The organism is Arthrobacter mangrovi, from assembly GCF_026011795.1.
In the GTDB taxonomy this organism is placed as follows: domain Bacteria; phylum Actinomycetota; class Actinomycetes; order Actinomycetales; family Micrococcaceae; genus Crystallibacter; species Crystallibacter mangrovi.
In genome coordinates this window covers 1-112,509 of the sequence record NZ_BRVS01000012.1, presented here as the reverse complement: position 1 = coordinate 112,509, position 112,509 = coordinate 1, and the positions used below count along the sequence as shown (strand labels likewise).

Here is a 112,509-nt window from a genome sequence, read left to right as displayed (position 1 = left end):
CCGGTTCGCGGTTCGTGGTCATGGGCGACCAGAACTCCGATCCCCGGGACGGCGACTCCTACCCGGGCGCGATCGACCAGCTGCTGGACCACCCGCGCATCCAGGATCCGCTGCCGGCCTCGCGGGGGGCCGTGGAAGCGGCGGCCCTGCAGGGCGGAGCCAACATCAACCATCTGGGTGACCCGCGCTTCGACACTGCCGACTTCAACGACGACCCGGCGCCGGGCAACCTGCGCGCCGACTACGTGCTGCCGTCGAAGAACCTGCTGGTGCGCGGCGCCGGCGTCTTTTGGCCCAAGCGGGGCGAGGCCGGTTCGGAGCTGACCGGCGAGTTCCCGTTCCCCACCAGCGACCACAGGCTGGTCTGGACCGATGTCCAGCTGCACAGCTAAGCCGGACGGGGCCCATTGCGCCGCCTCCCCGGCGCTGGGAAGCTCGAAGCATGGTTGAGAGCTTCTCCCTGACACGCAATGACGCCCTAAGCCGCTACGAGATCCACGTGGACGGCAGGCTGGCGGGCGCCTCGGTCTTCCACGCGAGCGGACGCGAGGTCGCCTTACAGTACACGGACATCCGGGCCGAGTTCGAGGGTGAGGGCCTGGCGGCCAAGCTCGCCGAGTATGCCCTGAGTGACGTGGCGGGGCAGGACAAGACCGCCGTGCCGCATTGCCCGTACATCGCGGGGTACCTGCGCCGGCATCCCGAGATGGCCACGCGCGTCCGCTGGCCCTGAGGCTGCGGCCGGACGAAGGGCCTTGGAGGATGGCACGGAAGAAGGGCAGAGGATCAGCGGCGCCGCTGCCAGGCCAGGGCGTGCAGCCCCAGGGCCAGGCCGATACAGACGAAACCTCCGCTGAGGAAACCGGGGGAGAGCGTGGGAAGGATGAACAGCCACACGCTCGGATCGGGGCCGGGAGCAAACTGGTCCGTGTCGATCACGCCCAGCGGGACCAGCGCCGAGAAGATGCCCAGGCCAAGGGCGACGAGCCCGACGAGCCAAAGGGCCAGCAGGAAAGGGTTGATCTTCCGCGCCGCGGAGGCGGCAGGCTCCGCGGGCCCGGCCGGGTCGCCGGCTGGCGCGACCTCGGAAATGCCCGGGCCGTCAAGGAACCCGTCGCGAGCGGGATCCGCGGGCCGGTGGAAGTGGTTCGGCCGGCTGAACGGGCTGTGGTCCGGCGGGCGCGGCACGGGTTGCGCAACCTGGCCGGAGCCGGCCGCCTGCTCGGGCGAACTGCTGCCGGAGGACTGCCGGATCTGCCCGTTGCCGGAAGCGCGGGCGGACTGCCCGGTCCCGGAGGCCTGCCCCTGGTGCCCGCGCTGGTAGATCGGGTCGTAGCGCTCGTCGAATCCAGGCATTCGCCGCCCCTCTCTTTTGTCCCCACAACCTATCCGAATCCGTCCGCGCTTGTTAGGCTTGCCCGCATGGGAACACTGATTTTCGAGTAATCCGCGCGTCGCCCCGCCGCGGCGCCCGTCAGATGCCAGCTCAAAATCCCGCCTGCCGAGGCTGTGCCTTGCGAGTCGTTCCCGCGCCTTCCATGCCTGAACCGACCCGACTTCCGCCGTCACTGGCGCCGGCGCCAGGCACCTTCTCCGCGGAGCATCCACGATTCGGAGGAAACCATGACCACCGCTGATAAGAACAAGGACCTGCACGTCCATCTGGCCCCGTCGGCGGCCGCCAAGCTGAGCAGCGAACAGCAGAAGCGGCTCGACGAGGCCCGCGCCGCCAGGAAACCGGGTGACCTGCCCGGCTGGCACAGCATCGGCAACGGCCACAAGCCGACCCATGCGAGCAGCCGCCAAGGCCGCGGCGAGAAGCAGGTCCGCTGGTAGCGCACGGGCCTAGCGATGTCCGTCGGCGGCGCGGCCGGCCCGGCCGAGTGCACCCGATCCGCGGACTTCTCCAATAAGCAAGGGCTCCCCCGGACGGCAGGTCCGGGGGAGCCCTTGGTTTGTGCTGCGGCTGCCGGCCGGCAGGCACGCCGCGTGTAGCGCCGGCTGCTACTCGGCGTCGTGGTCCGTCTCGAGCACCTGCGCGAGGGACTCGAGGGCTGCGTCCGCGCCCTCGCCCTCGGCGCGCAGGACCACCTTGGCGCCGTATTCGGCGCCCAGGCCCATCAGCGACAGGATGCTCGAGGCATCCAGGGCCTCGTCTGCCGGCGTGCCCTCGAGGCCGATGGTGACCTCGACGGGCTGTTCGGCGGCGGCTTCGGCGAAGATGGCGGCGGGGCGGGCGTGCAGGCCGACGCGGCTGGCGACGGTGGCGATACGTTCGGGCATGGTTGTCTCCTTTGGTTAGAGTCCGAGGGTTTCGAGCATGGGCAGGTTGGCGCGGACCTTGGCCTTGGCGGTTTCGGCCGAGTCCGCGGTGACGGCCAGCCGGGCGGCCTCCTTGGCCTGCTCCAGCGTGACCGTCTTGAGCAGGGCGGCGACGCCGGACAGCGCCCGGGCGTTCATCGAGAGCGAGTTCACGCCCAGTCCCACCAGTACGACGGCGAGGGCCGGGTCCGCGGCCGCCTCACCGCAGACACCTACGGGCTTGGGCGGCTGGTGGGTGGCGGCGGCGCCGTCCACGGTGGCCTTGATCAGCTGGAGCACGGCCGGCTGCCAGGGATCCGTCAGCTCGGCCAGCGGCCCCAGTTGGCGGTCCGCTGCCATCGTGTACTGCGTCAGGTCGTTGGTGCCGATCGAGGCGAAGTCCACCGCCTCGAGGATGGCACCCGCGGTCAGGGCCGCGGACGGCACCTCCACCATCACGCCGGGGGTCTTCAGCCCGGCAGCCTCGCACAGCCCGGCGAAGTGCGCCGCCTCGGAGGCGGCCGAGATCATCGGGGCCATGACCCAGACCTCGGCCTCGCTCTGGCCGGCGGCCGCGGCGATGGCTTCCAGTTGGCGCTGCAGCACGCCCGGGTGCGCCTTGTCCGTCCGGTATCCGCGGACTCCCAGCGCCGGGTTCGGCTCCGTGGCATCGGTCAGGAAGGGCAGCGGCTTGTCAGCGCCGGCATCCAGCGTGCGCACCACGACCTTCTTGCCCGGGAAGGCATCGAAGACGGCCTTGTAGGCGGCGGACTGTTCCTCGAAGGACGGTTCCTCGTCGCGGTTCAGGAAGCAGAACTCGGTGCGCAGCAGCCCCACCCCTTCGGCTCCGGCTGCGGCCGCGGCCAGCGCGCCCTCTCCGTCCCCGACGTTGGAGAGCAGCGGTACCAACCGGCCGTCCGCCGTCGTACCCGTGCCGTCGAAGGCGGGCAGCGCCCCGCGGGCCGCATACGCCGCGGCCGCGGTGCGCTCGGTCTCCCCGGGTTCGGGCACCACGAGGCCGGCCGAACCGTCCACGAACACTTCGGTGCCGGAGGGGATGGACGTGACGCCTTCGGCGGCGACCACGGCGGGCAGGCCGAGCGCGCGGGCGAGGATGGCCGTGTGCGACTGCGGCCCGCCGCCGGCGGTGACCAGCGCGATGACCTTGGCCGGGTCCAGCGTGGCCGTGTCGGCCGGTGCCAGGTCGTCGGCCGCCAGGATGAACGGGACATCCGAATCGGGGATGCCCGGCGCCGGGACGCCGCGCAGTTCCGCCACGATCCGGGCCCGCACATCCAGCACGTCCGCCGCGCGTTCGGCCATGTAGCCGCCGAGCGCCTTCAGCTGCGCCGCCACCTGCTCGGCCGCCTCCCAGACAGCCCGCTCGGTGCTGCGGCCGGCCGCCAGGAGCTTGGCGGCGGACTTCAGCAGCATCGGGTCGGCTGCCATCAGCGCGGTGGCCTTGAGGACTTCGGCGGCATCGCCGCTGGCGTTGGCGGCGCGGGCCTTCAGCCCGGCCTGGACGGCCTTGGCCGCGGTCTTCAGCCGCTCGGTCTCGGCTTCGATGCTCGCTTCCGCCGGCAGGCCGACGGCGGCATCGGGCTCGGGGACTGCGGGCGGCATCTGCAGCACGGGGCCGATGACGCGGCCCGGGCTGACGCCTGCTCCGGTGATGCTGCTCATTGGGTACCTCACTGTCGAATTCCTGCTTTTCCGGACGCGGCGGGTCAGGCGGGCACGGCGGCCGGTTCGGCGGCGGCCTGCTTGCGGACGGCGTAGCGCTTCAGTGCGACGACGGCCAGGGCGGAGATGATCGTTCCCACCACGATAGCCAAGAGGAACATCGGCAGGTTGCCGATGGCGAAGAAAACGAACAACCCGCCGTGGGGCGCCTGCGAGGTGACGCCGGTTGCCATGCAGATGGCGCCGGTGACGGCACCGCCGACCATGCTGGCCGGGATCACGCGCAGCGGGTCGGCCGCGGCGAACGGGATCGCACCCTCGGAGATGAAGGAGGCGCCCAGCAGCCAGGCTGCCTTGCCGTTTTCGCGCTCCGCGAGGGAGAACCGCTTGCGGTCGAGCACGGTGGCCAGGGCCATCGCCAGCGGCGGGACCATGCCGGCAGCCATGACGGCGGCCATGATCATCCAGGGCGCCTGGTTGGTGGCGGAACCGGCGCCGAGGCCGGCGACGGCGAAGGAATAGGCCACCTTGTTCACCGGGCCGCCGAGGTCGAAGCACATCATCAGGCCGAGGATGATACCCAGGATCGCCGCGGACGTGCCGGTCAGGCCGGACAGCCACGTGTTCAGCCCGGCGGTCAGCGCCGCGATGGGTCCGCCGATGAAGAGGAACATGGCACCGGAGGCCACGATCGAGGCCAGCAGCGGGATGATGACCACGGGCATCAGGCCGCGCAGCCAGCGCGGTGCAGCCAGCGTCGTGAGCCAGTAGGCGAAGAATCCGGCGATCAGGCCGCCGACCATGCCGCCGAGGAAGCCGCCGCCCATGAACAGCGCGACGGCGCCGGCGGTGAAGCCCGGGGCGATGCCCGGCCGGTCAGCCAGGGCATAGGCGATGTAGCCGGCCAGTGCCGGGACCAGGAAGCCCATGGAAAGCTGGCCGATCTTGAACAGCACCGCGCCCAGGTAGGTCAGCACGCCGCCCTCGGGCAGGTTGAACAGGCTGTTCTCCAGCACCACCTTGTCCGCCACGTTGGTGATGTCGTACCCGCCGAGCAGGAAGCCCAGCGCGATGAGCAGGCCACCGCCGGCAACGAAGGGAATCATGTAGCTGACGCCGGTGAGCAGCGCACGCTTGAGCTTGCCGCCGAAGCTTTCGCCGCCGCCCGCGCCGGCATGCTCGGAGATATCGGCGGTGGCGCTGACGCGGCGGGCGTTGGGGTTGTCCGCCGCCGCCAGGGCTTCGCGGATCATCACGTCCGGCTCATCGATGGCGCGCTTGACCGGAGACTGGATCACCGGCTTGCCAGCGAAGCGCTCCTTCTCGCGCACGTCGACGTCGACGGCGAAGATGACTGCGTCCGCGGCGCTGATGACCGCGGGGTCCAGCGGGGTGGCGCCGGCCGAGCCCTGCGTCTCGACCTGGAGATCGATCCCTGCCTCCTTGGCGGAGGCCACCAGCGAGTCGGCGGCCATGTAGGTATGGGCGATGCCGGTCGGGCAGGCGGTCACGGCGACCAGGGTCTTCTGCGCGGACGGTGCGGTCCGGGCCGGTTCCGGCTCGGCCGCGGCTGCGGCTGCGGCGGGAGCCGCTGCGGCAGGTCCGGGGCCGGCGGCCGTGCTGCCGGTTCCAGCGGCGGCGGTGGCCGGGGCCTTCTCCGGGTAGACGGCGCCCTCGACCAGGGCCACGATTTCGGCCGGCGAGGCCGCCGAACGCAGCGCGGCGGTGAAGTCCTTCTTCACCAGCGAGCGGGCCAGCTTGGACAGCAGCTGCAGGTGCTCCTTGTCCGCGCCTTCCGGGGCGGCGATGAAGAAGACCAGGTCGGCGGGGCCGTCCTTGGCGCCGAAGTCGGCGCGCGGCTCGAGCCGTGCCATGGCGAGCGTCGGCTCCAGCACCGCTGTGGAGCGGCAGTGCGGGATGGCGATGCCGCCGGGCACGCCCGTGGCGGTCTTCTGCTCGCGGGCTACGGCGTCGGCGTAGAGCCCCTCGAAGGCAGCGGCGCGGCCCGTGTCGACCACGCGCTGGGCAAGGTGCCGGATGACTTTCTCGCTGGTGGTGCCGAGGTTCTCGTCAAGGGTGACGAGCTGTTCGGTGATGAGCTGGGACATGTGTCTTCCTTGTTAGCGTGAAGCTGCCGGCGGGAGCTGGACAGCCAGTGCGGTGACGACGACGGAGCCGGGCTTCGTCTGTTCAAGTGAGGGCAGGGTGGTTCCGGGCAGGGAAGCGGCGGCGGCGCCGTGCGCGACGGCCTGCCGGAGGCAGTCGGCAGGGGCGTCCCCTCGGGTGGCCGCCAGGAGGTAGCCGGCCAGGGAGGAATCCCCGGCCCCGACGGTGCTGCGGGCAGCCACCGGCGGATGGACCGCGGACCAGGCGCCGTCCCGGGTCACCAGCACGGCGCCTTTCGCGCCGAGGGTCGCCAGGACGGCCTCGGTTCCCCGGTCGAGCAGGACCTCCGCGGTGGCGGCGGCCAGCTCCGGCGACGCTTCCAGTTCGGCCTCGCTGTGCAGGCCGGCCAGTTCGGCCAGCTCCTCGGCGTTGGGCTTCACCAGGTCCGGGGCGGATTCGAAGCTGGCCGCATAGACCTGGCGCAGCGGTTCCCCCGAGGTGTCGACGGCGATGCGCGGGGCGGCCACGCCGAGCTCGGTGCGGACCTTGGCGGCCAGGGTCGCGTAGAAGTCGGCGGGGACGCCCGGCGGCAGGGAACCGGCCAGGACCAGCCAGTCCGCACCCGAGCACTGGGCCACGACGGCGTCCGCCAGCCGGTCCTGCTGCTGCCGGTTGAGGAGCGGGCCGGGTTCGTTGACTTTGGTGGTGGTCCCGTCCGGCTCCGTCAGCGTGATGTTGCTGCGCAGGGGCTGGCCGATGGGCAGGGCCAGATGGGCCAGGCCGGCCTGGCGAAGGCCGGCGACCACCGGATCTTCCGGGTCTCCGGGGAGGACGGCGAGGCTCTCCGCGCCCGAGGCCGCCAGGGCCCGGGACACGTTGACGCCCTTCCCCGCCGCCTGCTGCGAGGCCGAGGCCGCACGCTGGACGCTGCCACGGGAGAGCGGGCCGGTCAGTTCGACCGTCCTGTCCAGGCTCGGATTGGCTGTCAGTGTGATGATCATGCGACCACGACCTCAACGTCGGCTTGTTCAAGCGCCGCGGCGAGGGGGCCCGCAGGTTCTTTGTCCGTGATCAAGGTGTCGATTTCCTCCAGCCCGGCAAAACGCACCAGGGTTTCCTCGTCCAGCTTGCTGGAATCGATAAGCGCTACGACCCGGCGGGCCGAGCGGACGATGGCGGTCTTGACCGCCGCTTCGAGCGGATCCGGTGTGCTTAGCCCGAAGCTGGCATGGATCCCGTTGGCACCGATGAAGGCGATGTCCGGGCGCAAGGCGGCGAACCGCTCCAGGGTGGTGGCACCGATGCCAGCGCTGGTGAGTCCGCGGACGCGCCCGCCAACCATCTCGAGCTGGAGCTGCGAGCCGGTGGAGATCCGGTAGGCGATGGGCACGGCGTGGGTGATCACCAGCAGGTCGTCGTGGCGGCCGTCCGGTTCCGACGTCAGCAGTTCGGCGAGCAGCTCCGTGGTGGTGCCGGCGTCGATCACGGCGGAGGCGGCCCCGGCCGGCACCAGGGCCAGGGCCTGGCGGGCGATGCGCAGCTTTTCGTCGTGCCGCTGCAGCTGGCGCGTGTCCAGGCTTTGTTCGCTGGTGCTGGCCTTGTGCACGGCCACGGCGCCGCCGTGCACCCGGCGCAGCTGGCTCAGCTCCTCCAGCATGGCGAGGTCCCGCCGGACGGTCTCCTTGGTGATGTCGAACTTGTCCGCCAGCTCGCCCACCGTAACGCGCCCCTGGGCGTCGACCAGGGCTCCGATCAGGCGGTGGCGTTCAGCGGCGAACATGTCTCTCCAGGTGCTTCCGTCAGGCTTTTGCGATGTTGTGACCCGAGTCACTCGCGTGTTTGTTTTGATGACTTTATCTGCGTTTCCCTCTCCAAGTCAACACAAAAAAAGACAAAACAAAAAAATCGGGGGTCGGAGCCCGGGCTACGGTAGCTGTATGAGGCCCGATGAGCGCAGACTGATGTGGCTGCAGGCGGTAAACGTCCTGCTCGCGGCGATTGCCGGCGTCGTTCTGGTTGTTGGGATCGACCAGGGTTCGGCGGCGTTGATGGGCGTGCCGCCGGACCTGGTCCTGGGTGGATACGGTGCCGTGCTGATGATCGGTGTGGCCGCGGTGGTGCTCATGTTCGCGGCCATGGCCTTCCGCGGGATGGCCCGCGGGGAGCGGTATGCCCCGCTGTTCGCCATGCTCGGCTGGGCGCTGCTGTGGTTTCCGCTCGAGCTGGCGCTGTCGGTCCTGGTGCCCGGCAGTCCCGCGGCACAGTTCGCGGCGACGGCCGTCAGCGGGCTCGGGGTGGTGGTCTCGCTCGCCGTCCTGGGCAGTACGAAACCGCGCTGAGTGTCCGGTGCGCGGAGGATGATTGGAGGCGGGTGGTAGAAGTGGTGCATGGAAACCGCCGCCTGGTCCCGCCCCGCCGAAGAGCGGGCCGGCACCGACTTGCTGGTCATGATCCACGGCTACGGTTCCTCCGAAGAGCGGTTGCTGCCGCTGTTCGAGGTGCTGCCGCCCAACGTCACGGGCGTGGCGCCGCGGGGCCATTTCGACGTCGGCGGCAAGCACGGGTGGTTCCTGCTTGATCCGTTCCTGACCTCGGACTTCGCCGAGGTGGTCGGTTCGGCGAACCGGGTATTCGAATGGCTGGATCCGATTCTCGACGCCGGCAGTTTCCGCAGCGTGAGCCTGCTCGGCTTCTCGCAGGGGATGGCGATGGCGACCACGCTGCTGCGGTTGCGTCCCGCAGCCTTTCGCGCCGCCGTCGGGCTCTCCGGCTTTGTGCTGGACCACGACCTGCTGGCCCTGACCGACGAGCTGGACGGCAGCCTGCCCTTCTTCTGGGGCCGCGACGCCGACGATGTGGTGATCCACGGGGACGCGATCCGGTATTCGGCCGAGTGGCTGGAGGCGCACACTCGGCTCACCGCGAGGACCTATCCGGGCATGGGGCACAACATCGGCGCGGAGGAAATGCGCGACGTCGGCATTTTCCTTCGCGTCTACCTGGGGCAGTGAGTCCGGCCGGGGGAGCCCCGTCCCGTGACAAGCCCGTGCCGTGACGAACAGGTGCGGTTGGAGTCCGCGTGCGGTCAGAGGCCGGTGTCGCGGATGTCGTCCCGGCGAACGGTTTCTCCGGTTCGCGGATCGTTGAGCTGGCGGCTTTCGGTCACGCGGCGCCGGCTGGTACCCGCCATCACGACGGAGATGATCAGGCCGAGGGCGCCCACGCCCATCAGGATCCAGCCGACCAGCGTCAGGTCGACGAAGTCCACGACATCGGCGACGGCAAACGCCAGAATTGCGCCGATGGCGATCAGGGCTATCGATGATCCAATCCTCATGGCAACTGCTCCTTCTCCGGGCCGGTAGGGCGCAATCGCGGCCCGACCTGCTGTGATGTCGGCGGTTCCGTACGTGCTCAGCATACTTATCTTGGTTGCCGGTGGCGATGATTGGGCGTTTTCGGCTTTGCCGGGGGCCCGTGTTCTAGGGTTGATCTCGTCAGGCACGAACGAAGGAGACGCATGGCCAGGAAATTCAATCCGGCAGTAAGGATGGCGGCGGGTACGGCGTTCGATGCGAAGGGCAACCCGAAGCCGCATGTGACCAACGCGATCATGAAGGCGCTGGATGTCCAGCGGCCCCTGGTGCTGGCCAACCTGAACCGGCTGCGGCGAAAGTACCCGGAGGCGTCGCCCGCGGAACTGTCCGCAATGCTGGAGAAGCATTATCTGCGGACCGTGACCGGCGGCGGCGCGGCAGTAGGCGGTTCCGCGCTGGTGCCCGGCGTCAGCACGGTCGCCGCCCTCGGCCTGTCGGCGGTCGCGACCATGGGCTTCCTCGAGGCCACGGCCCTTTATGCGCAGTCGATCGCCGAACTGCACGGCGTCCACCTCGACGACCCGGACCGCGCGCGCACCATGGTCATGGCCATTCTCATGGGCGAAGAGGGCCTTGCGCTGCTCCGCGACCTGGTGGGCCAGGCCGGAGGCAAGAAGCAAAGCCAACCCTGGGGCAACCTCGTCGGTACGAGCATGCCCTCCGGAATGGTCGGAACCGTGCTGGACAGCATGCGCCGGCGCTTCCTGAAGAAGATCCTTGCCAAACAGGGCACCGCAATGCTGGGCCGCGCCGTGCCCTTCGGCATTGGCGCCGTGGTGGGCGGCGTCGGCAACCACTTCATGGCCCGAAGGGTCATCTCCGCCACGCAGGAGGCCTTCGGCGAGCCGCCGCTGGCGCTGCCGATGGGGCTGGTGGAGGAGCTGGCGCAGAAGCGGCACTACATCCCGCGTCGGCATCACGAGCTCGCGGCCGGCGCTGGCGGGGCCGCGGCCGGCGGGACCCGGGGCTTCGCGGGTGCCGGGGATGCCGACGGCGGCGGGGGCGCCTCGGCCACCGGGGCTGTGGAGGACCGGGAAGTGTCCGGCGACTGACCTCTCACTGCGGCGGCGTGCCCGGGCCGCTCCGTTTCGGAACCTTGCTCCGGTTCGAGGTGGATCCTGGTAGCCAAAGTGGACCGTTGCGGGCAGAGCCGGGTCATGAGCCGGGCCGCCGGTTGTGCAGGGTCGTGGGTTCGTGGCCGAGACAGCTAGCCGAAGATGGCGTGGGCGATGGTGAAGATGACCAGGCCGGCGAGGGAGCCGACGACGGTGCCGTTGATCCGGATGAACTGCAGGTCGCGGCCCACCTGGAGTTCGATCTTCCGGGAGGTTTCCTCGGCGTCCCAGCGCTCCACGGTTTCGGTGATCACACCGGCGATCTGCGAGCGGTAGGTGCGCACGAGGTAGCCGGCGGCTTCCTCGATCCAGCCGTCCACCTTGGCGGCGAGGTCCGCATCGTTGGCCAGGCGGTGGCCGAAATCGCGGACGGCGGCGGTGAATTTCAGGCTGAGTTCGCTCTGCGGGTCATCGACCGCCTGCAGCATGGCCCGTTTGATGGTTTCCCAGGTGCGGGCGGCGAGCTGGCGGACCTCCGGATCGCCGAGGGCATTGTTCTTCAGGTGCTCGACGCGGGCGATCATGTCCGGATCGTGCTGCAGGTCCTGCGCGAGCGACTGGAGGTAGACGTCCAGCTGGCGGCGGACCTGATGGTCGGGGTCGTCCTGGATGGACACGATGAAGCGGTACAGCTCCATGTGGACCTTGTCGCCCATCAGCGAGTCCACGAACGACGGCACCCAGGTGGGGGAGCGGTCCGCAACCAGGCGGGATACGGTTTCCTGGTTATCCAGCACCCAATCGGCGGCGCGGTCCAGCAGCAAATCCACGAGCTTCAGGTGGTGGCCGTCGTCGAGCACGCGCTGGGCGAGTTTGCCCAGCGGCGGACCCCATTCCGGGGCGAGCAGGTGCCGGCGGGCCATGGATTCAATGACGTCCTGGACGTCTTCGTCATTGAGCACCAGCATTGCGGCGCGGATAGCGGCCGCTCCCTCCCGGGCCACCCGGTCGGCATTCCGCGGTTGCTCCAGCCAGGCGCCGGTGCGTGCCGATACGCCCAGCGAGGCAATCTTGGCCTTGACCACTTCTTCGGAGAGGAAGTTGTCTTCGACGAAGCCGCCGAGGCTCGCGCCGATCTGGTCCTTCTTGCGCGGGATGATCGCGGTATGCGGGATCTTCAGGCCCAGGGGATGCCGGAACAAGGCGGTGACGGCGAACCAGTCGGCGAGGGCACCGACCATGCCGCCCTCGGCGGCGGCGCGCACATACTCCAGCCACGGGTAGCGGTCCTGGAGGGCGAAGGCGACGAGGAAGATCGCCGCCATGGCCAACAGCAGGCCCCCGGCAATGCGCTTCATTTGCCGCAGTCCGGCGGCACGCTCGGCGTCGGTCAGAGCCCGCACACCGCCGTCGTACTTCACCTCAGTGGCCATCCGTCCTCCGTCTGCAAATTCGAGTCTTCGTCACAGTAAGTTAACCAGTCCGTCAGCGTACGCAGGGTCCGCTTCCCCATTTGGCGGGTAGCGTGAAACCCATGAAGCACAAGATCTTCGCGCACCGCGGCTCGAGTGCCCGGTTCGCCGAAAATACGCGGGCAGCCTACCTTCAGGCTATTGCGGACGGCGCCGACGGAATCGAGTGCGACATCCATTTAACGGCCGACATGAAGCTGATCTGCTTCCATGATTTCGATTTGGACCGCACCTCCAGCGGCACCGGCCATGTCGCCGACCATACGCTTGATGAGCTGCTGCGGCTGGATGTTTCGTCCTGGCGCGGAGCGTCGATACCGCCCGAATACGGCGGGATCGCGGACCAGCTGATGACGCTGGACGCCTTGGTCGACCTGATGCGGGCCGCGGGCCGTCCGCTGGAGCTGGCCGTGGAACTCAAGCACCCGAGCCCCTTCGGCCAGACCCTCGAAGACGAACTGCTGAAGTACCTGATGGCCGAGGGCTGGGAGCCCGAGTCCTCCCGGCTGGACAACATCACCATCTCCTTCATGAGCTTCCATCCCGACGCCATCAAGCATCTGGGCGACCACGTGCCGATGGAGCATTTGTGCCAGCTGGTCGACGACATTGAAGCCGAGGAGATCCGCGGCAGCCTGTTCATGGGCAAGCTCACGGCCGGAGCCGTGGTGGCGCTCCTGCGCCGGGCCCTATCCGAAGGCGAGCAACTCATCGACGACGGCAGCGTGGGACTGGCCGGCCCGGGCATCGATTACGTCCGCGCGCACCGCCCGGTCATCGAACGCTGGCTGGCGGCCGGCCGCCGCTTCCGGGTCTGGACCGTCGACGATCCCAAGGACGTGCAGCTGTGCCGTGACCTGGGCATCCAGGAGATCACGACGAACCGGCCGGCGCAGGTCCGGAGACTGCTGGAGGCCGCGAGGCTGAGCGCCTGATCGCCGCCGGGCATGTAGCCGGAGCCGGTTCCAGGACCGGCCGCAGACCCCTGCGTCACTAGGCACATTACAGTTCGGCGGCCCGCGTAGCGGACCGGGTCCAGCTGTGATTGAGTTGGTAAATGGCCTCTCCGATCGAGGATTATGCGCTGCTGTCGGACCTGCATACCGCGGCGCTTGTGTCTCGGAACGGGAGCATGGACTGGCTGTGCTTCCCGCGGTTCGATTCCGACTCGACCTTCGGCGCCCTGCTCGGCACGCCGGAGCATGGCCGCTGGCTGCTGGCCCCGGACGGCGCGCACGAAGGGGCCACCGAGCCGCTGGGCACGGGCCCGGCCGGCGACGCGACCGGCGGACCGCCGCAGGCGCAGGCGGAGAACGGGCAGCAGCTGCCTGCGGATACGGCGGCCAGCGGCGCGGATACCCCGGATCGGGACGCGGCCGCCAGCGGCACCGAGACGCCGTCCCGCGACATGGTCTCGGACGCCAAGGCCACAGAAGGGGGAACCGCCACCGAGCAGGTGTCGCACGACGAAGCCCACGGAGGTCCCGCCGTCGTAAATCCCGCCGGCGCCCCGGACCGGCAGGGCAACACCAGGGACCCGCGCGAAGGCCACGGCCGGTCGGCGCGCTCGGAGCAGAGCAGCGGCCGGGCCACCGGCGCGGATGACGCCGCCGAGGCCGAACTCAAGCGCAGCCGCGGAGCCCCCGTAGTCGTCGAACGCAGCTACCTGCAGTCGACCTTCGTGCTGCGCACCTGCTGGCAGACCTCCACCGGAGAGGTCACGATCACCGAGTTCATGCCCGTGGGGGACCGCCGGGCGTCGGTGGTGCGCCGGGTGGAATGCACCTCCGGCCACGTGACCATCCATCAGGAAATCGTGATCCGTTTTGGCTACGCGGAGGCCATTCCCTGGGTCTACCGGGTCAACGACGAGGACACCGGCGCCGAATCCATTGTCGCCATGGCGGGCCCGGATGCCGTCGTGATGCACGGTTCCAAGCTGCCGATGGCCGAGGACCGCCGGCACCGCGGGGACTTTACCCTGCAGGCGGGCGAGACCGCGGATTTCGAGCTGTGCTGGTTCCCGTCGCACCGCAAGGTTCCGCCGATGTGCGATGTGGAGCAGCAGCTCAAGGACAGCGTGGCCTACTGGCGCGACTGGTGCTCGCGCTTTCCGCCGCAGGGCGAGTACCACGAAATGGTCAAGCGCTCGCTGCTGGTCCTGCGCGCGATGACGCACGAGAGCACCGGCGGGATCGTGGCCGCGCCCACCACCTCGCTTCCGGAACAGTTCGGCGGCGAGCGGAACTGGGACTACCGCTTTGTCTGGCTGCGCGATGCCGCGCTGACGCTGGAATCCATGATGACGCACGGCTACGAGCGGGAGGCGCTGGAATGGCGCAACTGGCTGCTCCGGGCCGTCGCCGGAGATCCGGAGGACCTGCAGATCATGTACGGGCTGGCCGGGGAACGGCTGCTGATCGAGCGCGAGCTGGACCAGTTCCCCGGCTATCTGGATTCCGCCCCGGTGCGGATCGGCAACGGCGCCATGTGCCAGTACCAGGGGGACGTGATCGGCGAGGTCATGGTGGTTCTGGAGAAGCTGCGCAACCTCGGCCAGCAGGAGGACCACTTCTCCTGGCCGCTGCAGAAATCGCTGCTGCACTACACGGAGAGGCATTTCTTCGACCGCGACCACGGCATATGGGAGATGCGCGGGGAAAAGAAGTACTTCACGCATTCCCGCGCGATGATGTGGGCGGCCTTCGACCGCGGCGTCCGCGCGGTGCAGGACCATGGGCTGGAAGGCGAGGACGGGCACTGGGCGCGGCTGCGCGACGAGCTGCGCGAGGAGATCATGGAGCACGGCTTCAATCAGGAGATCAACTCGTTCACGCAGTCCTACGGGTCCAGCGAGGTGGACGCGTCCCTCCTGGTGCTCGCGCAGGTGGGTTTCGTGAAGTACGACGACGACCTCATGCTGGGCACCGTGGCGCGCCTCGAGCAGGAGCTAATGGATGAATCGGGACTGTTGAGGCGCTACCGCACCGAGGCAGGCATGGACGGCCTGTCGCCGGGCGAGTACCCCTTCCTCGCGTGCTCCTTCTGGCTGGTGGAGCAGTATGCGCAGACCGGGCGGATCGAGGATGCCCGCCGGCTGATGGACCAGCTGGTGGGATACGCGAACGAACTGGGGCTGCTTTCGGAGGAGTACGACACGGCCAACGAGCGGATGGCCGGCAACTACCCGCAGGCGTTCTCGCACCTGGCCCTGATCCGGGCGGCTGACGCCATCAACGGGCACGCGCAGCAGGCCTTGTAGCCCGACTAGGCTGGAGGGGTGAAAATCCTGCAGTCTCCGGCGGTCAAGGTGGGCCTGTCCATCTCCATAGCTACCGGCCTCTACGGGATTTCCTTCGGTGCCCTCTCGGTGGCCTCCGGCCTGGACCTCTGGCAGACCATGGCGCTGAGCCTGCTGCTGTTCAGCGGCGGGTCCCAGTTCGCCTTCATCGGCGTGGTCAGCGGCGGCGGGACGGGCCTCGCCGCGATGAGCGCCTCAGCCTTGCTCGGCATCCGCAACGGGATCTACGGCATGCAGATGAACGCCCTCGTGGGCCCGCGCGGCTGGCGAAAGCTGCCGGCAGCCCATGTCACCATCGACGAATCCACCGCCACGGCATCCGGCCAGGTCGATCCGCTCGAGCAACGGCGCGGCTTTTGGACCGCCGGCGTGGGCATCTTCCTGCTCTGGAACGTCTTCACCGCGGTCGGCGCGCTCGCCGGCAACGCGCTGGGGGACCCCAAGGCGTGGGGGCTGGACGGGGCCGCCGTCGCGGCGTTCCTGGCCCTGCTCTGGCCACGGCTCAAAGGCAAGGAGCCGGTGGCCATCGCCGTGGTCTGCGCGCTGGCCACCCTGCTGGCCGTGCCGTTCGTGCCCACCGGCGTTCCCATCCTGGTGGCCGCCGCCGTGGCCGCGGCGATCGGCTGGTTCACCCACAAGCCCGTCCCCGAAGGGCTGGCGCCGGACATCGAGCCCTACCCCGAGCCGTACTCCGAGCATGATGGCGCCCACATGCAGCTGCCGGACGCGGACACCCGCAGGGGAGCCGACCGTCCGGACCGTCCGACGGAGAGAGGGGGAGCATGAGCCTCTGGTTCTGGATCCTCGCGGCCTGCGTGATCTCCTACGCCACCAAGTTCGCCGGCTACCTCGTGCCGGCAAAGTGGATGAAGAACGAGCGGATGTCCCGCATCGCCGCCACGCTGACCATCGGCCTGCTCGCCTCGCTCACCGTGGTCAACGCCTTTTCCAGTGGGCAGCAACTCACTCTCGATGCGCGGGTCGGGGCGCTGCTCGCCGCCGCCGCCGCGCTCCTGCTGCGCGCCCCGTTCCTCGTCGTCGTCATCGCCGGCGCCGCGGCGGCCGCCCTGCTCCGGCTCGCCGGGTGGGGCTAGTTCACCGCTAGGGCTGGTTCGCCAGTAGGCTGATTCGCCACCGGGGCAGCGCCGCCCGGCGCGCCTGCTCTGCCCGTGTAGGCTGGCTGGCGTGACGCAGCAACAGCAGAGGGCCGCGGCATGAGCGCGCGGCGGGACCGGTTCCGGGAAATCGTGGAAACCCTGAGCTCGCAGGGGCTGGGCTTCGCGCTGGGCTATCTGGGCCTGGACCGGCATTTTCCGTTCGACGGGTATGCGCCCTTCACCCGGCACCCGCTGCGGGACCGGGCGGCGCTGCCGGAACGGATCCGGCTGACGCTGGAACGGCTCGGCGCCGTCTACATCAAGTTCGGGCAGATCATGTCCACCCGCTCGGACATCCTGCCGCCGGATTATGCGGCCGAACTCGGCAAGCTGCAGGACGCCTCCCCGCCGGTGCCCGCCGGGGACATCAGGTCCGTCATCGCGGACGAGCTGACCGGCGCCGGGAACCTGCTGCCCGGCCTGGAGGACGCGCCGCTGGCGACCGGATCGATCGGCCAGGCGCACATGGCGCAACTCGGCGGGATGGAGGTCGTCGTCAAGGTGCGGCGCCCCGGCGTCGTCGAGCAGGTCAACCTGGACCTGGAAATCATGGAGGAACTGGCCAAACGCGCGGAGCAGGCCTCCACCGCAGCGGCCCAATACCGCGTCTCGGATTTTGTCGACGAGTTTTCGCAGACGCTGCGGGCGGAGCTGGACTACCTGCAGGAGGCGCACAACGCCGAGCAATTCGCAGAAAACTTCGCCAGCGACAGCCGCGTCCACATCCCCAAGGTCTTCTGGGAGGCCACGACCACCCGGGTCCTGACTTTGGAACGCATCAGCGGGATCAAGATCAACGACGTCCGGGCCCTGGAGGAGGCCGGGCACGATCCCCGCGTGCTGGCAGGGAAGGCCGCCAGCGTGCTGCTGAAAATGGTCTTCGAGGACGGCTTCTTCCACGCCGACCCGCATCCGGGCAACTTCTTCATCGAAGCGGACGGCCGGCTGGGCGTCATCGACTTCGGGATGGTCGGAAGGATCCCGGACACGCTCAAGGCGCGGCTCGTGAAGATGCTGCTTGCCGTCGTCGAACAGGACGCGCCGCGGCTGACTGACGCGCTGGTGCAGATGTGCGGGACGTCGTCCACCCGGAGCGCCCCGGGGCTGGAGGCCGATATCGCCCGGCTGCTGGACCGCTATGCCGGCCGGCCGGTCGCTGAGATTCCGGTAGTGCCGATCATCACCCAAGTGGTCGGCCTGCTGCGCCAGCACCAACTGCGGCTGCCCCGGGAGACCGCGCTGCTGCTGAAAATGCTGATCATGGCGGACGGATTGGGCAAGCAGCTGGACCCCGGATTCGAGATCATGACGGAGCTGGAGCCGTTCGCCCGCAGGGTCATGCTCGAATCCTTCACGCCGGCCGCCATCGCGGAGCGGCTGAAGCAGTTGGGCAGCGACGCGCTCCGGATGGGCGCGGATGCACCAGCGCTGGTGCGGCGGGCGGCGGAGCTGCTGGAGCGCGGCGGGATCGACGTCCACCTGCGGACCTCAGAACTGGAGCCGATCGTGGCGCGGCTGGAGCGCTCGGGCAACCGGATCGTGGCGGGCCTTCTCGCCGCCGCGCTGATCAACGCGATCGGCGAACTCGTGGCGGGCCAGCCGGCGCAGTGGCGCAACTGGCCGAAGGCGCTCTTCAGCGCGGGAATCGGCGGTGTGGGAGCCCTCGGCGGCTACCTGGTCTGGTCCTCCCGCCGGCGGCCCTGACCTTCCGCAGAGCCGCCGGAATCCTTGACAGCTGTGAAAAGCTAGGGGCATGACCGCCGGAGACGCCCGACCGCCGACCTTCACAGGCCCGAGGGACCCCGGAGACGCCTGGGCGGTCGGCCCGGACGGCACGCGGATGTGGGGCCTGTTCGGCTCGGCCGGCCTGCTCGCCGTGGACCGGGCCCGGGGCGTGCTGCTCCAGCACCGGGCCGTGTGGAGCCACTACGGGGGAACCTGGGGCATCCCCGGCGGTGCCCGGCACGAAGGCGAGTCCGCGGTGGCCGCGGCGCTGCGCGAATCGCACGAGGAAGCGGGCGTTCCCGCCGACGCCCTCGAACCGCTCTTCACCCGGGTCCTGGATTTGGGATTCTGGACGTACACGACGGCGGTGGCCTGGACCACGCACGGATTCGAACCTGAGGTCCGGGACGCCGAAAGCCTCGACCTGGCCTGGGTGCCCCTCGAAGAGGTGGACCGGCTGCCGCTCCACCCGCACTTCGGCGAGGCCTGGCCGCTGTTGCGGTCCATGATCCGGCACCGCCCCGCGCTCGTCGTTGACGCCGCCAATGTCGTCGGTTCCCGCCCGGACGGCTGGTGGAAGGACCGCGCCGGAGCCGCATGCCGGCTGCTCGACGCCCTCGCCCCGGCGGTCGCGGACGGCCTGCCCGCCGGGCTGCTCGGGATGGACGCGCACACCGCCTGGCCGCATACCGTCGTCGTCCTCGAAGGCGCCGCGAAGGCCGCGGCCGGCACCACGGCGCCCCGCCTGGAAGTCGCCCGCGCCGGCGGGACGGGGGACGACGAGATCGTGGCCCGCGTGGAAGCGCTGATGCAGGACGACGGCGGCGCTCCCGTCACCGTGGCAACGTCCGACCGCGGGCTGCGGCAGCGGGTGGAGGAGCTGGGCGCTCGCAGCATCGGCGCCGGCGCCCTGCGGGATGTGCTGGACTCGCGCGCTTAAGAAGCGATCGGGCCCGGTCCCGGAGCGGTAGGCGCCCCACCAAATGGCAGGGCAAAAACGGGGCTGAACGGCTCTTGACGTCCCTGTTCGGCCGGCGGGATCGTGGGGTGGTCAAGAGGAGGAGATTGCCATGAAAGAGAAGCGCTGGTCGGTGGACATCGTCATCGACGAACATGAAGGCCGCACCCGTGCCGAGGCGCGGCTGAAGGCCGAGGCCGCGACGCTCAAGGGCACCGGCCTGGCCCGGCTCAATCCCAGTGACCCCGACGTTCCGGAGATCGGCGACGAGCTGGCCACCGCACGGGCGCTGGCGGACCTGGCGCACCAGCTGATCGAGGCCACGGCCGCCGACATCGAGAAGGTGACCAAGTCGCCGTCGGACCTTAAATCCTGACGCCCGCCTGACGCCCGCCCGGCGTCGGCCGTTCCCGCCCCGGTAACCGCGCCGCGGTGGCTAGAGTTCCACGCCCTCCGGCAGCTCGGCCTCGTCGAACTTCTGTCGTTCGCATTCCTGGGCCAGTGCAGGATAGGTCTCGGCGATCAGGTCGAGGATCCGCCGCCGGACCACCAGGTACGCCTCGCCCACTCCGACGACCCCCTTGAAGGCCCGCAGCTCGGCCTCGTAGGACGTTTGCTGGTGCCGCAGGTAGTTCACGGTGAGCCGGTCCAGCCGGTGCTGGACGGTCTTCATGCTGGCGGGGGACTGGCTGCGCTTCAGGCGCCCGTTGAAATGCTCGATCGCCTTCTGCTGCACCACCGCCCAAGGCTCCGGATCGATCCGCAGCGGCAGCGCCTCCGCGACGGCGACGGCTTCCTTCTTCTTGGCCAGGGCCCGCTCGCGTGCGGCGATCTGCCGGGTCCGCGAGACCTCTTTGGCCTTCTGGAATTCGGGCGTCGCCTCGACGCGCAGCACGCGGTCCAGCGCGTACAGCTTCATCGGCGCCGCCTTGCGGGAGAACGGGTTGCGGGCGAGTTTGTCCGGCTCGGGGAGGAAGGTCTTGATGTGCGTCTCCGTCCAGCCCCGGTCCTTCTTTAGGTCGCCGGCGATGAGCATGCCCTCGCTGCCGGGCGGTTTCGGACGTGGCGGATGGTGCTTGCCTCGGGCCAAGGGTGTTCCTCCGGTGCTGGTATGGGGCTGGTAAGACGTGTCGGTGCGAAAGGGCCGGACAAGTCTACCGGGGAACACGCCCTGCCGGGCTTAGGCGCGGGCGGCGCGGACTCAAGATGCGCCTCCCCGGCCCGCGGAACCGACGGGTTAAGCGGTGGCCGGGATCCGGATGAACAGCGGGTCCATCGGCTGGCCGGCCGGATACTGGTCGTTGAAGGTCTCGGATCCCTCGGCGGACAGCGCGGTCTGCACGCCTTCCCAGAGCCGGCCGCCTTCGGCGTCGACGGGGGAGTCCGGCGCGGCCTGCAGGGTGGCCAGCGGGTAACGGGTGTCGACGCCGGGCTCGCCGATGGTCAGGACGGCGCCGTCCGCGGTGAACTCCACCCACGGGTCCAGCAACTGGACGAACATCATGCCGTAGTGCCCGCTGAGCCGGACGTCGCCGCGGAAGCGCAGCACGCCGGTGCGGGTGGCGGCGTCGAAGCTGCCGCCGTCGGGCTGGAAGTTGAAGAGGCTGCCTTCGACGATCTCGGCGCCGTCGGTCGCGGAGACCTGGGCGTCGGGCAGGCTGGAGAGGTAGCGGACGAAGCTGCGCTTGATGCCCCAGGTGAGGCCCAGCGGCGGCAGCGCGGGATGGTCTGCATCGGCGTGAAGGTTCACGGCTGGCTCATTCATGGTCCGGCTCCAACAAGTTCGAATTCTCTTCCAGATGAGCCTATCGGCACACACCGGCGCCCGCGCACGCAACCTAAGCCTCCGGCGTCGCACTCCTTAACCTGCCGGCCCGGCAACGAGAGCTGCGCCGAGGCCGAATGCCGGGTACGGGCGGAAGCAAAGGCCCGCACCCGGCATTAATGATCAGTCGGCGATCTTGGCAACCAGTCGGCCGACGACCTCGCCGCGCTTGAGCTTCTCGATGCCCTCCGGGATGCCGTCGAAGTCGATCTCGGTGATCGTCGGATTCAGCTGGCCCGTGGCGAAGAAGTCGTACACGCCCTGCACGTCCTCCTTGGTGCCGCCCTGCGAGCCGACCAGCGTGACCTCGGAGAGGATGAGCGCCTTGGTGCTGATGGTGGCTTCCAGGCGGCCCATGCCGACCTGGACCACGCGGCCGCCGCGGCGGACCGTCTCGATGGCCTCGGCGGTGGTGGTGCCGAAGCCGGCGAAGTCCACGATCACGTCCAGGCCGGCCTCCTTGAACTCGGCGATGGACTTGGCGACGGCGGTGGCGCCGATTTCCTTTGCCTGGTCCCAGACCTTCTCGTTGACCTCGGCCACGTAGACCTCGGCGCCGGCCAGCACGGCCACGCGGGCGCCGATGGAGCCAAGCCCGCCGAAGCCGATGATGCCGACCTTGTCCCCGGACTTGACCTGGCCGTTGGCGATCACGGCGTGGTGGCTGGTCATGCCGGCATCGGTGCCCGCCGCGCCCTGCGCGAAGCTGACGTTGTCGGGGATGCGGACCAGGGCCTCCTGGTCGATCGCGGCCTTGAAGCTGAAGCCGCCGTCGAAGCCGTAGCCCGGGGCGCCCACCGAGGTGGTCGGGCAGAAGCCGACGCGGTCGCCGACCTTCCAGTCCGTGACGCCCTCGCCGACTTCGGTGATGACGCCGGCTACTTCGTGGCCCAAGGTGATCGGCCGCTTGGCCAGGGTGGAGAGCCAGCCTTCGTCCTCCAGCATGCCCACATCCGAGTGGCACAGGCCGGCGGCCTTGATGTCGATCACGACGCCACCGGGCGCGGCGGCGGGCTCATCGACTTCGTTGAGTACCAGCGGTTCGTGGGTGTTGGTGAACTGCCATGCCTTCATTGTTGGTCCTCCTTGACCGCGTTCCTGCGATGGCGCCCGGGTTGGGGCGCTGTTGGCCGGCCGGGGGTCCGGCCTTCCCCTACCAACCTAGTTCCCGCCCCGGTCCATTTCCATTCAAATGCATGTATCTTCCGTCACCCCTTACGTGCGCGCCCAAGTAGTCCTGCTGAGGTTCAGTGCAGGGCGCTGACGACGGCGGCGGTCGCCTCCGCGATCACCAGTTCCTCGTCCGTGGGCACCACGAGCACGGGGACGGCGGAGTCCGCCGCGCTGATGGTGCAGGCCTCCTGCGGATCGTCCGCGGCGGTGTTGGCGGCGGCATCCAGGCGGATGCCGAGCATGCCGAGCCTGTCCGCCGTCAGGGCGCGGAATTGTGCAGAATGCTCGCCGACGCCGGCGGTGAAGACCAGGGCACCGGCGCCGCCGCAGGCCACGTGGTAGGCGCCGATGTACTTGGCCAGCCGGTAGCTCGCCACCGCCAGTGCCATCCGCGCGCGGCCGCTGCCTTCCCCGGCGGCCTTCACGATCCCGCGCATGTCGTTGCTGCCGGCCAGCGCCTTCAGCCCGCTCTCCCGGTTGAGCAGCTCCTGCAGGCGCCCGGCGCCGTAGCCTTCGCCCTGCAGGAAGAGCAGCAGCCCGGGGTCCAAGTCGCCGGGGCGGGTGCCCATGACCAGCCCCTCGAGCGGGGTGAAGCCCATGGAGGTGTCCACGCTGCGGCCGCCGCTGATGGCGGTGGCGGAGGCGCCGTTGCCCACGTGCGCGATCACGGCGTCGAACTTTTCCAGCGGCGTGCCGAGCACGCGCGCCGCCTCGCGGGTGACGAACTCGAAGCTGCTGCCGTGGAAGCCGTAGCGGCGCAGCCCGTACTTCTCCTGCAGCTCGTCCGGCACCGCGTAGCGCCAGGCATGCTCGGGCAGCGTGCCGTGGAAGACCGTGTCGAACACCGCCACCTGGGGCAGGCCGGGCCACTTCCGGGCGGCGGCCCGGATCCCCTCGGCGTTGGGCGGATTGTGCAGGGGAGCCAGCGGGGCGAGGTCGTCGATGGCCTGCAGCACGTCTTCGTCGATCAGCCGATGCGTCTTGAAGCGGCCGCCGCCATGGACCACGCGGTGCCCGACCGCGTCGAACTCCGCCCCGCCAAGGCTGGCTTCCAGCCTTTCCGCCATGGCGTCCAGCGCCTGGCCGTGGTCGCGGACGTCGCCCTCGCCGATCTGTTCGATGGTGCCTTCGGCCAGGACGCCGGCGGACGTACCGCCGGAGCCGGCCGGCGGCAGCCGGCGCACCTGGTATTTCAGCGACGAGGACCCGGAATTGACGATGAGGATGAGCATGAAAGCGGCCTCCTATGAGGGAACGGTGCCGGTGCGCGGCAGGTGCCAAGACCATCCTGCACGATGTGACGGACCGTGTAGGCAAACCTGTTGCCCCGCGCGGGCCCTATGCCAGACTGGGCACATGCTTGTAGCCTTCTCAGTCGCCCCGTCCGGTCCGCCCGCCACCGGTCCCGTGCCGGCCAACGCTTCAGTGCATGACGCGGTGGCTGCTGCTGTGAAGGTGGTCCGCGAATCCGGCCTGCCCAACCAGACGGATTCCATGTTCACCACGATCGAGGGCGAGTGGGACGAGGTGATGGACGTGGTGCGGCGCGCCACGGAAGCCGCGGGCCACTATGGGGAACGGGTTTCGCTGGTGCTGAAGGCGGACATCCGGCCCGGCTACTACGGCGAACTCACCGGCAAGGTGGAACGCCTGGAAGCGGCACTCGAAAGGCGGGAGGGCAAGTGAGCCTGACGGAGGACAACTGGCTGGCGGTGGACCGCTTCCTGACGGACACGCTGGTGGGCGAGGACGCCGTCCTGGCGGCGGCCAAGGAGGCCAGCGCAGAGGGCGGCCTGCCGCAGATCGAGGTCTCCGCCCCGCAGGGAAAGCTGCTGATGCTGCTGGCCAAGCTGTCCGGGGCGCGCAAGGTGCTGGAGATCGGCACGCTCGGCGCGTACAGCACCACCTGGCTGGCCCGAGGCCTGCCGGAGGACGGCGAGATCATCACCTGCGAGTTCGAGCCGAAGCACGCGGAGGTGGCGCAGAAGAACCTGGAGCGCGCCGGCCTGGCCGCCAAGGTCAGCATCCAAGTGGGCGCTGCGCTGGACACGCTGCCCCGGCTCGCGGCGGACGGGGCCGGCCCCTTCGACCTGGTCTTCATCGACGCGGACAAGGTGAACAACGCCAACTACGTCGAGTGGGCGCTCAAGCTCACCCGGCCGGGCAGCCTGATCGTGCTGGACAACGTGGTCCGCGGCGGCGGCGTGCTGGACAGCGGCCAGGGGAACGACGACGACGCGGCGGCCGTGCGCGGGACGCGGGCCGCTCTGGAACTGCTCGGCTCCGACGAACGGCTGGAGGCTACGGCGGTGCAGACCCTCGGGTCCAAGGGGTGGGACGGCTTCGCTCTCGCCCGGGTGAAATAGCACCCGCCCGGCCGGCCCCGCGGCGCCGGCAGCGCGAGGCCCCGGGCGCCGAGGGGCCGGTGGAGGGCCGCTACGACATCTCCTCCGGCACGGCCGAACTGGTCCGGGACTTCGACGGGGGCGATGCCTGGCTGCTGAAAATCAACGGCGTCCAGTCCTCGCACATCGTCATCGGCGAACCCGAGCGGCTCGACTTCGAGTACATGCGGTGGATCGCCGCGCTGGTCGAGTCCACGTGGGACCGGGAGGTGCCGCTGCGCGCCCTGCACCTTGGCGGCGGCGCCTGCTCGATGGCCCGCTACCTCGCCGCGCGCTACCCGCAGGCCCGGCAGGTCGTCGTCGAAATCGATGCGAAGCTCGCGGAGCTGGTGCGCCGCTGGTTCGACATTCCGAAGGCTCCGCTGGTGCGCATCCGGGTGGGAGAAGCCCGCGAGGTCACCGAAACCCTCAGCCCCGGAAGCCGCGACCTGATCATCCGGGACGTGTTCGCCGGAAGCCGCACGCCGGAACCGCTGACCACGCTGCAGTTCACCGAGGCGGCCAGGCGGGTCCTGGCCCCGGGCGGGGTCTATCTGGTCAACTGCGGGGATGCCCCCACGCTGCAGCTGGCCCGCGCCGAGGCGGCGACGATCGGCCGGGTCTTCCCGCACCGGGTCATCATTGCGGACCCGCCGATGCTCAAGGGCCGGCGCTACGGAAACGTCATCATCGCCGGCAGCGACGTCCCGCTGGGACAGGATCCGCAGCTGGTCCGCCGGCTGCTGGGCGGAGCCGTCCCGGCGACCCTGTGGCAGGAAGATGACGTGGCCGGTTTTGCTCAGGGGTCAATAGTGCTCGAAGACTGGACCCCGCCGTCGCCCGCGACTTAGAATCGTTTCACCGGGGTAGATAGCAGCACGTGGGAAGTGTGGCTATGATTTAGAACAAACGGTCGGAAATGGCCGTCATTAGGCCCGAACGCGTTCCCTAACGGGAGCGCTCTTCGGAGGCAGCACAGGACAAAATCGGCTTCGACACTATGGATGGTGGCTGGAGCGACTGTGCATGCTAACCGGACCTGGTCCGGTGCCGGAGGCCGGGAGCTATCAGCCTAATCCCCCCAAGTTAGGCTCAGCTCCCGGCTCCGGTCTTTAACCCGGCCGTACTGGATCGGTACTAGATCATCCCCAGCGCCTGCTCGATCGGCCCGATGCCGAAGTACAGCACAAACGCCGCGGCGACGCCCCACATGAGCGGATGGACCTGCCTGGCGCGTCCCTGGACCGCCCGGATCAGCACATAGGCGACGAACCCGGCGCCCAGCCCGTTCGCGATCGAATAGGTGAACGGCATGAGCGTGAACGTCAGGAAGGACGGAATCGCCACGCCCCAGTCCGTCCAGTCGATCTTGCCGACCTGGCTCACCATCATGAAACCAACGACGACGAGGGCCGGCGCCACGGCCTCGAAGGGCACCAGGTAGATCAGCGGGGTGAAGAACATCGCGATGACGAAGAGCAGCCCGGTCACGACGCTGGCCAGCCCGGTGCGTGCCCCCTCGCCGATGCCCGCGCCGGATTCGACGTAGATCTGGTTCGAGGAGACGGAGGCCCCGCCGCCGGCGATCGCGCCGGCCGCGTCCACCAGCAGCACCCGGTCCACGCGCGGAAGATTGCCGTCCTTGTCGGTCAACCCCGCCTCGTTCGCCAGGCCCACCATGGTTCCCATGGCGTCGAAGAAGATGCTGAGCAGGATCGCGAAGGCCAGCAGGCTGGCGGCGGTGATGCCGAGATTGCCGAAGGCGCCGAAGAGGCTCACCTGCCCGATGAGTGTCAGGTCCGGTGTGGTCCATTCCGGCAGGCTCGGCGTGACCAGGGACCAGCCGGTCGGCACGCCCTCGCCCTGCGATCCCGGATGCGCGACGGCCTCCACGATCAGCGCGAAGATGGTGGAGGCCACGATGCCGATCAGGATGGCGCCCTTGACCTTGCGCACCACGAGGGCGATAGTCAGCGCCAGGCCGAACACGAACACCAGCGTCGGCCAGCCCACCAGCTTGCCGTCGAAGCCCAGGCCGACCGGGACGGTGGTGCCGGCGACGTCCGGAATGCGGCGCACGAAGCCGGCATTGACGAGCCCGATCAGCGCGATGAACATGCCGATACCCACCACGATGGCCGTTTTCAGGCTCGCCGGGACGGCCTTGAACACCGCCGTCCGGAAGCCGGTGAGCACGAGGATGAACATGGTGATGCCGGAGAGCACGACGAGCCCCATCACGTCAGGCCAGCCCAGTCCCGGGTTGCTCGCCACGGTCACGGCGATGAACGCGTTGACGCCCAAACCGGTGGCCAGCGCGAAGGGGTACTTGGACCAGACGCCCATGATGATGGTGAGCACGCCGGCCACCAGCGCGGTGACCGCGGCGACCCGGGCTCCGCCGAGCTCGTCGCCGTTGCCGTCAGCGCCGCCGAGGATCAGCGGGTTCAGCACCACGATGTAGCTCATGGCGAAGAAGGTGGCGAGACCGCCGCGGATTTCGCGGGAGAAGTTGGAGCCCCGCCGGGTGATCTCGAAGTAGTGGTCGATCTTGGCGGGTACGCCTGACCTGTGGCGCACCGTTCCCTGTAGGGGCATCGGAGGTGTTCCTTCACAGTGGTTGGGGGTTGGAAGTTCCCCTGAATCTTAACCCTCGTCGTAGGGTGGAGGCGTGATGAAGAGTATTCCCGCTGCCGCCCGGTACCTGCTGGCAGCGCTCCTGGCTGCCGCCGTCGTGCTTTTTCCCGCTGCCGCCGCGCAGGCGCACGATGAACTGGCGGGCCACGCCCCGGAGCAGGGCGAAAAGCTGGACAAGATGCCGGAAGAGGTCACGCTCGACTTCACGGGAGTTCCCGTCGCCCTGGGCTCCGTGGTGCAGGTCATGGACAGTGCCGGCACCGACTGGGCAGATGGCGACGTGCAGATCCAGGACAAGCGCGTCACCCAGCCGGTCAAGGACGGCGCCCCCGCCGGCAGCTACACCGTCAACTGGCGCGTGGTCTCCTCCGACTCGCATCCGATCGAGGGAACCTTCGGGTTCACCGTCGGCGCGGGCAGCACGCCCGGCGCCTCGACGGCCCCGGGCGCCGGAGCGGGAACGCCGCAGCCGCTGGAGACGGGCGAAGCCAACCAGGCCGAGGAACCGGGCACCGAGGTAGCCGGCCAGTCCGTGCCATGGAGCGTGGTCGTCATGGCCGCCGTGCTGGTGGTGCTCGCTGTAGTTATCGGCGTGATGGCGAAGCGCCGCCTGGGCCGCGGCGAGGAGTAGCGCGGCTCAGGCCAGCAGCAGGCGGCCGCCGGCGATAGAGTCGCTGACCACCTTGGCCTGCCGGATGATCTCCCGAGTGCTCGGCGCGAGCAGTTCCGTCACGCCCACCAGATAGATACCGAGCGCCTTGAGCGAGGCTACGATGTCCCGCCCCGAGGAGATACCGGCGCCGCGCAGGAAGCGGCGCACCTGGTTCTGCGGGCAGTCCGTAATGACCAGCGAGTCGGCCCGCAGCACGCCCAGTTCCGTCTGGACCATCCACTGGTTGCCGGCGCCGCCGCGCTTGACGGTCCGGGCCGACGTGCTGTGCCGCACGTCGAGGGCGTGGCTGGAGGCGTAGCCGCGCAGCAGGCGGAGAAGGTCGGAGCGTTCGGTGGCGGCGGCCGTGTCGCGTACACCGGCCCGCCGGCGGGGAGCCCGTTCCATCCCCTCGAGCACGACCGACGGAATCCCGTGGCGGCTAAGTTCACTGGCGACGGCGAGCCCGGGCAGCCCGGCTCCTATGACCACCGTGGTGGTGGACTCGATGGGTGCTTCTGCTGCAGACACAGCAAATACCGTACAACGTCCCCGCGGTCTTCCCAACCGTGGCGGGACGTGGGAAGACCGTGTCCGCGGCAGTAAGCTGAAGGTACTTGGCGACGCAGCCATTGCCCATACTCGAGGGAGGCGGAAGCAATGACAGAAGCAACATCCCGTGGTGCCCGCAGCAGCCTGGAACGCCGAGGAATCGTGGTCGGGGTAGACGGTTCGGACCAGAGTTACTGCGCCCTCGCCTGGGCCGCCCGCGAGGCCCGCCAGCGCCGCGTGCCGCTTCATGTCGTCACCGCCTACACCGTGCCCGTCTTCGCCGCCTCCAGCATGGATGCCGGCTATGCGACACTCGACGACGCCGTCATCCGGGAAGGCGCGGAGGCGGTGCTCGAGCAGGCCGTGGCCAGGGTCAAGGGAATGGACGTCGAGGTCCTCGGCAGCGTCGAGACGGGGGACGCGGCCGGCGTGCTGCTCGAACTGTCCGAGCAGGCCGAACTCGTGGTCGTGGGCACCCGCGGCCGCGGCGGATTCATGGGCCGCCTGCTGGGTTCCGTCAGTAGCGCCGTCCCCGCCCACGCCAAGTGTCCGTCCGTGACGATCCCGCTGTCCTGCGCCTCCCGGCTCGAGGGCGTGGACATCGAACCGCCCAAAACCAAGGACATTCCGGTTCGTCCGGAGGACGTCGAGAGGGTAGTGCTGGTCGGCGTCGACGGTTCGGAGCAGGCCCGCGCGGCTACCCTCGTGGCGGCCGAGCAGGCCTCACGCTGGGGCCTGCCGCTGCGGGTTGTCTGCGCGCTGCCGCCGTTCACCGGATCGCTGGCCTGGGTGCCGGCGCCGCTGGACCGCGAGGCCCTCTACGCAGACATCAAGGCGCAGCTGGATGCGGGCGTCGCCTGGCTCTCCAGCCATTTCCCGGGCCTGCGGATAACCGGCGAAGTCCAGGACGGGGCGCCGGTGGAACTGCTGATCGAAGCCACCGGCAAGGTCGAACTGCTGGTTATGGGCACGCGCGGCCGCGGCGGCTTCGCCGGCATGTTGCTCGGCTCAACCAGCCAGGGAGTGCTCCACCACGCCCGCGGTCCGGTCATGGTCGTCCCGGACGTGTACGATCCTCGGCTGGAGGACCGCAAGAACTTCGGCTCGCTGCCGGACGAGGGCTGACCCCGGAAGCCGGGGCCTCCGCGGAAGCCGGGGCATCTGCGGGCCGGGCCAGCGGAAGCCCTAGCTCCAGCGCGCGCCGAACGTGTGCAGCGTCCCGTACATGTAGCCGATCGACGTGACCCGCAGGCCGTCATCCGGGTTCATCGCGTGCACTACCTGGCCATCGCCGAGATAGATGGCCACGTGCCAGAAGTTGCCCTCCGTGCCCCAAAAGACCAGGTCGCCGGCCTGCAGCTGGGACAGCGGCACCTTATGCGGTGCCTGCGCGTACTGGGCCGTCGCCGTGCGCGGAATCCACTGGCCGGCGGCGCCGAAGGCCTGCTGGGTCAGCCCGGAGCAGTCGAAGCCCCACGGGCCGTTTCCCGCCCACTGATAGAAGGATTTCTTGTTGTTGGCCTTGCCGACGGCGAAGTTGATCGCCGTCTGCGCCAGTGAATAGTTCGGGGCCGGCGCGGGGGCCGGCTTCGGCGCCACAACGGGCTTGGGCGTGGGGGCAGGGGCAGGTGCTGGAGCAGGTTCCGGCTCCGGTGCGGGCGGAGCCGGCGGGGGAGCGGGCCGTGAGCTCGGCTGCCCCGCGGGCCTGGCCGGCCGCGCGGGAGCGGCGGGAGCTGAACGTGCGGGTGCGGGCGCGGCAGCCGGACGCGAGGGCGCCGTCTGCGCGGGCGTGATGTCCCGGCTGGCGGGAACCACGGCTGCCGGGGCAGCGGCAGGCGCAGCAGGCTGCGCCGCGGACGCCGGTGCCTGAGGGGCCGCTGCGGCCTGCCGCTCGGACTCCTCGATCAGCGCCTGCAGCTTCCGTTCGCGCTCGGCGTCTTCCAGCGCCGCAATCCGGCGGTCCTCTTCCTTGACGCTGGTTTCGCGCAACTCGGCCAGATGCTCCAGCAGGCCCCGGCGCTGGTCCTCCTGCCGTGTCACCAGACCCGCCTGGGCATCACTGGCCGCCTTGGCGCTGGATTCTGCGGCGCTGGCCGCCGCGGAAGCGTCGTCGGCGGCCTCCTCCGCGCGGGAGACATAGAGCTCCCACTCCGCCCAAAGCGATGCCGCCTGTGCTGCGGAGTCCAGGGTCTGCGTCCGGTTCGCGGCCAGGGCGTCCATGGTGGAGGCCCGGTACAGCACGTCGTCGGCGTTGCTGCTGTCCAGGAGCGAAGTCATCACGGGATTGACCCCGCCGTTGCGGTAAAGCTCGCCGGCCAGCTGGCCGACCTGGCCCTTCACGGATTCAAAGTATTCGGCGGCCTGCCGGGCCTTCCCGCGGGCGTCGGCGAGTTCATCCTGGCGCTCCTGCTGCTCGAGCAGGGCAACGCTGTAGGTGTTCTGCAGTTCGGTGGCCTCGAAGCGCGCCGACTCGAGGTCGGCGGTAGCGGTCCGAAGCTGTTCCTCGATCCGGTCGACCAGTGCCTGGGTGGCCTTGGCATCGCCCTTCGCCGCGTCGATCTCGCGTGCGCTTGGCACTGATGGCTGCTGCGGAATGCTCAGGTCCGCGGTCGAGACCATCGGGAGCCGGCCGGCGGGGGCCGCCACCGCTGCGGGCAATTGGGCGGCGGCGAGGATCACGACGGCGGACGCCAGCGCGGTGGCGCCGCGCACCATCGTCGTACGTCGCCGGGCGGAGCGCGGCGTGCGGGAAGAGCGCCTCATCAAAGTCCTTACGCGAGCGTGGAATGCACGCGCTCCCCCAAAGGAGCCGACGGTTACGGAACCGGACCGGCCGGGCCGCGCCCCGGGGCGCTGGCGGAGAGCCGGGCTGCATTCACAACTCTCCGAGGATATGCATCAACTGTCACATTGGCAACAATCGTCCCACTGGCACCCTAAATAACGTCTGTGTGCTTTTGTCGCATTTGTTCCGGCGTGTCGAGGATCGCGCCGTCAGGTCAGTGGGGGAACGGCGTGGGTTCCGGCCAGCCGAAAGCGTGCCACACGGGCCGGATGGGGAAGGGGCCGACGGGCCGATCGTCGGGGCCCGGCCGGTTGGCAGGCGGCAGCCTAGTCGTGGTGGCGCAGCTCGTGGTCGGCGTGCGAGACAGGCTCGACCTGGAAGGTGCAGTGGTCGGTGTCGAAATGGCTGCCCAGGCAGGCCGACAGCCGGTCCAGCACGTGGTCTATGCCTTCGGCGTGCAGCGTTTCGTCCTCGACCACGACATGCGCCGAGAAGACCGGGACGCCGGAGGTGATCGTCCAGATGTGGATGTCGTGGACGTCGACTACGCCGTCGGCGGACATGATGTGCTCGCGGACCTGTGCCACGTCCACGTTTTTCGGGGTGGCTTCGAGCAGCACGTTCACCACGTCCCGCAGCAGGCTCCACGCCCGCGGCAGGATCAGCACCGCAATCAGCACGGAAGCAATGGTGTCCGCCTGGGTGAAGCCGGTCACCACAATCACCACGCCGGCGGCGATCACAGCCACCGAGCCGAGCAGGTCTCCAAGCACCTCCAGATAGGCGCCCCGGACATTGAGGCTCTCCTTTTGGCCGCCCTGCAGGATCAGCAGGCAGACCAGGTTCGCCACCGCGCCGGCGCCCGCCGCGAGCAGCATCGTTCCGGTGTGGATCTCCGGCGTCTGGCCCAGCCGCCGGATCGCTTCGGTGAAAATAACGACGGCGATCACCACCAGCACCACGGCGTTGAGCAGCGCGGCCAGGACCTCGGCCCGCTGGTAGCCGTAGGTGCGTTTGTCCGTCGGCGGCTGGGTGGCGATCCAGGCCGCCATCAGCGCGATGAAGACGCCCGCTGCATCGGAAAGCATGTGGCCCGCATCGGCCAGCAGCGCCAAGGAGCCGGAGACCAGGGCGCCGGCCACCTGGACCACGACCACGCCGAGGGTGATGCAGACGACCCAGATGAGTTTGCGGCGGTGCCGCCCCGTGGCCGTGCCGTGGGCATGCCCGTGGATGCCGTGGCTGTGTCCGTGTCCCATCGTCAGCCCCAGCCCAGTTCGTGCAGCCGCTCATCCGCGATGCCGAAGTGGTGCGCCACCTCGTGGATCACGGTGACCAGGACCTCGTGGACGACCTCGTCCCGCGATTCGCACATCCGCAGGATCGGGCCGCGGAAGACGGTGATCCGGTCCGGCAGCGAGCCGGCCTCCCACCAGTGGTCCCGCTCGGTCAGCGGCGTTCCCTCGTAGAGGCCCAGGAGCTCCGTGTCCGGGTCCTCCCAGGCCTGCGGCTCGTACTCCTCTTCGACGAAGATGCCCACGTTCGTCATCTCGCGCGCGATCTCTTCCGGGATGCGGTCAATCGCGTCGTTGACGGCATCCTCGAATTCCGGCAGGGGCATATCGATGGGCACATTCACGACTCTACCGGCCGCCCCGCAGCCGCATTTTTGCCCGTTTTGGCATTTTGCTCCAGTAGGCCCTATAGTTTTAGAGTCCACAGCGGGAAACGCCAATGTGGTCCTAGAAGCCCCCATCGTCTAGCGGCCTAGGACACCGCCCTTTCACGGCGGCGGCACGGGTTCGAATCCCGTTGGGGGTACGCAGGAAGCCATCCGGCTCCGGCAGAGGAAGTGGTAAAAACCGCTCCGAAAGCCTGATAGGATGGTTGCTTGTAAAAACGAGGCCCTGTAGCGCAGTTGGTTAGCGCGCCGCCCTGTCACGGCGGAGGTCGCGGGTTCAAGTCCCGTCAGGGTCGCTGAAGGTTTCCGGACGCGGGTTCGGAAACCTCGGTGATCATCGGCAGATGTTCCCAGGCTCTGTAGCTCAGTTGGTAGAGCGTTCGACTGAAAATCGAAAGGTCACCGGATCGACGCCGGTCGGAGCCACACTTTGGAAAGCTCCCCGCCTCATCGAGGCGGGGAGCTTTTTCGTGCCTAGCCTGCCGCCTTTCGCGCAATCCAGACTGAAACGTTCCCATGTAGTTCCCAGCCTTCGGCAGTAGCCTGTTGGGGTGGTGGAAAGGGAACATTCGGGGAAATCGCGCCTGAACCGCCCCCTCTCGATTGCCGCGGTAGCGCTGGCCGCGGCCGGAACGCTGGCCCTGTCTGCGTGCACCGGAGCGGAGAACACGAGTGCGGGCGAGGTGGCAAGCCAGGCGCCGCAGTCGACCGGAACGCCGGATCCGAACCTGGAGTCGGTGCTGCCGGAGGGACAGGGCCTGCAGCCCGGCGGCGGAACAGCGAACGCAGCGACCGGGGTTCCGGCCAAGAATGACGGTAAGCAGTGGGGTGCGTACAAGTCGGCCACCGAGGCGTGCGCGGCACTCGCCGGCGGCGTCGCGGTGATCACCCTTGCACCACTGAACCTGTTCTCCGGCGTGGATGAAAAGCAGCTGCAGGACCTGGAAGCCGAAGTCCGCGACCTGGCGAAGGACGCGCCGGCGGAACTGCGCGAGCCGCTGGGCGAGGTGCGGGCCGAAATCGGCAAGCACGACAAGCTGGAAGAATTTGACTACGAGGCGTTCCAGGACGCGCTCGAACCCCTGGACGACTGGCTGGATACCCACTGCGACTTCTGAGGCCGCCCGCCGCCGTCGTACATTGGCATTAGGCTTGCAGCAGACGACACTCGCGGGCGCTTCGTATCCCGCCAGGCGAAGGGGAGACCAGATGGAGGACCGGAAGCTTCCGGCGGGGGCACCGCCGGCTTACCGTCCGGCCGTGGGCGGCGCCAACCCCATGGGGCCGACGGGCCCGGCCACCCCGGCAGTCCCGGAACGCACCGGGGCGACGGCCGCTGCAGCAGCCTCGGCCGTTGCCCCCGAGCCGGTTCCCGGCGTCGATGGCTCCCTCGATGCGGCCGTGCCGGCGGCCCCCGGCCGGACCACCATCTCCGAGACCGCGGTCGCGAAGGTTGCCGCCGTGGCCGCCCGCAACGTCCAGGGAGTCTACGCTCTCGGCTCCGGTACGGCGCGCGCCCTCAGCGCGCTGCGGGACGCGGTCGGCGGCAGCGACATCGGGCAGGGGGTCCGCGTCGAGGTCGGCCAGACCCAGGTGGCCGTGGACATCAACCTGGTGGCGGTGTACGGGGTGCCGCTGCAGCAGCTGGCCAACAGGGTTCGGGCCGCGGTCTATGCGGCCGTGGAGGAATTTGTCGGGCTGGATGTCATCGAGGTCAATGTTGAAATCAACGACGTCCACGTGCCCGGGCTCGGGGACGCCCGGTCGGTGACTGATAGGCCCGTACGGGAGGCAAGCCAGCCATGAGCTACACCGCAATCGGAATGGCCGCGGGCGCGGCCCTGGCCTGGGCCGCACTGGTCTACGGCTTCTGGGGCTTCCTGCTGATGGCCGTGTTCCTGCTCATCGGCGGCCTGCTCGGCCGGGTGGCCGAGGGCAAACTGGACCTGCGCAGCGTACGGGATGCGCTGACCGGACGCCGTTCCTCTTCATGACCGCCGCGGACACCGGCCGCAGGACGACGTTCTCCGGCCACAACCGGGTCAGCACCCAGGCGCTCACCAGTACCGCCCAGGGTGTGGCCTCGGACGTGCTGGGGATCGCACCCGACCTGGTCCGCGCCGTCTGGCGCGATGACCACGGTGCCCTGGCCCTGTCGCTGGCTCTGCCGATCGGCATTCCGTCGCTCAACCGCGTGCTGCGCGACCCGCACCTGGTCGACCGTTTCGGCGGCTCGGTCTGGGAGCGCGTGCATGCCGCCAGGGGCGAGATCCTCGCCCGGATTGCGGAGCTGACCGGCTCGGCCCTGAGCCGCGTGGACATCCGCGTGACCGGAGCCAGGGTCCAGGATGGAGGGCGGGTACGGTGACGCAGATCCACCACGAAGACGTGCCGCAGGAGGAAGCCGCCCCGGAACGGTTCCGGGACCGGATCACCGCCCGCGAACTGCACAGCTCGCGGGCGGCCGCATCCATCGTCGCAGCGGTGCTGGTGGCCGGCCTCTGCCTGGTTCTCCTGCTGGAGGCACTGCTCAAGGCCATCGGGCAGCGGTACTGGCTGGTGGATCCCCGGGACGCCGCGGCGTGGGTCCACCAGCTGCCCGGGAATGTTCCGCCGCTCATCCTCGGTGCGTCCGGGCTCCTGCTCCTGTTCGTCGGGCTGGTCTTTTTCCTCAAGGCGGTGCTGCCGGGACGGCTGCCCCGGCACCGGATTCCCAGCCGGCGCGGGATCGTGGTGGCCGACAACGAGGTCATCGCCTCCTCCCTGGCCCGGCGCGCCCGTGCCGCGGCCAACGTCTCGCGCGAACAGGTCCTGGTCACCGTCTCCCGGAACCTGGTGGAGGTGCAGCTGCGGCCAACCTCCGGGATGCCCGTCGACGAAGCCCTGGTGCAGGGCGTGGTCGAGGACGAACTGCTCCGGACCCGGATCGAGCCGGTGCCCGAGGTCCGGGTCCACGTCTCCAGCTCGGGGGTGGTGGGCCAGTGAACCAGACCCCGCGGACGCTCAACCGGATCCTGCTGGCGGTGATCGGCCTCGCGCTGGCGCTCGCAGGCGGCCTGGCCCTCGCCCTCGCGGCCGTGCCCGGGCTGTCCGGTTGGTGGCGGAGCACCACGGAACGGGCTGGTGCCGCCGTCGAGAGTGTCCTGGCCGCCACCACCCTGCCGGGCCAGCGCGATAGCTGGCTCTGGATTGTCCTCGCCTTGGCGACGCTGCTGGTCATGCTCGGGATGATCGTGTGGATTGCGCAGCAAGGCAGGGGCCGCGCCAGCACCTTGGCCGCGGACGACGTCGACGACGGCGGTCCCGGCTCGGTGGCCCTGAGCGGGGCCCTGGCGGAGCAGGCGCTCCGGGGCGCCCTGGCCGAGCGGACCGACATTGTGCACGCGACGGTCGCGACCTACGAATACCGCGGCATGCCCGGCCTTAGGGTGAAGGTGCTGGCGCGCAAGGGCGCGGCGCCGCAGGTCCTGGCCGAGCAGATCTCCGACCAGATCGAGGCGCTGGAACTGGTGCTCGGGCGGCAGATCCCTGTGGTGGTCAGCATCGGCGCCAGCGCGCGCACCCGGCTCGGCCGCGGGGACCGCGTGCACTGAGCTTCCGCCGGCCGGTATTTCCTGGCCGAAGCCCTGTGCTGAATCGATGTTGTGATTACGGTCACGATTGTGTATCGAATGTCCACAGGCTTGGCGGGCCCCTTGTCGGCGGCGAGCGTAAACGTTTACGTTAGCGCTACTCGATGCCTAACTGGTGGCCCGGGTGCGTCCTGCGCGGACCCCGGGCTGCCTGACCAAGGGGGAACACCATGGGAATTTCTCGCACCAAGAGGGGGGTCCTGCCGCTGGCCGCGGTCAGCGCGCTCACGCTGGCCCTCTCCGCCTGCGCCGGCAGCGGATCCGACGAAGGCCAAGGCGGCAGCGAGGCCGCCGCGGACTGCGCCGCCTACGAGAGCTACGGGACCTTCGACTCCAAGGAGGTCAGCGTCTACTCGACCATCACGGACCTGGAGGCCGAGCGGCTGGAAGACTCCTGGGTCGACTTCGAGGGCTGCACCGGCATCGACGTGGTCTACGAGGGATCCAACGAATTCGAGACGCAGATCGGCGTGCGCGCAAAGGCCGGCAATCCACCGGACATCGCGATCGTTCCGCAGCCGGGCCTGCTGGCCCAGCATGCCAAGGCCGGCTACCTGAAGCCCGCACCGGCCGAGGTCGAAGCGCTCGTCGACGAGAACTGGTCCGAGGACTGGAAGAGCTACGGCACCGTGGACGGTACCTTCTACGCTGCGCCGATGCTGGCCAGCGTCAAGGGCTACATCTGGTACGTGCCGGCCACCTTCAAGGAGAAGGGCTGGGAGGTTCCCAAGACCTGGGACGAGATGATGGCCCTGACCAAGACCATCGCCGACGAGGGCAGCATGAAGCCCTGGTGCGCCGGATTCGAGGCCGGCGAGGCCACCGGCTGGGCGGGCACCGACTGGATCGAGGACGTGGTGCTGCGGCAGGCAGGCCCGGAGGTCTACGACCAGTGGATCAGCCACGAGATTCCGTTCAACGACCCGCAGATCGCGAAGGCGTTCGACACCGTCGGTTCCATCGTGAAGAACGAGGACTACGTCAACGGCGGCTTCGGCGACACCCGCTCCATCCTGTCCACCACAGTGGAAGAGGGCGGCCAGCCTGTCCTCGACGGCAGCTGCGCGATGCACCACCAGGCCACGTTCCAGGCGGCCAACTGGCCGGACGGCACCAACGTGGCCGAGGACGGCGACGTGTGGGCGTTCATCACGCCGGGCCAGGAGGAAGGGGCCGGCGCAATCACCGGCGGCGGCGAGTTCGTGGCCGCCTATGCGGACCGCGACGAGGTGAAGGCCTTCCAGCAGTACATGGCCTCCGCCGACTTCGCCAACAACCGGGTCCGGCAGGGCGCGGCGATCAGCGCGAACAAGGGCCTGGACGCCTCGCTGGCGCAGAACCCGCTGGACAAGCAGTCGATCGAGCTGCTGCAGGACGAGAACACCGTCTTCCGGTTCGATGCCTCCGACCTGATGCCCGGCGCCGTCGGCGCCAACTCCTTCTGGGGCGGCATCGTCGAATGGATCAACGGCGCCTCCACCGAACAGGTGCTGGACTCGATCGAATCCAGCTGGCCCAAAGAGTAGCCGCTGACCGGTGCGGCGGGTCCGGTTCCCGTGCGGGACCGGGCCGGCCCCCGCCGTCGTTAGCTGCCGGCACCAAGGAGGTTGCCCCATGGAAGACTTTGGCGAGAAGTTCGTCCAGGTCGGCGTCGCGCTGGCCGTCTTTGCCGCCGTCATCGGCCTGATCATGCTGCTGGTGGACCGCGCGCCGAAGTCCTTCCGGGACAAGGCCACCATCATCGGGTTCCTGGCCCCGGCGGCGGTGCTGCTGGCCGTCGGGCTGGTAGGCCCGGCCGTGCAGACCACGCTGCTGGCCTTCACGAACAGCAGCGGGGAACCGAACGGCCTGGACAACTTCGCCTGGATGTTCACCCAGCCCGAGGCGCTGGTCACCCTGCGCAACACCCTGCTGTGGGTGGTGCTGGTGCCGCTGCTGTCGACGGCGGTAGGGCTCGCGTACGCAGTCTTCATCGACCGGGCACGCGGGGAAAAGGCGCTCAAGGCGCTGGTGTTCATGCCGATGGCCATCTCGATGGTCGGCGCCGGCGTGATCTGGCGGTTCGTGTACGCCTACCGCGGGGGCGAGCAGGACCAGATCGGCCTGCTGAACCAGCTGCTCGTCTGGGTCGGCGGCGAACCCAAGCAGTTCCTGCTCGACGCGCCGGAAAACACGTTCTTCCTGATCGCGGTGATGATTTGGATCCAGACCGGTTTTGCCATGGTCATCCTGTCCGCGGCCATCAAGGGAATTCCGATGGAGATCGTGGAGGCCGCCCGCCTGGACGGCGCGAGCCCGTGGCAGCAGTTCCGCAGCATCACCGTTCCGTCAATCCGCGGGGCACTGATCGTCGTCGTCACGACGATCACCATCGGCACGCTGAAGGTCTTCGACATCGTGCGGACCATGACGGCCGGCAACTTCGAGACCTCCGTGATTGCCAATGAGATGTACACCCAGGCCTTCCGCGCCGACGAGCCCGGCAGGGGTGCCGCGCTGGCGCTGGTGCTGTTCCTGATGGTGCTGCCCGTGGTGGTCTACAACGCCCGGCAGCTGAAGAAGCAGAGGGAAATCCGATGAGCGCCATTCCAGCAGACCCGGCCGCGGCTACCGCGACCATCACGGAGGAGGCCGTCGAAGCGCCGCGTCCGCCGCTGCCCCGGCGGGTAAAGCAGCGCCTGACCTCGCGCGGCGCCACGGCGGCGGCGATCATCATCGCCACGCTCTGGACGATCCCGACTTTCGGCCTCCTGGTCTCATCGTTCCGGCCGGAGGACAGCATCCAGGACAGCGGCTGGTGGACCTTCCTCGGAGATTTCCAGTTCACCCTGGCGAACTATGCGGACGTGCTCGCGTCCGGGCGCAGTTCCTCGCCCAACCTCGGGCAGTACTTCATCAACTCGCTGGCCATCGTGATCCCGGCGACCATCTTTCCGCTGGTCATCGCCTCCATGGCGGCCTACATCTTCGCCTGGGGCAGGTTCCGCGGCAAAGACACTCTGTTCATCTTCGTTTTCGCGCTCCAGATCGTCCCGCTGCAGATGGCGCTGATCCCGCTGCTCTCGCTGTTTATCAACCTCAAGATCGGCGAGTTCCAGCTGCTGCCGGCCGGTTCCTACGCCCAGCTCTGGATCGCGCACACCATCTTCGCACTGCCGCTGGCGATCTTCCTGCTCCACAACTTCATTTCCGAGATCCCCAACGAAGTCATCGAGGCCGCGCGGGTGGACGGTGCCGGGCACGCGACGATCTTCTGGCGCATCATCCTGCCGCTGTCCGTGCCGGCGATCGCGTCCTTCGGGATCTTCCAGTTCCTCTGGGTCTGGAACGACCTGCTGGTGGCCCTGGTGTTCTCCGGCGGGACGGCCGACGTCGCCCCGATCACGCAGCGGCTGGCCGAGCTCACCGGAACCCGCGGCAACGAGTGGCACCGCCTGACGGCCGGAGCCTTCATCTCGATGATCATCCCGCTCGCGGTGTTCTTCGGGCTCCAGCGCTACTTTGTCCGCGGCCTGCTGGCGGGTGGCCTCAAGGGGTGACCGGCACCGGGATCGACGGCGTCGCCCGGGCTTTGGGGGTATCGACCGCCACGGTCTCCCGTGCTTTGCGCGGGCTGCCCGGCGTATCCGCAGCCACCCGGGACCGCGTGCTCGCCGCCGCGGAGGAGCTGGGGTACGTGCCGTCGTCGTCCGCGGCGCACCTGGCCTCGGGCCGGACGATGGCCCTGGGCGTGCTGCTGCCGCGGATCGACGAGTGGTATTTCGCGGCCGCACTGGAGGGAGTGGACCGCGCCCTGCGCGCGGCCGGCTACGACCTCGTGGTGTTCAGCCTCGGCGGTAGCGGCCGGAACCGCGAACGGGTCTTCCACCGCTCGATGCTGCGCAAGCGCATCGACGGGCTGCTGGTCATGTGCATGGAGCTGACGCCGGAGGAGCTGGCGGCGCTGCAGCAGCTGGACTACCCGAGCCTCACGGTGGGCGGCTACGTGGAGGGACTGCGGAATGTGAGCATCGACGACTCCGCCGCGGCCGGGGACGCGGTGGATCATCTGGTCTCCCTGGGGCACCGGAAGATCGCCTACCTGGCGGGCGGCGACGGCCACGGAGTGCATTTCTCCGTGCCGGCACGGCGGGAGGCGGCCTTCCGCCGCAGCCTTGCCCGCCACGGACTGCCGGTCCGGCCGGAGTGGATGGTCTTCGGCGATTTCCGGTTCGGCGCGGCGAAGGAAGCGGCGGAACGGCTGCTGGGCGCGCCGGGGGAGCGGCCGACGGCGGTGTTCGCCTCTTCGGACGAAATGGCCTTCGGCGTGCTGGCGGCCGCGCAGGAGCTTGGCGTGCGGGTTCCGGAGGAACTGTCGGTCATCGGGATCGACGACCATGACTTCGCCGGACCGCTCGGCCTGACCACGGTGCGGCAGGACCCGCGCGAACAGGGGAGCTGTGCGGCCGGACTGCTGCTGGCCGAACTGCGAGGCCATCCCGCCCAGGCCAATCCGCCGTGGCAGCCCCATCGGCTGGTGGTCCGTCGCTCCACCGGCCCGCCCGCCGGCGCGCCCGGGTTCGACCGGCCGGGTCCGACCCTCCACGGCGAGGAAACGGCCGCCCGAAAATTATTCGTCGGTCCTGTCGATTTCCGATCCGCCCGTTCGACGCCATAGTAGAGGGACGCACTCCGGCTCCCTCGTCCAGCAAGGAGAGAACCATGAAATACATGCTCATCATGCGCAGCACCGACGAAGCCCTCGCCGCCTCCAAGGACATTCCGTTCGAGGAGATGATCAACAAGATGGGCGCCTACAACGAGTCGCTCATCAAGGCGGGCGTCATGCTGGCCGGCGAAGGCCTGGCCGACGTGTCCGAGGACGCGAACTTCGTCGTCGACTTCTCCGAGGAACCGCCGGTCATTTCCGACGGGCCTTACGGCGAAACCCACGAGCTGTTCAACGGTTTCTGGATCATCCAGGTCTCTTCCAAGGAGGAGGCCATCGAATGGGCCAGCCGCTGCCCGCTGGGACCGGGGGTCAAGCTGGAGGTCCGGCGCGTTACGGAGGCCGAAGACTTCGCGGACTTCGCCGAGAACGAGTACATCAAGAAGGAAGAAGGCTGGCGCGAGGAGGAAGCGCAGCTCCGCGCCGGGAACGGCTAGGTCCGCCGGAGCCTGCGGGGATGGCCATGCCGGGAACGTCTGCGGCCGAAGCGATCCGGCGCCGCCTCGACGCGCTTTGGCGCATCGAGGGCGCCCGAATCGTCGCCACGCTGGCCCGCGCCACCCGCGACGTCGGGCTGGCCGAGGACCTCGCGCAGGAGGCGGTGGCCGACGCGCTGGCGCAGTGGCCGGCAGCGGGGGTTCCGTCCAACCCAGGTGCCTGGCTTACGGCCGTCGCCAAGCGCAAGGCCATCGATGCCTGGCGCCGGGCCGAGCGGCTCGACGAGCATTACCGCGAGCTGGTCCGCGGCCTGCCGGAAAATGTGGAGGCCGAGTGGCAGCCGGTGGACGACGACGTGCTGCGGCTCGTGTTCATCTCCTGCCATCCCGTCCTCTCGCGCGAGGGGCAGCTGGCCCTGACCCTGCGCATCGTCGGCGGCCTGAGCACCGAGGACATCGCGCGGCTCTTCCTCGTCTCCGTGCCCACAGTCCAGCAGCGGATCGTGCGGGCCAAGAAGACGCTCGCCGCCGCCCGGATCCCGTTCGAAACCCCAGAACCGAATGAGTGGGGGGAGCGGCTCAAAGCGGTCCTGGCCGTGGTGTACCTGCTGTTCACCGAGGGCTATGCCGCTACCTCGGGCGACAAATGGTTCCGCCCGGACCTCGCCAGCGAGGCGCTGAGGATCGGCCGCGTCCTCGCAGGGCTGGTTCCGCACGAACCCGAGGCCCACGCGCTGGTGGCCCTGATGGAGTTCCAGGCCTCGCGGTTCGGCGCGCGCCTCGGGCCGGGAGGCGCGCCGGTCCTGCTGGCTGACCAGGATCGCAGCCGCTGGGACCAGGCCCAGATCCGGCGCGGCCGGGACAGGCTGGCGCGGGCCGACTCGCTGGGCCGGGGACGCGGCAACTACGCGCTCCAGGCGGCCATCGCCGAATGCCATGCGACGGCGCCGCGCTTCGATGAGACGGACTGGCCACGCATCGTACTGCTCTACGAGGCGCTCGGGCGGCTGGCGCCGAGCCCGGTGGTGGAGCTCAACCGGGCCGTGGCGGTGTCGATGGCTGCCGGGCCGGCGGCGGGGCTGGCCCTCGCGGACCGGCTCACGGCCGAAGGGGCATTGCGCGGGTCCCATCTGCTGCCCAGCGTGCGGGGAGAGCTCCTGGCCCGGCTCGGGCGGACGGAAGAAGCACGCGCCGAGTTCGCCGCCGCGGCGGCGCTCGCCAGGAACGACCGCGCACGGGAAACCTTGGAACGCAAAGCCGCGGACGCGGCACCCGGGGGAGCCCCGGCGTCGTAATTGGCCTGCTCCGACAGGCGCCGGGGAGGGGAGGCGGGCGCCGGTCAGGAGGCGCGGGCCAGCTGCCGGATCTTGATCCAGCGGGTGGCCAGCCGGCGGTAGGCCGCGGCGGCGCCCGTCATGTCCCCTTCGGCCAGCGATTCGATCCCGGCCTGGACGTCTCCGGGCGACTCGTCCGGATAGACCAGGTCCGCGACGCGCCCGTAATCGAGTTCGAGCATGCCCGTCAGCGTGAAGGTCTGCATCCACTCGGTGATCTCGGTCAGCTCGTCGAGCAGGTCCAGCCCCGGGGCGGCGACCGCCAGCGACGCCGCGGCGTAGCGGGCCCGGTCGATGCACTGGCTCAGGGGCGCGCTGATGCGGACCGTCTCGATACCGTGCTTGCCCTCCACGACCTCGGTGTGGTCATCCTCGCGGAAGAGGACGAACCAGCCGAAGGGGATGCCCCAGGTGCTGCTGCGGGTGTGCAGCTTCGCCAGCGAGTCGGCGAAGCTGTCCGGGTCCAGCCGCTGCTGCTGCGCGTCCCGCGCGGCCTCGGGCAGCAGCAGGCCGAGCAGCGGATTGTGCAGGCTGTGCGAGATGGATTCGGCGGCCAGCGTGCTGCGGACGGCCAGCTGGTTCGGGCAGTAGTACGGGGTGGTCAGGCCTTCGGGCGAGGGGTAGTGCAGCACCCTGACCAAGTCGTCGCTGCTGTGCGGGAACGGATCGGACACCGTCCGGGTGATCCGGCCCAGCGACAGCCCGCGGTCCAGCTCCTCCGTGTCATTGCGGTCCCGGTTGCGCTGGTCCATGATGAGCACCTGCTGCTCATCGGCGAACGCGTCGAGCGGTTCGAAGACCCGCAGATAGGAGACGTACGGGAAGCTGGCCATCGCTAGTCCAGCTCCACGATCACCGGCGCATGGTCGGAAGCGCCCTTGCCCTTGCGTTCCTCCCGATCGATCAGGGCGCCGGAGACGCGGTTGGCCAGGGCCGGGGAAGCCAGCAGGAAGTCGATGCGCATGCCCTGCTTCTTCGGGAAGCGCAGCTGGGTGTAGTCCCAGTAGGTGTAGACGCCCGGACCCGGGTGGAAGGGACGGACGACGTCAACGAACCCGGCCTCTTCGAAGGCGTGGAAGGCGGCCCGCTCCGGCTCGGTGACGTGCGTGTAGCCTTCCCGCCGGAACAGGTCGATGTCCCAGACATCTTCGTCCCGCGGTGCGATGTTCCAGTCGCCGGCCAGGACGATCCGGGCCTCCGGGTCCGCCTGCAGCCAGCCGGCCGCGTTGCTCCGGAGCACGTCCAGCCACTTGAGCTTGTACGGCATGTGCGGATCGCCGATGGCGCGGCCGTTGGGCACGTAGAGGCTCCAGACCCGGATGCCGCCGCAGGTTGCCGCTATGGCCCGGGCCTCGGCATGGACCGCGTCCTCGGTCTTGCCGAAGTGCGGCTGGTCCAGGAACGTGCGCTCGACATCCTCGAGCCCGACGCGGGAGGCGATGGCGACGCCGTTCCACTGGTTCAGCCCGAAGTGGGCAACCTCGTAGCCGTTCTTCTCGAAGAGGTCCCACGGAAAGTTCTCGTCCGTCGCCTTGGTCTCCTGGATGGCAACGACGTCGACGTCGGAGCGCAGCAGCCATTGTTCCAGGCGGTCGGCACGGGCACGGATGGAGTTCACATTCCAGGTAGCAATCTTCACAACTGCTACGTTACCCAACCGGCCGGGCTGAGAGCGCACCGCGGCCGGCCTGTGGCGGAAGGGTCAGCTCCTCCACCACTTGTCGAAGATGCTCACGGGCACCGTGCGCTTGTGCCGGGTCTGGAGATAGCGGCGCTCGATGCTCTCCGCGACCGCCTCGGGCACGTCGCGGCCCTCGAGGTAGTCGTCGATCTGGTCGTAGCTCAGGCCCAGCTCGTCCTCGTCGGTCCGGCCGGGCTGATCGTCGAGCAGGTCCGCCGTGGGCGCCTTCCGGTAGAGCCGTTCCTCGGCGCCCAGGTGCTGCAGCAGCTGCCGGTTCTGGCGCTTGTTCAGGCCGAACAGCGGCAGCACGTCGGCGCCGCCATCGCCGAACTTGGTGAAGAAGCCGGTCACGGATTCCGCGCCGTGGTCGGTTCCGAGGACCAGGAGGTCGTGGTGGCCGGCCAGGGCGTACTGCGCGGTCATGCGGACCCGCGCCTTGATGTTGCCCCGGTCGAAGTCGCTGATTTCCTCGCCGGTACCCTTGGAGAACTCGTCCGAGAAGCCCTCGACGGCCGGGCCGATGTTGAAGGTCAGCGAGGTGGCGGGCGCGATGAACCGGAGCGCGGCCTGGGCGTCCTCCTCATCGTGCTGCACGTTGTGCGGCAGGCGGACCGCAATGAATTCCGCTTCTACGCCCTCGGCCGCCAGCTCGTCCACGGCCATCTGCGCCAGCTTGCCGGCCAGCGTCGAATCGAGGCCGCCGCTGATGCCGAGCACGAAGCCCTTCATGCCCGTGGCTTTCAGGTAGTCCTTGAGGAATGCGACCCGCTTGCGGACTTCCTCCGCGGGATCAATGGCGGGCCGGACGCCCATTTCGTCGATGATGGTGCCCTGGAGTTCACGCATATTCACAGCGTACTCGGTTGCCTGTTTCGGGAAAGTTACGACGGCGGATTGGTCCGATACCGATCCCGCGGCGGGACGGCCCGGCCTGAGCCGCGCCGCAGGCGTCGCCGCCCGCTATTGCGTGAATGCGGCGTCGAAGGACCCGGCCGGCGGCTCAAAATCGAACCTTTTCAGGAAGGCCAGGGCCTCGGGCGCGCCCTGCATCCTGTCCATCCCCGCGTCCTCCCATTCGACGCTGATCGGCCCGGGATAGCCGATAGCAGCCAGCGCGCGGAAGCTGGCCTCCCACGGGACGTCGCCCCGCCCCGCCGAGACGAAGTCCCAGCCGCGCCGCGGATCGCCCCAAGGCAGGTGCGACCCGAGCCGGGTGTTCCGCCCGGTGATCCGCAGCTTGGTGTCCTTGCAATCCACATGGTAGATCCGGTCCTTGAAGTCCCAGATCAGCGAGACCGGATCGATGTCCTGCCACATCATGTGGCTGGGGTCCCAGTTCAGCCCGAAGGCTTCACGCCGGCCGATGGCCTCCAGCGCCCGGGCCGTCGACCAGTAGTCGTAGGCGATCTCGGAGGGATGGATCTCGTGCGCGAACCGCACCCCGCATTCATCGAACACGTCCAGGATCGGGTTCCACCGGTCCGCAAAGTCGCGGTAGCCGGCGTCGATCACCTCCTGCGGCACCGGGGGGAACATCGCCACGTACTGCCAGATCGAGGAACCCGTGAAGCCGACCACGGTCTTCACGCCGAGCCGCTGCGCCAGCCGCGCCGTCAGCTTCATTTCCTCTGCCGCACGCGCCCGGACGCCGTCCGGATCGCCGTCGCCCCAGACCTTCGCGCCGACGATGCTGCGGTGCCGGAAGTCGATCGGGTCGTCGCAGACAGCCTGGCCCTTCAGATGGTTGGAAATCGCCCAGACCTTCAGCCCGTGCCGCTCCAGGATGTCCAGCCGGTCCTGGATGTAGGCGTCGTCGTCCCAGCGCCAGGCGTCCAGGTGGTCTCCGGAGACGGCGATCTCCAAGCCGTCATAGCCCCACTGCCCGGCCAGCTCTGCAACCTTCTCGAACGGCAGATCGGCCCACTGGCCGGTGAAGAGCGTGTAGTTGCGTGGCATGGCTGCGGGTTGCTCCTTTGCGTAGGGGTCGACGGGTCAGCGCGCTTCGCCGGCGGCTTCGGTGCTGCTTGAGCTCGGGGGGCCGGAGACGGGGAGTCCGACGGCGGCGCCGTCCTTGGCCGCGCTGCTTTCGATCGCGGCGAGCACCCGCTGCACGGCCAGCCCGTCGGCAAAGGACGGCTCGGGCCGGCGCCCGCCGGCAATGGCTGAGAGGAAGTCGGCGGCCTGGCTGGTGAACGTATGGTCCCAGCCGAGCACATGGCCCGGCGGCCACCACGCCTCGACATAGGGGTGGGCCGGTTCGGTGACGAGGATCCTGGCCGCACCCTGCAGTGCGTCCGGAGCCTCGGCGTCGTAAAAATGCAGTTCGTTGATCCGTTCCAGATCGAAGCGCAGGCTGCCACGGGAGCCGTAGGCCTCGATCTGCAGCGCATTCTTCCGGCCGGTGGCGCACCGCGAGGCCTCGAGCGAGACCACGGCGCCCGAATCCAGTTGCAGCGTCGCCCAGACCGCATCGTCCACCGTCACCGGCTCAGGCCCGGACGGCCCTTCGCGCTCCGGAACAAACGTCGATAGCCGGGCGGAAACGCCGGTGATGCACGCACCGGTGAGGAAGTGCACCTGGTCAACCGCGTGCGACGCGAGATCGCCCAGCGCCCCCGAGCCCGCCGTCTCCCGGCGCAGCCGCCACGTCATCGGCGCAGCCCGGTCGGCGAGCCAGTCCTGCAGGTAGGCGATCCGCAGCTGCCGGAGCTCGCCCAGCCGGCCTCCCGCGATCATGGCCCGAGCCTGCGCGAGGGCCGGGACCCTGCGGTAGTTGAAGCCGACCATGGACATCGTCCCGCCGGCCGCTGCGCGTTCCGCGGCCGCCGTCATCAGCTCGGCCTCCGCCACGCTGTTGGCCAGCGGCTTCTCGACCAGCACGTGCTTGCCGGCTTCCAGCGCGGCGACGGCCAGCCCGGCGTGCAGCTGGCCCGGCGTGCAGATATCCACGATGTGGATGTCCGTCCGCCCAAGCACGCGCCGCCAGTCGGTGGCGCTTTCGGCCCAGCCGTACCGGTCCGCCGCCGCCGCCGCCCGGCCGGGATCCCGCCCCACGATGATCCGCTGCGCGACGGCGGGGGATCCGTAGAAGGCACTGACGTTCCGCCACGCGTTCGAGTGGGCCTTGCCCATGAACGAATGCCCCACCACGGCCACCCCCAACGGGGCCGTGATGGCTGCCGGGCCGGCCTGGCCGGACGCGGTTGCGGTCATCGTCTTCCTCTTTTCCTAATGGCTGCGGCGGGACGCCGTCAGAGACTGCGCAGGAATGCGAGCCCGTCCGTGGCCAGCCGGTCCTGGCTTGGTGCAAGCGGCCGCCAGATCGATGCAGCGACGGCGATCGAGGCGTTGTCCGCGGTGAAACTCTCGATATTGATCGGCCCCGCGTAGCCGACGTCGTCCAAAGCCTTGATGATCCCGGCCCAGTCCGTCTGGTCTCCTCCGGGAGCACCGCGGTCATTGCCGCAGACCTGCAGGTGCACGAGGTGTTCGCCGGCGGTGCGGATGGCGGCGGCGCTGGAGCGCTCCTCGATGTTCAGGTGGTAGCTGTCCAAGGCAAGGCCGACGCCGTTGCCCAGCAGCGGCCCGAGCGCTTCCAGCGCCTGTTCGGTGGTGTTGAGCAGCGAGGTCTCGTAGCGGTTCAGCGGTTCTATGCCCAGTACGACGCCGGCCTCCGCGGCTTCGGCGGCCAGCGGCGCCAGGTTTTCCCGCAGCTGGCGGTACGCCTCGGTGCGCTCCGCCGCATCCATCCGCCACACCCGCCCCGTGCGGGAGTAGAACGGCCCGCACACGGCCGGAGCGCCAACGTCGTGCGCCATCCGGATGCAGGCCCGCAGGTACTCCTGCGTGGCGGCGATGGTCGGCTCGTCCGCCAGCAGCAGCTCCCGGCCCGGGGCCATCGCGCCGACGATGAAGGGTTTGAGGCCGGTGCGCTCCAGCGCCCCGCGGACGGCCGCGGCACTGAAGTCCCCGGCGTTCTCCAGCGGCAGTTCGACGGCGTCGAAGCCCAGGGCCGCGATGTGGTCGAGCAAAGGGGGCAGGCCGGCATCGGTCAGCGGTGACTGCCATACCCAGGTGTTCACGCCGATCAGCCTCGTCACGGCCTGCCTCCCTTCGCTGCTTGGATGGTGCTGGTTGGTGCGGGCCCGGCGTCAGGGCATCTGCCGCTGCTGCCAGACGTCCGGGTAGCCGGGCAGGTCCTCGCCGCCGAATTTGGCGTAGTGCCCGTCCGGCATGCCGTCGTTGCGCTCGAGCCAGTCGTCAAGCTCCTCGGCAGGGATCGGCTGCTGGGGCAGGACCCATTCCGCCGGGACCTCCTCGCCGGCGAAGATCTTCTGCACGGCCAGCAGCGGGGTCCGCCACTGGAAGTTGGAGTAGACCGGAGCCAGCGCGTCGATACCGGTCTCCTTCCACTTGCGCAGGAAGCTCAGCTCGTCCTCTCCCGTCATCACGGGCAGGTCCTTGCCGGCATCCTCGAAGGCTTCGATAGCAGCCACGGCGCCGTCGCCGGCGTCCATCCAGACGCCCTGGACATCACCGGTGGCCAGTTCGTCGGAAATGATCTTCTTGATCTCGGTGGGATCGGCGTTGGTGAAGTAGTCCGTTGCCTCGATGCCCTTCTCGGCGAAGATCTTTTCCGCGGCCGCCCAACGCTGTTCCAGCACGTCCACGCCGGGCAGGATGCGCAGCGCGACAACCTTGTCGCCCTCCTGCAGCCGCTCGGTCAGGAAGTTCGCGCTGTCGATGCCCCAGGCGAAGCCGCCGATTGGGTGGATGAACGTGGTCGCGCAGTCCGTCTCGACGCCGCGGTCGAAGACCACCACGGGCTTGCCGGTTTCGCAGGCACGTTCAACGGCAGGCGTCAGCGCCGCCGTGGAATTGGGCGAAATGATGAAAGCGTCGCAGTTGCCTTCGTTGATGAAGTAGTCGATATCCGCGATCTGGGTGTTGTCGTTGTCCTTGGCATCCCGGGTTTCCATCTCGGAGACCACGCCCTCGTCCTGCAGGACCTTCAGCTGCTCGTTCATGGTGATCCAGCCGGTCTGGCGCCAGGGGTTGGAGATGGACGCGTTGGCGAAGCAGACCTTGTGGCCGCCCTCGCTGGCGAATTTCGACGTGTCGGTCATGTCGCCGGCGATGTACTGGAGCCAGGGCTCATCCGGGCTGCCTTCGAAAGTGGCTGTGCGCTGCTCGTTCTGCTCGTCGTAGAGCGCCTGGTCGAACCATTCGGTCTGCTCGGTTGCACCGGGCGAGGCGCCTTCCGAAGCGGTGCCGGTGTCCTCTGTAACGGACGGGTCGGTGGTGCATGCGGTCAACGCCAGCAACGATGATGCCGCTGCGAGCGTTACCGCTGTCCGGATCCCCTTGGTACGCATCAGTATCCGTTTCCTCCCTGTTCGGTGCCCTCGGCGGGCTTTGCTGACGTTGCGGTAATGCGGTGTTGTTCGGCGCGGGCCGGAAGGGCGCTGCCCCTGCGCCGGCGCTGCCAGGACCGGGCTGCTGCAGCCACGGCCACGATGATGATGACGCCCTGCACGGTGTCCCGCCAGGTGGACTCGACACCCAGGAAATTCAGCAGCGTGAAGAGCGACTCCAGCGCAAAGGCCCCGGCGGCGGCGGAGAGCAGCCAGCCGCGGCCGCCGCCCAGCACCACGCCGCCCAGTACGACGGCGGTAATCGCCGTGAATTCGTATCCCCGGCCGACCGAGGGGTGCACGCCGGCATACCCGACCAGCAGGATTCCGCTGACCGTCGCCGCCAGCGAGGAGAGCATGAAGGCCCTGGTCCGGACCCACCAGACCCGGGCGCCGGTCAGCGCCGCCGCGGCGGAGTTGTCCCCGGCGGCGATGAGTGTCCGCCCATAAGGCCGGCGCATCAGCCAGAATCCCAGTGCGGCCGCCACGGCCAGGATGATGACCGGGTACGGGATGACGCCGAAGACCGGTACGTCCTGGATCCCGCCGCGGCCGATCTGGCGGAAGCTGTCGGCCGGATTCCCCTGGGCTGCGCCGCCGGTCCAGAACATCACCAGCCCGAACAGGGCGAGCATCATGCCCAGCGTGACAATGAAGCTGGGCACCTTCAGCAGCGTGGTCACCAGGCCGTTGATCAGCCCGATCAGCGCGCCGAGGACCAGCATGAGCAGCAGCACCGGAAGGACTTTGGCGTCGTCGTCCCCGATCAGGTTTCCGGCCACAATGACCTGCATCGTGACGACGGACCCCATGGAGAGGTCGAACTCGCCGGCCACGATCACGAAGTACTGGCCGATTGCGGCGATCGCGATCGGCGCAGTGCGGCCGATGAAGCGGATGAGGGACTCCGGTTCCCCGAAGGACGGATTGGCAACGATGATCGCGGCCAGCAGCGCCACCAGCAGGAGGAAAACGGCGCCCCCGGGAGTGGCCAGGCCGCGCAGGAAGCGTTCGCCGGCGCCGGCGCGGTTCTGCTCCAGGACGGCGGCGCCGGCAGGAGGCATGGTCCGGCTCATGCCGCCACCTCCTGCTTCCTGGCGGGTTCTTCCGGCTGCCCGTGGCCGAAGCGGGGCTGCCGCTTGACGATGCTGCGCCGGGCGTAGACGGCCACGGCGACCACGATGACGACGCCGCGGACCACGTCCTTCAGGAACGGGTTCACCTGCATGACAGACATGATGTTGTCCAGCATGGCGAAGATGAGGACGCCGCCCAGGGTTCCGGTGATGGTTCCCTTGCCGCCGGAGAGCAAGGTTCCGCCCAGGACCACCGCAGCGATGGAGAGCAGGTCGTAACCGCCCTGGGATCCGACGGTCGGGCTGCCGACGCCGAGGCGGCTGGCCAGCAGCAGCCCGGCCATGCCGGCCAGGAGCGAGCAGAGGACGTGGGCCGTGATGATCGGCGTCTGGACGCGGATGCCGGACATCCGGGCCACGTTCAGGTCGCCGCCGACGGCGTAGATGTGGTGGCCCGTCCGCGTGCGGTGAAGCAGCAGCATGGCGAGGACGGCGCAGCCGAGCATGATCAGGGTCGAGATCGGCACCGGTCCCAGGCCCGTGGCGCCGACCAGCCGGAAGGCGAACGGAGCCTGGCCGAAGCTGCCCTTGAAATTCGTGGCCAGATAGCCGCTGATGATCAGGCCCATGCCCAAGGTGGCGATGAAGCCGTGCACTTTGAGGCCTGCGACAATCAGGCCGTTGGCCAAGCCGATCACTGCGGCGGCGCCCAGGGCCAGCAGCACGCCGGGCAGGATGTTCGCGCTGCTGTTGGCCATGACGCCCGCTGCAATCAGGCTTGTCAGGCTGGCGACGTACGGCACCGACAGGTCGAGGCTGCCGACCAGGATGACCAGGGTCTGCCCGATGGCGATGAAGCCCAGCACACTGGTGCCCGTGAGGATGCTGGAGATGTTCCCGGGGCTGAAGAAGTTCCGGCCGGTAGTGGCGACCAGTACGGCTCCGACGATGAGCGTCAGGAGGGCGACGAGGTAGACGATCCGGGTTGAGGACAGGCGGGCGAAGAAACCGCCGGCCTTGCGGGTGCTGTTCATGCCGGTTCCCCCTCACCTTCGCCGCCCGGCGGCGGGAAGCTGCCGGAACGTGCGCTGCCGCCGTCGTTGTGTCCGTTGCCGTTCCGGGCGCCCGTGGCCAGCTGCAGGACTGCCTCTTCGCCTGCACCGGCCGGCAGCTCACCGGCGAGGCGGCCGTCCCGCATTACCAGGATCCGGTCCGACATGCCGATGACCTCGGGCAGTTCGCTGGAAACCATCAGCACGGCCGCGCCCTCGGCAGCGAGCTGGCGCATCAGGCGGTAAACGGCCACCTTCGCGCCGACGTCTATGCCGCGGGTGGGTTCATCCAGCAGGACGATCCGCGGACTGATCGCCAGCCACTTGGCCAGGACCACCTTCTGCTGGTTGCCGCCGGAGAGGTACTGCACTTCCTGGTCCAGGTCCCGGGCGACGACTTCGAGGGTGGAGAACATGCCCGGGACTTCCTGCCTTACGGCGCCCGTCCGGCGGGGGAAAACCGAGCGGATCACGCTGAGCGCGTTGTCGAGCAGGGACAGGTTCAGGCTGAGCCCCTCGGCCTTACGATCCTCGGTGATCAAGGCGATGCGCCCGCGGATGGCCTGCCGGGGCGAACGCGGCAGCAGCTCGATGCCGTCGACCCGCATGGTTCCACGGGTGAAGGGCTGTGCGCCGAAAACGGCCTGCACGAGCTCGGTGCGGCCGGAGCCCTGGAGCCCGGCGACGCCCACGATCTCTCCGGCTTCCACTGTGAGGTTGATGCCGTCGACCTGGTCGTTGCCCGCGTCGGAAAGTTCCAGCAGCGCAGTGGTGGACGGCGGTTCAGCCATCTCGTCCTCCGGCAGCTTGTCCGGAAAGTAGGCCGACATCGGCCTGCCGACCATCATCCGGACCAGGGCTGAATCGTCCAGCTCGGCAGCCGGCCGGGTGTCGACGATGCGGCCGTCTTTCAGGACAGTGATCGTGTCGCACAGGTCGAAGATTTCGCGCAGCCGGTGCGAGACGTAGAGGATGGCCGTGCCTCGCTCGCGCAGCCTCTCGATGATGGCGTAGAGAAGGTCCACCTCCGGACCGGCCAGGGCGGCCGTCGGCTCATCCATGGAAATGATCCGTGCGTCATAGCTAATGGCCTTGGCGATCTCGACGATCTGCTGCTCGGCCACGGAGAGCGATCTGACCTGCGCCGTCGGCCGGATGCTGGTGATGCCCAGGGAGGCGAGCAGATCCGCCGTCGTCCGGTTCATGAGTGCGCGGTTGACGAACAGGCCCTTGCGCGGTTCGCGGCCGAGGTAGATGTTCTCCGCCACGGACCGGTCCGGCAGCAGGTTGAACTCCTGGAAGACCGTGGACAGGCCGGCCTCGTGCGCCTGGGTGGGATGGCTGAAGTGGACTTCGCGGCCGTCGATCAGGACGGTGCCCTGGTCCCGCTGGTAGACGCCCGCGAGGACCTTCATCAAGGTGGATTTTCCGGCGCCGTTCTCGCCGACCAGGCCGTGGACCTCTCCGGCATGCAGGCTCAGGGCTGCGTCCTGGAGTACCGGAATGCCAAAGAAGCTCTTGCCCAGCCCGCGGACTTCAAGCACCGGCACTCGTCCAGGGCGCCCCGCCGGCGCCTCGCCCGCCCCCGCGGAGGGATCAGGGGCGGCATGTTCGCTCATGAGCTTACCCACGCGTCCAACTGTGGCACGGATCACAGACTTTTGTCGATAGTCAATCAAAAGTAGCGCACGTGGACGAAATTAGTCGGGGGCAGACGAACGGAAGAGCAGCATGTTTTACTGAAAGCGTGTTGAAGCCCACTGCTGCGCCGGCCGGGAGCGCCTTCCCGGCACTGCCCGGTGCGAGCGACATTTTCCAGCTGCTGCGCGACGGCCGGCCGCGCACGCGGTCCGAGCTGGCGCAGCTGACGGGCCTGGCCCGGTCCACGGTCGCGTCCCGGGTGGAAGCGCTGCGGAAGCTTGGCTACATCGCACCCTTCGGAGGAGCCGCCTCCACCGGCGGCAGGCCGCCGTCGTTGTTTGCCTTGAATCCGTCAGCGCGGGTGGTAGTAGGTGCGGACCTTGGCGCCACGCACGCACTGGTCAGCCTGTCGGACCTCGCCGGCGAAGTCCTCGTCGAAGAGCGGGAGGCGCTGAACATCGCGGACGGGCCGGAAAGAGTGCTGGACTGGCTCGCTTCGGCGATCCGCCGCCTGCTGGAGCGAGCGGGCCGGGCCCCCGAGGACCTCGGAGCCATCGGCATCGGGCTGCCCGGGCCGGTGGAGCATGAAACGGGACGGCCCATCAATCCGCCGATCATGCCGGGGTGGGACCGCGCAGACGTTCCGGCGATGGTGCAGCGCTACTTCAACGTGCCCGTGCTGGTGGACAACGATGTCAATATCATGGCGCTGGGTGAGCAGGCGGCCGCGTGGCCGGAGGTCCGGGACCTGATGTTCATCAAGGTCGCCACCGGGATCGGGGCCGGGATCATTTCCTCCGGTCAGCTTCAGCGCGGCGCCCAGGGCACGGCCGGGGACCTCGGCCACGTCCGGGTTCCCCGCGGCGGCGATGTGCTGTGCCGCTGCGGGAACACCGGCTGCCTGGAGGCACTCGCGGGCGGACCCGCGCTGGCGGCCGTCCTGGCGGGGGAAGGGCGGGAGGCCGAGACCAGCCAGGACGTTATCGACCTTGTGCGCGCCGGCGACCTGCAGGCGATCCACGTGGTCCGCCAGGCCGGCCGGGATATCGGCGATGTCGTGGCGACGTGCGTCAACCTGGTCAATCCTTCGGTAATAGCGATCGGCGGCAGCCTGGCGCAGGCGGGCGAGCACCTGCTGGCCGGCATCCGCGAGGTGGTCTACCGGCGGTCGCTGCCGCTGGCCACCGAGCATCTGCGCATCGTACCGTCGGTGGCCGGGCAGCGGGCCGGCGTGCTGGGCGCGGCTTCGATGGCCATCAGCCACGTGCTCTCGCCCGAAGCCATCGAAGCTGCCACGCGCTAGCCGCTACTGCTGCGGCTGGCCCGCGATGTTGACCAGCCAGTTGATGCCGAACTTGTCCGTCAGCATGCCGAAAGTGTCTCCCCACGGCGCTTTCGAGAGCTGCTCGGCAACGTTGGCGCCCTCCGCCAGCTTGTCCCAGTAGCCGCGCAGCTCCGCCTCGTCATCGCCGCTGAGCGATATGGAGATGTTGTCCCCCGGGTTGTGATCCATGCTGTTGGGGGTGTCCGCACCCATCAGGACCAGGCCGTTCGGCGCCTCCAGCATGGAGTGCATCACCTTGTCCTTCTCAGCCGGATCATCGCTGGCGCCGAAGTCGCCGAAGGTGCTGGTGTTCAGGTTGCCGCCGAAAACCGAGTGGTAAAAGGCCATGGCTTCGCGGGCGTTGTCGCGGAAACTCAGGTATGGATTGAGACGCGTGGTCATATCGTGTCCTTCTCTCTTGAGCTCTTTGGGACGTACGGGTCCCAGTATTCAGCGCAGAATGGATGAGCGGAAGCCCCGGACGGGGGCATCCGCCCCTGGCAAGGGTCGGCGGGGCGTACGCGCGCGACTATTAGACTGGTGGGCATGACCCAGACTTCTTCCGTGGACCGCGCCCGCCTGCTCGAGTTGATCAAGGAACTGGCGGTGGTCCGCGGAAAGGTCACGTTGTCCAGCGGCGCCGAAGCGGACTACTACATCGACCTGCGCCGCGTCACGCTGCACCATGAGGCATCGCGGCTGGTGGGCCGGGTCATGCTGCAGATGCTGGACGAGGCGGGCATCGATTTCGCGACGGCGGGCGGCCTGACCATGGGGGCGGATCCGGTCGGGACGGCCGTCATGCACGCCGCCACTGACGCCGGCCGCGAGATCGACGCGTTCGTGGTCCGCAAGGCCCAGAAGTCCTACGGCATGGGCCGCCAGGTGGAGGGGCCGGACGTGAAGGGTCGGCCCGTCGTCGTACTGGAGGACACCTCGACGACCGGCGGTTCCGCGCTGACAGCGGTGGAGGGCGTCCGCAACGCCGGAGGCGACGTCCGGGCCGTGGCGGTGATCGTGGACCGCGACACCGGTGCCAAGGAGCGGATCGAAAAGGAAGCCGGCGTGCCCTATCTGTTCGCCTTTGGCAAGGACGAGCTGGGCCTCGACTAGGCCGCTGGCGGCGGCCGGCAGCACCATGGCTTTTCGCGAGGACGAGCACGCCCGCCGGCTGAGGCTGGCCGCCGGGATGCACCGTGTCTCGCGGCGCTCGTTCCTGGTCGGGTCCGCCTTCGGGCTGGCCACCGCGGTCGACCTCGTGGCCACCAAGACCGTCCAGGAGCAGCGCCGGCTTCCGCAGATCCTGAACCTGCCCGATACATACGCAGAAGAGAATTTTCCCAGCACGAGCTGGATCCTCTTTCCCGGCTACAAGACCAGCTGGGAAGAGGGCCTGTTCATCCTGCACTCTCTGCGACCCGCGCTGACGCAGCGGGGACAGATGGCCGTGGCGGGATATTCCAACCAGGGCATGGATCTCCAGCATCTCGCCGAAGTGCTGGACCGGTACGTCCACGAGCGGCAGCTGCGGCACCTGTACTTCTACGGGCACAGCTTCGGCGGCATGGTCGCGGTGGAGATGGCCGCCCGCATGCTGGCCAAGGGTGTGGACGTGCGGCTGATCATGATGGATTCCAGTCCGTACAGCCGCTTCGATGTGCTGGACCGGGCGATGTTCGAAAGCGTCGTCTTCTTTTATGAGGCCGGCTACCGCGTGCCCAGCTACCTGCGCGGCGGCTACGAGCTCGGCGAACGGATCGTCAATAAGCACGAGCGCAGCTGGCGCCAGGTCCTGGAACAAACGTTGGAGCAGTTGTCCCCGCTGGCGGTCTCCAGCACGCTGATCCAATCGCAGTCCTCATACATCTACCACTTCGACGCCAAGCGCTTCCAGCACAGCATCGGCGACACCAAGATCGCCTGGATGGGCAATCCCGACGACAGAACGGTGGACTATCGGACCGCGCGCCGCAGCTGGAGCGTGAACTTCAAGGCGAACCTGCTCACTGCCGACCTCGTCACCCACGGAGCGCTGCCGGCGCACGCGTCGCCGCAGTGGAACCCGGGCATCTACCAGCCGCTGATCGAGGGGGTCGAGGACGAGTTCTTCCCCATGCCCGGCGGGGGCAAGAGCGTGTCGGTGAACTAACCCTCCACAAGACCGCGGCGTCCACACGGCGAGGGCCGCCGGAGCTTCTGCCACCTGCCGGAGGGGAGAATGGGAAGCGTGACAGCCTCGCCCCGTGTTCCCGATGCCCGTGACCTGTTCGACCTTGCCGCCATAGGTCGCGGCCTGGTTTTCGCGCGGTCGCTGGACGAGCTCGCGGCGGCGCTGAACGAGGGCGCGCCGGCGGGCACCGCGGTGGTGCAGGCGCCGCCGGGCACCGGCAAGACCACGCTGGTCCCGCCGCTGGTGGCCAACCTCGCCGCCGGCAGCACCTCCGCGGGGCAGCGCCCCCGGGCCCGCGTGGTGGTCACGCAGCCGCGCCGGGTCGCCGCCCGCGCCGCGGCACGCCGCCTGGCCTTTCTCGACGGCGGCCGGCTGGGCGACCGGGTTGGCTACACGGTGCGTGGGGAGCGCAGGACCGGCCCCGGCACGCTGATCGAGTTCGTCACGCCCGGCATCCTGCTGCGCCGCCTGCTCGCGGATCCCGGGCTGGAGGGGACGGCGGCGGTGGTCCTTGACGAGGTGCACGAGCGCGGACTGGAGACGGACCTCCTGGTGGGCATGCTCGGCGAGGTCCGGCAGCTGCGCGATGACCTGGCGCTGGTGGCGATGTCCGCCACCCTGGACGCACCGCGCTTCGCGTCCCTCATCGGTAAGTACGATGGCGGCGGGCTGGCCCCCGTGGTCGACTGTCCTTCCGCGCTGTATCCGCTGGAGGTGGACTGGGTCCCGGCGCCGGGTCCGCGGCTGGACGAGCGGGGCGTCACCCGCGTCTTCCTGGACCACGTGGCGGACACGGCGGCCGCGGCACATCGGCGCGCGGTGACCCGTGACCCCGATGTCGATGCGCTGGTCTTTGTTCCGGGTGCCCGCGAGGTCTCCCACGTTGCAGCGCGGCTCGGCGGGAGGGCCGCGGGGACCGAGGTGCTGGAGCTGCATGGCCAGGTCAGTTCCGCGGCGCAGGACCGCGCCGTCTCCGGCCGCGAACCCGGCGGCCGCCCGCGCATCATCGTCTCCACGGCCCTGGCCGAATCCTCGCTGACTGTGCCGGGTGTGCGGCTGGTGGTGGACTCAGGACTAGCCCGCGAGCCGCGCCGCGATGCGAACCGGGGAATGTCCGGCCTGGTCACGGTCTCCGCCTCGCGGGCGTCCTCCGAACAGCGGGCAGGCCGCGCCGCCCGGCAGGGACCGGGCACCGTGGTCCGCTGCTACGACCAGAGAAGCTTCGCCGCGGCGCCGGCTCATCCAACCCCCGAAATCGCCGCCACGGACCTGACCGGTGCGGCGCTGGTCCTGGCCTGCTGGGGCGCCCCCGGAGGGAAAGGCCTGGCGCTGCCCGATGCGCCCCCCGCGGGAGCCATGGAGGAGGCCATGCAGGTGCTGCTCGGCCTCGGCGCAGCGGCACCGGACGGCCTCGCAACCGAGCTGGGCCGGACGCTCGCCCGGATCCCGGCCGACCCGCGGCTGGCCAGGGCACTGCTGGTCGGCGCCCGGCTGCTCGGAGGGAAAGCCGGCGCCGGGCGCGCAGCCGAGGTGGTTGCCATGGTCGAGGGGGAGGCCAGGGCCCCCGGGGCGGAGCTCACCCGGCTCCTGCCGGAGCTGCGCTCGGGCAGGCATCCTGCCTCCGGCCGCTGGCGGGAAGAAGCGCGGCGCATGGAAACGATTGCCCGGGAGGAAGCCGGCGGCGCCGTACCGGACGTGTTATGGCCTGACAGGGAGGTACCCGTGGCGGACGTGGAAGCCGTAGGGCTCGTCATCGGGCTCGCCTTCCCGGAGCGCGTGGCGCGGCGGATGCCGGGGCAGGGCCAAGCGCAGGAGAGCTACCTGCTGGCCTCCGGAACCCGCGCCGGGCTTCCTGCCGGCAGCTCGCTGGCCGGTCACGATTGGCTGGCGGTCGCCGAGGTGTCCCGCGCGCAGGGACGCGACGCCGCCGGTACGGGAGCCGTAATCCGCGCGGCCGCACCGCTGGCAGCGGACACCGCGGAAGCCGCCGCCGGACATCTGCTGAGTGAGGACGTGCAGGCGAGGTTCGACGGCGGGAAGGTCGCCGCGCGGCGCGAACGCCGGCTCGGGGCGATCCTGCTGGCCTCCACGCCGGTGAAGCCGTCGGTGCGGGAGGGCCACGCGGCGGTGACCCGGGCCTTGGCGGCCGAGGGGCTGGGCAGGATCGGCTGGTCCGATGCCGCCGACGCGCTCCGGCGCCGGCTCGCCTTGCTGCACCGCGAACTGGGAGAGCCGTGGCCGGACATGGCCGAGCAGGCGCTGCTGCTGCGGCTCGAGGAATGGCTGGCGCCGGAGATCGACGCGCTCGCCGGAGGAACCCCGGTTGCGCGGATCAGCCTCGCAGACCCGCTGCGTCGGCTGCTGCCTTGGCCGGAAGCCGGCCGGCTGGATGAGTTGGCGCCGGAGCGGCTCGAGGTGGCCAGCGGTTCGCGGGTGCGCATCGATTATCCGGACGTGGGGAGTGACAGCGGGCGGCCCGTGGTGGCGGTCAAGCTGCAGGAGTGCTTCGGCTGGGCGGAGACGCCCCGGCTGGTGGACGGACGGGTGCCGGTGCTGTTCCACCTGCTCTCCCCGGCCGGCCGGCCGCTCGCGGTGACGGACGACCTGGCCTCCTTCTGGTCCGGTCCGTATGCCCAGGTCCGGAGCGAGATGCGCGGCCGGTATCCGAAGCACCCCTGGCCCGAGGATCCGTGGACAGCTCCGGCCACGGCGAAGACCAAGCGCCGGATGTAGGCAGCGGATGACGGTGCCGCCCGCTTCGTCGGCGTGGCGGAGCTCGGGTCGCTGCCCCCGCATCGGAGCCGCGCGCCGGAGCCTCAGGCATGTCCCGCCGTCGTTAGCCCGGCCGCCGGGGTCGCCTACCCTTGAAAGGTGGAAGAGAACGATAACGCCGCCCCCGCCGCACCGAGCGTGGGCGTGGGGCCCTGGGAGGGGCCGGTGCCAGAGGGCGGGCACTGGGATCCCGAACTGCTGGCCAACGGAGACACCCGGAACGTGGTGGACGAGTACCGGTACTGGAAGCACGAGGCGATCGTCGCGGACCTCGATGCCCGCCGGCACAGCTTCCACGTGGCGATCGAGAACTGGCAGCATGACCTGAACATCGGCTCGGTCGTGCGCACCGCCAACGCGTTCATGGCCAAGGAAGTCCACATCATCGGACGACGGCGGTGGAACCGGCGCGGGGCGATGGTCACCGACCGCTACCAGCACGTGCGGCACCATCCCACCGTGGAGGAATTCGTCGCCTGGGCGCAGGATGAAGGACTGCGCATCATCGGAATCGACAACTTTCCGGATTCCGTGCCGCTGGAGACCTACGACCTCCCGGAAAACTGCGTGCTGGTGTTCGGCCAGGAGGGGCCGGGGCTGACGCCGGAGGTGCACCAGGCCGCGGACGCGACGCTGTCCATTGCCCAGTTCGGCTCGACCCGTTCCATCAACGCGTCCGCGGCCGCGTCCATCGCCATGCACGCGTGGATCCGGCGCCACGTGTTCGGCCAGAAGGTCTGACCCGCGCCGGGCCACCGACTTTCGACTCTGTCGGACCTCGCTGCTCATGGCAGATCATGGACCCAGGCGTCGTGGACATCGGCGTCTGACCGGGCAGGATGGAACGCCATGACAGCAGGACAGGGACGGTTTCACCAGGCACAGCCTAGGGCGGCATCCCTGGCCGGGAGCCGGGAGGGCCGTCGGCTTGGCATTGCCTGCACCGTCTTCGGGGCGCTCGCGGTTGTGGCTTTTCTATGGCTGTGGGCGTTGTCCGTGAGCCCGGCCTTGAATCCGCCCGACTGGATCCGGATCCTCGGTATCGCCGGGTTCCCGATTGGCATCGTCGGCTCGGCGGCCGCTGCCGTCGCGGCCCGCGGCACGGCAGCCGGACGGGCGTGGATCGCCGCCGGTCTGTCACTGGCTGCCGCTGCGCTCGCGGGCTTCATCATCCTGGTCGCGGTTCTGGGCTGAGGACGCTTCACAGTTCTTTGTCCATGCCGCGCGTGCGGGGCCGCTGGCTAGGATGGGACATGGAGGCGTGAAGTCCCCAAGAACTTGTCTCTCTATCAAGGAGTCCGCATGCCTGTTGCAACCCCTGAGATCTATGCCGAGATGATCGACCGCGCCAAGAGCAGCGGCTTCGCCTACCCTGCCATCAACGTGACGTCGTCGCAGACGCTCAACGCCGCGCTGCAGGGCTTCGCCGATGCCGGCTCGGACGGCATCATCCAGGTTTCGACCGGCGGGGCCGCCTACTGGTCCGGCGCCGGCGTCAAGGACATGGTCGCCGGGTCGCTGGGCTTCGCCGCGTTCGCCCGCGAGGTCGCCAAGAAGTACCCGGTCAACGTCGCCCTGCACACGGACCACTGCCCGAAGGACAAGCTGGACGGCTTCGTGCTGCCGCTGCTCGCCGAGTCCGAGGCCGCGGTGAAGCGCGGCGAGGATCCGATCTTCCAGTCGCACATGTGGGACGGCTCCGCCGAGACCCTGGAAGAAAACCTGCGCATCGCCGAAGACCTGCTGGCCCGCACCGCGGCCGCCAAGATCATCCTCGAGGTGGAGATCGGCACCGTCGGCGGCGAGGAAGACGGCGTCGAGAACGAGATCAACGAGAAGCTCTACACCACCGTCGACGACGGACTGAAGACCATCGAGGCCCTCGGCGCCGGAGAGAAGGGCCGGTACATCACGGCGCTGACCTTCGGCAACGTCCACGGCGTCTACAAGCCGGGCGGCGTCAAACTGCGTCCCGAACTGCTCAAGCAGATCCAGGACGAGGTCGGCGGCAAGATCGGCAAGGACAAGCCGTTCGATCTGGTGTTCCACGGCGGCTCCGGCTCCTCGGCACAGGAAATCGCCGACGCGGTCTCCTACGGCGTCATCAAGATGAACGTGGACACGGACACCCAGTACGCCTTCACCCGTCCGGTGGCCGGGCACATGTTCGCCAACTACGACGGCGTGCTCAAGGTTGACGGCGAGGTTGGCAACAAGAAGACCTACGACCCCCGCGTGTGGGGCGCCGCCGCGGAGAAGAACATGGCCGCCCGCGTTGTCGAGGCTGCCCAGCAGCTCGGCTCCGCCGGAAAGTCGGTCAAGTAGACGTGGCCGAATTCCGCAAGAACCTGCTCGGCCCGGACGCCACCGAACTGCCGGAGGAGACCGAGGTGCTGGCCCGGCTCTACGCCGGAGACGAGGCCATTGACCTCGCCGCCAAGCACCCGACGTCGTCGTTGGTCTGGGCCGTCCTGGCGGACGAGGCCTTCGCCGAAGGCCGGACCATCGAGTCCTACGCCTTCGCCCGCGTCGGCTACCACCGGGGCCTGGACGCGCTGCGCCGCGCGGGCTGGCGCGGCGCGGGGCCCATCCCGTGGGAGCACGAGCCGAACCGCGGTTTCCTGCGCGCCCTCTACGCGCTGGGCCGCGCCGCAGCTGCCATCGGCGAGAGCGAGGAAGTCGACCGGATCAACAAGTTCCTGGACGAGTCCGACCCCTCGGCAAAGGCCGCGATCGAAGGCGCCTGAGCGCTGAGCGGAACTTCAACCGGAAACGGGAGCTGCCTGCGGGCACGCTCCCGTTTCCTGTCTTCGGGGCCGTCCTTCGCCCATTAGAATCGACGCCGGACCGTTTGAAAGGACGATGTTGGCCAAGCTCTATTTCCGCTACGGCGCCATGAACTCCGGGAAATCCACCGGGCTGCTGCAGGTCGCGTTCAACTATGAGGAGCGCGGGCAGCGGGTGGTGCTGGCCAAGCCGCACGTCGACACCAAGGGCGACACGGCCATCGTGTCCCGCCTCGGCGTCAAGCGCGACGCGGACTTCCTGATCCGGCCCGGCGAGCCGGTGCGGGAGCGCTTCGCGCAGATGGCCTCCGGCGAGGATCCTGACGCGCTGCTCGAACATGTCGACGTCCAGCCGGTGGCCTGCCTGCTGGTGGACGAGGCGCAGTTCCTCGAACCGGAGCAGGTAGACGACCTGTTCCGCATCGCCGTCCTGGACAACGTGCCGGTCCTGGCCTACGGCATCCGCACCGACTTCCGCACCGAGGCGTTCCCCGGCGCGCGCCGCCTGCTGGAGATCGCCCACACGCTCGAGGAGCTGAAGACCATCTGCCGCTGCGGGCGCAAGGCCGTCTTCAACACCCGCCGGGTGGGCGACGAAATCGTGTTCGACGGCGACCAGGTGGCCATCGACGGCCAGGACGTGTCCTACGAGTCGCTCTGCGGCACCTGCTACCTCGAGGCATCGGGCAGCCGGCTCGGCACCTGAACCCGGGGAATAACGACGGCGGCGCGCGCTTCCGCGGTTCGGCCCGGCTGCAGCCCCGGGAACCTAGGGCCGCCGGCCGAGCCGCTCGGCCAGGCCCATGGCGTTGTAGGGCGCGTGGACCTTCACGTCGTTGTCGAAGTACACGTACGCGTCCCGGCCCCTGCGGTCCGGGCAGCCCGTGCCGTCCAGCCAGCCGCGCACGGTTCCGGCCCAGCGGTCCAGGTCCTCATCGCTGTACCCGCTGACGTAGAGCTCGTCCTTTCCATGCAGCCGCACGTAGACGAAGTCCGCCGTAACCTCGTCCAGCATTGGCCACGTCCCTGCGCTGTCGGCCATGACCAGGGCCGTGTTGGTCCGCCGCAGCTGTTCGTAGAACCGCTCGTCGATGAAGGTGGGGCTGCGCACCTCCATTGCGTGCCGCAGCGGCCGGTCCTCGGCCACCTCGAACCAGGCCCGGTCCTTCACCTTGTCGGTGTGCTCGGACGCAAGGCGCGCCGCCGCCGTCGTTGTCCTTGGCAGCAGTGCCAGGAATTCCTCGACGACGGCGGGGTCGTAGCCCAGGTTCTCCGGGGTCTGCCAGAGGAACGGGCCGAGCTTGCCGCCGAGCGCGAGCATGCCGGAGGCGAAGAAGTTGGCCAGCGCCGGCCGGGTGTTGCGCAGCCGCTGCATGTGCGTAACGTAGCGGCCGCCCTTGACCGCGAAGACGAACCCCGGCGGCGTGGCGTCGCGCCACTGCTGCCAGCTGGATGGCCGCTGCAGCGAGTAGAAGGAGCCGTTGAGCTCGAGGGAGTCCAGCTGCCCGGCCGCATATTCGAGCTCCCGCCGCTGCGGCAGCCCCTTGGGATAGAACGTGCCGCGCCACGGAGCGTAACGCCATCCGGAAATGCCGATCCGTGCGACCGGCCCTGCTGCCGCCATAAGCCGAACGTACCCCCAATGTCCCCCGATTCCGGCTGGCGGCGGCATATCGGCTAAACTTGGCTGGTAAGAGCCCCAAAACTCCGCGCGAGTACGGGGCGTTCTCATGCGTGGCGGGGCTGCCGGCAGGCCGAATCCTCCTTCAGGTTCCCGCTGCATCGATGGGGGAGGATCCCATGCCAGCAATTGTGATCGTCGGGGCCCAGTGGGGCGACGAAGGTAAGGGCAAGGCCACCGACCTGCTCGGCGGGCGAGTGGACTACGTCGTGAAGCCCAACGGCGGCAACAACGCCGGACACACCGTCGTCGTCGGCGGAGAGAAGTATGAGCTGAAGCTCCTTCCGGCCGGCATCCTCAGCCCGAACGCCACCCCGATCATCGGCAACGGCTGCGTGGTCAACCTCGAGGCCCTCTTCGAAGAGATCGACGGGCTCGAGGCCCGCGGCGCGGACACCTCCCGCCTGCGTGTCTCCGCCAACGCGCACCTGGTGGCGCCGTTTCACCAGACCATGGACAAGGTGACCGAGCGGTTCCTGGGCAAGCGGGCCATCGGCACCACCGGCCGCGGCATCGGCCCGGCCTACATGGACAAGGTCGCCCGGCTGGGCATCCGCGTCCAGGACGTCTTCGACGAGTCCATCCTGCGCCAGAAGGTCGAGGGCTCGCTGCGCCAGAAGAACGAACTGCTGGTCAAGGTCTACAACCGGCGCAGTGTCGAGGTCGAAGAGATTGTGCAGTACTTCCTGTCCTTCGCGGACCGGCTGCGCCCGCTGGTGGTCGACTCGACCTACGTGCTGAACAAGGCGCTGGACGAGGGCAAGGTCGTGCTGATGGAGGGCGGCCAGGCGACGTTCCTCGACGTGGACCACGGCACCTATCCGTTCGTGACCTCGTCCAACCCCACCGCCGGCGGTGCCTCGGTCGGCTCGGGCATCGGGCCCACTCGGATCAAGCGGAGCGTCGGCATCATCAAGGCCTACACCACCCGCGTCGGCGCCGGGCCGTTCCCCACGGAACTGTTCGACGAGATGGGCGAGCACCTGCAGAAGACCGGCGGCGAATTCGGCGTCAACACCGGCCGCCCGCGCCGCTGCGGCTGGTACGACGCCGTGCTGGCCCGCCACGCCTCGCGCGTCAACGGCTTCACGGACTACTTCGTCACCAAGCTGGACGTCCTCACCGGCATCGAGCGCATCCCCGTCTGCGTGGCCTACGACGTGGACGGCGTCCGGCACGACGAGATGCCGATGACCCAGACCGAGTTCCACCACGCCAAGCCGATTTTCGAGTACTTCGACGGCTGGACCGAGGACATCACCGGCGCCCGGACCCTCGACGACCTGCCCGAGAATGCGCGGAACTACGTGCTGGCGCTGGAGAAGATGTCCGGCACCCGGTTCTCCGCGATCGGCGTCGGCCCGGACCGGGACCAGACGATCGTGGTGCGCGACCTGATCGCCGAGTAACCGCCGGGCGCGGGACTTCGCCACAAACGACGACGGCGGGGTCCCGCGCCGCAGCCCGGGTTCCGTGCCCGCCTCGGCGGGTGCCGCCGTCGTACTCCCGGCCCGGGCGCCGTCGAAGGGCAATGTCTGTAGTCTGGTTAAACATCCACCGCCAGCAGACGGGAGTGCACTCATGAAGGTCAGTGTCGGACAGTTCGATCCGTCCGGGGACGTCACCGAAAACATCGCGGTGATGCGCAGCCTCGCGGAGGAAGCCGTGTCCGCCGGCGCCGAGCTGATCCTGTTTCCTGAAGAGTCCATGTTCACCATCGGCAAGGTCGAAGGAGACCTGGCCGCCGCCGTCGACCAGCACTGGAGCAAGTTCGTCCAGCAGCTTTCCTTCGTCGCGGCGGAGACCGGCATCGCGCTGATCGCCGGCGGCTACGAGTCCAGCGGCGAGGAGCGGCCGTACAACACGCTGGTGGTCGTGGACGCCAGCGGGCGGATCGTGGAGACCTACCGCAAGCTGCACCTCTATGACGCGTTCTCCTACCAGGAGTCGAAGCGGATCAAACCGGGCGACGGCGGGCTCAAGCTGGTGGAGATCGGCGGCCTGCGCATCGGGATCATGACCTGCTACGACCTTCGCTTCCCGGAGCTGGCGCGGGGCCTCGCGGACCAGGGCGCGGACCTGATCTGCGTGGCGGCGGCCTGGTTCAAGGGCGACCACAAGATCGACCACTGGGAAACCCTGCTGAAGGCCCGGGCCATCGAGAACACCTGCTGGGTCGCCGCGGCCGGCACCTCCAGCAGCCACACGGTGGGACACTCCGCGATCCTGGATCCGATGGGCGTGGTGCAGGACTACCTGAACGAGGAGCCGCGGGGCATCGTGACGGTGGACGTGACACGGCGGCGGATCGACGAGGTCCGCGAGTTCCTGCCGGTCCTGCGCAACCGGCGGCTGGCCAGCAAGGTCGAGGTCGTCGAGGCCCACTGACGCCCTAGTTCCGGGACGGTTGCCCGGCCGGCCAGCCGGCTCCGGGCCTAGCCGCCTGCCCCTCTCCGGCCCCGGCCGGAATCGTCTGAGGTCCGCCCCAAAACTTTCCGGAAAAACTTTTGACCGGGCGTAACCTTTCCGCCACCCGGGGCGATTACGTAGATGTAGAGGCCGCGCCCGAGCTTCCCCCCCAACGAGCTCGGACGCGGCCTCACTTATCCGCATGGTCAGCAGTGCCGGGTAGCAATCAGCCGGTGCGTTCGTTGGAAAGAGCGCAGCTATGATTAGGGTCGCCGCACCGATTGTGACGCGAAGGACCGCCCGTGGACGCCATGTTGACAGACGACGACCTGTCAACAGCCGTTGCCGGAAGCGGCCCCGCGGCCGAGAAGATCTACCGCAGCCTGGCGCCCCAAGTCCTTGGCTACCTGAGAACCAAGGGGCTCGAGGATCCGGAGGGCACCACCCAGGACGTCTTCCTGACCGTCTTCCGGAAGCTGGACAGCGTGACCGGAGGCGTTGAGGGCTTGCGGACCTTCACGTTCTCGGTGGCCCACGCCAGGGCGGTCGACGCCTCGCGCAAGCGGGCCCGCCAGCCGCACGTGGCCGAATACGACCCGGACATGGACCTGCGGACCAGCGAGTCCGCCGAGCAGCTGGCACTCGCCGGCCTCGGCGGGGACACTGAATGGCTGCTGGGGGCGCTGAACCCGGACCAGCGGGAGGTCCTGTCGCTGCGGATCATCGCGGACCTGCCCATCGAACAGGTCGCCCGCATCATGGGCCGGTCCGAGGGCTCGGTCAAGCAGCTGCAGCGCAGGGCGTTGGCGAAATTGAAGGAACTGGTCATGGACAGCCAAGTAGGAGAAGCACGATGAACAGGCAGCCCGAGGACGAGCTGGACGCGTTGTTGTCCGGAGGCGGGGACGACCCCGCACTCGCCCGCGCCCTGGCTTCGCTGCGCGACCTGGGAAACGGCCCCGCACCGGCTCCCTCCGCCGAGCTGTCCGCGCTCTTCGGCTCCAACGTCGTGCCGCTGCGCCGGCGCAGGAGGCGCGGCGCGCTGCTCGGAGTGGTCGTCGCCGCGTCCATGGGGCTTGGGGTCGGCACCGTCGCGGCCGTCAGCCCGGACTTCCGACACACCCTGCAGGACGCTGTGGACGGTGCCGTGGTCCTGGTGCAGCCCGGTGTGCAGGCGGAGGAACAGAACGACGGCGGAAATTCCGCGGGTGCGCCTGTGCCGGAGGCCACGCGGGACGCGGGCGGCCCGGCGGCGCCGGCAACGACACCGGCGGCCGATGTGAAGGACGACCCGGCAGCGGACCGGGCGGATGAGGCGAAGAAGGCGGCCGCGGCGAGGGCTGCGGATGCTGCGAAGGCCGCCGCTGCGAAGAAGGCGGCTGCGGCCAACAAGGCTGCGGAGGACGCCAGGCGTGTCCCCGGTGAGGCTGCAGAGGACGCCGGACGATCGGACGATTCCGCCTCCCGCACCGGCGTCGCGCCCGGCAACGGCCAACTGGTCCCGGGCCAGGCCAAGAAGGACGAGCTCCTGGAGCAGGCGGAGGACAAGGTCGAGGACACCGATCGCGCCCCGGAACGCATCACCGTCAACCCGCCCGGCAAAACCGCCCAGGCACCCGAGCAGCTGAAGGAGAAGGCCAAGGATGCTCCGGGGCAGTTGAAGAAGGCCGACGACGCCCCCGGGCAGGTCAAGAAGAAGGCCGACGACGCCTCTGGCCAGTTGAAGACGAAGGCCACCGAGGAGCCGACGGACTAGGTTCGGGGGAGCCCAGGGCCGGCCGCCGCCCAGAGGCAGGACCGGACCCGACCACTCTGCACAGCTTTAGGCTTCAAGTTCCGTAAACGTGCAGGTCAGGGCGGTGGTTGAAGGCTAAAGAAGGGCAGCAGGGGTAAATGCTGTACAACGCCGTACCCGCGGCCGGGCAGCCAAGAGGCCAGGCCCGGGAGCTTCGGAGCCTGGCCTCTGGCGGTGCGGCGGCTAGAACAGGATGCTCATCGCCGTCCAGCCGCTGGTGCCGATGACCGTTGAACCCTGCCAGCCGCCGGTGCCGTTGCCCGGGTAGAGCAGCAGGCGTCCGTCCCTGTGGCTTGAGACAACGTCGGGGTTGTGGTCGCCGGTGAGGTCGCCGGGGCTGAAGATGCTGGCCATGCCGTTCCAGCCGGTGCCTACCTGGCTGCGGCTGCTCAGTTTGGCGTTCCCCGTGCCGGGGTAGAGCCAGAGCCGCCCGTCGCTGGTGCGGGCCAGGATATCCGAACGGTCGTCGCCGTCGAAATCGCCTGGGCTCAGAAGGGCCGTGACCGAGTTCCAACCGCTCGACCCGGTGATGATCCGTGCCTTGAGCCGACCGGTTCCGGTGCCCGGGTAGGTCCAGAGCTTGCCGCTGGCGTCACGGGCCATGAGGTCCGTGGTGCCGTCACCGTTCATGTCGCCGCCGCTGAACAGATGATTCATGGTGTTCCAGCCGCTGCCGCCGATCTTGATCCGCGACTTGAGGCCGCCGGTGCCGTTGCCTGGGTAGAGCCACAGCTGTCCGGTTCCCACCCGGTCCTTCGCGATGACGTCGGCGTCGCCGTCGCCGTTGAAGTCGCCGGTGCTGGTGATGGCGGACATGGCGTTCCAGCCGCTGCGGCCCATGAGGGTCCGGTTGTCGAGGCCGCCGGTGCCGTTGCCCGGGTAGAGCCAGAGGCGTCCCTGGCCGTCCCGCGCCACGACGTCCGCAGCATCGTCGCCCGTGAAGTCGACGTCCTTCAGGAGGGTGGTGGCAGGAACCGCGTCGGCCGTCGTGAACCTCCAGCTGTCGGTGCCGAGAGCGTTGTCGAAGGCGTCCCGGACGGCGCTGGCGCCGCCGGTGATGGTCACCTCGTACTCGGTGCCGGCAGTCAGGTCGGCGACCGGGTCGAGCAGCGCCGTCATGGTCGTCTCGTCATAGCTGACGGCCGCCTCGACGGTTTCGTTGGTGGCTGCATTCCGCAGGACCAGGGTTTCGGCCTCGACGCCATTGACCGATTCGCTGAAGGTGACGGCGACCGTGGCGTCCACTGCGACATCCGTGGCTGCTGCTGTGGGAGCACGGTCCGTAATGGTCGGCGCCACGGTTTCCACCGGGGTCACGGCGTCGGACATAGCCGAGAATGCGCCTTGTCCGACGTCGTTGACCGCCGCGACCTGGAACCGCAGACTGCTGCCGGCCGGCAGGTCCGTCACGGCCAGGCTGGTGGCACCGGCGGCGGCTGTGCGGGTTTCGCCGACCTGGTTGTTCGCTGCATCGACCACGCGGATGACGAAGCTGCTGATGGCAGCGCCGCCGTTGTCCGCCGGGGCGGTCCAGTTGACCGTGGCCTGCAGATCGCCGCGGCTGACCGCGCCGATGGCCGGAGCAGCCGGGACCACCGGGGCCGGGGTGACCGCCGTGCTGAAGGCCGAGTAGGCGCCGGGCCCAACCTCGTTCACAGCGCGGACCTGGAAGCGGTAGGCCGTTCCGTTGGTCAGCCCATCGACCAGCAGCGAGGTTGCTCCCGCCTCGGCCGGCCGGAGCAGGCCGACCTGGTTGTCCTGGCCGTCCACGACGCGGACTTCGAAGCCCGTGATCGAGGAGCCGGCCGGGGCCGACCAGCTGACCGTGGCCGAGGCGTTGGCACCCGCGGCGGTGACTGCCGTCGGAGCGGCCGGAGCCTGGGTATCGGCGAAGACCAGCTTCTCAATGTTGCGCAGGGTGTCCGTTCCGTCGCCGGTGACCACGCCATCGTCGCCGGCGTCGCCGCCGTCGTTGTGGGTCACGGTGGTGACACTGCCGGGAGCGCCGAGTTCGGCGCCGGCCGGGGTGGTGGTGACGGTGTAGTTACCCTGTACGTCGGAGAAGACTGCGACGTCGGAGTCACCGGAGGCGCCGCCGTCGAGGATTTCCCGCACGATGACGATGTTGCCCGGGTCCACCTTGCCGGCGAAAACCGCCTGCTGGATGGTCTCGTTGCTGTTGGCCAGGTACGGCTTGGACAGCGAGGTGGCGGTGCCGATCTCGGTGGCGGGATCGTCACGGTCCGTGCGGACGCTCAGCCGGACGTTCAGGTACTTGTCGCCGTCGAGGATGTCGTCGGCGCCGCGGCCCTCAAGGGTGTCGCTGCCGCCGCCGCCGAGGAGGATGTTGCCTTCACCCCAGACGGTGTTGCCGGTGGCTGCGCCGTCCGGAAGCAGCTCGCGGAGTCCGGCGATCCGGTTCACGCCGGCTTCATCCAGCCAGTTGCTGCCGGAGGCTCCCTCGGCTGCGGCCAGCCGGGGCACCACGGAGTCGCCGCGCAGGATGTCGTTCCTGGTGCCGCCCGAGGAGGCCTCGACCTCTCCGTGCCGGTCGCGCAGCACATCGACGGGGAGCGGTACGCCCAGCAGCTTCAGGTCCAGGTCCGAGTCCGCGGGAAGCGCATCGAGCTGGTAGCTGGTCCAGTCGAAGCCGGCAGCACCGGCGTTCCGCTCGATGCCCGGGCCGGCCATCATGATGTCGTCGCCGCCTTCAGCATCGTAGTCGTCGTCGCCGTTCTGGCCGCTGATCACGTCATGGCCGGGCTTGTTCGGATCGTCGAAGAAGGGTGCGCCGGAGTCGCCCTGCAGCAGGTCGGCTCCGTCTCCGCCTTCGAGCCAGTCGTCGCCGGAGTCGGCGAACACGGTGTCCGCGCCGCCGCCGGCGATGATCAGGTCATTTCCGTTGCCGGCGAAGTGCTCGTTCATGTTGGCGCCGCCGTTCATCAGGTCGTGGCCGTCGCCGCCGAGCAGGATGTCGAGTCCGGGACCGGAGTCGATGGCGTCGTTGCCCGGACCGCCCTTGGGGACGTCGTCGCCGGCGCTGTCGGTGATGATGTCGTTGCCCTCGCCACCGAGCGCGGTGTCGGCACCGTCATTGCCCTCGATGCGGTCGTTGCCGGGGCCGCCCCAGAAGGTGTCGTTGTCCACACCGCCCCAGGTCCGGTCGGTGTTGTCCGTGCCGTTGAAGACGCTCTGGCCGTTGATGCCGGCCGGATCGACGGAGTTGGTGGTGCGGTACCGGATGGTGCCGTCCGGCATGCGGATCAGCAGCTCGGTCTCGTTGCACTCCGACCCCGCATCGTCTGCGATGCTGCTGCCGGTTCCGGCGAGGTTGCCCAGCTGGAACTTGCAGTCGGCGGTGGAGAACGCGTCCGCGGTGATCGAGTGCGCGGTGGTGTTGCGCATGATCATCTCTGCGAAGGAGTTGCCCTCCAGCTGCGAGAACAGGTTCATGCCGGGAGTGCGGATGAGGTAGTAGAACCGGTCGCCGTTCTGGAGGTCGGTCATCTGCTTCTCGAACACGTAGTTGAACGTGGAACCGAGCAGGCCGCCGAACAGGTTGGTGCGCTCGGCGAGGCCGCCCATCCAGAGGTCCACCTCGTCGAGGCCGGTGGCTTGGCCTTCCCACGTGCCGGAGGCAGTCATGAAGTCTTCGGCATCGGCTGGGATGGACTCGGCCGGAGTCTCGAGGGGCGGGTCGACGAGCAGCTGTGCAGCCGCCCGCTTGTCGGCCAGGGCGGACTTCGAGGTGATGCTCTCATGCGTGCCGTACGCCGCGACAAAGTTGACCAGGGACTTGGGGTGTTTGATGTTGAGCCCAAAGTCGGTCCAGCTCGTGTACGGGGTGAGCTGGCTGTCGTTGGTCTTGGCGTGCAGCTGCTTGCGCAGGTTGTTCAGCGACGGGACGCCGGTCTCGCGGGCCCTGGCCATGTTGATGGCGGCCAGGTCGAGCGGCAGGCCGAGCAGGTTGCTGCGCAGTGTTTCGGTGACGAATTCGTCCATCTCGTTGCCGACCTGGTTGGACATGCCCATGGCGATGGCACCTGCAGCCTGGTGGGAGTTAAGTTCCCCGGCGCTGCCGCCGTCGGTGTACGAAGGCGGGTTGAGGAAGCCCTCCAGCAGCGAGATGTCGTTCGGGGAGCCATCCTCGTTGGTGCGGGAAATGGTGTCCGTCAGCATGGAGTGGCCGAACCGGTACACTGCGTGCGCGAACTCGGCGGTGATGGCCGGATCCACGTCGTCGTGGTAGCCGGAGAAGGGCTCGATGAGCGGCTGTACCTTGCGGGCGAACTCTTCGAAGGCCAGATGCTGGTATTCCATCTCGGTGATAAAGCGGGCGGCCTGGAAGAGCCGCTCGCCGTTCCAGCCGTCGGCGCCGGCGGCGAGCTTCCATTCCTCTAGGGCTGCCGCGCCGCGCGAGGAAGCGGCGGCGTCCTCGGTCAGGACCCGTTGGATGTCATCGACTAGCCGGTTGTGCTCGGAATGGAACACCTGGTGGATCATCGTGAGGCCGATGTTCTCGTTGACGCGGCCGTCACCGGCGACGAAGTGGCTGTTCAGCATCTCGTCGTCGTACGTGCCTGCGGGCTGCCGCTGGGTAGCCGGAGTGATGGCGGTGTCCGGATCCGCAGCCAGGCCGGGATTAGGCACGGCGCTGTGGGCAATGTCGTCCAGGAAGGACTCATTGACCCGTTCCACGTTGGCCGGCGCCGGCACCGGATCGGCCAGGTTGCCCTCGACCAGGCCGGTGGAGGTGACGTACTGGGGCAGGCCGTTCGGCCCCGGGACGAACTTGCCGTACGGGTCGGTCAGGATTGCCGGGATGCTGAGGACGTCCGAGTCCACCAGGCGCAGGCCCAGCCGTTCCGCCGCCTGCTTCTTCAGCAGTTCCCAGGTTCCCATGCCGCCGTCGGCCGAGGTGAGCAGCTCGCCGTTGGCAACCGGCTTGCCTTCCGCGTTGGCGGTGTAGCTGCGCAGGAAGACCTGATGCGCCGGGTGCGAGGCGTAGGTCTGCGACTGGTCAACGTAAGGGTTGGTCCGGTTGGTCGCTTCCTGGACGTCGTCGGCGGTTCCCATCTCGCCGTCCGGGCCCGGCTGGTTTGTGGCGCGGGTCACGGCCATGAACCGCAGCTGGGGCGGCAGATCGTCCGCGGTGCCCAGCTGGCCGTCGCGGCCCGGGATCAGCGGATCATCGTTCTTCAGCGGAACGTAGACGGTGCCGCCGGACTTGTTGACCAGGTCGAGGCCATGGTCGAAGAACTGGCCGAACAGCGTGAAGAGGCCGTTGTACGGAGGGGAAAGTCCGACGTCGGTAGTGATGTTGGGAATGAAGAGGGTTTCACCGGCCGGGACGCAGCCCTCCGGCGCGCCGGGTTCGGTCTCGGTCGGCTGCGAAATGCAGGGGACAACTCCTTCGTTGCCCTGGCTGCGCACCGGGAAACCCGCGGCGTTGACGGCCGCGGGATTGGTGGCCGTCTGGTCCACGACGAGGTTGCTGATCACGCGTGGCTGGGAATCCCAGACGTCGTTCTTGGAGGCGTAGCCCGGGTCGGCGCTGGCGGATACCCGCGGTGACTGGGAATCCTCCGCCTTCCGGAACTCGGCCTCTGCCAGCCGCGGGAAGGCCCGGTTGGCGGCGCCGTAGTCCTCGCGGTCCTGCTGGAGGTTGTTACAGGAACCGTCGACCGTGCGCAGGCCGTACGACACGAGCGCGCCCGGAACCTGGTTGACCTCGAGGCCAAGCAGCGCCCCGCAGGGACCCGTGGCCGACGTCGTATTGGCCACATGGGCCTCGGAAATCTTGATTTGCTTGAGGATGAACGCCAGGTCGGACGGCGTGACCGTGAATCCCTGGCCAACGACGGCGTGGGCCGGGCCGGCGAGTGCGGGCATCCCCAGCGATGTGGTCAGGACGAGGGCCAGCGCGCCTGCGACGCTGCGGCTGCCTGCCCTGCTGTTCTTTTGGCCGGTACCCGGCGTGCTGCTCTCACGGACGGATAATCTGCGCCCCCGCGCATCCGCCCGCTTCCCCTTGGTGCGGCGAGTAAACATCGAAGACCCCTTGGCCTCAACTGCGAGCCACAGCACGCGACCGGATTAATCGTTCATTGCCCTGGCCCGATCCATGGTCCCTAGGAGACCTTGGTAAAAGCCTTGAAATGGGGGAGGGCCGGCACCCCCGGGTTGGGGATGCCGGCCCTCGCTGCCGGTTTGGCGGGTCCTATGCCGTGAGCTGGCGCTTGGACGAGATCACGCCGGTGTCGAAGCCAGCCAGATGCAGTCCGCCGTGGAAGCGGGCGTGCTCGATCTTGACGCAGCGGTCCATCACCACGTTGAGCCCGGCCTCCTCGGCCTTGGCGGCGACCTCCTCGTGCCAGGAACCGAGCTGTAGCCAGATGGTCTGGGCGCCGACGGCGAGGGTTTCCTCCAGCACGCCGGGCAGGTCGTCGTGCTTGCGGAAGACATCCACCAGATCGGGTACCTCAGGCAGGTCGGCCAGCGACTTGTACACCGGCTGGCCGAGGATCTCCTTGGCCACCGGATTGACGAAGTAGACCTTGTACTTGCTCGACGAGAGCAGGTAGGTCGCCACGAAGTAGCTGGCGCGGCTGGGCTTGTCCGACGCGCCCACGATCGCGATGGACTTGGTGTTGCGCAGGATGTTCAGGCGCTCGGGGGCGGACGGCCCGACCCAGGTGCGCTCTGGTGCGGAAACGCTCACTTTGCAGCTCCTTCTTCGGCTTCGACGAGCTCCTCGACGGACTCGACCACTCGGGTCCCGGGCTCCGTACGGGCGGCTCGGGCCGCGGGGACGGTGCAGGACTCGCCGGCGTAGGTCGGCGACGCGAACTCGGAGGTGTCGAAGACATCGTCCTCGTGGTCGCGGCTGGGGCCGTGCTCGGCGCCGGCCTGCTGGGACTCGGCCAGGGCCTGGTCCAGGTCCCACAGGATGTCTTCGACGTCCTCCAGGCCGACCGAGATGCGGATCAGGTCCTCGGGCACGCCGGCGGCGACCATCTGGTCGGCGGTCAGCTGCTGGTGGGTCGTGGAACCCGGGTGCAGGACCAGCGTGCGGGCGTCGCCGATGTTGGCCAGGTGGGAGGCCAGCTGCAGCGACTCGATGAACTTCTGGCCGGCCACCCGCCCGCCCTTCACGCCGAAGGAGAAGACGGAGCCGACGCCCTGCGGCAGGTACTTCCTGCCGCGTTCGTGGTGCGGGTGCGAGGGGAGCCCGGCGTAGTTGACCCAGGAGACCCGCTCGTCCGCTTCAAGCCATTCGGCCACCCGGCGGGCGTTGGCCAGGTGCTCGTCCATCCGCTGGGGCAGCGTTTCCACGCCCTGCAGCAGCTGGAACGCGGACTGGGCGGAGAGCGACGGGCCGATGTCGCGCAGCTGCTCCGAGCGCAGCTTCGTGAGGAAGCCGTACTCGCCGAAGTTGCCCCACCAGGAGACGTTGCCGTAGCTCGGCACCGGCTCGGTCATCTGCGGGAACTTGCCGTTGCCCCAGTTGAACCGGCCGGACTCGACGACGACGCCGCCGAGGGTGGTGCCGTGCCCGCCGAGGAACTTGGTGGCGGAATGGATGACGATGTCGGCGCCATGTTCGATCGGGCGGATCAGGTACGGCGTGCTCAAGGTTGCGTCCACGACCAGCGGAATGCCGGCGTCGTGCGCTACCTTGGCCAGTCCCTCAAGGTCCGCGATGTCGCCGGACGGGTTCGCCACGATCTCGGTGTAGACGGCCTTGGTGTTCTCGCCGATGGCCGCGGCGAAGTCAGCCGGGTCCGTGCTGTCGATGAACGTGGTGTCCACGCCGAAGCGGCGCAGGGTGACGTCCAGCTGGGTGATGGTGCCGCCGTACAGCTTCGAGGAGGCCACGATGTGGTCCCCGGCGCCGGCCAGCGCTGCGAAGGTGATGAACTCGGCGGCCATGCCCGACGACGTGGCGACCGCACCGATCCCGCCCTCGAGCGAGGCGATCCGCTCCTCGAACGCGGCAACCGTGGGGTTGCCGATACGGGAGTAGATGTTGCCGTACTTCTGCAGCGCAAAGAGGTTGGCGGCGTCGTCCGTGTCCTTGAAGACGAAGGACGTGGACTGGTAGATGGGCACCGCGCGGGCGCCGTGCTCGGCGTCGGGGGTTCCCCCGGCGTGCAGGGCCCGGGTGCGGAAGCCGAATGTGCGTTCAGCCATTTAGAGGGCAGCTCCTTCGAAGTTGGTGGCGGGCAGCAGCGCCGTGTTGAGCTCGGTGCCGTTGGCGCGTGCGAGATCCGCCTCGAGTTCGCGGACGATCGGCAGTACATCGCGGCCGAACGCCTCGACTTCCTCCTGGAAGTGCAGGTAGGCGGTCAGCATGAGGTTCACGCCGATCTTCTTGAACTCAACAATACGTTCGGCGATCTGCTCGGGCGTACCAATGAGTCCGGTCTTGAAGCCGTCGTTGTACTGGATGAGGTCCTCGAACGTAGAATCCGCCCACATGCCCTTGCCGTCCTTGGTGGACTGGCCGGCTTCCTTGACCGCGGCGGCGAAACCTTCGACGGCGGGGCGGTGCGCCTTCTCGACGATCTCGCGCAGGGTGTCACGGGCTTCCGCTTCGCTGCCGCGGGCGATGACGAAGCCGTTGAGGCCGAACTTCGGGGTGCGGTTGACGGTGGCAGCGGCGGCGCGGACTCCGGCAATGTTGTCCTTGAAGCCCTCGAGGTCCTTGCCGTTGGAGAAGTACCAGTCGGCGGTGCGGCCGGCGGCGGCCTGGGCCGCGGTGGAGTTGCCGCCGAAGAAGATCTCCGGATGCGGCCGGCCGGGAACGTCCACCGGCGCCGGGTTCAGGGTGAAGTCCTTGATGTTGTAGTACTTGCCGGACTGGCTGTAGTTCTGTTCGGTCCACAGGCCGCGGAGGACGTTGATGAACTCCTCGGTGCGGACGTAGCGCTCATCGTGCTCGAGCCACTCGAGGCCGAAGTTGATGAATTCGTCCTTGAGCCAGCCGGAGACGATGTTCACGGCTGCGCGGCCGCCGGAGATGTGGTCCGCGGTGATGATGAACTTGGCGAGGACGCCGGGGTGCCACATACCGGGGTGTACCGCGGAGATGATGTTCAGCCGCTCGGTGGCGCCGAGCAGGGCGAGGGAGAAGCTGGTGGCCTCATGCTGCTTGTCCGCGCCGTAGCTGGCGGCGTAGCGGGTCTGGGTCAGGGCGTACTCGAAGCCGGAGTTCTCCGCGATGCGGGCGAGCTTCTTGTTGTAGTCGAAGTCCCAGCTGGTGCGCTGCTCGATCGTGGAGACGACGAGGCCGCCGGAGACGTTGGGGACCCAGTAGGCGAACTTCAGCGGGGTTTCGAAGTTGGCCACGGTGGTGTTGACGGTCGTGCTCATGGCGAATTCCTTGATGGTCGGCGCATAAAGCGCGTGAACGGGAATCCCGGGCAATGACGGTCCATCAGGCGCCTGCCGAACGGCCGACGCCATCCGGATCAAAGATTGCTTGCGCTCTCTCCATCGCTTCTGGCGGTAGCACCTTTCCGGGACGGGGAAGTCCGGAGGGTTGCTGCGGCGTCAAAGAGCCAGATCTCTCAGCCGCTCGGGATGGTCCCTGCCATTCTGCCAGCCCGACCGGCGCGGTTCAAAGAATGTTGAGCCGCATTGCGCCCCGCCGGGAATTCCCCGAACGCCGCCGTCGCACCCGCGCCGCCGCACCTCCCATGGCCGCCCATCGCGCCACCGCCCCGCTTTCGCCGAATGCCCCGGCCCGATCCCGATCCCGGCCCCGCCCGGTGCCCGGTCGCGGGCCCCGGCGCTCCTGTACTGCTTTAGGCGTCAAGCTTCGTAAACGTGCAGGTCAGTGGATTACTTGAAGCGTAAAGACGGGCAGGGTGGACAGAAGCTGTACATTCAGGCCGCTTGTCGCGCCAGGCTGAGGACTTGAGCCACCACGGTGTCTGGCTCGAACACGAGATCTTCATAGAGATAACGCAAGGTCTGGTGTCCGCTGAGCATGGCGGCGTTGTTGCGGCGCCTGTCCTTCCGGAACATTTGCCTTGACCAATGAAAGTCGAAGCCGTCCAGTTCCACGATGACGCGCCCCTCGATCAGCAGGTCCACCCGGCCGACCCCTTCGATGTGAACCTGCGGTTCAGCCCGCAACCCCACGTTGTGGAAGAGTTCCCGGGCAATGGTTTCCAAAGGCGATTCAGCGGCTGGATCGATCTTCCCGAGCAGTGCCCGGAACGGCCCGTTCCGTGGCCCGGGCAGATGGTTCAGCAGGTCCTGCCGCCGGAGCTTGCGCTTGACGACAGCAGATTCCGCAATCACCAGCGCCTCCAAGGGCGGGCGGCATCTGAGCGCGTGCAGTACAACGTCGAGGACGGGCGCAAAGATGCCGGGACGCTTGTTACCGACCAGCGTTCCCCGGTGCCGGACGGTCTCGACGGTGCTGCCTCCCTCTCCGAAGCGGTCGACGGGGCGTCCGTGCGGGACCCAGATATGCGGCTGTTGGGGATCCCTGAGGCCCCACAATCCCAGTTCCTTGACCGCCGAGGCGCAGGAGACGAGGCCGTTGTTGGAGACTGCGTGGCGGACAAGAGGGTCGCTGTCCGGCAGAGTCAGTAGTCCCGGCCGGATGCGGAGGACGCGGCCATCAGCAACGGACCGATGAAGGGAAGCTTTGGAGTGGCCGGCCGCCAGCAAGTCACCTACCCGCGCCGTACCGCCGAGGAGCCGAAGATGGGAAACGGGATCCATGTACCGAGCATGGGGGATGGGGCGGAGATTCGCTCGGCTGATGGCTGCTGCTGTGGAAAAGCGTGCGGCGCTGTACAGGATTAGCTCCTCCCGTACAGCTTTAGGCTTCAAGCGCCGCGCTGGCGAGGGCGTTTGTTTTGCTTGAAGGCTAAAGGTGTACGCGGTGCACGCTACCGGCCCGGTGCCGGGGTCAGGTGAGGGCTAAGGTGCGGGGTCAGGTGCGCGGGGCCGGGTCCGGGCGGGCGGCCCGGACCCGGCGGCCTACCGGGTGCAGATCTGCTTGATGTCCGCGATGCAGGGTTCGTTCTGCAGGCTGGTGGTGTCGCCCAGGGCGGTGCCCTCGAACAGCTGGGTCAGCAGCCGGCGCATGATCTTGCCGCTGCGGGTCTTCGGCACGTCGGGCACAAAGACGACGTCGCGGGGCTTGGCGATCGGCCCGATCTGGGTCGACACGTGGGCCCGCAGTTCCGCGATCGCTGCCGCCTGCTCCGGCGTCGGGTCCGCCGCGACCGAGGCGGCGATCAGCGACTTGTCCAGCGGCACCACGAACGCAGTGGCGGCGTGGCCGGTCTTCGCGTCGTGGGTCGGGCACACGCCGGCCTCCACCACGGCGGGGTGGGAGACCAGGGCCGACTCGATCTCGATGGTGGACAGCCGGTGCCCGGAGATGTTGATGACGTCGTCCGTCCGGCCGAGGATCCAGGTGTCGCCGTCCTCGTCGAAGCGCGCGCCGTCGCCCGCGAGGAACCAGCCCTGGGCGGCGTACTTCTCCCAGTAGCTGGTGAAGTAGCGCTCCGGGTTGCCCCACACGGTCCGGGCCATCGAGGGGCCGGTCCTGGTGACCACAATGTTGCCCTGCACGTTGGCACCCACCCGGGCACCGCCGTCGTCGACAATGTCCGTGGCCACGCCCGGCAGCGCGCGGGTGGCGCAGCCGGCCTTGAACGAGGCGTCCGTCTGCCGCGGCGACAGGATGGTGGCGCCGGTTTCGGACTGCCACCAGGTGTCCACCATGGGAACGCCCGACGACGGCTGGCCGGGTACCAGCGAATCGCGCCCGACCTGGGTGCGCAGCCAGCGCCACGCCTCCGGGTTCACGGCCTCGCCCACGGTGCCGCACAGACGCACCGAGCTGAGGTCGTACTCGGCCGGAATGCCCTCCGGGAACCAGCCCATCAGCGAACGGACCAGCGTGGGCGCCGTGTAGTAGCTGGTGACGCCGTAGCGCTGGATGATCTCGAAGTGGCGGCCGGGGTGCGGGGCGTTGGGCACGCCCTCGTAGATGACCTGAGTGACGCCGTTGGACAGCGGCCCGTAGATCTCGTAGGTGTGCGCGGTGACCCAGGCCAGGTCGGCCGTGCACCAGTGGACGTCGGCGTCGCGCTGCGCCGGGTCCGGGTTGGAGAAGAGGTACTCGTGGCTGAAGGAGGCCTGGGTCAGGTAGCCCCCGGTGGTATGGACCAGGCCCTTCGGCTGGCCGGTGGTGCCGGAGGTGTACATGATGAACAGCGGCGTCTCGGCATCGAAGGCCTCGGCCTCGTGGACGCGCGGCTGGGTGTCGACGACGTCGTGCCACCACACGTCGCGGCCCTCGGTCCAGGCGATGTCGCTGCCCGTGCGGCGCAGCACCAGCACGTGCTCGATCGAGTTCTCGCCGGACACGGCGGCGTCCGCGTTGTCCTTCACCGGCACGGCGGTCCCGCGGCGGAACTGGCCGTCCGTGGTGACCAGCAGCTTCGCGCCGGTGTCCTCGACGCGGAAGCGCAGCGCTTCGGCGGAGAACCCGCCGAAGACCAACGAGTGCACCGCGCCGATCCGGGCGCAGGCCAGCGTGATGACCACGGTTTCCACCAGCACGGGCAGGTAGACGACCACCCGGTCGCCCTTGCCGACGCCCAGGGCCAGCAGCGCGTTCGCGGCCTGGGAGACCAGCTCCTGCAGCTCGCGGTAGGTCACCGTGCGGCGGTCGCCCGGCTCGCCCTCGAAGTGCAGCGCCACCTTGTCGCCCCGGCCTGCCGCCACGTGCCGGTCCGCGCAGTTGACCGCGGCATTGAGCTTGCCGCCGTCGAACCAGCGCAGCTCGGGGCCGCGACGCGCCTCGACATCCACCGGGGTGGCTGAGTGCGCGGTGTGCCACGGCTCGGCCCACTCCAGGCGCCGCGCGGCGTCCTCCCAGAACGCGATCCGCTCGTCTTCGGTCTGCGGCTCCGGCCAGGCGATGACCGAGCTCTCTTCAGTGATGCTTATGCCCATCGTTTTACTGCCCATTTCTCCGCGACACCCAGCAGGGCGTCAGTAATCTTGCCGATGACTGCCAGCAGCACGATCGCCAGCAGCAGCCGGTCCGTCCGGCCGTTGTTCTGTGAATCCGTCAGCAGGAAGCCCAGGCCCATCGACGACGCGATGAGTTCCGCGGCCACCAGGAACAGCCAGGCCTGCGCCAGCGCCAGCCGAAGTCCGGAAAAGACCGAAGGAACGACGGCGGGGAGCTGGACCGTGGTCAGCAGCTTCAGTCCCTTGAGGCCGAAGGCCCGCCCGGCCTCCACCAAGTTGCGGTCCACGTGGCGCAGGGCCAGCGACACGGTGGTGAAGACGGGGAAGAACGCGCCGATCATGATCAGCGTGACCTTTGAGTCCTCGCCGATCTTCATCCAGAGGATCAGCAGCGGAACCCAGGCCAGCGACGGCACGGCCCGCAGGGCGCCGATGGTCGGCGCCAGCAGCACGTCCGCCACACGGGACAGGCCCACGAGAGCGCCGAACGCCAGGCCAAGCCCGGCCCCGAGCCCGAAGCCGATGAGCACGCGCTGCGTCGAAATGGCCACATGCTTGCCCAGTTCGCCGCGCTGGATCAGGTCCGCGGCCGCCTCGAACACCATGGCCGGCGGCGGCAGCTGCACTACACTGAAAAGTCCTGCCGACGTGCTCCACTGCCAGGCGCCGATCAGCGCCGCCGGCAGGAGCAGTCCAAGCAGCAGGCGCGCCCAGCCCTTGTCCAGCACTCCGGCCGGGGACCATCCGTTTGCCGGGGTGTGGCCGCCCTGATCAGGGGCGGGCGGCTGGGCGGCGCCTGCGGTGGTTACGTCCACGCCGGTGGCCGCGAGGCCCTGCGCGCTCGTGGGCGTAACACTGTTGCCGGTGAGATCAGGATTCCCGGGATGCGTCATCAGGATTCCTTGATCGCGGCCGGATCGGCCGCCTTCACCAGCGAGTTATTGAGGAGGGAGCCGAGCGCGTCGTCGATCTGCTTCTGGCTGGCCACATCGCCGGTCTCCACGAAGGCCGGGCCGATCTTCTCCAGCACGGCCCGCTGCGTCTCGCCCGGCACCGGATCGACATCCAGGTTGCTGCGCTCGGTGATGACCTTCGTCGCAACCTCGGGGTCCAGCCCGGCCACGTCGGCGAGGATTTGCGCGGTCTCTTCGGGGTTCTCGGACGCCCAGGCGCGGGCCTTCTCGTACGCGTTCACCACGGTCTGCGCCACCTCCGGGTCTTCCTTGAGGAAGCTCTCGGTCGCGTTCAGGAAGCCGTAGGTGTTGAAGTCGAGGTTCCGGTAGAACAGCTTCGCGCCGTCCTTCTCCGCGCCGGCCATGATCGGGTCCAGCCCGGACCAGGCGTCCACGGAGCCGTTGTTCAGGGCGGTCAGGCCGTCCGCGTGCTGCAGGTTCTGCACGGTCACGTCGTCCTGCGACAGCCCGGCCTCCTCCAGCGACTGCAGCAGGAAGAAGTAGGGGTCGGTGCCCTTGGTCGCGGCCACGGACTTGCCCTTCAGGTCCTCCACCGAGTCGATGCCCGAGTCCGGCAGCGTGACCAGCGCGGCCCATTCCGGCTGCGAGTACAGGCTGATGGCCTGGATCGGCGAGCCGTTGGCGCGGGCCAGCAGCGCCGCGGAGCCCGCGGTGGAGCCGACGTCGATGGCGCCGGAGCGCAGAGCCTCGTTGGCCTTGTTGGACCCGGCGGACTGCACCCAGTTCACCTCGACGCCCTGGTCGGCGAGGGTGGCCTCCAGCCAGCCCTTTTCCTTGATGACCAGGCTCAGCGGGTTGTAGGTGGCGAAGTCGATGTTCAGCACGCCGTCGCTCGCGGCGGCGGAGCCCCCGGCGCTGGCCTCAGAGTCCTCGCCTGCGACGCAGCCGGTCAGGGCGAGTGAAGCGGAGGCGGCGACGGCGGCCGCGCCGAGCAGGGAATGGCGGGTGAATCGGCGGGAGATCGACATGTCAGGTCCTTCGGATCGGGCGCAGCGCAGGAGAGGGCGCTGCAGGGTCAGCAGGAGGTTCAAGAGGTTTGGTCGGGTGCGGCGTTCGCCGGCGCGGCCCGGGGCGGGGCTAGTTGCCCTCGACGCCGAGGCTTTCCAGCAGGGAGCTGCGCATTCGCGCGAGTTCGGCCGAGCCGCGGTCCCTCGGGCGTTCACCGGGTACGACGACGGTGCGCACGATCGTGGCGCCGTCGCCTTCGCGTCCGGTTTCCTTGCCGAGGACGACGATGCGGTCGGCCAGCTGGAGCGCCTCGTCGACGTCGTGCGTCACCAGCAGGACCGTAGTCGGCTCGGCGGCGTGGATGTCGAGCAGCAGGTCCTGCATCTTGATCCGCGTCAGGGCATCGAGCGCGCCGAAGGGCTCGTCCAGCAGCAGCACGCCCGGGTTGCGGGCCAGCGCCCGGGCCAGCGAGGCACGCTGGGCCATGCCTCCGGAAACCTCGCGCGGCCGGTGCTTGGCGAACTTGTCCAGGCCCACCAGTTCCAGCAGCCGGGCGACCTTGGCCTTGCCGTCCTTGGCGCTCGCGGACTTCGGCAGGCCGATGGCCACGTTGGCCTGCAGCGTGTGCCAGGGGAGCAGCCTCGGCTCCTGGAACGCAAAGGCGCAGCGCGGATCGATGCCCTGGACCGGCGTCGTACCGATGTTGACGGTGCCGGCGCTCGGGGCGTCCAGGCCCGCGGTGGCGCGCAGGAGGGTGGACTTGCCGCAGCCGCTCGGGCCGAGGATGGCCAGGACCTCGCCGCGTTCCACCTCGAAATCGATGTCGCGCAGGACGGTGTGTGCGGAGCCGCCGGTGCCGAAGGTGCGGCGCAGCCCGCGGAAGGACACCGGCAGGGCGGACGACAGGTCGGGACGGCGTGCCTGCGAGGATGCGGCGGCCGCGGGGCGTGCAGAAGATGCCAAAGCAGTCAAGGGATCACTCCATCGATCCTGGCAGTAGCACCCTACGGATCACGCCTTCGGTGCGGATGCACCGGCCTTCGGCGATGAACCTCGATATCACCGGCGTTCACGGCAGAACTCCGGCGACCAGGGTTGCTGCGGCGTCGTAGAGCCAGGTCTCTCAGCCGCTCGGGATGGTCAAGCCCATTGAACCGCCTTAGGTCGGCTTTCGGCAAACCCGCGCCTCATCCGCCGTAACAAAGGCCTGCCAACAAAGGCCGGCCGGACGCCGGATGGGGCGCAGCCGGTCAGCCCCAGAGCCGGCGGGTGGCGATTCGCGCGCCTTCACCGAGCGCTTCGAGCTTGGCGACGGCGATCTGCGGATGCACCCGCCCGCCCAGGCCGCAGTCGGTCGACGCGATGACGGACTCGCGTCCCACCAGCTGGGCGAAGCGCTCGATCCGGTCCGCCACCAGCTCCGGGTGCTCCACCACGTTCGTCGCATGCGAGACCACGCCCGGAATGATCGACTTGCCCTCGGGCAGCTTGGTGTCTTCCCAGACCCGCCACTCGTGCTCGTGCCGGACGTTGGCCGCCTCGAAGGAGTAGGCCCCGGCGTTGATCTGCAGGACGGAGCCGATGATGTCCGCGAACGGGATGTCCGTGGTGTGCGGGCCGTGCCAGGAGCCCCAGCAGACGTGCAGCCGGATTTGCTCCGCCGGCAGGTCCCGCAGCGCCCAGTTGGTGGCCTCGACCCGCAGCTGGATGAACTTCAGGTAGTCCTCCAGCGCCGGCTCCGGATTGATCTGGTCCCAGCTCTCCGCGAGTGACGGGTCGTCGAGCTGCACGGTGAGGCCGGCGTCGATGATCGCCTTGTACTCCTCGCGCATCGCGTCGGCGCAGGCGTAGACCAGTTCCTCGTCCGTCTTGTAGTAGTCGTTGGCGATCCGGGCGCAGGAGCCGGGGGAAAGGGCCGCCACGAACCCCTCTTCAAGCCCCGCCGCGGCCAGGCCCTTCTTCAGGTTTTCGACGTCCGAGGCGACGAGATCCTGCCCGGTATACGTCAGCGGGCCAGCGATCTTGGGCTGCTTGACGGACTTCCGGTGCGCCAGGATCCCGGAGGACGGGTCGGTGTAGGCGTCGTTGAACTTCACCCGGTCGCGCCGGTCCGTGAAGGTGGTCAGCACGATGTTGCCGGGCGAGGAACGGTGCACCTCGGTGTCCGCCCAGCGGTCCACATCGGTGGCCTCGAGGCCGCCGAGCCGGGCGAAGGAGTAGTTCCACCAGGCCCCGTAGTCGACGGAAGAGGACATGGTGTGCCCGTACTCGCCGTCGTTCGGAATATCGATCCCGAGGTTCTTCTGGCGTTCGACGACGTCGGCCACCGAGTCGGCGAGCAGCCGCCGGAATTCATCGGTGATGCCGCCGGCTTCCTTCGCCTCGTTGGCCGCGATTAGTTCCGGCGTCCGCGGCAGGGAACCGGCGTGGGTGACGCGGATGTGGTCGGTGTTCAGGGACATCGTTGAGCTGCCTTTCCATCGGTCCTGGCGGTAGCACCGTTCCGTGGCAGGGCCGTCAAGGCGCTCATCGGGTCGGTTGCTGCGGCTTCGTCGATCCAGGTCTCTCGGCCGCTCGGGATGGGATGCCCTTACTCAACGTCATGGCGGCCCGTTCTGGCAAATCCAACAACGACGGCGGCGCGGCGGGTTCCGGTGCGGGCGCCGGTCACGCGCGGCTCTCCCTTGCACGGAGGCGCCTGCGCCGATTCCCCGGTGCGGGCTGGGGTTGGGGCTCGCCCTGTCCGGCGGCCCGGCCCGGCGCTAGGCTGGCCGCATGGGCCATGTCAACGATCCGGAAGTCATCAAGCGGCTGCTCACCACGCCCGCCCGCTGGGCCGTCGTCGGCCTGTCGAACAATCCCCGCCGCGTGGCGCTGGGCGTCTCCCGGTACATGCTGGACCAGCGGGGCATGGACATCATCCCCGTCAACCTCAAGGGCGAAGACGTCCACGGCCAGCGGGGGTACCGCAAGCTCGCTGACATCCCCGGCGGCATCGACGTGGTCAACTGCTTCGTCAACTCGCAGAAGGTCGGCCCCGTCGTGGACCAGGCCATCGAGGCCGGAGCGAAAGCCGTCTGGCTACAGCTCGGCGTCATCGACGAAGCCGCCGCGGAACGCGCCAAAGCCGCCGGGCTCGACGTCGTCATGGACACCTGCCCCATGATCGAAGCCCCCGCCCTCGGCCTCTAGGGTTCCGGCCCTTGCCGCCGCAATCCCGCATTTCCAGCACAAAGCCGCAGGCCAGGCAAGGGCATGTCCCTTCATGACGAGTTGTGACGCAGGCTATTTTCAGCCTGCCCCTCCGCCCCGCACACTGGAACGCGTAACCATCCCGAGCAGCTGAGAGACCTGGCTCTATGAAGCTGCAGCAACCCTGGTCACGCCGGATCACCCCTGGTCCGCGTCGATAACAAGGGACATGTCCGAGGGCCGCGCGCAGCGCGGAAGGACATGCTCCGTAGGGTGCTCCTGCCAGGACCGATGGAGTTAGCCACATCTTCCCGTTGGTCCCTGCCTCGCTCCGTGTGCGTGGCGGACTTCCCGCGTGAAATGGCGTTCCTCGGTAATGACCGAGAGGAGCCTTCATGGCCATCGAATACAAGAAGGCGCTTGCCCGCCGCGGCAGCAAGCGCGCCGGGGCCGCCGCTCTCCTGACAGCAGCTGCGCTGCTGCTGACCGCCTGCGGAGGTAATTCCGGTGGCGGTGCGGAGTCTGCCGCCGATAACGGCCAGCCGGTCCAAGGGGGCACCTTGGTCTACGCCGAAGTGGCGCCGATCAACAACTTCCAGACCCAGTCGGCACGCTTCTACGAGAAGGCGAATGTGCTCAACAGTGTGCTGGACCGGCTGACCTACTTCGACGCCGAATCGGGCAAGCTTGTGCCGTGGATTGCCACGAAGTTCAGCGGCAATGAGGACAACACCGAGTTCACCTTCGACATCCGCCCCGACGTGAGCTTCAGCGACGGCACTCCGCTGGATGCCGAGGCCGTCAAAGCCAACCTCGACGTCCTCGGGAAGGGCCTGGAGGAGGCCCAGATCCAGCCGAACGTCGACTTCTCCGCCTACAAGTCCACGGAGGTCGTCGACGAGGACACCGTAAAGGTACAGCTGAAGAGCGCTGACGCGAACTTCCTGCGCGCGACGTCTTCCGTGGCCGCGGGGTTGGTCTCGCCGAAGACCTTGGAGCTGGACAATGCCGGCCAGTCGGACATCGCCAAGATCTCCGGCTCGGGCCCCTTCATCTTCGAATCGGAGAAGCCGGACGAGGAACTCGTGCTGGCCAAGCGGCCGGACTACGCCTGGGCTCCTGAGACGGCGGAAAACCAGGGCGCGGCCTACCTGGACAAGGTCGTGGTGAAGTACCTGCCTGAGGTGGCGCACCGTGCCGGTGCCGTGCAGAGCGGCCAGGTGGACCTGGTCCGCGGCCTGCAGCCGGCAGACGAAGCTGCTGTGGCGGCCGGCGGCAACCAGGTGCTGCCGGCCGAGGGCATCGACCTGACCGCCAACACGGCCGCCGTGCGCATCGGCAGCGGCAAGCTCGCCGACGAGAAGGTCCGCCAGGCCCTGCAGGTCGGCATCGACCGGCAGGCGCTGAAGGACACCGTGCTCTCGGACAGCTACCAGATTGCGGGCTCCATCCTGAACCACAAGGCCCCCGGCTTCGTGGACCTCTCGACTGACCTGGGCTATGACCCGGAGAAGGCCAAGTCGCTGCTGGACGAGGCCGGCTGGGTTGCCGGTGCCGACGGCATCCGTGAAAAGGACGGCAAGAAGCTCGAGGTCACGGTAGCAAGTTCGAACAACTCCGTGGTCATCAAACCGGCCTTCGAACTGATCGAACAGCAGTGGCGCGAGATCGGCGTCAAGCTCGTCAACCGTGCAGCCGACAACACCTTCCTGGCCACTGCGCTGCAGGATCCGAAGGTCGAATTCTTCGGCACGCGCCAGTTCGCCTACGGCGGCCTGGGACCGGTCTTCGGACCCGAAACCAACACGCAGACGCTGGACGCCGACAATGAACTCAACGAGCTGTTCGCCACTGAGCGCGCCGCCGCAGATGAGGCCAAGCACGAAGAACTGGTCGCCGAGGAACAGCGGGCCCTGGTGTTGGACAAGGCCCTGGCCCTCGTTCTCTGGGATGAAGTCCAGGTCTACGGTGCGCACTCCGGCGCGCACGTCGAGTTCACCTCCGGTACCGCGCCCATCTTCCAGGGCGCCTGGAAGACCGCGGAGTAGCCAATCATGGGACGCTACGTCGCACAAAGGATCGGGCAGGCACTGCTTGTCATCTGGCTGGCCTATACCGTCATCTTCCTCGCCGTGCAGCTGCTGCCCAGCGACCCGGTGACGATCTTCCTGAGCACGGATTCCGCCGTGGACCAGGCCACCATCGACAACATGAAACGCCAGTACGGCTACGACCAGCCGCTGCTGGTCCAGTACCTCGCCCAACTGGGCGGCCTGTTCACCGGCGACGTTGGTTACTCCCTGGCTTCGGGGGAGCCGGTGGCCCTGCGCATCAGCGGGGTCGTCGGTTCCACCATCGCCCTTGCCCTCTCCGCCTTTGCCACCGCCGTGGTGCTGGCACTGGCCGTCGTGGTGGTTGCCACGCTGACACGTTCGGCACTGCTGCGGAAGGTGGTGCTGAACCTGCCCCCGCTTTTCGCGGCTGTGCCGGTGTTCTGGCTCGGGCTCGTGCTGCTGGAACTGCTGTCCATCCGCTGGGGCGTCATGTCGCTGTTCCCGGACGGGTCCTTCCTGTCCCTGGCGGTCCCGGTGTTCGTGCTGGGCGTGCACGTATCGGCACCGATCGCGCAGGTGTTGCTCAAGAGCATCGACACTGTCTACAACCAGCCGTTCATCGACGTGCTGCGGGCCAAGGGTGCCTCGGCCTCCTGGATCTTCTTCCGCCACGCGCTGAAGAATGCGGGCGGCCCGGCCATGACCATTACCGGCATCACTGTCGGCACGCTGCTGGCCGGTTCGGTCATCACCGAGACGGTGTTCGCCCGCTCGGGCCTCGGCGCCGTCGTACTTCAGGCGGTGACCACCCAGGACGTGCCGCTCGTGCAGGGACTCGTGCTGCTGACTGCCAGCGTGTTTGTCGCGGTGAACCTGGCCGTTGACCTGCTCTACCCGCTGCTTGACCCGCGCATCCTCAAGTCCAACGGCCAGGGCTCCCCGCGCGCCCTGGCCGTCTGACCCGAAGCGAGCCCGCATGACCTTGCATCTCGAAAACCCCGCTGCGGCATCCTCCGCACAAACCACGACGGCGCCGGCACCGGCCCGCCGTCGTCCCTCGGCCCGGACCGGGCTGTGGCTGACCGCCCTGCCGCTGGTCCTAGTGCTCGGCTGGGCGCTGTTTCCCGGCCTGTTCACTACGGCCGACCCGATTGCCGGCGTCGGTGCGGAGAAGTTCCTGGCGCCCAGCGCAGAGCATTGGTTCGGTACGGACCATCTCGGGCGCGATATCTACGCCCGGGTCGTTCACGGCACCTCGCAGACCCTGCTCACGGCCGGGCTCGCCGTGCTGATCGGACTGATCGCCGGAACGGTCATCGGCCTCGTTGCCGCAACCGCCGGGCGTGTCGCCGACGCGGCGACCATGCGCCTAGTCGACGTCCTGCTGGCCGTTCCGGGCTTCCTGATTTCGCTGATCGTGGTGACCGCGTTCGAACCCGGCCCCATCTCGCTGGGAGTCGGCGTGGGCATTGCCTCCATCGCCTCCTTCGCCCGGGTGGTGCGGTCGGAAGTGCTGCGCGTGCGCAACCTGGACTTCGTCGAGGCCGCTTTCCTCAGCGGCGGCACCTACCGGTCTGTCGTCCTCCGGCACATCCTGCCCAACGCCACCGGACCGGTGCTGTCGCTGCTGGCGGTGGACCTGGGCGCCGCCATCCTGGCGATTTCGGGACTCGGCTTCCTCGGCTTCGGCGCACCGCCGCCCACGCCGGAATGGGGCCTGCTGATTTCCGAAGGCCGCCAGTACCTGGGCAGTGCCTGGTGGATGACCAGCCTGCCCGGCCTGATCATTGTCGCCGCCGTCGTGCTGCTGGCCGCATTCGGCCGCCAACTGCTGAAGATCTTCAGGTTCTAGGAGGACCCGTGAGCGTAACCACAGCCGATCAGGCCGCACCGGCGGCACTCCCGCAGACCGCCCCGCTGCTGGCCATCCGCGGCCTGAAGGTCGAATACCAGTCCGGAACCACCGCCGTCGGCGGAGTGGACCTGACGCTGCAGGCAGGGGAGATTGTCGCGCTGGTCGGGGAATCCGGTTCCGGCAAGACCACCCTGGCCCGCTCCGTCCTCGGCCTGCTGCCGGCGTCCGCCCGGATCAGCGGGCGCATCGACTTCGACGGCACCGATTTGGCGTCCCTGTCCGAGAAGGAGTTCTGCCGGATCCGCGGCCGCCGGATTGGACTTGTCCCGCAGGACCCGGGCGCCTCCCTGGACCCTGTCAGGACCATCGGTTCGCAGGTGGCCGAGGTGTTCCGGCTGCACCGGGACGGGCGGCGGCGGAGCAGGCTCGAATTGCGGGCCGAGGTGGTACGGCTCCTCACCCTGGTGGGCATCGACCGGCCGGAGGAACGGCTGCGGCAGTACCCGCATGAGCTCTCCGGCGGGCTCAAGCAGCGCGTGCTCATTGCCATCGCCTTCAGCCTGCAGCCGCAGGTGCTCATCGCAGACGAGCCCACCTCGGCCCTGGACGTCACGGTCCAGCGCACCGTGCTTGAAGTCTTCGACCGGCTGGCCAAGGAGTTTGGCACCGCCGTCATCTTTGTCACCCATGACCTTGCCGTGGCGACCGACCACGCGGACCGGATCGTGGTGATGCGCGGCGGAAGCGTCCGCGAAGACCGCGGCGTGGAACAGGTCCTGGCCCGGCCCGAGGACGAGTACACGGTCCGGCTGCTTGAGGAGGCCGCCCCGGCACGGGCCGCGGCACCGGCGGCGGCAGCTTCGGCGGCCGGCACCTTCGCCCTCGAGGCGCAGGGCCTGGTGAAAGTCTTTGACCGCGGTGCCGCGAACCGGGCCGTGGACGCTGTCTCCTTCGGAGTGCGGCAGGGCACGACCTTCTCGCTGGTCGGCGAGTCCGGGTCGGGCAAATCGACCACTGCCCGCATGCTCATGCGTCTGCTCGATCCGACTGAGGGCACGGTCCTCGTGGAGGGCCGCGACGTGACCGGGCTGGACGGACGGGGCAAGCGCGAGCTGTGGCGGACCCTGCAGCTGGTTTACCAGAACCCCGACTCTGCCCTGGACCCGAGGCTGCGGATCCGCGACATCATTGCCGAGCCAATCGTGAATTTCGGCCTCAGCGGCCGGGCCGGCCAGCGGGAGCGCGTCCTGGAGCTGCTCGAACAGGTCAATCTCCCCGCGCGGGCGGCTTCGGCCCGACCAATGGAGCTTTCCGGCGGGCAGCGCCAGCGCGTTGCGATTGCCCGGGCTCTGGCCGCCGGGGCCAGGACACTGGTGCTCGACGAGGCCTTGTCCGCCCTGGACGTGCTGACCCAGGCGCAGATCCTGGCCCTGCTGGAGGAACTCCAGCGTGAGCTCGGCCTGACCTATCTCTTTATCTCGCACGACCTGCACGTGGTCGAACGGATCTCGCACGAGGTCGGCGTCATGCGCCGCGGGAAGCTCGTCGAAACCGGGCCCACGGCCGGCATTTTCGGCAACCCCCAGCATGAATACACCCGACTGCTGCTGGACTCGAACCCCGGCCACCGATTGCGTTCCCTCGCCGCATCCAACAAGTAAGGACACAGATGAGCATCACCGCAACCGAACAGAGCACGGCTACCGGGGAGGCCCGCTATGCCGCCCTCGCCGCGCGCTTCCGGCCCGTCTTTGAGCGCATTGCCGCCGGGACCCTCGAACGCGAGCAGCAGCACATCCTGCCCTTTGAGCAGATCGGCTGGCTGAAGGAGGCCGGCTTAACCACGCTGCGCCTGCCGGCGGAGTTCGGCGGAGACCCCGTCAGCCACGAGCACCTCTTCCGCCTGCTCATCGAACTGGCGGAGGCCGACTCCAACGTCGGTCACCTACTGCGCTCGCACTTCTCCTTCGTCGAGACTATCGCCCTTCAGCCGCGCAAATTCCAAGCGCGCTGGTTCCCCCGGGTGGCCGCAGGGGAGATCTTCGGCAACGCGGCAACCGAACGCGGCGGCAACGCACTGGGCACTACTGCGACCAAGCTCCGCAACGAGGACGGCCGCTGGCTGCTCAAGGGGGAGAAGTACTACACCACCGGTTCGATTTTCGCCGACTGGGTTGTGGTCATGGCCAGCACCGAAGGCGTTGAGGGCCGCCAGTACGCGCTGGTCCGCGCCGACGACAAGCGCGTGCGGATCGTCGATGACTGGGACGGCTTCGGCCAGCCGCTGACGGGCACCGGCACGGCCGTGTTCGACGACGTGGAAGTGGAGGCGGAGGATATCATCCAGCGCAAGGTTTCCAGCACGCTGGAGCCGGCCTTCTTCCAGATGTGCCTGCTGGCGGTGCTTGCCGGGATCGGCCGCGCGGCCCTGCGGGATGCTTCCGAAGTGGTCCGCCAGCGCACCCGCACGTTCAACACCGGCCAGGGCCAGCTGTTCCGCGACGACGCCCTGATCCAGGAACACGTTGGCCTGCTCGCCGCGAAAGTCTACGCCGCAGAGGCGGTCGTCACGGCGGCGGCGCGGGACCTGGATGCAGCCGTTGATGCGCAGCTCGCGCTCGACGGAGAGGCGGCGTACCTCCGTGCCGAACTGGCTGTGCAGAAGGCGCACGTCACCGTACCCGGGCTCGTTCTCGCAGCGGCCGAAGAGCTCTTCGACGTCACCGGCGCCTCGTCAACCAGCCGCGGCAAGGGGCTGGACCGGCATTGGCGCAACGCCCGCACCGTGGCCACGCACAACCCCGTGGCGTTCAAGGCGCGCTCCGTGGGCGATTACCACGTGAACGGCGCCGTTCCGACCGGGCTGCACAGCATCGGCGAAGCCCCGGCTGCAACCGGACAGCTCGCAGGGGGTGCTTCCTGATGGCGGAAACACGGCCCCGGCTGCTGCTCAGCGGCTTCCTGATGAACACGCCCAGCCACATCCTCGGCGGGCAGTGGCGTCACCCTCACGCGCAGCAGCACCGCTTCAACGAGCTGTCGCTGTGGACGGACCTGGCGCGCCAGCTTGAGGACGCCAAGTTCGACGCCATGTTCTTCGCCGACGTCGTCGGCCTTTACGGCGACCACGAAGGTGGCTGGGCCTCCCTGGTCCGCCGCGGCATGCAGGTTCCGGCGCACGACCCGCTGGTGCTTTGCTCCGCTCTGGCCGCAACCACCACTGACATCGGACTGGCCATGACCAGCTCCGTGATCCAGTCCGATCCGTTCCAGCTGGCCCGGCAGATGTCCACCCTGGACCACATTTCCGGCGGCCGGGCTGCCTGGAACATCGTCACCAGCGTGCTGGAGAACTCGCACCGGAACTTCGGCGCCGACGGGCTGACAGCCCACGATGACCGCTACGACTGGGCGGACGAGTACGTCGAGGCTGCCTACAAGCTTTGGGAAGGCTCGTGGGAGGACGACGCCGTACTCGCCGACAAGGAACGCGGCATTTTCGCCGACCCGGCCAAGGTCAACAAGATCCACCACCGGGGCGCACGCTATTCGATTGAGGGCCCGCATCTGGCAACGCCCAGCCCGCAGCGCACACCGTTCCTGTTCCAGGCCGGCAGTTCCACGCGTGGCCGCCGGTTTGCCGCCGGCCACGCCGAGGCGACTTTCCTGTTCGCCCCGCACACGGACTACGTGCGCAAGCAGACTGCCTCCATCCGTTCCCTGGAAGCCGAAGCCGGCCGCGCGCCGGGCGATGTGAAAATCTTCGCCGGGCTCTCGTTCGTCGTCGGCAGCACCGAGGCGGAGGTGAAGCGGAAGGAGGCTGAGTACGACGAGTACCTGGACCTGCACGCGATCATCGCGCACATCGGCGGCGGCATCGGCGTCGACCTGGGCGGCCTGCCGCTGGATACGCCGCTGGGCGAGCTGTCCACTGAAGGAGCCCGGGGTGTGCTCGAGGCGGCCATCGCCTCGGTGCCCGGCGGCAAACCGACCGTCGGGGACCTTGCCCGCTACCGCGCCAAGGCCCAGCAGATAGCCGGCACTCCCGAGCAGATTGTTGACGAACTGGAACGCTGGCAGGACGCCGGCATCGACGGCGTGAACGTGATGAACCAGATCCTGCCCGGCTCCTACACGGACTTCATCGAAGGGGTGCTGCCCGAGCTGCGCAAGCGCGGCCTGGCCCAGACCGAGTACCGGCCGGGTACGCTGCGCGAGAAGGTCTTCGGGCGCGGGGCCCGGCTGGAACCGACCCATCCGGCGGCCCGTTTCCGCGGCGCTTTCGCGGCGCATTCGGCCGAGGCGACGGAGCGGATCACGGCGCATTCCGGCGGCGATCCGCTGCAGCGCTGACAGGTGTGGCGGTTGGTCGGTGTCTCCACCACCGACCGCCCGCTTGGCCGGCAAATACGGTTACCCGGTATGACGCCGGGGTTTCACAATCTGCGCCGGGCTGGGTTGGAATAGGCAGGTAACCATCCAGAGCGGCTGAGAGACCTGGCTCGTTGACGCCGCAGCAACCACCTCGCTCCGAGGAAGGTGCTACCGCCAGGACCGATGGAGAAGCCTGATCTCTCGTTGGTCCAGCGGGCCGTTGGTGCCCGCCGCCGGATCTGCGCGGGCTCTTCTCTTCGGGAAGGAGCCTGAAATGACATTGCACAGCCCGCAGCGCCACATCCGCTTCAACGCCTTCGACATGAACTGCGTCGGCCACCAGTCGCCCGGCCTGTGGCGGCACCCGGAGGACAAGTCCGCCGACTACAACACCATCGGCTACTGGACCCACCTGGCCAAGGTGCTGGAGAAGGGCCTCTTCGACGGGCTCTTCATCGCGGACGTCCTGGGCACCTACGACGTGTTCGGCGGTTCCAACGAGACCACCCTGCGCGCCGGCACCCAGGTCCCGGTCAATGACCCGTTCCTGCTGGTCTCGGCGATGGCCGCGGTCACCGAGAACCTGGGCTTCGGCGTCACCGCGGGCACGGCCTACGAGCACCCCTACCCGTTCTCCCGCCGCCTGGCCACGCTGGACCACCTGACCAACGGCCGCGTCGGCTGGAACGTCGTCACCGGCTACCTGCCCTCCGCCGCTCGGAACATGGGCCAGGAAGACCAGATGGAGCACGACGAGCGGTACAACCACGCGGACGAGTACCTCGAGGTCATCTACAAGCTGCTGGAAGGCTCCTGGGAGGACGACGCCGTCGTCAAGGACAAGGTGAACAGCATCTTCACCGACCCGTCCAAGGTCCACGAGATCGGCCACGAGGGCAAGTACTTCAAGGTGCCCGGCATCGCCATCACCGAGCCGAGCCCGCAGCGCACCCCCGTGATCTTCCAGGCCGGTGCCTCCAAGCGCGGCACCCAGTTCGCCGCGGAGAACGCCGAGGCCGTCTTCGTGACCTGCCCGACCAAGGAGATGCTCGCCGCGTCGGTCAAGAAGATCCGCGACGCCGCCGAGGCCGCCGGGCGGGGCCGCTACGACGTCCGCATCTACGCCATGCAGACCATCGTCACCGGCCCGGACAACCAGACGGCACAGGCCAAGTTCGAGGAGTACAAGTCCTACGCGGACATCAACGGCGCGCTGGCCCTGATTTCCGGCTGGATGGGCGTGGATCTGTCCACCTATTCGCCGGACGACGTGATCGGCGCGAACGTGAAGTCCAACGCCATCCAGTCCTCGGTCGAGACCTTCCAGAAGGCCTCCGGCGACAGCGGCGCCCCGTGGACCATCCGCCAGTTGGCCGAGTGGGTCGGCGTCGGTGGCTTCGGCCCGATCACGGTCGGATCCGGCGCGCAGGTCGCGCAGGACCTGGTTTCCTGGGTCGACGAGACGGACGTTGACGGTTTCAACCTGGCCTACGCCATCACGCCGGGAACCTTCGAGGACATCGTCGAATTCGTGGTTCCCGAGCTGCAGAAGCTCGGCGCCTACCCCACGGAGTACGCGCCGGGCACGCTGCGCAACAAGCTCTTCGGCCAGGGGGACCGGCTGCCGGAGCAGCACCGGGGCAGCCGCTACCGCATCGGCAGCTCCGTGGCCGCGGTGTAGCGGCCGTCGGGCTTTCCAGGATGCCGGCGTGCAGGGCCGCCCGCCGCGCCCCCTTCAGCTGGGTGCCTTAGAGCCCGCCGGTCTCCGCGGCCGCCGGGCGCAGCCGCAGCATTTCGGGCTGCAGGTCCTTGATGCTGGCGGCGCCCATGAGCTGCATCGTGGTGCGGACCTCGTCGGCGAGCAGCCCGAGCACGCGCTCGACGCCCTCCTGGCCGCCGGCCATTAGCCCGTAGAGATAGGCGCGGCCGACCAGCACGAAGTCGGCCCCCGCGCACAGGGCGGCCACGACGTCGGCGCCGCTCATGATGCCGCTGTCGAGGATGATGTCGACGTCGTCGCCGGCTTCCTCGCGGACCTCGGGCAGGGCCTCGAAGGACACCGGGGCCCGGTCCAGCTGACGGCCGCCGTGGTTCGAGACGATCAGTCCGTCGGCGCCGGCGGCCAGCGACTTCCGCGCGTCCTCGCGGGTCAGGACGCCCTTGACCAGCAGCTGGCCGGGCCAGATGGAGCGGATCCACTCGAGGTCCTCGAAGGAGAGCGTCGGGTCGAACATCGAGTTGATCAGTGTCGGCAGGTCGGCGCTCGTGTCGGACAGCGACGCGAACTTCAGCGAATCCGTGGTCAGGAAGTTGAACCACCACTCCGGCCGGTAGGAGGCGTCCAGCACGGTCCTGAGCGTCAGCTTCGGCGGGATGACCATGCCGTTGCGGGTGTCGCGGTGGCGGCGGCCGGCGACCGGGGTGTCCACGGTGACCAGGAGGGTGTCGAAGCCGCTGGCCTGGGCGCGCTGCAGCAGGTCCTGGCTCTTGGCCCGGTCCTTCCAGAGGTACAGCTGGAACCAGCGGCGTCCCTCCGGGGCTGCGGCGGCCACCTCCTCGATGGAGCGGGTGCCCATGGTGGAGAGCGAGAACGGCACGCCGTACCGGGCGGCTGCCCTGGCGCCGGCCTCCTCGCCCTCGGCATGCATGAAGCGGGTGAAGCCGGTGGGCGCGATGCCGAACGGCAGCGCGGAGGTGCCGCCGGCGATCTTGGCCGACAGGTCTACCTCGGCCGTGCCGTGCAGGATGCGCGGCAGCAGCTCGACGGCGTCGAAGGCCGCGCGGGAGCGCCGGTAGGTCAGTTCGTCCTGGGCGGCGCCGTCGACATAGTCGAAGGCGGGCCGCGGCGTGCGCCGCTGGGCGATGCGGCGCAGGTCCCACAGGTCCGCGGCCTTCGCCAGCCGGGGCCCGCGCCCGAGGGCCGGCCGTTCGAACTGCATGAGCGGGCGGAGCTCACGCCACTGCGGAAGCCGGTGCTTCATGGATTCAACTGCTTTCTGTTCGGGTCGGGTCAGCGGGCGGCCGCGGCGTTGTTGCCGGTTCCACGGGCCAGGGCGACGGCGGCGATGCTGCACACGCAGCAGGCCGCCACGTATGCCGCGGCCAGCCAGGTGCCGCCGTCCGCGGCCTGGATCAGCGCCGCGGCGATCAGCGGCGAGAGGCCGGCGATGATGGCGCCGTTGGTCTCGCGGGCCAGCGCCACGCCGGAGAATCGCTGCTTGGGCGGGAAGAGGTTGGTCAGGAACGCGCCCTGTGCCCCGGAGCTGGCGCTGACGCTGAACAGGTAGCCGATGGCCAGCCCCAGCCCGGCGGTCAGCGGGTTGCCGGTGGCCATCATCTGGAAGAGCGGCCAGGCGAACAGGGCCCCGACGATCCCGCCGAAGGCGAGCACCCGTCCGGCGCCGTACCGGTCGGCGGCCCAGCCGGCGAGCGGGGAGCCCATGATGCAGAAGAGGGAGGCGATGGTCACGACCAGCAGCGCCGTGGGCCGCGGCATGCCGACCGCTTCCGAGGTCATGAAGGTGATGGCGAAGACGGCCATGACGTAATTGACCGCGTTGTGCCCCGTGATGGACAGGAAGCCGAGGAACACCTGGCGGCGGTGATGCCGCCACAGCTCGCCGAGGGGCACCTTCTTCTCCTGCTGGTCCCGGTTGGCGAGGGCCCGCAGGTATTCCGGCGTCTCCTCGAGGCTGGAACGGATGTACAGGGCGACGAAGAAGAGGACGGCGGACACGAGGAACGGCACCCGCCAGGCCCAGTCGAGCAGGGCCTGGTCGCCGGCCGTCGAGGCCAGGAAGAAGGCCAGGGTCGCGAGGGCGATGCCGGCCGGCGGCGTGGCCAGGACGAAGGAGGTGTACCTGCCGCGCTGCTTCGGCGGCGCGAACTCCGCCACCAGCGTCATGGCGCCGGCCAGTTCGGCCCCGGCGCCGAGGCCCTGGAGCAGGCGGAACACCACCAGGAGCAGCGGCGCGGCCGCCCCGATGGCGGCCGCGGTGGGCAGCAGCCCGATGCCGACGGTGGCGGCGCCCATCAGCAGGATGGTGAGGACCATGGCGGGCTTGCGCCCGTGCCGGTCGCCGATGTGTCCGATGATGATGCCGCCGAGGGGGCGGGCGATGAAGCCGACGGCGAAGGTGGCGAACGCGGCCATCGCGGCCGCCTCGGGAACCGCATCGGAGAAGAACAGCGGGCCGATCACCAGGCCGGCGGCGGCGCCGTAGAGCGCGTAGTCGTACCACTCGATGAGGGTGCCGACGACGGCGGCGGTCAGGGCCTTGCGCGCTCCTCGCGGGAGCCGCCCGGGGGCGGCGGCCGGCGCGGCTGTGTTGAGCTGCTGCTCCATTGATGGTCGTTCCACATGGTTAGTGGTATCACACAAGTATTTCTGAAGTATATTTGTGTGAAGAATGGACGCCGTGCGAAAAGGGGGATCGATGGGATCGCTGGCCGACCGCTTGGAAGAGCAGCTGCGGGAACGGATCCTGCAGGGCGTGCTCGAACCCGGCTCCGTGGTCGTCGAGCCGGAGCTCGCCAAGGAGTTCGGGGTTTCCAAGACCCCCGTGCGCGAGGCGCTGCAGCGGCTGGTGACCCAGAGCTATGTCACCGTGCTGCCCAAGAAGGGCTACCTCATCCGCACGATGGGGCTGCCGGACGTGCTCGAGCTCGTCGAGATGCGGACCGTGCTGGAGCCGCATCTGGCGGCGCGTGCCGCCCGCGGGCTCAATTCGGCGAAGGGCCTGGATGCCATGAAGCAGGAATTGGTCCGGCAGCGGGAACTGCTCCGGTCCGATCCCGAGGCCTCCATCGCCTGCGGCAGGGCGTTCCATGAGTCGCTGGCCGCCGAAGCCGGCAACTCGCGCCTGCTGGACGCCTTGCTCCGGTGCATGACCGAGATGGGCCGGGCCTACAACGTGGTGCCCGGTGCGCAGGGCCACCTGCGCAGCGAGGAGGAGGTCTGGGAGCACGAGGCGATCTATGCCGCCGTCGCCGCCGGAGACCCCGAGGGCGCCCGGCGGGCCATGCTGGACCACCTGAAGTCGATCCGCCGCGCCCTGACGTCCCAGTTCGGCGACTAGTACGCCCCGGGCCGGGTGGCTACATCTTGCCGTAGCGGGCGCGTGCCCCCAGATAGAGGCCGTAGCACATCAGGCCGACTGCAATCAGGATCAGGGCCGCGTCGCCGAAGGGCTGCTCTTTAAGTGCCTTGAGGGCCCCATCCAGCCCCTTGGCCTGCTGGGGATCGTGTTGGAGTGCCGCGACGGCGAACAGGATGCCGAGCACCACCAGGGCCGCCCCCTTGCCGATGTAGCCGAAGGTTCCCAGCCAGCTGACGCCGATGCGCTGCGCCCCGGGCGGGAGGGTCTTGAGATCATCGAGGAACTTCTGCACGATGCCCTTGTAGATGTAGAAGATTCCGGCGGCGGCGATGCCGGCGCCGATCAGGAACAGCACGATCGCGCCGCCGGGGAACTGCAGCAGCCTGGAGCTGGCGTCCTGCGAGGTCTCGCTGCTGTCGCTGCTGCCCCCGAACGCGAAGACGCCGAAGACGCTGCTGATCGCCGCAAAGACGATGCCCAGGCCGACGGCCTTGGCCCGCTTGCCCCACTTCTTCTTGTCTTCGAGGTGGCGGTACCCGAAGGCCGCATCGGAGAACTGCCACAGCGCCAGCGCGGCGCAGCCGATCATCCCGGCCCAGATCAGCAGTGCTCCGCCCGGCTTGGAGGAAAGCTCGGAGACCGCTCCGGCCTGGTCCGCCTTGCCCGAGGCGCCGAGCGCCAGCCGCAGCGCGAGCACGCCGATCAGCAGATGCAGCAGTCCGTTGGCCGCCCAGCCAAAGCGCGCCACGGTCTCCAAGGTCTTCGATTCGGAGGCTTCCTCCGCGGTGTCCTTGGCCCTGCGGGCCTCCCGCTTCGCCCTGTCCACTCCGCCGCTCACGTGTACCTCCTATAGCACTGTCCGAGGACGTGCCGGCACCCGCCCCGCTGCCGCCGTCGTCCTCCAAGTATGCCCCCGTCAGGGGCCGGATGGGGGACGCATTCGCTGGCGGGACGGGCACCAGGATGGTTGCGGCGGAACGTTTTCCACAACCGGCGGCGCCGCCTTTCCGCGGCGTGCGGGCGGCGGTAGGCTGGCCGGGTGGATGGAGCCGGGCTGCGAGCGATTTGCCTGGGCCTGCCGGGCGCATTCGAGGACTTCCCCTTCGGCCCGGAGGCCTCGGTGTTCAAAGTGCGCGGGCGGCCCGGGCCGGCGAAGATGTTCGCGCTGGCGGACCTCGGGGCCGAGCCGCTGAGCATCAGCCTCAAGTGCGAGCCGGAGCTCGCGCTGCAGCTGCGCGCCGCCCATCCGGAGATCACGGGCGCCTACCACATGAACAAGACCCACTGGAACGGCGTGCTCTGCAACGGCAGCCTGGATGACGGGATGATCAGGGACATGATCGAGGACTCATATGACCTGGTCGTCGCCGGGTTGCCCAAGCGGGACCAGGAGGCCCTGGGCTGGGCCGGCCTCAGCAGGGAGGGCGGATGATCGCGCAGGAAACGCTGGACGGACTGTGGGATTTCTCGGATCCACTGGGCTCCGAGCAGCGGCTCCGGGCGGCGGACACCAACCGCTTTGCCCTGCGCGTGGACCGGAACGAGCTCTCCACGCAGGTAGCGCGAGCGCTCGGCATGCAAGGCAGGCGCGAGGAGGCCCTGCACCTGCTGGACCTGATTAACGACGGCGGAGAGCCGGTGGTGCTGGTCCGAATCCTTCTGGAGCGGGGCCGGGTCCTGCTCGCGGACGGCCAGGCCGCGGATGCGATGCCGCTTTTCGAGGACGCCGCGCATCTGGCGGCCGAGTCGGGCCTCGATTACCTGGCAGCCGATGCGATGCAGATGGCGGCGGTCGCGGCGGGCGCAGTGGAGGCAACGGCCGCCGCGGAAACCTCGGGCGGCCGGAACGCGCCGGATGACGGAAGGCCGCGATGAACGGCCGGAAGTCCTACAGCGCCGCGCGCCTGACTTATCCCGACCAGGGGCTGACCCGGCTGGACCGGGCGCCGTCGGGCTATCGTGTGGTCCGGCATCGGGAAGCCGTTGGTTCAGGCGAGGAGGCCTTCGCCCGGCTGGCGGACGGCATCCTGGGCTGGAACCTGCACAGGGGCGCGGGGCTCCGCGTGGACCCGGCGACGTCGCGGGCGGCCGAGGGAGTGGACGTGGTCTCGCGCTTCGGGGTCGGACCGCTTCGCCTCGCGGCACCCTGCCGCGTGGTCTGGGCCGTCGAGGAACCGGACCGCGCTGGTTTCGGCTATGGGACGCTGCCCGGGCATCCGGCCTCGGGTGAGGAGAGTTTCCTGGCCGTGCTCGGATCGAATGGCCAGGTCTACCTCGAGCTGTTCGCGTTCAGCCGGCCCTCCAACTGGTTCTACCGCGCCGGGGCTCCGGTCACGGTCGCCGTGCAGGAGTTCGTGACCCGGCGCTATCTGGCGGCGGCACGGAAGCTCGCGGCCGGCTCGTGAAAGGATGAACCGGGAACCACCCGCCATCCGGCCGGGCCGCCTGGTCCGGCCGCCCCGCCAGCAACCGAAAGGCAACCGAAGTGATCTTCATCGTCGTCAAGTTCAAGGTCAAGCCCGAGCACGCGGACCAGTGGCCCGAGCTGACCCGGGAATTCACCGAAGCAACGCGCGCCGAGGCGGGAAACCTCTGGTTCGACTGGTCCCGCAGCGTCGACGACCCGAACGAGTACGTCCTCGTCGAAGCCTTCAAGGACGACGCGGCCGAGGCCCACGTCAAGAGCGACCACTTTGCTAAGGCCATGTCCGAGCAGCCGCAGTACCTGCAGGAAACCCCGCGCATCATCAGCCGCCAGATCGACGGCGAGGGCTGGGACCAGATGGGCGAAATGACCGTCGCCTGACCCGCCCCGGCCCACGGTTCCTCTGATCGGGGGAGCTGCTGATGCCCGCCTGCCGGGAAGTGGCATCAGCGCTTCGCCGGGCGTGCGGCTCAGCCGCCGTACAGCTCGCCGATCAGGGCCCGGGCGATGGACGTCGCCGGATCGCGTCCGTCCGCCGCGGGGGCCAGGTTCGTCCACACCACCAGCGTCAGGTCGTTGCCCGGGTCGTAGCCCATAAAGCTGTTGAACCCGGGCAGCTCCCCGGTGTGGCCATACAGTTCGCCGAACTTCGCGATGGCGAGGCCATACTGCGCCGAATCCGGATTGTCCGGGTCGGCCGGACGCAGGCTGTCCATCCGGATCTTCTGCATCTCCTTGCCCAGCACACCGCCCTCGGCAAGAGCCTTGCCCCACACGGCGAGGTCGCCGGCCGTCGAGGTGCCCTGGCCGGCGGCCCAGCACCAAGAGCTGCTCGCGTCGGTCACGTCGTTCGGCTCCAGCTCGCCGGCCTCGGCCGCCGCGATCAGGTCCGCCGGAAGTTTGGTGGACGCGATGGTCAGGACGTTGTCCATGAACATCTAGCCCTGCGTGTGCGGCGCATCCAGCGCGGTGGTCTCCGACGGCGGGAACGCGGAGTCGTCCATGCCCAGCCGATCGAGGATGCGCTCCTGGATGATTTCCTCGAGCGGTTTGTCCTCCAGGTCTTCGGCAATCAGCCCGAGCAGCACGGTGTTGGTGTTCGAATAGTGGAAGTCCTCGCCTGGCGGGAAATATACGGGTAGGGGCAGGGCGATACCGACCAGCTCCTCCGGCGTCCAGACCCGCTCGGGCGTCTCATCGAGCGCGAGGTTGAGCTCGTAGGATTCCGAGTAGTTGTAGAGGCCGCTGCGCATGTTGAGCAGCTGCTCGATGGTGATCTTCTCTCCGTTCGGCACGTCGTCCCGGAACTTCGAGACCGGGTCGTCCAGCTTCAGCCGCCCTTCTTCGACCAGCTGCAGGATGACCGTTCCCGTCCAGGTCTTGGTGATGGAGCCGATCCTGATGTGGTCCTGCAGCCCGACCGGATCGGAATCGTCGCGGCTGCGGTTGCCGTAGGTGAACTCAAGCTGGCGGTCCGGGGTGCGCAGCAGCATCACGGCACCCGGGGTCAGCAGATCCTCCGCGAGGCCCTCGAAGGTCTGCAGGAGCCGTCCCTCATCGATCGTGATCGGGGCAGGAGTCCCGCTGGCGACTGCGGCGGCCTCCTCGGTCGCCCCCGGGGGCTGCGCCGAGCCGGAGGCGGTGCAGCCTACCGGCCCGAGCAGCAGCACGGCTGCCAGGCCGACGGCGGCGGCCGGCTTCCCTGATAAATGCCGGGCGGGATTGCGTGCTGCCTTCATGAAGGGCTCCGGTTCGTGCCACCTCCGGGACGGCCGGCGCACTCGCGCCGGCGGTTAGCGCACAATCTACTCCGTCTGCAGCTGAAGGAAAATCCCTCGAACGGGCGGTGCCGAGCGCAGACGCACGGCGCGGGTCCACGGGCTGCGGACGGCAGGATGCACGGGCGGCGGGACGGCAGTTGGGTGTCCGGTAGCCGGATCCGGGTGCCGGACCTTGACTGCTGGTGTGACGCAGGACACGCTGGTGCGGTTGAAGGATTAGCCCGACCAGGAGCCGCCATGTCCGCCGCACGTCCCACAGCTCCTTCCCGCACCTCGGCCGCGCCCGGCGCAAGGCGGCGTACGGCACTGCGCCGCGCCGCCGCCGTCGTTCTCTCCCTGCTGCTGGCCCTGCCCGCGCTCCCGGCCGCTGCGCAGCCGGGGGAGACGGGGCAGGCGGCCCGCCCGGGTCCGGGGCAGGCGCAGGCCCGGCAGTCGCTGCGTGCCCCGGTCACCGACGAGAACTTCTACTTTGTGATGGCGGATCGCTTTGCCAACGGGAATGCCGGGAACGACGACGGCGGGCTGGGTTCCGATCCGCTGGTGTCCGGCTTCGATCCAACCCGGAAGGGCTTCTACAACGGCGGCGACCTGGCCGGGCTGCTGGAGCGGCTCGACTACATCCAGGGGCTGGGCACCACCTCCATCTGGCTCACGCCGAGCTTCAAGAACAAGGCCGTGCAGCCTGAGGACGGGTCGGCCGGGTACCACGGCTACTGGATCACGGATTTCACGCAGATCGACCCGCACCTCGGCACCAACGCGGAGCTGAAGCAGCTGATCGACGCGGCGCATGGGCGCGGGATGAAGGTCTATTTCGACATCATCACCAACCACACAGCGGACGTGATCGGGTACGAGGAGGGCGCGCGGACGGGCTATGTCTCCAAGGACCGCGAGCCCTACCGGACGGCCGGCGGCGAGGTGTTCGACGACCGGGACTACGCCGGCGGCGCGGACTTCCCGGCGCTGGATCCGGCCACGTCGTTCCCCTACACCCCGGTGCTGGAGCCGGGGGAGGAGGACCTCAAGGTTCCCGCGTGGCTGAACGACCCGACGCTCTACCACAACCGCGGCAACACCACCTTCACGGGCGAGGACTCCTACTACGGCGACTTCTTCGGGCTGGACGATCTGTTCACCGAGCACCCGCGCGTAGTGGAGGGGATGAAGGAGATCTACCAGGCCTGGATCGCCGACTTCGGCGTGGACGGGTTCCGCATCGACACCATGAAGCACGTGGACGACGCGTTCTGGCAGGAGTTCGGGCCGGACGTGCTCGAGTACGCGCGGGCGCAGGGCAAGGACGAGTTCTTCATGTTCGGCGAGGTCTTCGACACCACCAAGAGCTTCACCTCCCAGTTCACCACCCGCAACAGCATGCAGGCCGTGCTGGACTTTCCGTTCCAGCAGGCCGCCCGGGACTTCGCCTCGCGCGGCACGGGCGCGGCCGGGCTGGCGGAGTTCTTCGCGGGCGACGACTGGTACACGGACGCGGATTCCAACGCCTACCAGCTGCCCACGTTCCTCGGGAACCACGACATGGGCCGGATCGGCAGCTTCATCGCGGCGGACAACCCGGGCGCCGGCGACGCGGAACTGCTCAGCCGCGACCGGCTGGCGCACGAACTGATGTACTTCTCGCGCGGGAACCCGGTGGTGTACTACGGCGACGAGCAGGGCTTCACCGGTCCGGGCGGGGACCAGGACGCGCGGCAGAGCCTGTTCGCCAGCCGGGTGCCGGAGTATCTGGACGACGACCTGATCGGTACCGCGTCCACCCACGCGGCGGACAATTACGACGCCGGCCATCCGCTGTACCGTGCGATTGGCGGCCTTGCGGCGCTCACCAAAGAGCATCCCGCCCTGCGCGACGGGGCGCAGCAGCACCGCTATGCCGCCGAGGGCGCCGGCATCTACGCCTTCTCGCGGATCGACCCGAAGGACCAGCGCGAATACGTGGTGGCGGTCAACAGCGCCGAGACCGAACAGACGGCGCAGGTTCCGACCTACATCCCCAAGCGCCGGTTCGCCCAGCTCTACGGCGGCGAGGGCGCGGTCAAGACGGACCAGGCCGGGACGCTGACCGTGACCGTCCCGCCGCTGTCGACCGTGGTGTACCAGTCCGCGGGCCGGATTCCGCACTCAAAGGAGGCCCCCGCCGTCGTGCTTTCCGCCCCGCGGCCCGCCGCGGAGGACAACGGGCGCATGGAAGTGGCCGCCGAGGTGGCAGGGGAGTCCTTCTACCAGGTCAGCTTCGAGGCCCGGACCGACGGCGGCGAATGGCAGCCAGCGGGCACCGACGACAACGCGCCGTACCGCGTGTTCCATGACGTGGCCGCGCTCGAGCCCGGGACCCGGGTGGAGTACCGCGCCGTGGTGCTGGACAACGGTGGGCACACCCGGCAGGGCAACGTGGTCTCGGCCGAGGTGCCGCAGCCGAAGCTGTCCATGGTGCTGCCGGCGGAGGGCAGCCAGGTCTCCGGCCAGGTGGAAGTCAGCGCCGTGGCCGCCCCGGAAAAGCCCGGCCACGAGGTCACCCTGGAACGGCGGATCGCCGACGGGGAGTGGACTCTGATCGGAACGGACGATTCGTCGCCGGCCTACACCGCGTTCGACGACGTGGCCGGGCTGGGCCTGCCGGACGGGACGCAGTTGCAGTACCGGGCGCGGCTGGACGGCGCGGTCAGCGACGTGCGCACGGTCGTCACCGGCGACCGGATCGAACAGCCGGACTCGGTGACCGCCGCCGGAAGCTTCAACTCGGAACTCGGCTGCAGCGAGGACTGGCAGCCGGCCTGCGAGCAGGCGATGCTCACCCTGGAGCAGGACGGGATCTGGCGCCTGACGGCGGACCTGCCGGCTGGCCGGTACGAGTTCAAGGCCGCGCTCAACGGCAGCTGGGAGGTGAACTACGGCGCCGGCGGGGCGCGTGAAGGCTCCAACATCGTGCTGGAGCACGACGGCGGTCCGGTCACCTTCAGCTACGACCACCGGACGCACCTCATCACCGCCGGATAGGCTCCCGTCCCGCTGCGGGCGCCGGAGCGGGACGGCCCCAGCGGACCCACTGCTGGCGGTACCAGCGGCCGGGCTGGCCGGCCCCGGGGGGCCCGCTGCCGGCTGGCTCGGCTTCAGTCCTGGCCGGCCACCTGTTCCAGCGTGTGCGGCTCGAAGTGCTCGATCGTTTCGCGGATCCCCGCCAGCCCCTCGCTGAAGGCCCGCGATTCCCGCCACTCCTTCATCTGCTCGACGGACTCCCACGGTCCCGTGCTGATGAAGCGGTTGGGGACGTCCTTGTCGCGCATCAGCAGGCCGCGGGCGCCGGGGAACGCCTCTCTGGTCCGCCGCGCCAAGTCCTCCCACGCATGCATGAAGTCGTCCTCGCGGCCCGGTTTCACGAGCCAGATTCCCATCGAGTACACCGGCATTGCAGAGCCTCCCGTCACGATCGTGAAGATACTCGATTATCTGCCCGTCATACTGCGCCGGGAAGGGCCGGAGGCACCGACGACCGACACAGCACCCGGTTGGCGTGTTCGAAGATTTCGGACCACACTCTGCCCCCGACGGTTCGCGCGTTGGCCCGGATGGCTTCGATGGAGTCGAGGCGCACAGCCCGGTCTGCATGCTGCTGCGGCAGTCTTTGCAGGGGTACTGTTGGGCGCACGCAGCGTGGAAAAGGCTCTGGGCCGGAACGTGCGTTATGGGCCAGGGCGCAGGACGGGATCCTATGTACCAGCAGGAAAGCGAAAACCGGGCGCCCGCCCCGAGGAAGTCCTTGATGCCGTTGGTATGCGACAGGCCGGCAATCCGGACAGGACGAAGAGGGGACTATAGATGTTTGAGGCTCCTAGCCTGGTGTTTGCGGCGGCCGGTTTGGCTGTTTTCGCCGCGGCGTTGCTGCCGCGGGTGCTGATGCGGGCGCCGGTATCGATGCCGATGGTGTTCCTCGGGGCCGGTGTTTTCGCTTTCGCCGCGCTGGACGAGCTGCCTGACCCGGATCCGCTGGCGCACGGCGACATCGCCCTACACCTTAGCGAGGTCTGCGTGATTGTCTCGCTCATGGGCGCGGGACTGGCCCTGGACCGGCGGTTCGGATGGCGGTCCTGGGCTACTACATGGCGGCTGCTCGCGATTGCCATGCCGGTGTGCATCGTCGGGTTTGTCATGCTCGGCGGATGGGCCCTCGGACTCGGGGTCGGGGCGGCAGTGCTGCTGGCGGCCGTCCTGGCGCCCACCGACCCGGTGCTGGCTTCCGAGGTGCAGGTCGGCGAGCCGGCCGAATCAGAGGAAGACCTTGAAGGAGAGGACGAGGTGCGTTTCGCGCTGACTTCCGAAGCCGGGCTCAACGACGGGCTGGCCTTTCCGGTCGTTTACCTGGCCATCGCGCTCAGCGTCGTGGGCACGTCTCCTGCTGCCTGGCTGCCGCAGTTCCTCGGCGTGGACCTGTTCTGGCGGATCAGCATGGGCTGCCTGATCGGGTACGGCGTGGGCCGCCTGCTGGGACGGATTTTCTTTCGGGCGCCGGCGAAGAGCGTCCGCCTGGCTGAACATTCGGAGGGATTCGTGGCGCTGGCGGCCACCTTCTTCGCGTACGGGATGGCGGAGATGGTCGAAGGGTACGGCTTCGTCGCCGTCTTCGTTTGTGCCGTGGCCATCCGTTCCCATGAACAGACCCATGGCTACCATGGGATCCTGCACAGCTACGTTGAGCAGCTGGAACGGCTGCTGACCGTGGTCCTGCTGGTCCTTCTCGGTGGAGCGGTGGCCCGGGGTCTGCTGGCCGGAACTACCTGGCGTGAGGTTGCGGTGGCACTGGTCATAGTCCTGCTGGTTCGTCCGGCAGCAGGCTGGATCGCCGTCGCTAAGGGGCGTACGGGACTGTGGGAACGGGCCGTGATCTCCTTCTTCGGCGTACGCGGCATCGGGTCTATCTACTACCTGTCGTACGCGCTGTCGGAGGGGCGGTTCGCCGAGGAAGCCCAGATGCTGTGGCGCGTCGTGGGGCTGGTGCTCGTGATCTCCATTGTTGTCCACGGCATCACCGCAGGACCCGTTATGAACGCCCTCGACCGGGCCCGCCGGCGCAAAGCCATCCGCGACACGGGCAGCCCCGGAGAAGCGCCGAACACCGCTATCTGACACACCGCACGTTCCCGAATACCACCGCGCGGGGGCCTTTCCGCGTCCGGTTCCGATGTCCGGCCGGCGTTGAGTTCGTCGCGCGCTACGGGGTCAGCCGTCTTACCATGCGCCGGCTGGGCAGCGAACTCGACGTAGAAGGCATGTCGCTCTACCGGCACCTGCAGTCGCGGGACAGCCTGCTGGACGGCATCGTCGAGACCCTCATGGACGAGCTCCACGGGGATCCGGAGGTTGATTTCGAGCCGGTCCATGGCTGGCAGGAATACCTGATCCGGCTTGCGCACAGCCTGCGGCGGCTGGCGCGCCGCCCCCGCACCTTCCCACTGCTGGCCACCCGTCCGACCGAAGCCCCCTGGATACGCCCGCCGGTGAGGAGCCTTCACTGGGTCGAGTCCTTCCTTGCCGCGCTGACCTCGTCGGGTTTCAGCGACCGCGCGGCCGTTGATGCCTACCGGGCCTTCAGCAGCTTTCTCCTGGGCCACCTGCTACTCGAGGTCTCGGCCCTCGGCGCCGACCTCGGACCCGCAGAGGAGCTGGATCCGCGGCCGCCCAGGCCAGCCGACCTTGCCGGCTACCCGATCCTGCAGCGGCTCCGGGATCAGCTGGTGGCCGACCGGTCGGGGCAGGAATTCGAGGAGTCCCTCGAGCACCCTGCTGGACCGGCTCGAAGCACTGAAAAACTGATCCTGAGCGGGCAGTCCTCGATGCAACGTTGTGTCACAAATTACTAAGCCTGCTTTGCAGAACGATGGTAAGCATGCTTTGCTTACCTCGTAAGCAACATCCGATGGCAGCCCGTTTCCCCAAGAGGGCTGCCGACCCGGAACCTCAGGACTTGCCGGCGCGACCGGCGGCGCACCGGGTGTCGGGGCGAAAACAGAGGAGGAAGCATGCAGGTCATTCGAGACAACTTCGGTGCGTCCCAGTACGATGCCTACGTTGACGGAGCGGTGGCAGGTTCGCTGCACTACCGCGTTGAGGGCGACCAGATGTGGCTTCTCTACACGGCAGTCGGGCAGGACCACAAGGAAACCGGTCTAGAGGACCGGCTGATCCGCTACGCGCTGGCCGATGCCCACCGGCGCCGCCTGATGGTCCTGCCGTTCTGCCACGAGGTCCGCAAGCGGGTCTTCGCGCACCCTGTATACCTGCAGCTGGTGCCGGCAGCGGACCGCGACCGGTTCCGGGAGTCCTTCGAGGAGAACCTGAAGGAAGAAGCTGTCCTCAAGGCCAAGACGGCACGGACGGCTCCGGCCGAACAGGCGGTGGCCGCTTAGCCATGGAGGGCGACAAACTCAGCGTCGTCGTTAGCGTGGACGTCGAATGCAACACAGCACGCATCAAGGTCATGGGCGACGTAGACACCCGCAACGTGCGGGCGCTCTACAGCGTAGCCCGGCGGGCGAATGCGCTCAGCCCCGGTCTTGGCATTGTGCTGGACCTCGGCCGGGCGTCGGCCACTGCGGACGCGTTGGCCGAGCTTGAGCACTGTGCTGCATTCCAGGTCCTGCCCCAAGATGCTGGGTCGGCTGACACCGCGTGCAGTCTCAGCCTGATTCCTAGCGCCCGGACTGCGGCCACCGCCGTATCCCAAGTGGCCTTGGCAGCGTAGCCACCCCTGGGCCACCGCCAGCGGACGTCAGTAACCAAGCCGGTTTTTACCGTTAGCCGGCATGGACATGGCTCGAAGTCAGTCTGCCTGGAAGGCCTGGCTTCGGGCCATGTCCCATTCTTGGGCCACCTTCTTGTACGCCTGTCATATGCGCCGTTATCGGCTCCGTTGGAACGCAGCCGTTAGGGCGTGTCTCCTTATTGGCGTAACCATATGAGGCATGCGTAGAGCGCGACTCCTGCCCTGTAGGTGAGGGCGAGCTTGTCGTATCGGGTCGCGATCCCGTGCCATTGCTTGAAGAGGTTGAAGGACTGTTCCACGACGGCCCGGCCTTTGTAGGCTTCGGGATCAAAGTCGACGGGCCGGCCGCCGCGGGAGCCTTTGCGCCTGCGGTTGGCGATCTGGTCCCTGGGCTCGGGGATTACGGCCCTGATTCTCTTCATCCGCAGCAGGTTGCGGTTGGCGCGGGACGAATACGCTTTATCGCCAAGCACCGCGTCCGGCCTGTTCCGTGCCCGGCCGCTGCCGGCCCGCGGGACGCTGATCGCGTCCAGGACCACGGGGAACATGCGCGAGTCGGAGCCCTGGCCGGGGCCGATAATGAAGGCCAGCGGCCGGCCTTTCCCGTCGCAGGCATGGTGGATCTTGGTGCTTAGCCCGCCGCGGGAACGGCCGACCGCATGGTCGTCGGGTTCCTCAAACAGTTTCCTGTAATTCCCTGCGTCCCCCTGTGGCACGGGGGAGGTTGGTCGCGTGCTGGTGGGCACGGTTAATTGTCGAGTCCACCGACACCGTCCAGTCGATTCCGCCGGAGGCATCTGCTTCAGCCAGCAGAACGGTGTGGATGCGGTCCCAAGTCCCGTCCCGGCTGAACCGCCGGTGGCGCTTCCACACGGTTTGCCACGGCCCGAACGCTGGCGGCAGGTCTCGCCATGCAATCCCGCACCGGTACCGGTACACGATTCCCTCAACAACCTGTCGATGATTGCGGAACGGCCTGCCCCGCTGCCCATCGGACGACGGCAACATCGGTTCGATCCGAGCCCATTGCTCAACCGTGAAAACCTCGAAACGCGACACGCTCCAAGCCTTTTAGCCCAGACTCAGCTCATTTGGGAGACACGCCCTAGCCCGCCGCCGAATTGGGTTGGCTACTCACAAGGCAACAACGCCATCAACCAGCTTCGCCAACGCAAAGTTCACCGGTGGCGTTGCTTCCTTCGTAAAAGTACGATTCACCAACGGATTCGTCTCCTTCGAGAGCGCAAAGTTCACCGCAGGGAGGGAGTGTCCGATAAACGGT

Annotated in this window: 105 protein-coding genes, 3 tRNA genes, 1 pseudogene and 4 riboswitches (1 of these 113 only partly in view); of the genes and pseudogenes, 64 read left to right on the top strand and 45 right to left on the bottom strand. The window is 68.7% G+C overall.

What is annotated here, in order from left to right; genetic code table 11:
• Together AHIS1636_RS12785 and AHIS1636_RS12780 are read left to right on the top strand one after the other, a co-directional pair.
• Nucleotides 1-392: the 3' portion of an endonuclease/exonuclease/phosphatase family protein gene (locus AHIS1636_RS12785; protein WP_264796214.1), read on the top strand. It extends 844 nt beyond the left edge of the window; 392 of the gene's 1,236 nt are visible here — the last part of the coding sequence; its start codon lies beyond the left edge, outside the window; the stop codon is at nt 390-392.
• Between the two features lie 50 nt (nt 393-442).
• Nucleotides 443-733 carry a GNAT family N-acetyltransferase gene (locus AHIS1636_RS12780; protein ID WP_264796213.1) on the top strand — a complete coding sequence of 97 codons (291 nt, stop codon included), beginning with the start codon at nt 443-445 and terminating at the stop codon, nt 731-733.
• A 53-nt stretch (nt 734-786) separates the two neighbouring features.
• Here AHIS1636_RS12780 and AHIS1636_RS12775 read toward each other — a convergent pair whose 3' ends face one another.
• Nucleotides 787-1,356, bottom strand: coding sequence for a hypothetical protein (locus AHIS1636_RS12775; protein ID WP_264796212.1), 570 nt, complete (start codon nt 1,354-1,356; stop codon nt 787-789).
• A gap of 267 nt (nt 1,357-1,623) precedes the next feature.
• Here AHIS1636_RS12775 and AHIS1636_RS12770 point away from each other — a divergent pair, with 267 nt between their 5' ends.
• Nucleotides 1,624-1,836, top strand: a complete 213-nt coding sequence (locus tag AHIS1636_RS12770) for a hypothetical protein (RefSeq protein WP_264796211.1) — start codon at nt 1,624-1,626, stop codon at nt 1,834-1,836.
• A gap of 168 nt (nt 1,837-2,004) precedes the next feature.
• On the opposite strand, the gene AHIS1636_RS12765 is transcribed toward AHIS1636_RS12770, so the two are convergent.
• From AHIS1636_RS12765 to AHIS1636_RS12745, 5 genes are read right to left on the bottom strand one after another with little or no spacing between them, the layout of a single operon-like run.
• On the bottom strand, nt 2,005-2,283 hold the full coding sequence (locus AHIS1636_RS12765) for an HPr family phosphocarrier protein (protein ID WP_264796210.1): 279 nt from the start codon (nt 2,281-2,283) through the stop codon (nt 2,005-2,007).
• Between the two features lie 15 nt (nt 2,284-2,298).
• Nucleotides 2,299-3,984, bottom strand: coding sequence for a phosphoenolpyruvate--protein phosphotransferase (locus tag AHIS1636_RS12760; protein ID WP_264796209.1), 1,686 nt, complete (start codon nt 3,982-3,984; stop codon nt 2,299-2,301).
• A gap of 44 nt (nt 3,985-4,028) precedes the next feature.
• The gene (locus tag AHIS1636_RS12755; RefSeq protein WP_264796208.1) at nt 4,029-6,092 is read right to left on the bottom strand and encodes a PTS fructose transporter subunit IIABC; all 2,064 of its coding nucleotides are present in this window, start codon (nt 6,090-6,092) and stop codon (nt 4,029-4,031) included.
• A 12-nt stretch (nt 6,093-6,104) separates the two neighbouring features.
• The gene (locus AHIS1636_RS12750; protein WP_264796207.1) at nt 6,105-7,091 is read right to left on the bottom strand and encodes a 1-phosphofructokinase family hexose kinase; all 987 of its coding nucleotides are present in this window, start codon (nt 7,089-7,091) and stop codon (nt 6,105-6,107) included.
• Nucleotides 7,088-7,870, bottom strand: coding sequence for a DeoR/GlpR family DNA-binding transcription regulator (locus AHIS1636_RS12745; protein ID WP_264796206.1), 783 nt, complete (start codon nt 7,868-7,870; stop codon nt 7,088-7,090). Before AHIS1636_RS12745 ends, AHIS1636_RS12750 begins: the two co-directional genes overlap by 4 nt.
• A gap of 157 nt (nt 7,871-8,027) precedes the next feature.
• On the opposite strand from AHIS1636_RS12745, the gene AHIS1636_RS12740 reads away from it, so the two are divergent.
• Nucleotides 8,028-8,429, top strand: a complete 402-nt coding sequence (locus AHIS1636_RS12740) for a hypothetical protein (RefSeq protein ID WP_264796205.1) — start codon at nt 8,028-8,030, stop codon at nt 8,427-8,429.
• 48 nt (nt 8,430-8,477) lie between these two features.
• Nucleotides 8,478-9,101 carry an alpha/beta hydrolase gene (locus AHIS1636_RS12735; protein ID WP_264796204.1) on the top strand — a complete coding sequence of 208 codons (624 nt, stop codon included), beginning with the start codon at nt 8,478-8,480 and terminating at the stop codon, nt 9,099-9,101.
• Nucleotides 9,102-9,175: 74 nt separating this feature from the next.
• On the opposite strand, the gene AHIS1636_RS12730 is transcribed toward AHIS1636_RS12735, so the two are convergent.
• The gene (locus AHIS1636_RS12730; protein WP_264796203.1) at nt 9,176-9,427 is read right to left on the bottom strand and encodes a DUF6458 family protein; all 252 of its coding nucleotides are present in this window, start codon (nt 9,425-9,427) and stop codon (nt 9,176-9,178) included.
• A gap of 183 nt (nt 9,428-9,610) precedes the next feature.
• Here AHIS1636_RS12730 and AHIS1636_RS12725 point away from each other — a divergent pair, with 183 nt between their 5' ends.
• The gene (locus tag AHIS1636_RS12725) at nt 9,611-10,519 is read left to right on the top strand and encodes a hypothetical protein (RefSeq protein ID WP_264796202.1); all 909 of its coding nucleotides are present in this window, start codon (nt 9,611-9,613) and stop codon (nt 10,517-10,519) included.
• Nucleotides 10,520-10,674: 155 nt separating this feature from the next.
• Here AHIS1636_RS12725 and AHIS1636_RS12720 read toward each other — a convergent pair whose 3' ends face one another.
• Nucleotides 10,675-11,955, bottom strand: coding sequence for a DUF445 domain-containing protein (locus AHIS1636_RS12720; RefSeq protein ID WP_264796201.1), 1,281 nt, complete (start codon nt 11,953-11,955; stop codon nt 10,675-10,677).
• Between the two features lie 101 nt (nt 11,956-12,056).
• Between AHIS1636_RS12720 and AHIS1636_RS12715 the strand changes: the two genes are divergently transcribed.
• The 7 genes from AHIS1636_RS12715 to AHIS1636_RS12685 all read left to right on the top strand — a co-directional run bounded on the left by AHIS1636_RS12715 (nt 12,057) and on the right by AHIS1636_RS12685 (nt 19,511).
• On the top strand, nt 12,057-12,929 hold the full coding sequence (locus AHIS1636_RS12715) for a glycerophosphodiester phosphodiesterase family protein (protein ID WP_264796200.1): 873 nt from the start codon (nt 12,057-12,059) through the stop codon (nt 12,927-12,929).
• A 122-nt stretch (nt 12,930-13,051) separates the two neighbouring features.
• Nucleotides 13,052-15,256 carry a glycoside hydrolase family 15 protein gene (locus AHIS1636_RS12710; RefSeq protein WP_264796199.1) on the top strand — a complete coding sequence of 735 codons (2,205 nt, stop codon included), beginning with the start codon at nt 13,052-13,054 and terminating at the stop codon, nt 15,254-15,256.
• 18 nt (nt 15,257-15,274) lie between these two features.
• The gene (locus tag AHIS1636_RS12705) at nt 15,275-16,081 is read left to right on the top strand and encodes an AzlC family ABC transporter permease (RefSeq protein ID WP_264796198.1); all 807 of its coding nucleotides are present in this window, start codon (nt 15,275-15,277) and stop codon (nt 16,079-16,081) included.
• Nucleotides 16,078-16,389, top strand: a complete 312-nt coding sequence (locus tag AHIS1636_RS12700; RefSeq protein WP_264796197.1) for an AzlD domain-containing protein — start codon at nt 16,078-16,080, stop codon at nt 16,387-16,389. Before AHIS1636_RS12705 ends, AHIS1636_RS12700 begins: the two co-directional genes overlap by 4 nt.
• Before the next feature lie 120 nt (nt 16,390-16,509).
• The gene (locus AHIS1636_RS12695) at nt 16,510-18,156 is read left to right on the top strand and encodes an ABC1 kinase family protein (RefSeq protein WP_264796196.1); all 1,647 of its coding nucleotides are present in this window, start codon (nt 16,510-16,512) and stop codon (nt 18,154-18,156) included.
• Between the two features lie 49 nt (nt 18,157-18,205).
• On the top strand, nt 18,206-19,117 hold the full coding sequence (locus tag AHIS1636_RS12690; protein WP_264796195.1) for an NUDIX domain-containing protein: 912 nt from the start codon (nt 18,206-18,208) through the stop codon (nt 19,115-19,117).
• 130 nt (nt 19,118-19,247) lie between these two features.
• Nucleotides 19,248-19,511 (top strand): DUF1876 domain-containing protein, encoded by a 264-nt coding sequence (locus tag AHIS1636_RS12685; RefSeq protein WP_264796194.1) that lies wholly within the window; start codon nt 19,248-19,250, stop codon nt 19,509-19,511.
• Nucleotides 19,512-19,571: 60 nt separating this feature from the next.
• Here the strand turns inward: AHIS1636_RS12685 and AHIS1636_RS12680 are convergent, their stop codons facing one another.
• The 4 genes from AHIS1636_RS12680 to AHIS1636_RS12665 all read right to left on the bottom strand — a co-directional run bounded on the left by AHIS1636_RS12680 (nt 19,572) and on the right by AHIS1636_RS12665 (nt 23,365).
• Entirely contained in the window at nt 19,572-20,225 is a 654-nt protein-coding gene (locus AHIS1636_RS12680; RefSeq protein ID WP_264796193.1) for a hypothetical protein, read from the bottom strand.
• 147 nt (nt 20,226-20,372) lie between these two features.
• Nucleotides 20,373-20,900 carry an HtaA domain-containing protein gene (locus tag AHIS1636_RS12675; protein WP_264796192.1) on the bottom strand — a complete coding sequence of 176 codons (528 nt, stop codon included), beginning with the start codon at nt 20,898-20,900 and terminating at the stop codon, nt 20,373-20,375.
• A 183-nt stretch (nt 20,901-21,083) separates the two neighbouring features.
• Nucleotides 21,084-22,034 (bottom strand): zinc-binding dehydrogenase, encoded by a 951-nt coding sequence (locus AHIS1636_RS12670; RefSeq protein WP_264796191.1) that lies wholly within the window; start codon nt 22,032-22,034, stop codon nt 21,084-21,086.
• 173 nt (nt 22,035-22,207) lie between these two features.
• Nucleotides 22,208-23,365, bottom strand: a complete 1,158-nt coding sequence (locus AHIS1636_RS12665; protein ID WP_264796190.1) for an acetate kinase — start codon at nt 23,363-23,365, stop codon at nt 22,208-22,210.
• Between the two features lie 124 nt (nt 23,366-23,489).
• Between AHIS1636_RS12665 and AHIS1636_RS12660 the strand changes: the two genes are divergently transcribed.
• The 3 genes from AHIS1636_RS12660 to AHIS1636_RS12650 are packed head-to-tail and all read left to right on the top strand — an operon-like array spanning nt 23,490 to nt 25,368.
• The gene (locus tag AHIS1636_RS12660; protein ID WP_264796189.1) at nt 23,490-23,819 is read left to right on the top strand and encodes a thiamine-binding protein; all 330 of its coding nucleotides are present in this window, start codon (nt 23,490-23,492) and stop codon (nt 23,817-23,819) included.
• Nucleotides 23,816-24,499, top strand: coding sequence for an O-methyltransferase (locus AHIS1636_RS12655; protein ID WP_264796188.1), 684 nt, complete (start codon nt 23,816-23,818; stop codon nt 24,497-24,499). Before AHIS1636_RS12660 ends, AHIS1636_RS12655 begins: the two co-directional genes overlap by 4 nt.
• On the top strand, nt 24,496-25,368 hold the full coding sequence (locus tag AHIS1636_RS12650) for a spermidine synthase (RefSeq protein WP_264796242.1): 873 nt from the start codon (nt 24,496-24,498) through the stop codon (nt 25,366-25,368). The genes AHIS1636_RS12655 and AHIS1636_RS12650 overlap by 4 nt, the downstream gene beginning before the upstream one ends.
• Nucleotides 25,369-25,654: 286 nt before the next feature.
• On the opposite strand, the gene AHIS1636_RS12645 is transcribed toward AHIS1636_RS12650, so the two are convergent.
• On the bottom strand, nt 25,655-27,115 hold the full coding sequence (locus AHIS1636_RS12645) for an NCS2 family permease (RefSeq protein WP_264796187.1): 1,461 nt from the start codon (nt 27,113-27,115) through the stop codon (nt 25,655-25,657).
• Nucleotides 27,116-27,191: 76 nt separating this feature from the next.
• Here AHIS1636_RS12645 and AHIS1636_RS12640 point away from each other — a divergent pair, with 76 nt between their 5' ends.
• Nucleotides 27,192-27,785 carry a copper resistance CopC family protein gene (locus tag AHIS1636_RS12640; protein ID WP_264796186.1) on the top strand — a complete coding sequence of 198 codons (594 nt, stop codon included), beginning with the start codon at nt 27,192-27,194 and terminating at the stop codon, nt 27,783-27,785.
• A 6-nt stretch (nt 27,786-27,791) separates the two neighbouring features.
• Here AHIS1636_RS12640 and AHIS1636_RS12635 read toward each other — a convergent pair whose 3' ends face one another.
• Nucleotides 27,792-28,334 carry an FAD-dependent monooxygenase gene (locus tag AHIS1636_RS12635; protein WP_264796185.1) on the bottom strand — a complete coding sequence of 181 codons (543 nt, stop codon included), beginning with the start codon at nt 28,332-28,334 and terminating at the stop codon, nt 27,792-27,794.
• A gap of 129 nt (nt 28,335-28,463) precedes the next feature.
• Here AHIS1636_RS12635 and AHIS1636_RS12630 point away from each other — a divergent pair, with 129 nt between their 5' ends.
• Nucleotides 28,464-29,480 carry a universal stress protein gene (locus AHIS1636_RS12630; RefSeq protein ID WP_264796184.1) on the top strand — a complete coding sequence of 339 codons (1,017 nt, stop codon included), beginning with the start codon at nt 28,464-28,466 and terminating at the stop codon, nt 29,478-29,480.
• A gap of 60 nt (nt 29,481-29,540) precedes the next feature.
• Here the strand turns inward: AHIS1636_RS12630 and AHIS1636_RS12625 are convergent, their stop codons facing one another.
• The 3 genes from AHIS1636_RS12625 to AHIS1636_RS12615 form a co-directional block, all read right to left on the bottom strand.
• On the bottom strand, nt 29,541-31,118 hold the full coding sequence (locus AHIS1636_RS12625) for a C40 family peptidase (RefSeq protein ID WP_264796183.1): 1,578 nt from the start codon (nt 31,116-31,118) through the stop codon (nt 29,541-29,543).
• A gap of 348 nt (nt 31,119-31,466) precedes the next feature.
• A complete protein-coding gene (locus AHIS1636_RS12620; protein ID WP_264796182.1) occupies nt 31,467-32,399 on the bottom strand; it encodes a cation diffusion facilitator family transporter in 933 nt (310 codons plus the stop codon).
• A 2-nt stretch (nt 32,400-32,401) separates the two neighbouring features.
• Entirely contained in the window at nt 32,402-32,761 is a 360-nt protein-coding gene (locus AHIS1636_RS12615) for a metallopeptidase family protein (protein WP_264796241.1), read from the bottom strand.
• Between the two features lie 127 nt (nt 32,762-32,888).
• On the opposite strand from AHIS1636_RS12615, the gene AHIS1636_RS12610 reads away from it, so the two are divergent.
• The 15 genes from AHIS1636_RS12610 (at nt 32,889) to AHIS1636_RS12540 (ending at nt 42,893) form a co-directional block, all read left to right on the top strand.
• Nucleotides 32,889-32,961 (top strand) — tRNA-Glu (locus AHIS1636_RS12610).
• 82 nt (nt 32,962-33,043) lie between these two features.
• Nucleotides 33,044-33,117 (top strand) — tRNA-Asp (locus AHIS1636_RS12605).
• Nucleotides 33,118-33,174: 57 nt separating this feature from the next.
• Nucleotides 33,175-33,247 (top strand) — tRNA-Phe (locus tag AHIS1636_RS12600).
• Between the two features lie 125 nt (nt 33,248-33,372).
• Nucleotides 33,373-33,939, top strand: coding sequence for a hypothetical protein (locus AHIS1636_RS12595; RefSeq protein WP_264796181.1), 567 nt, complete (start codon nt 33,373-33,375; stop codon nt 33,937-33,939).
• 160 nt (nt 33,940-34,099) lie between these two features.
• Nucleotides 34,100-34,627 (top strand): Asp23/Gls24 family envelope stress response protein, encoded by a 528-nt coding sequence (locus AHIS1636_RS12590; protein WP_373875842.1) that lies wholly within the window; start codon nt 34,100-34,102, stop codon nt 34,625-34,627.
• Nucleotides 34,624-34,815: a DUF2273 domain-containing protein gene (locus AHIS1636_RS12585; protein ID WP_262107706.1), complete on the top strand. Its 192-nt coding sequence runs from the start codon at nt 34,624-34,626 to the stop codon at nt 34,813-34,815. The genes AHIS1636_RS12590 and AHIS1636_RS12585 overlap by 4 nt, the downstream gene beginning before the upstream one ends.
• A complete protein-coding gene (locus AHIS1636_RS12580; RefSeq protein ID WP_264796179.1) occupies nt 34,812-35,189 on the top strand; it encodes a hypothetical protein in 378 nt (125 codons plus the stop codon). Before AHIS1636_RS12585 ends, AHIS1636_RS12580 begins: the two co-directional genes overlap by 4 nt.
• Nucleotides 35,186-35,806, top strand: coding sequence for a hypothetical protein (locus AHIS1636_RS12575; protein WP_264796178.1), 621 nt, complete (start codon nt 35,186-35,188; stop codon nt 35,804-35,806). The genes AHIS1636_RS12580 and AHIS1636_RS12575 overlap by 4 nt, the downstream gene beginning before the upstream one ends.
• Entirely contained in the window at nt 35,803-36,414 is a 612-nt protein-coding gene (locus tag AHIS1636_RS12570) for a hypothetical protein (protein WP_264796177.1), read from the top strand. The genes AHIS1636_RS12575 and AHIS1636_RS12570 overlap by 4 nt, the downstream gene beginning before the upstream one ends.
• A gap of 209 nt (nt 36,415-36,623) precedes the next feature.
• Nucleotides 36,624-37,979 carry an ABC transporter substrate-binding protein gene (locus AHIS1636_RS12565; RefSeq protein WP_264796176.1) on the top strand — a complete coding sequence of 452 codons (1,356 nt, stop codon included), beginning with the start codon at nt 36,624-36,626 and terminating at the stop codon, nt 37,977-37,979.
• An 88-nt stretch (nt 37,980-38,067) separates the two neighbouring features.
• Complete coding sequence (locus AHIS1636_RS12560) at nt 38,068-39,033, top strand: carbohydrate ABC transporter permease (protein WP_264796175.1); 966 nt, start codon at nt 38,068-38,070, stop codon at nt 39,031-39,033.
• Complete coding sequence (locus tag AHIS1636_RS12555; RefSeq protein WP_264796174.1) at nt 39,030-39,992, top strand: carbohydrate ABC transporter permease; 963 nt, start codon at nt 39,030-39,032, stop codon at nt 39,990-39,992. The genes AHIS1636_RS12560 and AHIS1636_RS12555 overlap by 4 nt, the downstream gene beginning before the upstream one ends.
• Nucleotides 39,989-41,110, top strand: coding sequence for a LacI family DNA-binding transcriptional regulator (locus tag AHIS1636_RS12550; protein WP_264796173.1), 1,122 nt, complete (start codon nt 39,989-39,991; stop codon nt 41,108-41,110). Before AHIS1636_RS12555 ends, AHIS1636_RS12550 begins: the two co-directional genes overlap by 4 nt.
• 44 nt (nt 41,111-41,154) lie before the next feature.
• On the top strand, nt 41,155-41,598 hold the full coding sequence (locus AHIS1636_RS12545) for a YciI family protein (protein ID WP_264796172.1): 444 nt from the start codon (nt 41,155-41,157) through the stop codon (nt 41,596-41,598).
• Between the two features lie 26 nt (nt 41,599-41,624).
• Entirely contained in the window at nt 41,625-42,893 is a 1,269-nt protein-coding gene (locus AHIS1636_RS12540; RefSeq protein ID WP_264796171.1) for an RNA polymerase sigma factor, read from the top strand.
• Nucleotides 42,894-42,937: 44 nt separating this feature from the next.
• On the opposite strand, the gene AHIS1636_RS12535 is transcribed toward AHIS1636_RS12540, so the two are convergent.
• From AHIS1636_RS12535 to AHIS1636_RS12490, 10 genes are all read right to left on the bottom strand, one after another.
• Nucleotides 42,938-43,765: a DUF8083 family protein gene (locus AHIS1636_RS12535; RefSeq protein WP_264796170.1), complete on the bottom strand. Its 828-nt coding sequence runs from the start codon at nt 43,763-43,765 to the stop codon at nt 42,938-42,940.
• Between the two features lie 2 nt (nt 43,766-43,767).
• The gene (locus AHIS1636_RS12530) at nt 43,768-44,571 is read right to left on the bottom strand and encodes an exodeoxyribonuclease III (RefSeq protein WP_264796169.1); all 804 of its coding nucleotides are present in this window, start codon (nt 44,569-44,571) and stop codon (nt 43,768-43,770) included.
• 63 nt (nt 44,572-44,634) lie between these two features.
• A complete protein-coding gene (gene nadE, locus AHIS1636_RS12525) occupies nt 44,635-45,459 on the bottom strand; it encodes an NAD(+) synthase (RefSeq protein WP_264796168.1) in 825 nt (274 codons plus the stop codon).
• A gap of 114 nt (nt 45,460-45,573) precedes the next feature.
• Nucleotides 45,574-46,569 (bottom strand): sugar phosphate isomerase/epimerase family protein, encoded by a 996-nt coding sequence (locus AHIS1636_RS12520; RefSeq protein WP_264796167.1) that lies wholly within the window; start codon nt 46,567-46,569, stop codon nt 45,574-45,576.
• A gap of 36 nt (nt 46,570-46,605) precedes the next feature.
• Nucleotides 46,606-47,826 carry a Gfo/Idh/MocA family protein gene (locus tag AHIS1636_RS12515; RefSeq protein ID WP_264796166.1) on the bottom strand — a complete coding sequence of 407 codons (1,221 nt, stop codon included), beginning with the start codon at nt 47,824-47,826 and terminating at the stop codon, nt 46,606-46,608.
• A 38-nt stretch (nt 47,827-47,864) separates the two neighbouring features.
• Nucleotides 47,865-48,713: a sugar phosphate isomerase/epimerase family protein gene (locus AHIS1636_RS12510; RefSeq protein WP_264796165.1), complete on the bottom strand. Its 849-nt coding sequence runs from the start codon at nt 48,711-48,713 to the stop codon at nt 47,865-47,867.
• Nucleotides 48,714-48,764: 51 nt separating this feature from the next.
• Entirely contained in the window at nt 48,765-49,988 is a 1,224-nt protein-coding gene (locus tag AHIS1636_RS12505; protein WP_264796164.1) for a substrate-binding domain-containing protein, read from the bottom strand.
• On the bottom strand, nt 49,988-51,103 hold the full coding sequence (locus AHIS1636_RS12500; RefSeq protein WP_264796163.1) for an ABC transporter permease: 1,116 nt from the start codon (nt 51,101-51,103) through the stop codon (nt 49,988-49,990). The genes AHIS1636_RS12505 and AHIS1636_RS12500 overlap by 1 nt, the downstream gene beginning before the upstream one ends.
• The gene (locus tag AHIS1636_RS12495; protein WP_264796162.1) at nt 51,100-52,137 is read right to left on the bottom strand and encodes an ABC transporter permease; all 1,038 of its coding nucleotides are present in this window, start codon (nt 52,135-52,137) and stop codon (nt 51,100-51,102) included. Before AHIS1636_RS12495 ends, AHIS1636_RS12500 begins: the two co-directional genes overlap by 4 nt.
• A complete protein-coding gene (locus AHIS1636_RS12490) occupies nt 52,134-53,774 on the bottom strand; it encodes a sugar ABC transporter ATP-binding protein (RefSeq protein ID WP_373875841.1) in 1,641 nt (546 codons plus the stop codon). Before AHIS1636_RS12490 ends, AHIS1636_RS12495 begins: the two co-directional genes overlap by 4 nt.
• 131 nt (nt 53,775-53,905) lie before the next feature.
• On the opposite strand from AHIS1636_RS12490, the gene AHIS1636_RS12485 reads away from it, so the two are divergent.
• Nucleotides 53,906-55,099, top strand: a complete 1,194-nt coding sequence (locus AHIS1636_RS12485; protein ID WP_373875840.1) for an ROK family transcriptional regulator — start codon at nt 53,906-53,908, stop codon at nt 55,097-55,099.
• A 3-nt stretch (nt 55,100-55,102) separates the two neighbouring features.
• Here AHIS1636_RS12485 and AHIS1636_RS12480 read toward each other — a convergent pair whose 3' ends face one another.
• Complete coding sequence (locus AHIS1636_RS12480) at nt 55,103-55,522, bottom strand: VOC family protein (protein WP_264796159.1); 420 nt, start codon at nt 55,520-55,522, stop codon at nt 55,103-55,105.
• Between the two features lie 144 nt (nt 55,523-55,666).
• Between AHIS1636_RS12480 and pyrE the strand changes: the two genes are divergently transcribed.
• From pyrE to AHIS1636_RS12440, 8 genes are all read left to right on the top strand, one after another.
• A complete protein-coding gene (gene pyrE, locus AHIS1636_RS12475; protein WP_264796158.1) occupies nt 55,667-56,233 on the top strand; it encodes an orotate phosphoribosyltransferase in 567 nt (188 codons plus the stop codon).
• Nucleotides 56,234-56,258: 25 nt separating this feature from the next.
• Nucleotides 56,259-57,269 (top strand): thioesterase domain-containing protein, encoded by a 1,011-nt coding sequence (locus tag AHIS1636_RS12470; RefSeq protein WP_264796157.1) that lies wholly within the window; start codon nt 56,259-56,261, stop codon nt 57,267-57,269.
• A 78-nt stretch (nt 57,270-57,347) separates the two neighbouring features.
• Nucleotides 57,348-60,023, top strand: a complete 2,676-nt coding sequence (gene hrpB / locus AHIS1636_RS12465; protein WP_264796156.1) for an ATP-dependent helicase HrpB — start codon at nt 57,348-57,350, stop codon at nt 60,021-60,023.
• A 138-nt stretch (nt 60,024-60,161) separates the two neighbouring features.
• Nucleotides 60,162-60,803 carry a TrmH family RNA methyltransferase gene (locus AHIS1636_RS12460; protein ID WP_264796155.1) on the top strand — a complete coding sequence of 214 codons (642 nt, stop codon included), beginning with the start codon at nt 60,162-60,164 and terminating at the stop codon, nt 60,801-60,803.
• Between the two features lie 255 nt (nt 60,804-61,058).
• A complete protein-coding gene (locus AHIS1636_RS12455; protein WP_264796154.1) occupies nt 61,059-61,256 on the top strand; it encodes a hypothetical protein in 198 nt (65 codons plus the stop codon).
• An 84-nt stretch (nt 61,257-61,340) separates the two neighbouring features.
• Nucleotides 61,341-62,387 (top strand): class II fructose-bisphosphate aldolase, encoded by a 1,047-nt coding sequence (fbaA, locus tag AHIS1636_RS12450; protein ID WP_264796153.1) that lies wholly within the window; start codon nt 61,341-61,343, stop codon nt 62,385-62,387.
• Between the two features lie 2 nt (nt 62,388-62,389).
• On the top strand, nt 62,390-62,809 hold the full coding sequence (locus tag AHIS1636_RS12445; protein ID WP_264796152.1) for a DUF3151 domain-containing protein: 420 nt from the start codon (nt 62,390-62,392) through the stop codon (nt 62,807-62,809).
• A gap of 118 nt (nt 62,810-62,927) precedes the next feature.
• Nucleotides 62,928-63,554 (top strand): thymidine kinase, encoded by a 627-nt coding sequence (locus AHIS1636_RS12440; protein ID WP_264796240.1) that lies wholly within the window; start codon nt 62,928-62,930, stop codon nt 63,552-63,554.
• A 63-nt stretch (nt 63,555-63,617) separates the two neighbouring features.
• Here AHIS1636_RS12440 and AHIS1636_RS12435 read toward each other — a convergent pair whose 3' ends face one another.
• Complete coding sequence (locus AHIS1636_RS12435; RefSeq protein ID WP_264796151.1) at nt 63,618-64,472, bottom strand: DUF72 domain-containing protein; 855 nt, start codon at nt 64,470-64,472, stop codon at nt 63,618-63,620.
• Nucleotides 64,473-64,648: 176 nt separating this feature from the next.
• Between AHIS1636_RS12435 and AHIS1636_RS12430 the strand changes: the two genes are divergently transcribed.
• The 4 genes from AHIS1636_RS12430 (at nt 64,649) to AHIS1636_RS12415 (ending at nt 68,694) form a co-directional block, all read left to right on the top strand.
• Nucleotides 64,649-65,938 (top strand): adenylosuccinate synthase, encoded by a 1,290-nt coding sequence (locus tag AHIS1636_RS12430; RefSeq protein ID WP_264796150.1) that lies wholly within the window; start codon nt 64,649-64,651, stop codon nt 65,936-65,938.
• A 172-nt stretch (nt 65,939-66,110) separates the two neighbouring features.
• Nucleotides 66,111-66,917, top strand: a complete 807-nt coding sequence (locus tag AHIS1636_RS12425; RefSeq protein ID WP_264796149.1) for a carbon-nitrogen hydrolase family protein — start codon at nt 66,111-66,113, stop codon at nt 66,915-66,917.
• A 332-nt stretch (nt 66,918-67,249) separates the two neighbouring features.
• Nucleotides 67,250-67,795 (top strand): RNA polymerase sigma factor, encoded by a 546-nt coding sequence (locus AHIS1636_RS12420; protein WP_264796239.1) that lies wholly within the window; start codon nt 67,250-67,252, stop codon nt 67,793-67,795.
• Nucleotides 67,792-68,694 carry a hypothetical protein gene (locus AHIS1636_RS12415; protein ID WP_264796148.1) on the top strand — a complete coding sequence of 301 codons (903 nt, stop codon included), beginning with the start codon at nt 67,792-67,794 and terminating at the stop codon, nt 68,692-68,694. Before AHIS1636_RS12420 ends, AHIS1636_RS12415 begins: the two co-directional genes overlap by 4 nt.
• Nucleotides 68,695-68,916: 222 nt before the next feature.
• Here the strand turns inward: AHIS1636_RS12415 and AHIS1636_RS12410 are convergent, their stop codons facing one another.
• From AHIS1636_RS12410 to AHIS1636_RS12365, 10 genes are all read right to left on the bottom strand, one after another.
• Nucleotides 68,917-74,784, bottom strand: coding sequence for a peroxidase family protein (locus tag AHIS1636_RS12410; protein WP_264796147.1), 5,868 nt, complete (start codon nt 74,782-74,784; stop codon nt 68,917-68,919).
• Between the two features lie 169 nt (nt 74,785-74,953).
• Nucleotides 74,954-75,454: a CoA-binding protein gene (locus tag AHIS1636_RS12405; RefSeq protein WP_264796146.1), complete on the bottom strand. Its 501-nt coding sequence runs from the start codon at nt 75,452-75,454 to the stop codon at nt 74,954-74,956.
• Nucleotides 75,451-76,926, bottom strand: a complete 1,476-nt coding sequence (locus AHIS1636_RS12400; protein ID WP_264796145.1) for an O-acetylhomoserine aminocarboxypropyltransferase/cysteine synthase family protein — start codon at nt 76,924-76,926, stop codon at nt 75,451-75,453. Before AHIS1636_RS12400 ends, AHIS1636_RS12405 begins: the two co-directional genes overlap by 4 nt.
• Nucleotides 76,927-78,108 (bottom strand): dimethylsulfone monooxygenase SfnG, encoded by a 1,182-nt coding sequence (gene sfnG / locus AHIS1636_RS12395; RefSeq protein ID WP_264796144.1) that lies wholly within the window; start codon nt 78,106-78,108, stop codon nt 76,927-76,929.
• Nucleotides 78,109-78,225: 117 nt separating this feature from the next.
• Nucleotides 78,226-78,325, bottom strand: a riboswitch (SAM riboswitch).
• A 299-nt stretch (nt 78,326-78,624) separates the two neighbouring features.
• The gene (locus AHIS1636_RS12390; RefSeq protein ID WP_264796143.1) at nt 78,625-79,473 is read right to left on the bottom strand and encodes a DUF559 domain-containing protein; all 849 of its coding nucleotides are present in this window, start codon (nt 79,471-79,473) and stop codon (nt 78,625-78,627) included.
• Between the two features lie 261 nt (nt 79,474-79,734).
• Nucleotides 79,735-81,741, bottom strand: coding sequence for an acetate--CoA ligase (gene acs / locus AHIS1636_RS12385; protein WP_373875838.1), 2,007 nt, complete (start codon nt 81,739-81,741; stop codon nt 79,735-79,737).
• Complete coding sequence (locus AHIS1636_RS12380) at nt 81,717-82,640, bottom strand: ABC transporter permease (protein WP_264796142.1); 924 nt, start codon at nt 82,638-82,640, stop codon at nt 81,717-81,719. Before AHIS1636_RS12380 ends, acs begins: the two co-directional genes overlap by 25 nt.
• The gene (locus AHIS1636_RS12375) at nt 82,640-83,689 is read right to left on the bottom strand and encodes an aliphatic sulfonate ABC transporter substrate-binding protein (protein WP_264796141.1); all 1,050 of its coding nucleotides are present in this window, start codon (nt 83,687-83,689) and stop codon (nt 82,640-82,642) included. Before AHIS1636_RS12375 ends, AHIS1636_RS12380 begins: the two co-directional genes overlap by 1 nt.
• A gap of 109 nt (nt 83,690-83,798) precedes the next feature.
• Complete coding sequence (locus AHIS1636_RS12370) at nt 83,799-84,632, bottom strand: ABC transporter ATP-binding protein (RefSeq protein ID WP_264796237.1); 834 nt, start codon at nt 84,630-84,632, stop codon at nt 83,799-83,801.
• Nucleotides 84,633-84,647: 15 nt separating this feature from the next.
• A riboswitch (SAM riboswitch) is annotated at nt 84,648-84,812 on the bottom strand.
• A gap of 107 nt (nt 84,813-84,919) precedes the next feature.
• Nucleotides 84,920-86,131: a cobalamin-independent methionine synthase II family protein gene (locus AHIS1636_RS12365; RefSeq protein ID WP_264796140.1), complete on the bottom strand. Its 1,212-nt coding sequence runs from the start codon at nt 86,129-86,131 to the stop codon at nt 84,920-84,922.
• A gap of 12 nt (nt 86,132-86,143) precedes the next feature.
• A riboswitch (SAM riboswitch) is annotated at nt 86,144-86,255 on the bottom strand.
• A 189-nt stretch (nt 86,256-86,444) separates the two neighbouring features.
• Between AHIS1636_RS12365 and AHIS1636_RS12360 the strand changes: the two genes are divergently transcribed.
• The 8 genes from AHIS1636_RS12360 to AHIS1636_RS12325 all read left to right on the top strand — a co-directional run bounded on the left by AHIS1636_RS12360 (nt 86,445) and on the right by AHIS1636_RS12325 (nt 96,825).
• Nucleotides 86,445-86,861 (top strand): CoA-binding protein, encoded by a 417-nt coding sequence (locus AHIS1636_RS12360; RefSeq protein WP_264796139.1) that lies wholly within the window; start codon nt 86,445-86,447, stop codon nt 86,859-86,861.
• 395 nt (nt 86,862-87,256) lie between these two features.
• A complete protein-coding gene (locus tag AHIS1636_RS12355) occupies nt 87,257-88,909 on the top strand; it encodes an ABC transporter substrate-binding protein (protein WP_264796138.1) in 1,653 nt (550 codons plus the stop codon).
• 6 nt (nt 88,910-88,915) lie between these two features.
• Nucleotides 88,916-89,875 carry an ABC transporter permease gene (locus AHIS1636_RS12350; RefSeq protein WP_264796137.1) on the top strand — a complete coding sequence of 320 codons (960 nt, stop codon included), beginning with the start codon at nt 88,916-88,918 and terminating at the stop codon, nt 89,873-89,875.
• A 16-nt stretch (nt 89,876-89,891) separates the two neighbouring features.
• Nucleotides 89,892-90,767 carry an ABC transporter permease gene (locus AHIS1636_RS12345; RefSeq protein ID WP_264796136.1) on the top strand — a complete coding sequence of 292 codons (876 nt, stop codon included), beginning with the start codon at nt 89,892-89,894 and terminating at the stop codon, nt 90,765-90,767.
• Nucleotides 90,768-90,775: 8 nt separating this feature from the next.
• Entirely contained in the window at nt 90,776-92,431 is a 1,656-nt protein-coding gene (locus tag AHIS1636_RS12340) for an ABC transporter ATP-binding protein (protein WP_264796135.1), read from the top strand.
• 8 nt (nt 92,432-92,439) lie between these two features.
• Entirely contained in the window at nt 92,440-93,693 is a 1,254-nt protein-coding gene (locus AHIS1636_RS12335; RefSeq protein ID WP_264796134.1) for an acyl-CoA dehydrogenase family protein, read from the top strand.
• Entirely contained in the window at nt 93,693-95,123 is a 1,431-nt protein-coding gene (locus tag AHIS1636_RS12330) for an LLM class flavin-dependent oxidoreductase (RefSeq protein WP_264796133.1), read from the top strand. Before AHIS1636_RS12335 ends, AHIS1636_RS12330 begins: the two co-directional genes overlap by 1 nt.
• Before the next feature lie 119 nt (nt 95,124-95,242).
• A riboswitch (SAM riboswitch) is annotated at nt 95,243-95,334 on the top strand.
• Nucleotides 95,335-95,418: 84 nt separating this feature from the next.
• Nucleotides 95,419-96,825, top strand: coding sequence for an LLM class flavin-dependent oxidoreductase (locus AHIS1636_RS12325; protein ID WP_264796132.1), 1,407 nt, complete (start codon nt 95,419-95,421; stop codon nt 96,823-96,825).
• Between the two features lie 67 nt (nt 96,826-96,892).
• Here AHIS1636_RS12325 and AHIS1636_RS12320 read toward each other — a convergent pair whose 3' ends face one another.
• Nucleotides 96,893-98,125 (bottom strand): alpha-hydroxy acid oxidase, encoded by a 1,233-nt coding sequence (locus tag AHIS1636_RS12320; protein WP_264796131.1) that lies wholly within the window; start codon nt 98,123-98,125, stop codon nt 96,893-96,895.
• 29 nt (nt 98,126-98,154) lie between these two features.
• Nucleotides 98,155-99,504: an MFS transporter gene (locus AHIS1636_RS12315; protein ID WP_264796130.1), complete on the bottom strand. Its 1,350-nt coding sequence runs from the start codon at nt 99,502-99,504 to the stop codon at nt 98,155-98,157.
• Between the two features lie 76 nt (nt 99,505-99,580).
• Between AHIS1636_RS12315 and AHIS1636_RS12310 the strand changes: the two genes are divergently transcribed.
• Entirely contained in the window at nt 99,581-100,222 is a 642-nt protein-coding gene (locus AHIS1636_RS12310; protein WP_264796129.1) for a GntR family transcriptional regulator, read from the top strand.
• Between the two features lie 19 nt (nt 100,223-100,241).
• On the opposite strand, the gene AHIS1636_RS12305 is transcribed toward AHIS1636_RS12310, so the two are convergent.
• Nucleotides 100,242-101,081 carry a DUF1206 domain-containing protein gene (locus AHIS1636_RS12305; RefSeq protein ID WP_264796128.1) on the bottom strand — a complete coding sequence of 280 codons (840 nt, stop codon included), beginning with the start codon at nt 101,079-101,081 and terminating at the stop codon, nt 100,242-100,244.
• 201 nt (nt 101,082-101,282) lie between these two features.
• Between AHIS1636_RS12305 and AHIS1636_RS12300 the strand changes: the two genes are divergently transcribed.
• From AHIS1636_RS12300 to AHIS1636_RS12285, 4 genes are all read left to right on the top strand, one after another.
• Entirely contained in the window at nt 101,283-101,675 is a 393-nt protein-coding gene (locus AHIS1636_RS12300) for an MmcQ/YjbR family DNA-binding protein (RefSeq protein ID WP_264796127.1), read from the top strand.
• A complete protein-coding gene (locus AHIS1636_RS12295) occupies nt 101,672-102,118 on the top strand; it encodes a hypothetical protein (protein WP_264796126.1) in 447 nt (148 codons plus the stop codon). The genes AHIS1636_RS12300 and AHIS1636_RS12295 overlap by 4 nt, the downstream gene beginning before the upstream one ends.
• Nucleotides 102,115-102,648 (top strand): DUF1990 domain-containing protein, encoded by a 534-nt coding sequence (locus AHIS1636_RS12290; protein ID WP_264796125.1) that lies wholly within the window; start codon nt 102,115-102,117, stop codon nt 102,646-102,648. The genes AHIS1636_RS12295 and AHIS1636_RS12290 overlap by 4 nt, the downstream gene beginning before the upstream one ends.
• Before the next feature lie 80 nt (nt 102,649-102,728).
• Complete coding sequence (locus AHIS1636_RS12285; RefSeq protein WP_264796124.1) at nt 102,729-103,049, top strand: putative quinol monooxygenase; 321 nt, start codon at nt 102,729-102,731, stop codon at nt 103,047-103,049.
• 89 nt (nt 103,050-103,138) lie between these two features.
• Here the strand turns inward: AHIS1636_RS12285 and AHIS1636_RS12280 are convergent.
• Nucleotides 103,139-104,161, bottom strand: a pseudogene (locus tag AHIS1636_RS12280) (serine hydrolase domain-containing protein).
• A 525-nt stretch (nt 104,162-104,686) separates the two neighbouring features.
• Here AHIS1636_RS12280 and AHIS1636_RS12275 point away from each other — a divergent pair.
• Entirely contained in the window at nt 104,687-107,467 is a 2,781-nt protein-coding gene (locus tag AHIS1636_RS12275; protein ID WP_264796123.1) for an alpha-amylase family glycosyl hydrolase, read from the top strand.
• A 113-nt stretch (nt 107,468-107,580) separates the two neighbouring features.
• Here AHIS1636_RS12275 and AHIS1636_RS12270 read toward each other — a convergent pair whose 3' ends face one another.
• On the bottom strand, nt 107,581-107,895 hold the full coding sequence (locus tag AHIS1636_RS12270; RefSeq protein ID WP_264796122.1) for an antibiotic biosynthesis monooxygenase family protein: 315 nt from the start codon (nt 107,893-107,895) through the stop codon (nt 107,581-107,583).
• 391 nt (nt 107,896-108,286) lie between these two features.
• Here AHIS1636_RS12270 and AHIS1636_RS12265 point away from each other — a divergent pair, with 391 nt between their 5' ends.
• From AHIS1636_RS12265 to AHIS1636_RS12250, 4 genes are all read left to right on the top strand, one after another.
• A complete protein-coding gene (locus AHIS1636_RS12265) occupies nt 108,287-109,591 on the top strand; it encodes a cation:proton antiporter (protein ID WP_264796121.1) in 1,305 nt (434 codons plus the stop codon).
• Between the two features lie 107 nt (nt 109,592-109,698).
• A complete protein-coding gene (locus AHIS1636_RS12260; protein ID WP_264796120.1) occupies nt 109,699-110,325 on the top strand; it encodes a TetR/AcrR family transcriptional regulator C-terminal domain-containing protein in 627 nt (208 codons plus the stop codon).
• Nucleotides 110,326-110,484: 159 nt separating this feature from the next.
• Nucleotides 110,485-110,871, top strand: coding sequence for an N-acetyltransferase (locus AHIS1636_RS12255; protein WP_264796119.1), 387 nt, complete (start codon nt 110,485-110,487; stop codon nt 110,869-110,871).
• A gap of 2 nt (nt 110,872-110,873) precedes the next feature.
• Nucleotides 110,874-111,206, top strand: coding sequence for a hypothetical protein (locus AHIS1636_RS12250; RefSeq protein ID WP_264796118.1), 333 nt, complete (start codon nt 110,874-110,876; stop codon nt 111,204-111,206).
• Between the two features lie 197 nt (nt 111,207-111,403).
• Here AHIS1636_RS12250 and AHIS1636_RS12245 read toward each other — a convergent pair.
• A protein-coding gene (locus tag AHIS1636_RS12245; RefSeq protein ID WP_373875839.1) for an IS5 family transposase occupies nt 111,404-112,235 on the bottom strand; the annotation gives its coding sequence in 2 pieces (ribosomal slippage) (nt 111,404-111,905 and nt 111,904-112,235; 834 coding nt in all).
• Nucleotides 112,236-112,509: the final 274 nt, after the last annotated feature.

Coding starts and splice junctions, on each gene's coding strand:
- AHIS1636_RS12780 (WP_264796213.1), top strand. CDS start 443: ATGGTTGAGAGCTTCTCCCTGACACGCAATGACGCCCTAAGCCGCTAC.
- AHIS1636_RS12775 (WP_264796212.1), bottom strand. CDS start 1,356: ATGCCTGGATTCGACGAGCGCTACGACCCGATCTACCAGCGCGGGCAC.
- AHIS1636_RS12770 (WP_264796211.1), top strand. CDS start 1,624: ATGACCACCGCTGATAAGAACAAGGACCTGCACGTCCATCTGGCCCCG.
- AHIS1636_RS12765 (WP_264796210.1), bottom strand. CDS start 2,283: ATGCCCGAACGTATCGCCACCGTCGCCAGCCGCGTCGGCCTGCACGCC.
- AHIS1636_RS12760 (WP_264796209.1), bottom strand. CDS start 3,984: ATGAGCAGCATCACCGGAGCAGGCGTCAGCCCGGGCCGCGTCATCGGC.
- AHIS1636_RS12755 (WP_264796208.1), bottom strand. CDS start 6,092: ATGTCCCAGCTCATCACCGAACAGCTCGTCACCCTTGACGAGAACCTC.
- AHIS1636_RS12750 (WP_264796207.1), bottom strand. CDS start 7,091: ATGATCATCACACTGACAGCCAATCCGAGCCTGGACAGGACGGTCGAA.
- AHIS1636_RS12745 (WP_264796206.1), bottom strand. CDS start 7,870: ATGTTCGCCGCTGAACGCCACCGCCTGATCGGAGCCCTGGTCGACGCC.
- AHIS1636_RS12740 (WP_264796205.1), top strand. CDS start 8,028: ATGAGGCCCGATGAGCGCAGACTGATGTGGCTGCAGGCGGTAAACGTC.
- AHIS1636_RS12735 (WP_264796204.1), top strand. CDS start 8,478: ATGGAAACCGCCGCCTGGTCCCGCCCCGCCGAAGAGCGGGCCGGCACC.
- AHIS1636_RS12730 (WP_264796203.1), bottom strand. CDS start 9,427: ATGAGGATTGGATCATCGATAGCCCTGATCGCCATCGGCGCAATTCTG.
- AHIS1636_RS12725 (WP_264796202.1), top strand. CDS start 9,611: ATGGCCAGGAAATTCAATCCGGCAGTAAGGATGGCGGCGGGTACGGCG.
- AHIS1636_RS12720 (WP_264796201.1), bottom strand. CDS start 11,955: ATGGCCACTGAGGTGAAGTACGACGGCGGTGTGCGGGCTCTGACCGAC.
- AHIS1636_RS12715 (WP_264796200.1), top strand. CDS start 12,057: ATGAAGCACAAGATCTTCGCGCACCGCGGCTCGAGTGCCCGGTTCGCC.
- AHIS1636_RS12710 (WP_264796199.1), top strand. CDS start 13,052: ATGGCCTCTCCGATCGAGGATTATGCGCTGCTGTCGGACCTGCATACC.
- AHIS1636_RS12700 (WP_264796197.1), top strand. CDS start 16,078: ATGAGCCTCTGGTTCTGGATCCTCGCGGCCTGCGTGATCTCCTACGCC.
- AHIS1636_RS12695 (WP_264796196.1), top strand. CDS start 16,510: ATGAGCGCGCGGCGGGACCGGTTCCGGGAAATCGTGGAAACCCTGAGC.
- AHIS1636_RS12690 (WP_264796195.1), top strand. CDS start 18,206: ATGACCGCCGGAGACGCCCGACCGCCGACCTTCACAGGCCCGAGGGAC.
- AHIS1636_RS12685 (WP_264796194.1), top strand. CDS start 19,248: ATGAAAGAGAAGCGCTGGTCGGTGGACATCGTCATCGACGAACATGAA.
- AHIS1636_RS12675 (WP_264796192.1), bottom strand. CDS start 20,900: ATGAATGAGCCAGCCGTGAACCTTCACGCCGATGCAGACCATCCCGCG.
- AHIS1636_RS12670 (WP_264796191.1), bottom strand. CDS start 22,034: ATGAAGGCATGGCAGTTCACCAACACCCACGAACCGCTGGTACTCAAC.
- AHIS1636_RS12665 (WP_264796190.1), bottom strand. CDS start 23,365: ATGCTCATCCTCATCGTCAATTCCGGGTCCTCGTCGCTGAAATACCAG.
- AHIS1636_RS12660 (WP_264796189.1), top strand. CDS start 23,490: ATGCTTGTAGCCTTCTCAGTCGCCCCGTCCGGTCCGCCCGCCACCGGT.
- AHIS1636_RS12645 (WP_264796187.1), bottom strand. CDS start 27,115: ATGCCCCTACAGGGAACGGTGCGCCACAGGTCAGGCGTACCCGCCAAG.
- AHIS1636_RS12640 (WP_264796186.1), top strand. CDS start 27,192: ATGAAGAGTATTCCCGCTGCCGCCCGGTACCTGCTGGCAGCGCTCCTG.
- AHIS1636_RS12630 (WP_264796184.1), top strand. CDS start 28,464: ATGACAGAAGCAACATCCCGTGGTGCCCGCAGCAGCCTGGAACGCCGA.
- AHIS1636_RS12625 (WP_264796183.1), bottom strand. CDS start 31,118: ATGAGGCGCTCTTCCCGCACGCCGCGCTCCGCCCGGCGACGTACGACG.
- AHIS1636_RS12620 (WP_264796182.1), bottom strand. CDS start 32,399: ATGGGACACGGACACAGCCACGGCATCCACGGGCATGCCCACGGCACG.
- AHIS1636_RS12615 (WP_264796241.1), bottom strand. CDS start 32,761: ATGCCCCTGCCGGAATTCGAGGATGCCGTCAACGACGCGATTGACCGC.
- AHIS1636_RS12590 (WP_373875842.1), top strand. CDS start 34,100: ATGGGGCCGACGGGCCCGGCCACCCCGGCAGTCCCGGAACGCACCGGG.
- AHIS1636_RS12585 (WP_262107706.1), top strand. CDS start 34,624: ATGAGCTACACCGCAATCGGAATGGCCGCGGGCGCGGCCCTGGCCTGG.
- AHIS1636_RS12580 (WP_264796179.1), top strand. CDS start 34,812: ATGACCGCCGCGGACACCGGCCGCAGGACGACGTTCTCCGGCCACAAC.
- AHIS1636_RS12565 (WP_264796176.1), top strand. CDS start 36,624: ATGGGAATTTCTCGCACCAAGAGGGGGGTCCTGCCGCTGGCCGCGGTC.
- AHIS1636_RS12560 (WP_264796175.1), top strand. CDS start 38,068: ATGGAAGACTTTGGCGAGAAGTTCGTCCAGGTCGGCGTCGCGCTGGCC.
- AHIS1636_RS12555 (WP_264796174.1), top strand. CDS start 39,030: ATGAGCGCCATTCCAGCAGACCCGGCCGCGGCTACCGCGACCATCACG.
- AHIS1636_RS12545 (WP_264796172.1), top strand. CDS start 41,155: ATGAAATACATGCTCATCATGCGCAGCACCGACGAAGCCCTCGCCGCC.
- AHIS1636_RS12540 (WP_264796171.1), top strand. CDS start 41,625: ATGCCGGGAACGTCTGCGGCCGAAGCGATCCGGCGCCGCCTCGACGCG.
- AHIS1636_RS12535 (WP_264796170.1), bottom strand. CDS start 43,765: ATGGCCAGCTTCCCGTACGTCTCCTATCTGCGGGTCTTCGAACCGCTC.
- nadE (WP_264796168.1), bottom strand. CDS start 45,459: ATGCGTGAACTCCAGGGCACCATCATCGACGAAATGGGCGTCCGGCCC.
- AHIS1636_RS12520 (WP_264796167.1), bottom strand. CDS start 46,569: ATGCCACGCAACTACACGCTCTTCACCGGCCAGTGGGCCGATCTGCCG.
- AHIS1636_RS12515 (WP_264796166.1), bottom strand. CDS start 47,826: ATGACCGCAACCGCGTCCGGCCAGGCCGGCCCGGCAGCCATCACGGCC.
- AHIS1636_RS12505 (WP_264796164.1), bottom strand. CDS start 49,988: ATGCGTACCAAGGGGATCCGGACAGCGGTAACGCTCGCAGCGGCATCA.
- AHIS1636_RS12500 (WP_264796163.1), bottom strand. CDS start 51,103: ATGAGCCGGACCATGCCTCCTGCCGGCGCCGCCGTCCTGGAGCAGAAC.
- AHIS1636_RS12495 (WP_264796162.1), bottom strand. CDS start 52,137: ATGAACAGCACCCGCAAGGCCGGCGGTTTCTTCGCCCGCCTGTCCTCA.
- AHIS1636_RS12490 (WP_373875841.1), bottom strand. CDS start 53,774: ATGAGCGAACATGCCGCCCCTGATCCCTCCGCGGGGGCGGGCGAGGCG.
- AHIS1636_RS12480 (WP_264796159.1), bottom strand. CDS start 55,522: ATGACCACGCGTCTCAATCCATACCTGAGTTTCCGCGACAACGCCCGC.
- pyrE (WP_264796158.1), top strand. CDS start 55,667: ATGACCCAGACTTCTTCCGTGGACCGCGCCCGCCTGCTCGAGTTGATC.
- AHIS1636_RS12470 (WP_264796157.1), top strand. CDS start 56,259: ATGGCTTTTCGCGAGGACGAGCACGCCCGCCGGCTGAGGCTGGCCGCC.
- AHIS1636_RS12435 (WP_264796151.1), bottom strand. CDS start 64,472: ATGGCGGCAGCAGGGCCGGTCGCACGGATCGGCATTTCCGGATGGCGT.
- AHIS1636_RS12430 (WP_264796150.1), top strand. CDS start 64,649: ATGCCAGCAATTGTGATCGTCGGGGCCCAGTGGGGCGACGAAGGTAAG.
- AHIS1636_RS12425 (WP_264796149.1), top strand. CDS start 66,111: ATGAAGGTCAGTGTCGGACAGTTCGATCCGTCCGGGGACGTCACCGAA.
- AHIS1636_RS12420 (WP_264796239.1), top strand. CDS start 67,250: ATGTTGACAGACGACGACCTGTCAACAGCCGTTGCCGGAAGCGGCCCC.
- AHIS1636_RS12415 (WP_264796148.1), top strand. CDS start 67,792: ATGAACAGGCAGCCCGAGGACGAGCTGGACGCGTTGTTGTCCGGAGGC.
- AHIS1636_RS12410 (WP_264796147.1), bottom strand. CDS start 74,784: ATGTTTACTCGCCGCACCAAGGGGAAGCGGGCGGATGCGCGGGGGCGC.
- AHIS1636_RS12400 (WP_264796145.1), bottom strand. CDS start 76,926: ATGGCTGAACGCACATTCGGCTTCCGCACCCGGGCCCTGCACGCCGGG.
- sfnG (WP_264796144.1), bottom strand. CDS start 78,108: ATGAGCACGACCGTCAACACCACCGTGGCCAACTTCGAAACCCCGCTG.
- AHIS1636_RS12390 (WP_264796143.1), bottom strand. CDS start 79,473: ATGGATCCCGTTTCCCATCTTCGGCTCCTCGGCGGTACGGCGCGGGTA.
- acs (WP_373875838.1), bottom strand. CDS start 81,741: ATGGGCAGTAAAACGATGGGCATAAGCATCACTGAAGAGAGCTCGGTC.
- AHIS1636_RS12380 (WP_264796142.1), bottom strand. CDS start 82,640: ATGACGCATCCCGGGAATCCTGATCTCACCGGCAACAGTGTTACGCCC.
- AHIS1636_RS12375 (WP_264796141.1), bottom strand. CDS start 83,689: ATGTCGATCTCCCGCCGATTCACCCGCCATTCCCTGCTCGGCGCGGCC.
- AHIS1636_RS12365 (WP_264796140.1), bottom strand. CDS start 86,131: ATGTCCCTGAACACCGACCACATCCGCGTCACCCACGCCGGTTCCCTG.
- AHIS1636_RS12360 (WP_264796139.1), top strand. CDS start 86,445: ATGGGCCATGTCAACGATCCGGAAGTCATCAAGCGGCTGCTCACCACG.
- AHIS1636_RS12355 (WP_264796138.1), top strand. CDS start 87,257: ATGGCCATCGAATACAAGAAGGCGCTTGCCCGCCGCGGCAGCAAGCGC.
- AHIS1636_RS12350 (WP_264796137.1), top strand. CDS start 88,916: ATGGGACGCTACGTCGCACAAAGGATCGGGCAGGCACTGCTTGTCATC.
- AHIS1636_RS12345 (WP_264796136.1), top strand. CDS start 89,892: ATGACCTTGCATCTCGAAAACCCCGCTGCGGCATCCTCCGCACAAACC.
- AHIS1636_RS12335 (WP_264796134.1), top strand. CDS start 92,440: ATGAGCATCACCGCAACCGAACAGAGCACGGCTACCGGGGAGGCCCGC.
- AHIS1636_RS12330 (WP_264796133.1), top strand. CDS start 93,693: ATGGCGGAAACACGGCCCCGGCTGCTGCTCAGCGGCTTCCTGATGAAC.
- AHIS1636_RS12325 (WP_264796132.1), top strand. CDS start 95,419: ATGACATTGCACAGCCCGCAGCGCCACATCCGCTTCAACGCCTTCGAC.
- AHIS1636_RS12320 (WP_264796131.1), bottom strand. CDS start 98,125: ATGAAGCACCGGCTTCCGCAGTGGCGTGAGCTCCGCCCGCTCATGCAG.
- AHIS1636_RS12310 (WP_264796129.1), top strand. CDS start 99,581: ATGGGATCGCTGGCCGACCGCTTGGAAGAGCAGCTGCGGGAACGGATC.
- AHIS1636_RS12295 (WP_264796126.1), top strand. CDS start 101,672: ATGATCGCGCAGGAAACGCTGGACGGACTGTGGGATTTCTCGGATCCA.
- AHIS1636_RS12290 (WP_264796125.1), top strand. CDS start 102,115: ATGAACGGCCGGAAGTCCTACAGCGCCGCGCGCCTGACTTATCCCGAC.
- AHIS1636_RS12275 (WP_264796123.1), top strand. CDS start 104,687: ATGTCCGCCGCACGTCCCACAGCTCCTTCCCGCACCTCGGCCGCGCCC.
- AHIS1636_RS12265 (WP_264796121.1), top strand. CDS start 108,287: ATGTTTGAGGCTCCTAGCCTGGTGTTTGCGGCGGCCGGTTTGGCTGTT.
- AHIS1636_RS12260 (WP_264796120.1), top strand. CDS start 109,699: ATGCGCCGGCTGGGCAGCGAACTCGACGTAGAAGGCATGTCGCTCTAC.
- AHIS1636_RS12255 (WP_264796119.1), top strand. CDS start 110,485: ATGCAGGTCATTCGAGACAACTTCGGTGCGTCCCAGTACGATGCCTAC.
- AHIS1636_RS12250 (WP_264796118.1), top strand. CDS start 110,874: ATGGAGGGCGACAAACTCAGCGTCGTCGTTAGCGTGGACGTCGAATGC.